97 protein-coding genes and 2 tRNA genes (2 of these 99 running past the window's edge) are annotated in these 113,822 nt (G+C 71.1%); 47 read left to right on the top strand and 52 right to left on the bottom strand.

Going from position 1 to position 113,822, the window contains the following annotated elements; genetic code table 11:
• Nucleotides 1–7, bottom strand: the 5' portion of a protein-coding gene (gene coxB / locus PKE85_RS10980; RefSeq protein WP_271204781.1) for a cytochrome c oxidase subunit II. Its footprint begins 818 nt before the window's first position; 7 of the gene's 825 nt are visible here — the first part of the coding sequence; it begins with the start codon at nt 5–7; the stop codon falls past the left edge of the window.
• 387 nt (nt 8–394) lie between these two features.
• Between coxB and PKE85_RS10975 the strand changes: the two genes are divergently transcribed.
• Nucleotides 395–880 (top strand): invasion associated locus B family protein, encoded by a 486-nt coding sequence (locus tag PKE85_RS10975; RefSeq protein WP_428981349.1) that lies wholly within the window; start codon nt 395–397, stop codon nt 878–880.
• Between the two features lie 23 nt (nt 881–903).
• Here PKE85_RS10975 and PKE85_RS10970 read toward each other — a convergent pair whose 3' ends face one another.
• From PKE85_RS10970 to egtB, 7 genes are all read right to left on the bottom strand, one after another.
• On the bottom strand, nt 904–1,737 hold the full coding sequence (locus PKE85_RS10970; protein WP_271204779.1) for an aminotransferase class IV: 834 nt from the start codon (nt 1,735–1,737) through the stop codon (nt 904–906).
• Nucleotides 1,725–2,318: an anthranilate synthase component II gene (locus PKE85_RS10965; RefSeq protein WP_271204778.1), complete on the bottom strand. Its 594-nt coding sequence runs from the start codon at nt 2,316–2,318 to the stop codon at nt 1,725–1,727. The genes PKE85_RS10970 and PKE85_RS10965 overlap by 13 nt, the downstream gene beginning before the upstream one ends.
• Nucleotides 2,315–3,751, bottom strand: a complete 1,437-nt coding sequence (pabB, locus tag PKE85_RS10960; protein ID WP_271204777.1) for an aminodeoxychorismate synthase component I — start codon at nt 3,749–3,751, stop codon at nt 2,315–2,317. Before pabB ends, PKE85_RS10965 begins: the two co-directional genes overlap by 4 nt.
• A gap of 153 nt (nt 3,752–3,904) precedes the next feature.
• Nucleotides 3,905–4,861 (bottom strand): ArgK/MeaB family GTPase, encoded by a 957-nt coding sequence (locus tag PKE85_RS10955; protein ID WP_271204776.1) that lies wholly within the window; start codon nt 4,859–4,861, stop codon nt 3,905–3,907.
• A gap of 100 nt (nt 4,862–4,961) precedes the next feature.
• The gene (locus PKE85_RS10950; protein ID WP_271204775.1) at nt 4,962–5,354 is read right to left on the bottom strand and encodes a hypothetical protein; all 393 of its coding nucleotides are present in this window, start codon (nt 5,352–5,354) and stop codon (nt 4,962–4,964) included.
• Nucleotides 5,355–5,451: 97 nt separating this feature from the next.
• On the bottom strand, nt 5,452–6,411 hold the full coding sequence (gene egtD, locus PKE85_RS10945) for an L-histidine N(alpha)-methyltransferase (protein ID WP_271204774.1): 960 nt from the start codon (nt 6,409–6,411) through the stop codon (nt 5,452–5,454).
• Complete coding sequence (egtB, locus tag PKE85_RS10940; RefSeq protein ID WP_271204773.1) at nt 6,411–7,688, bottom strand: ergothioneine biosynthesis protein EgtB; 1,278 nt, start codon at nt 7,686–7,688, stop codon at nt 6,411–6,413. Before egtB ends, egtD begins: the two co-directional genes overlap by 1 nt.
• Nucleotides 7,689–7,848: 160 nt before the next feature.
• Between egtB and PKE85_RS10935 the strand changes: the two genes are divergently transcribed.
• Nucleotides 7,849–9,090, top strand: coding sequence for a PQQ-dependent sugar dehydrogenase (locus PKE85_RS10935; protein WP_271204772.1), 1,242 nt, complete (start codon nt 7,849–7,851; stop codon nt 9,088–9,090).
• Nucleotides 9,091–9,114: 24 nt separating this feature from the next.
• Here PKE85_RS10935 and msrB read toward each other — a convergent pair whose 3' ends face one another.
• Both msrB and PKE85_RS10925 read right to left on the bottom strand, forming a co-directional pair.
• Nucleotides 9,115–9,519, bottom strand: coding sequence for a peptide-methionine (R)-S-oxide reductase MsrB (gene msrB / locus PKE85_RS10930; RefSeq protein WP_271204771.1), 405 nt, complete (start codon nt 9,517–9,519; stop codon nt 9,115–9,117).
• Nucleotides 9,520–9,589: 70 nt separating this feature from the next.
• Nucleotides 9,590–11,533 (bottom strand): glycosyltransferase, encoded by a 1,944-nt coding sequence (locus PKE85_RS10925; RefSeq protein WP_271204770.1) that lies wholly within the window; start codon nt 11,531–11,533, stop codon nt 9,590–9,592.
• A 96-nt stretch (nt 11,534–11,629) separates the two neighbouring features.
• Between PKE85_RS10925 and PKE85_RS10920 the strand changes: the two genes are divergently transcribed.
• The 3 genes from PKE85_RS10920 to PKE85_RS10910 all read left to right on the top strand — a co-directional run bounded on the left by PKE85_RS10920 (nt 11,630) and on the right by PKE85_RS10910 (nt 14,585).
• Nucleotides 11,630–12,484, top strand: a complete 855-nt coding sequence (locus tag PKE85_RS10920; protein ID WP_271204769.1) for a transporter substrate-binding domain-containing protein — start codon at nt 11,630–11,632, stop codon at nt 12,482–12,484.
• A 159-nt stretch (nt 12,485–12,643) separates the two neighbouring features.
• The gene (locus tag PKE85_RS10915; RefSeq protein WP_271204768.1) at nt 12,644–14,281 is read left to right on the top strand and encodes a lysine--tRNA ligase; all 1,638 of its coding nucleotides are present in this window, start codon (nt 12,644–12,646) and stop codon (nt 14,279–14,281) included.
• A 16-nt stretch (nt 14,282–14,297) separates the two neighbouring features.
• Nucleotides 14,298–14,585, top strand: a complete 288-nt coding sequence (locus PKE85_RS10910; RefSeq protein ID WP_271204767.1) for a DUF6460 domain-containing protein — start codon at nt 14,298–14,300, stop codon at nt 14,583–14,585.
• Between the two features lie 251 nt (nt 14,586–14,836).
• Here PKE85_RS10910 and rpoH read toward each other — a convergent pair whose 3' ends face one another.
• The gene (gene rpoH / locus PKE85_RS10905) at nt 14,837–15,718 is read right to left on the bottom strand and encodes an RNA polymerase sigma factor RpoH (protein WP_271204766.1); all 882 of its coding nucleotides are present in this window, start codon (nt 15,716–15,718) and stop codon (nt 14,837–14,839) included.
• Nucleotides 15,719–15,869: 151 nt separating this feature from the next.
• Entirely contained in the window at nt 15,870–16,874 is a 1,005-nt protein-coding gene (locus PKE85_RS10900) for an RluA family pseudouridine synthase (RefSeq protein WP_271204765.1), read from the bottom strand.
• Between PKE85_RS10900 and PKE85_RS10895 the strand changes: the two genes are divergently transcribed.
• The 3 genes from PKE85_RS10895 (at nt 16,873) to tyrS (ending at nt 18,932) form a co-directional block, all read left to right on the top strand.
• Nucleotides 16,873–17,259, top strand: coding sequence for a DUF6476 family protein (locus tag PKE85_RS10895; protein ID WP_271204764.1), 387 nt, complete (start codon nt 16,873–16,875; stop codon nt 17,257–17,259). The two genes, PKE85_RS10900 and PKE85_RS10895, sit on opposite strands and share 2 nt — an antisense overlap.
• Before the next feature lie 103 nt (nt 17,260–17,362).
• Nucleotides 17,363–17,438 (top strand) — tRNA-Glu (locus tag PKE85_RS10890).
• Nucleotides 17,439–17,672: 234 nt separating this feature from the next.
• On the top strand, nt 17,673–18,932 hold the full coding sequence (gene tyrS / locus PKE85_RS10885) for a tyrosine--tRNA ligase (RefSeq protein WP_271204763.1): 1,260 nt from the start codon (nt 17,673–17,675) through the stop codon (nt 18,930–18,932).
• Nucleotides 18,933–18,941: 9 nt separating this feature from the next.
• Here the strand turns inward: tyrS and PKE85_RS10880 are convergent, their stop codons facing one another.
• Nucleotides 18,942–22,307 carry an AsmA-like C-terminal region-containing protein gene (locus tag PKE85_RS10880; protein WP_271204762.1) on the bottom strand — a complete coding sequence of 1,122 codons (3,366 nt, stop codon included), beginning with the start codon at nt 22,305–22,307 and terminating at the stop codon, nt 18,942–18,944.
• Between the two features lie 210 nt (nt 22,308–22,517).
• On the opposite strand from PKE85_RS10880, the gene PKE85_RS10875 reads away from it, so the two are divergent.
• On the top strand, nt 22,518–22,985 hold the full coding sequence (locus tag PKE85_RS10875) for a peroxiredoxin (RefSeq protein WP_271204761.1): 468 nt from the start codon (nt 22,518–22,520) through the stop codon (nt 22,983–22,985).
• 72 nt (nt 22,986–23,057) lie between these two features.
• A complete protein-coding gene (locus PKE85_RS10870) occupies nt 23,058–24,269 on the top strand; it encodes a M23 family metallopeptidase (RefSeq protein WP_271204760.1) in 1,212 nt (403 codons plus the stop codon).
• Nucleotides 24,270–24,713: 444 nt separating this feature from the next.
• Here PKE85_RS10870 and bfr read toward each other — a convergent pair whose 3' ends face one another.
• Together bfr and PKE85_RS10860 are read right to left on the bottom strand one after the other, a co-directional pair.
• Nucleotides 24,714–25,193 (bottom strand): bacterioferritin, encoded by a 480-nt coding sequence (bfr, locus tag PKE85_RS10865; RefSeq protein WP_271204759.1) that lies wholly within the window; start codon nt 25,191–25,193, stop codon nt 24,714–24,716.
• Nucleotides 25,194–25,338: 145 nt separating this feature from the next.
• Nucleotides 25,339–25,644 carry a (2Fe-2S)-binding protein gene (locus tag PKE85_RS10860; RefSeq protein ID WP_271204758.1) on the bottom strand — a complete coding sequence of 102 codons (306 nt, stop codon included), beginning with the start codon at nt 25,642–25,644 and terminating at the stop codon, nt 25,339–25,341.
• Between the two features lie 315 nt (nt 25,645–25,959).
• Here PKE85_RS10860 and PKE85_RS10855 point away from each other — a divergent pair, with 315 nt between their 5' ends.
• Nucleotides 25,960–26,379 (top strand): VOC family protein, encoded by a 420-nt coding sequence (locus PKE85_RS10855; protein WP_271204757.1) that lies wholly within the window; start codon nt 25,960–25,962, stop codon nt 26,377–26,379.
• Nucleotides 26,380–26,392: 13 nt separating this feature from the next.
• Here the strand turns inward: PKE85_RS10855 and PKE85_RS10850 are convergent, their stop codons facing one another.
• From PKE85_RS10850 to PKE85_RS10835, 4 genes are all read right to left on the bottom strand, one after another.
• Nucleotides 26,393–26,848 (bottom strand): NfeD family protein, encoded by a 456-nt coding sequence (locus PKE85_RS10850; RefSeq protein WP_271204756.1) that lies wholly within the window; start codon nt 26,846–26,848, stop codon nt 26,393–26,395.
• 4 nt (nt 26,849–26,852) lie between these two features.
• On the bottom strand, nt 26,853–27,803 hold the full coding sequence (locus tag PKE85_RS10845) for an SPFH domain-containing protein (protein WP_271204755.1): 951 nt from the start codon (nt 27,801–27,803) through the stop codon (nt 26,853–26,855).
• Between the two features lie 97 nt (nt 27,804–27,900).
• The gene (locus tag PKE85_RS10840) at nt 27,901–28,449 is read right to left on the bottom strand and encodes a GNAT family N-acetyltransferase (RefSeq protein ID WP_271204754.1); all 549 of its coding nucleotides are present in this window, start codon (nt 28,447–28,449) and stop codon (nt 27,901–27,903) included.
• Between the two features lie 37 nt (nt 28,450–28,486).
• A complete protein-coding gene (locus PKE85_RS10835) occupies nt 28,487–29,644 on the bottom strand; it encodes a type III PLP-dependent enzyme (protein WP_271204753.1) in 1,158 nt (385 codons plus the stop codon).
• A 654-nt stretch (nt 29,645–30,298) separates the two neighbouring features.
• Here PKE85_RS10835 and PKE85_RS10830 point away from each other — a divergent pair.
• Nucleotides 30,299–31,879, top strand: a complete 1,581-nt coding sequence (locus tag PKE85_RS10830; RefSeq protein WP_271204752.1) for an OpgD/OpgG family glucan biosynthesis protein — start codon at nt 30,299–30,301, stop codon at nt 31,877–31,879.
• A 24-nt stretch (nt 31,880–31,903) separates the two neighbouring features.
• Here the strand turns inward: PKE85_RS10830 and gmk are convergent, their stop codons facing one another.
• From gmk to fabD, 7 genes are all read right to left on the bottom strand, one after another.
• A complete protein-coding gene (gene gmk, locus PKE85_RS10825) occupies nt 31,904–32,572 on the bottom strand; it encodes a guanylate kinase (RefSeq protein WP_271204751.1) in 669 nt (222 codons plus the stop codon).
• A 5-nt stretch (nt 32,573–32,577) separates the two neighbouring features.
• The gene (locus PKE85_RS10820; protein ID WP_271204750.1) at nt 32,578–33,468 is read right to left on the bottom strand and encodes a YicC/YloC family endoribonuclease; all 891 of its coding nucleotides are present in this window, start codon (nt 33,466–33,468) and stop codon (nt 32,578–32,580) included.
• A gap of 91 nt (nt 33,469–33,559) precedes the next feature.
• Entirely contained in the window at nt 33,560–34,831 is a 1,272-nt protein-coding gene (mltG, locus tag PKE85_RS10815; protein ID WP_271204749.1) for an endolytic transglycosylase MltG, read from the bottom strand.
• Between the two features lie 106 nt (nt 34,832–34,937).
• Nucleotides 34,938–36,203 carry a beta-ketoacyl-ACP synthase II gene (gene fabF, locus PKE85_RS10810; RefSeq protein ID WP_271204748.1) on the bottom strand — a complete coding sequence of 422 codons (1,266 nt, stop codon included), beginning with the start codon at nt 36,201–36,203 and terminating at the stop codon, nt 34,938–34,940.
• Nucleotides 36,204–36,266: 63 nt separating this feature from the next.
• On the bottom strand, nt 36,267–36,509 hold the full coding sequence (locus PKE85_RS10805) for an acyl carrier protein (protein WP_271204747.1): 243 nt from the start codon (nt 36,507–36,509) through the stop codon (nt 36,267–36,269).
• A 250-nt stretch (nt 36,510–36,759) separates the two neighbouring features.
• Entirely contained in the window at nt 36,760–37,497 is a 738-nt protein-coding gene (gene fabG, locus PKE85_RS10800; RefSeq protein WP_271204746.1) for a 3-oxoacyl-[acyl-carrier-protein] reductase, read from the bottom strand.
• Nucleotides 37,498–37,521: 24 nt separating this feature from the next.
• A complete protein-coding gene (gene fabD / locus PKE85_RS10795; protein WP_271204745.1) occupies nt 37,522–38,481 on the bottom strand; it encodes an ACP S-malonyltransferase in 960 nt (319 codons plus the stop codon).
• A gap of 154 nt (nt 38,482–38,635) precedes the next feature.
• On the opposite strand from fabD, the gene PKE85_RS10790 reads away from it, so the two are divergent.
• The 8 genes from PKE85_RS10790 (at nt 38,636) to der (ending at nt 46,113) form a co-directional block, all read left to right on the top strand.
• On the top strand, nt 38,636–39,055 hold the full coding sequence (locus PKE85_RS10790) for a carboxymuconolactone decarboxylase family protein (RefSeq protein WP_271204744.1): 420 nt from the start codon (nt 38,636–38,638) through the stop codon (nt 39,053–39,055).
• 136 nt (nt 39,056–39,191) lie between these two features.
• Entirely contained in the window at nt 39,192–40,619 is a 1,428-nt protein-coding gene (radA, locus tag PKE85_RS10785; protein WP_271204743.1) for a DNA repair protein RadA, read from the top strand.
• A gap of 73 nt (nt 40,620–40,692) precedes the next feature.
• The gene (locus PKE85_RS10780) at nt 40,693–41,358 is read left to right on the top strand and encodes a CvpA family protein (RefSeq protein ID WP_271204742.1); all 666 of its coding nucleotides are present in this window, start codon (nt 40,693–40,695) and stop codon (nt 41,356–41,358) included.
• A gap of 79 nt (nt 41,359–41,437) precedes the next feature.
• Nucleotides 41,438–42,931, top strand: coding sequence for an amidophosphoribosyltransferase (gene purF / locus PKE85_RS10775; RefSeq protein WP_271204741.1), 1,494 nt, complete (start codon nt 41,438–41,440; stop codon nt 42,929–42,931).
• 81 nt (nt 42,932–43,012) lie between these two features.
• On the top strand, nt 43,013–43,585 hold the full coding sequence (locus tag PKE85_RS10770; protein WP_271204740.1) for an NnrU family protein: 573 nt from the start codon (nt 43,013–43,015) through the stop codon (nt 43,583–43,585).
• Between the two features lie 140 nt (nt 43,586–43,725).
• Nucleotides 43,726–44,391 (top strand): tetratricopeptide repeat protein, encoded by a 666-nt coding sequence (locus PKE85_RS10765; protein ID WP_271204739.1) that lies wholly within the window; start codon nt 43,726–43,728, stop codon nt 44,389–44,391.
• A 47-nt stretch (nt 44,392–44,438) separates the two neighbouring features.
• Nucleotides 44,439–44,660 (top strand): hypothetical protein, encoded by a 222-nt coding sequence (locus PKE85_RS10760; protein WP_271204738.1) that lies wholly within the window; start codon nt 44,439–44,441, stop codon nt 44,658–44,660.
• A gap of 109 nt (nt 44,661–44,769) precedes the next feature.
• Nucleotides 44,770–46,113, top strand: a complete 1,344-nt coding sequence (gene der, locus PKE85_RS10755; RefSeq protein ID WP_271204993.1) for a ribosome biogenesis GTPase Der — start codon at nt 44,770–44,772, stop codon at nt 46,111–46,113.
• 221 nt (nt 46,114–46,334) lie between these two features.
• Here the strand turns inward: der and PKE85_RS10750 are convergent, their stop codons facing one another.
• Nucleotides 46,335–47,084 carry an SDR family NAD(P)-dependent oxidoreductase gene (locus PKE85_RS10750; protein ID WP_271204737.1) on the bottom strand — a complete coding sequence of 250 codons (750 nt, stop codon included), beginning with the start codon at nt 47,082–47,084 and terminating at the stop codon, nt 46,335–46,337.
• 183 nt (nt 47,085–47,267) lie between these two features.
• Here PKE85_RS10750 and purL point away from each other — a divergent pair, with 183 nt between their 5' ends.
• From purL to purQ, 8 genes are all read left to right on the top strand, one after another.
• Nucleotides 47,268–49,490, top strand: coding sequence for a phosphoribosylformylglycinamidine synthase subunit PurL (gene purL, locus PKE85_RS10745; RefSeq protein ID WP_271204736.1), 2,223 nt, complete (start codon nt 47,268–47,270; stop codon nt 49,488–49,490).
• 37 nt (nt 49,491–49,527) lie between these two features.
• Nucleotides 49,528–49,767: a BolA family protein gene (locus PKE85_RS10740; RefSeq protein WP_271204735.1), complete on the top strand. Its 240-nt coding sequence runs from the start codon at nt 49,528–49,530 to the stop codon at nt 49,765–49,767.
• Between the two features lie 32 nt (nt 49,768–49,799).
• Entirely contained in the window at nt 49,800–50,132 is a 333-nt protein-coding gene (grxD, locus tag PKE85_RS10735; RefSeq protein WP_271204734.1) for a Grx4 family monothiol glutaredoxin, read from the top strand.
• 163 nt (nt 50,133–50,295) lie between these two features.
• Nucleotides 50,296–51,099, top strand: a complete 804-nt coding sequence (gene purC, locus PKE85_RS10730; RefSeq protein ID WP_271204733.1) for a phosphoribosylaminoimidazolesuccinocarboxamide synthase — start codon at nt 50,296–50,298, stop codon at nt 51,097–51,099.
• Nucleotides 51,100–51,193: 94 nt separating this feature from the next.
• The gene (locus tag PKE85_RS10725; protein WP_271204732.1) at nt 51,194–51,784 is read left to right on the top strand and encodes a hypothetical protein; all 591 of its coding nucleotides are present in this window, start codon (nt 51,194–51,196) and stop codon (nt 51,782–51,784) included.
• A 42-nt stretch (nt 51,785–51,826) separates the two neighbouring features.
• Nucleotides 51,827–52,069: a phosphoribosylformylglycinamidine synthase subunit PurS gene (gene purS, locus PKE85_RS10720; protein WP_271204731.1), complete on the top strand. Its 243-nt coding sequence runs from the start codon at nt 51,827–51,829 to the stop codon at nt 52,067–52,069.
• Nucleotides 52,070–52,076: 7 nt separating this feature from the next.
• The gene (locus PKE85_RS10715; protein ID WP_271204730.1) at nt 52,077–52,631 is read left to right on the top strand and encodes a hypothetical protein; all 555 of its coding nucleotides are present in this window, start codon (nt 52,077–52,079) and stop codon (nt 52,629–52,631) included.
• A 36-nt stretch (nt 52,632–52,667) separates the two neighbouring features.
• Nucleotides 52,668–53,357, top strand: coding sequence for a phosphoribosylformylglycinamidine synthase subunit PurQ (gene purQ, locus PKE85_RS10710; RefSeq protein ID WP_271204729.1), 690 nt, complete (start codon nt 52,668–52,670; stop codon nt 53,355–53,357).
• Nucleotides 53,358–53,371: 14 nt separating this feature from the next.
• On the opposite strand, the gene PKE85_RS10705 is transcribed toward purQ, so the two are convergent.
• Nucleotides 53,372–54,001: a response regulator transcription factor gene (locus tag PKE85_RS10705; protein WP_271204728.1), complete on the bottom strand. Its 630-nt coding sequence runs from the start codon at nt 53,999–54,001 to the stop codon at nt 53,372–53,374.
• Between the two features lie 140 nt (nt 54,002–54,141).
• Nucleotides 54,142–54,669, bottom strand: coding sequence for a YcgN family cysteine cluster protein (locus PKE85_RS10700; RefSeq protein ID WP_271204727.1), 528 nt, complete (start codon nt 54,667–54,669; stop codon nt 54,142–54,144).
• Between the two features lie 116 nt (nt 54,670–54,785).
• Between PKE85_RS10700 and PKE85_RS10695 the strand changes: the two genes are divergently transcribed.
• Genes PKE85_RS10695 through PKE85_RS10685 form a run of 3 tightly spaced genes read left to right on the top strand, consistent with a single transcriptional unit; the run spans nt 54,786 to nt 58,061 of the window.
• Complete coding sequence (locus PKE85_RS10695) at nt 54,786–56,906, top strand: transglycosylase domain-containing protein (protein WP_271204726.1); 2,121 nt, start codon at nt 54,786–54,788, stop codon at nt 56,904–56,906.
• Between the two features lie 22 nt (nt 56,907–56,928).
• Nucleotides 56,929–57,504 carry a DUF1214 domain-containing protein gene (locus PKE85_RS10690; protein WP_271204725.1) on the top strand — a complete coding sequence of 192 codons (576 nt, stop codon included), beginning with the start codon at nt 56,929–56,931 and terminating at the stop codon, nt 57,502–57,504.
• Nucleotides 57,501–58,061 (top strand): DUF1254 domain-containing protein, encoded by a 561-nt coding sequence (locus tag PKE85_RS10685; protein WP_271204724.1) that lies wholly within the window; start codon nt 57,501–57,503, stop codon nt 58,059–58,061. Before PKE85_RS10690 ends, PKE85_RS10685 begins: the two co-directional genes overlap by 4 nt.
• A 69-nt stretch (nt 58,062–58,130) precedes the next feature.
• Here PKE85_RS10685 and PKE85_RS10680 read toward each other — a convergent pair whose 3' ends face one another.
• The 4 genes from PKE85_RS10680 to PKE85_RS10665 are packed head-to-tail and all read right to left on the bottom strand — an operon-like array spanning nt 58,131 to nt 60,854.
• On the bottom strand, nt 58,131–59,366 hold the full coding sequence (locus PKE85_RS10680; protein ID WP_271204723.1) for a CCA tRNA nucleotidyltransferase: 1,236 nt from the start codon (nt 59,364–59,366) through the stop codon (nt 58,131–58,133).
• Entirely contained in the window at nt 59,363–59,638 is a 276-nt protein-coding gene (locus PKE85_RS10675; protein ID WP_271204722.1) for a DUF6111 family protein, read from the bottom strand. The genes PKE85_RS10680 and PKE85_RS10675 overlap by 4 nt, the downstream gene beginning before the upstream one ends.
• Nucleotides 59,635–60,279, bottom strand: coding sequence for an NUDIX hydrolase (locus tag PKE85_RS10670; protein WP_271204721.1), 645 nt, complete (start codon nt 60,277–60,279; stop codon nt 59,635–59,637). Before PKE85_RS10670 ends, PKE85_RS10675 begins: the two co-directional genes overlap by 4 nt.
• Nucleotides 60,276–60,854 carry a DUF1285 domain-containing protein gene (locus tag PKE85_RS10665; protein ID WP_271204720.1) on the bottom strand — a complete coding sequence of 193 codons (579 nt, stop codon included), beginning with the start codon at nt 60,852–60,854 and terminating at the stop codon, nt 60,276–60,278. Before PKE85_RS10665 ends, PKE85_RS10670 begins: the two co-directional genes overlap by 4 nt.
• Before the next feature lie 182 nt (nt 60,855–61,036).
• Between PKE85_RS10665 and PKE85_RS10660 the strand changes: the two genes are divergently transcribed.
• From PKE85_RS10660 to PKE85_RS10635, 6 genes are read left to right on the top strand one after another with little or no spacing between them, the layout of a single operon-like run.
• Nucleotides 61,037–62,047 (top strand): AAA family ATPase, encoded by a 1,011-nt coding sequence (locus tag PKE85_RS10660; protein WP_271204719.1) that lies wholly within the window; start codon nt 61,037–61,039, stop codon nt 62,045–62,047.
• Between the two features lie 5 nt (nt 62,048–62,052).
• A complete protein-coding gene (locus PKE85_RS10655; protein ID WP_271204718.1) occupies nt 62,053–62,964 on the top strand; it encodes a DUF58 domain-containing protein in 912 nt (303 codons plus the stop codon).
• The gene (locus tag PKE85_RS10650; RefSeq protein ID WP_271204717.1) at nt 62,961–65,804 is read left to right on the top strand and encodes a DUF4159 domain-containing protein; all 2,844 of its coding nucleotides are present in this window, start codon (nt 62,961–62,963) and stop codon (nt 65,802–65,804) included. The genes PKE85_RS10655 and PKE85_RS10650 overlap by 4 nt, the downstream gene beginning before the upstream one ends.
• Before the next feature lie 13 nt (nt 65,805–65,817).
• Entirely contained in the window at nt 65,818–67,893 is a 2,076-nt protein-coding gene (locus PKE85_RS10645) for a hypothetical protein (RefSeq protein WP_271204716.1), read from the top strand.
• Between the two features lie 44 nt (nt 67,894–67,937).
• Nucleotides 67,938–68,612 (top strand): MarC family protein, encoded by a 675-nt coding sequence (locus tag PKE85_RS10640; protein ID WP_271204715.1) that lies wholly within the window; start codon nt 67,938–67,940, stop codon nt 68,610–68,612.
• A 52-nt stretch (nt 68,613–68,664) separates the two neighbouring features.
• Complete coding sequence (locus tag PKE85_RS10635) at nt 68,665–68,970, top strand: hypothetical protein (protein WP_271204714.1); 306 nt, start codon at nt 68,665–68,667, stop codon at nt 68,968–68,970.
• Between the two features lie 7 nt (nt 68,971–68,977).
• Here the strand turns inward: PKE85_RS10635 and PKE85_RS10630 are convergent, their stop codons facing one another.
• Nucleotides 68,978–69,478, bottom strand: a complete 501-nt coding sequence (locus PKE85_RS10630) for a GNAT family N-acetyltransferase (RefSeq protein WP_271204713.1) — start codon at nt 69,476–69,478, stop codon at nt 68,978–68,980.
• A gap of 245 nt (nt 69,479–69,723) precedes the next feature.
• On the opposite strand from PKE85_RS10630, the gene PKE85_RS10625 reads away from it, so the two are divergent.
• Nucleotides 69,724–70,701: a glutathione S-transferase family protein gene (locus PKE85_RS10625; protein WP_271204712.1), complete on the top strand. Its 978-nt coding sequence runs from the start codon at nt 69,724–69,726 to the stop codon at nt 70,699–70,701.
• A gap of 376 nt (nt 70,702–71,077) precedes the next feature.
• Nucleotides 71,078–71,959 carry a metallophosphoesterase family protein gene (locus PKE85_RS10620; RefSeq protein ID WP_271204711.1) on the top strand — a complete coding sequence of 294 codons (882 nt, stop codon included), beginning with the start codon at nt 71,078–71,080 and terminating at the stop codon, nt 71,957–71,959.
• A gap of 314 nt (nt 71,960–72,273) precedes the next feature.
• Here PKE85_RS10620 and PKE85_RS10615 read toward each other — a convergent pair whose 3' ends face one another.
• From PKE85_RS10615 to PKE85_RS10560, 12 genes are all read right to left on the bottom strand, one after another.
• Entirely contained in the window at nt 72,274–74,082 is a 1,809-nt protein-coding gene (locus PKE85_RS10615) for a cytochrome P450 (RefSeq protein WP_271204710.1), read from the bottom strand.
• Nucleotides 74,083–74,153: 71 nt separating this feature from the next.
• On the bottom strand, nt 74,154–75,155 hold the full coding sequence (locus PKE85_RS10610) for a DUF3047 domain-containing protein (protein WP_271204709.1): 1,002 nt from the start codon (nt 75,153–75,155) through the stop codon (nt 74,154–74,156).
• Nucleotides 75,156–75,315: 160 nt separating this feature from the next.
• The gene (locus PKE85_RS10605; RefSeq protein WP_271204708.1) at nt 75,316–76,116 is read right to left on the bottom strand and encodes a thioesterase II family protein; all 801 of its coding nucleotides are present in this window, start codon (nt 76,114–76,116) and stop codon (nt 75,316–75,318) included.
• Nucleotides 76,113–77,882: a fatty acyl-AMP ligase gene (locus PKE85_RS10600; RefSeq protein ID WP_271204992.1), complete on the bottom strand. Its 1,770-nt coding sequence runs from the start codon at nt 77,880–77,882 to the stop codon at nt 76,113–76,115. The genes PKE85_RS10605 and PKE85_RS10600 overlap by 4 nt, the downstream gene beginning before the upstream one ends.
• Before the next feature lie 63 nt (nt 77,883–77,945).
• The gene (locus PKE85_RS10595; protein WP_271204707.1) at nt 77,946–78,212 is read right to left on the bottom strand and encodes an acyl carrier protein; all 267 of its coding nucleotides are present in this window, start codon (nt 78,210–78,212) and stop codon (nt 77,946–77,948) included.
• Nucleotides 78,209–80,107, bottom strand: a complete 1,899-nt coding sequence (locus PKE85_RS10590) for an acyltransferase domain-containing protein (RefSeq protein WP_271204706.1) — start codon at nt 80,105–80,107, stop codon at nt 78,209–78,211. Before PKE85_RS10590 ends, PKE85_RS10595 begins: the two co-directional genes overlap by 4 nt.
• A complete protein-coding gene (locus PKE85_RS10585) occupies nt 80,104–83,037 on the bottom strand; it encodes a polyketide synthase (protein ID WP_271204705.1) in 2,934 nt (977 codons plus the stop codon). Before PKE85_RS10585 ends, PKE85_RS10590 begins: the two co-directional genes overlap by 4 nt.
• A gap of 31 nt (nt 83,038–83,068) precedes the next feature.
• The gene (locus PKE85_RS10580; protein ID WP_271204704.1) at nt 83,069–87,898 is read right to left on the bottom strand and encodes an aminotransferase class III-fold pyridoxal phosphate-dependent enzyme; all 4,830 of its coding nucleotides are present in this window, start codon (nt 87,896–87,898) and stop codon (nt 83,069–83,071) included.
• A gap of 105 nt (nt 87,899–88,003) precedes the next feature.
• The gene (locus tag PKE85_RS10575; RefSeq protein WP_271204703.1) at nt 88,004–89,296 is read right to left on the bottom strand and encodes a flavin-containing monooxygenase; all 1,293 of its coding nucleotides are present in this window, start codon (nt 89,294–89,296) and stop codon (nt 88,004–88,006) included.
• Between the two features lie 21 nt (nt 89,297–89,317).
• Nucleotides 89,318–96,058: an SDR family NAD(P)-dependent oxidoreductase gene (locus PKE85_RS10570; RefSeq protein WP_271204702.1), complete on the bottom strand. Its 6,741-nt coding sequence runs from the start codon at nt 96,056–96,058 to the stop codon at nt 89,318–89,320.
• A gap of 109 nt (nt 96,059–96,167) precedes the next feature.
• Nucleotides 96,168–96,899, bottom strand: coding sequence for an SDR family oxidoreductase (locus PKE85_RS10565; RefSeq protein WP_271204701.1), 732 nt, complete (start codon nt 96,897–96,899; stop codon nt 96,168–96,170).
• Nucleotides 96,900–97,010: 111 nt separating this feature from the next.
• The gene (locus PKE85_RS10560; RefSeq protein ID WP_271204700.1) at nt 97,011–97,535 is read right to left on the bottom strand and encodes a DUF3280 domain-containing protein; all 525 of its coding nucleotides are present in this window, start codon (nt 97,533–97,535) and stop codon (nt 97,011–97,013) included.
• Between the two features lie 169 nt (nt 97,536–97,704).
• Here PKE85_RS10560 and PKE85_RS10555 point away from each other — a divergent pair, with 169 nt between their 5' ends.
• The gene (locus PKE85_RS10555) at nt 97,705–98,760 is read left to right on the top strand and encodes an AraC family transcriptional regulator (RefSeq protein ID WP_271204699.1); all 1,056 of its coding nucleotides are present in this window, start codon (nt 97,705–97,707) and stop codon (nt 98,758–98,760) included.
• A 226-nt stretch (nt 98,761–98,986) separates the two neighbouring features.
• Here PKE85_RS10555 and pyrF read toward each other — a convergent pair whose 3' ends face one another.
• The 5 genes from pyrF to dnaK form a co-directional block, all read right to left on the bottom strand.
• Nucleotides 98,987–99,691, bottom strand: a complete 705-nt coding sequence (gene pyrF / locus PKE85_RS10550) for an orotidine-5'-phosphate decarboxylase (protein WP_271204698.1) — start codon at nt 99,689–99,691, stop codon at nt 98,987–98,989.
• A complete protein-coding gene (locus tag PKE85_RS10545) occupies nt 99,688–100,269 on the bottom strand; it encodes an NADPH-dependent FMN reductase (protein WP_271204697.1) in 582 nt (193 codons plus the stop codon). Before PKE85_RS10545 ends, pyrF begins: the two co-directional genes overlap by 4 nt.
• A gap of 94 nt (nt 100,270–100,363) precedes the next feature.
• Nucleotides 100,364–100,987, bottom strand: a complete 624-nt coding sequence (locus tag PKE85_RS10540) for a class I SAM-dependent methyltransferase (RefSeq protein ID WP_271204696.1) — start codon at nt 100,985–100,987, stop codon at nt 100,364–100,366.
• A gap of 93 nt (nt 100,988–101,080) precedes the next feature.
• Nucleotides 101,081–102,211, bottom strand: a complete 1,131-nt coding sequence (gene dnaJ / locus PKE85_RS10535; RefSeq protein ID WP_271204695.1) for a molecular chaperone DnaJ — start codon at nt 102,209–102,211, stop codon at nt 101,081–101,083.
• 177 nt (nt 102,212–102,388) lie between these two features.
• Nucleotides 102,389–104,299 carry a molecular chaperone DnaK gene (dnaK, locus tag PKE85_RS10530; protein WP_271204694.1) on the bottom strand — a complete coding sequence of 637 codons (1,911 nt, stop codon included), beginning with the start codon at nt 104,297–104,299 and terminating at the stop codon, nt 102,389–102,391.
• A gap of 297 nt (nt 104,300–104,596) precedes the next feature.
• Here dnaK and PKE85_RS10525 point away from each other — a divergent pair, with 297 nt between their 5' ends.
• The gene (locus tag PKE85_RS10525) at nt 104,597–105,166 is read left to right on the top strand and encodes an alpha-ketoglutarate-dependent dioxygenase AlkB (RefSeq protein WP_271204991.1); all 570 of its coding nucleotides are present in this window, start codon (nt 104,597–104,599) and stop codon (nt 105,164–105,166) included.
• Between the two features lie 135 nt (nt 105,167–105,301).
• Here PKE85_RS10525 and PKE85_RS10520 read toward each other — a convergent pair whose 3' ends face one another.
• The gene (locus PKE85_RS10520; RefSeq protein WP_271204990.1) at nt 105,302–106,210 is read right to left on the bottom strand and encodes a LysR family transcriptional regulator; all 909 of its coding nucleotides are present in this window, start codon (nt 106,208–106,210) and stop codon (nt 105,302–105,304) included.
• Between the two features lie 93 nt (nt 106,211–106,303).
• Here PKE85_RS10520 and PKE85_RS10515 point away from each other — a divergent pair, with 93 nt between their 5' ends.
• The 6 genes from PKE85_RS10515 to PKE85_RS10490 form a co-directional block, all read left to right on the top strand.
• Nucleotides 106,304–107,599 carry an MFS transporter gene (locus tag PKE85_RS10515; RefSeq protein WP_271204693.1) on the top strand — a complete coding sequence of 432 codons (1,296 nt, stop codon included), beginning with the start codon at nt 106,304–106,306 and terminating at the stop codon, nt 107,597–107,599.
• Between the two features lie 544 nt (nt 107,600–108,143).
• Nucleotides 108,144–108,220, top strand: a tRNA-Arg gene (locus PKE85_RS10510).
• A gap of 393 nt (nt 108,221–108,613) precedes the next feature.
• Nucleotides 108,614–110,971, top strand: a complete 2,358-nt coding sequence (locus tag PKE85_RS10505; protein WP_271204692.1) for a TonB-dependent hemoglobin/transferrin/lactoferrin family receptor — start codon at nt 108,614–108,616, stop codon at nt 110,969–110,971.
• 70 nt (nt 110,972–111,041) lie between these two features.
• Nucleotides 111,042–111,770 (top strand): hypothetical protein, encoded by a 729-nt coding sequence (locus PKE85_RS10500; RefSeq protein ID WP_271204691.1) that lies wholly within the window; start codon nt 111,042–111,044, stop codon nt 111,768–111,770.
• Nucleotides 111,767–112,636 (top strand): ChaN family lipoprotein, encoded by an 870-nt coding sequence (locus PKE85_RS10495; protein ID WP_271204690.1) that lies wholly within the window; start codon nt 111,767–111,769, stop codon nt 112,634–112,636. The genes PKE85_RS10500 and PKE85_RS10495 overlap by 4 nt, the downstream gene beginning before the upstream one ends.
• Before the next feature lie 12 nt (nt 112,637–112,648).
• Nucleotides 112,649–113,822, top strand: partial view of an ABC transporter ATP-binding protein/permease gene (locus PKE85_RS10490; protein WP_271204689.1) — the 5' portion only. 554 nt of this gene lie beyond the right edge of the window; only the first 1,174 of its 1,728 coding nucleotides appear in the window; its start codon is at nt 112,649–112,651; the stop codon falls past the right edge of the window.

The raw sequence follows: 113,822 nt of genomic DNA, 5'->3' as shown, positions 1-113,822 counted from the left end.
AAATCATGAACGACGTCAGACGTCCGGATGGAAGCATTGTGGCCTGCCCCTCGTCTCTTCCCTGTCGCGGACGCGTCCACGCCCGTCGTGCTTGTCATCACGCACCATCACGGCGCGGCATATGCGTCATTGGTCGTATTCGCGACGGCGCGACGGACGCGCGATCGCGAATCCACCGCGCGGCCTGCGCCGCCCAGTTTTCGCCGCACCTTTGAAAACATAAAGATTGCCAAAGCTCAATGTGGCCCCCGGCGACGCCGTGCGGCATAAAGGCGCGAAGGCCGCGCGCGCCGCGCATGGCTCTCGAGGCCGTCTTCGCTTGACAGACCGGGCCGCTCTGTTACCCCGCAGCGGTCCCCATCCCGGAGAGCATCAGCCCGTGCCACGCAATCCACTGGCGGCGCTCGCCGTCGCCTCCCTCGCCGCGCTCGCGCCCGCCGCCGCCCATGCGCAGGGGGCCGTGAAGGCCACCCATGGCGACTGGCAGATGCGCTGCGACACGCCCGCCGGCGCGCAGGGCGAACAGTGCGCCCTGGTGCAGAGCGTCACCGCGGACGACATGCCGAATGTGGGCCTCACCGTCATCGTGCTGAAGACCGCGGACAAGAAGAGCCGCCTGCTGCGCGTGCTGGCGCCGCTCGGCGTGCTGCTGCCCTCGGGCCTCGGCCTGCGCATCGACCAGACCGAGGTCGGCCGCGCCGGATTCGTGCGCTGCCTCACCAACGGCTGCGTGGCCGAGGTGGTGCTGGAGGACCCGCTGGTGAACCAGCTGCGCACCGGCAAGAGCGCCACCTTCATCATCTTCCAGACGCCCGAAAAGGGCATCGGCGTGCCGGTGTCGCTGAACGGATTCGGCCCCGGCTTCGACGCCCTGCCCTGACCTCGGGGACGCGCCCCGCCGCCTCAGCGCGGGTGCGGCGCGCCGCAGGCCGCGGCCACCGCGGCCGAGAGCCGGGCCACCACCGGATGGCCCGCGCCCGGCATCACGTTTTCGTCGACGGCGGCGACCGGCATCGCCAGCCGGACGCTGTTGGCGGCGAAAGCCGCCTCCGCGCTGACGAACTCGTGTAGTCCGAGCGGCCGCTCCTCCACAGGAATTCCGAGGTCGCGGCAGGCGTCCAGCGCCAGACGCCGGGTCACCCCCGGCAGAATCCCCTCGTCGAGCGAAGGGGTGACGACGATCCCCCCCACCACCGCGAACAGATTGGCCATGGCGGTGGAGGCGACGCGCCCCGCCGTGTTCAGCATCAGCGCGTCATCGGCGCCGGTGCGGCGCGCCGCGTCGAAGGCCAGCACGCTGTCGAGATAGGACAGGGTCTTGGCGCGGGAGACGAACGAGCTCGGATTGCGCCGGACGGAGACGGTCGCGAGCCGCACGGCCGCGAACAGCGCGTTCGGGGGATAAGGCCCCCGCGCCGCGATCACGGCGGGCTCGGCCCCATCGGGAATCGCGAGGCCCCGCGCGCCGGCGCCGCGGGTCACGGTGAGCCGGATCACCCCGTCGCCCTCGCCCGCGAGCGCCAGAACCTCGCGCTCAAGCGCGGCGCGGTCCACGGGCAGGCGAATCTCCGCGGCGGCGGCGCAGAGCCGGTCGAGATGAAGGCCGAGCGCCGCGGGGCGGCCGCCGAACACGGCGATGGTCTCGAACAGGCCGTCGCCCAGCGTCAGCCCGCGATCGGCGAGGTCGAACGGCGCGCGGTTCACGTCCGCGACCGGCTGGCCGTTCAGGCGCAGCACGACTGTCGCCGCCTGGCCGCGTCGAGGAAGTTGCGCAGCAGCGCGTGGCCGTTCTCGGTCAGGATCGACTCGGGGTGGAACTGCACGCCGAAGGTCGGGTGCTCCACGTGCTGGAGCGCCATGACCTCGCCCTCCTCGGAGCGGGCGGTCACCTGCAGCGGGCCGGCGTAACCGGCGTCGAACTCCACGATCAGCGAGTGGTAGCGCCCCACGCTGAGCGGGCTCGGCAGGCCGGCGAACAGGCCGGTCCCGTCATGGGCGATGCGGGAGGCCCGGCCGTGGAGCGGCCGGCGGGCGCGCACGACCTTGCCGCCGAACACCTCGCCGATCGCCTGATGGCCGAGGCAGATCCCGAGGATGGGGACGCGGCCCGAGAGCGCCCGGATCAGCGGCAGCGAGACGCCGGCCTCGGTGGGCGTGCAGGGGCCGGGCGAGATCACGATGGCTTCGGGCTGAAGCGCCCCGGCATCCTCCACGGTGAGCGCGTCGTTGCGGATCACGCGGACCTCGCGGCCGATCTCCTCGAAGTAGCGGGCCACGTTGAAGACGAAGCTGTCGTAGTTGTCGACGACGAGGATCATCGGAGGCCTCCCGCCGTGGCGCGGGCCCGGTCGGCGCCGGCCTCGTCCAGCACGCCGCCGAAGGCCTCGAACACCGCGCGGGCCTTGGTCAGGCTCTCGTCATACTCGGCCGCCGGGTCGGACAGGGCGGTGATGCCGCCGCCGGCCTGGAACACCGCCTTGCCCCGGGCGATGGTGGCGGTGCGGATGGCGATGTTGAAATCCGCGTCGCCGGAGAAGCCGATCCAGCCGATGGAGCCGCAATAGACGCCGCGGGCGTGGCGCTCCAGCTCGGTGATGATCTCCATGGCGCGCAGCTTCGGCGCGCCGGTGATGGAGCCGCCGGGGAAGCTCGCCCGCAGCAGGTCGATGACGCCAAGCCCCTCGCGCAGGCGCCCCGTCACCACCGACACCAGATGATGCACCGAGGCGTAGGTCTCGAGCCCGCACAGCGTCGGCACGTCCACTTCGCCGGGGCGGCTCACCCGCGAGATGTCGTTGCGCAGCAGGTCGACGATCATCACGTTCTCGGCCCGGTCCTTCTCGGAGGCCAGCAGCACCCGCGACGAGGCCCCGTCCGCATGGGGATCGGCCCAGCGCTTGGTGGTGCCCTTGATGGGCCGCGCCTCCACGAGGTCGCCCGTGACCGAGACGAAGCGCTCGGGCGAGGACGAGGCCACCACCAGATCGCCGAAGGCGAGATAGGCGCCGAAGGGCGCTGCGTTGCGCCGGCGCAGGCGCCTGTAGAACGCCCAGGGGTCGAAGTCCGCCGGCAGATCGGCGAGGAAGCGCTGGGCGATGTTGGCCTGGAAGATGTCGCCCGCCAGCACGTAGTCCACGCAGGCGCGGATCGCCTCCACGTAGGCGGCGCGGTCGAAGTTGGAGCGGAACGGCAGCGGGGCGGCCGGCGCCGCCGCAACGGGCGCGCTCGGGACGGGCCGCGCCAGCCGGGCAAGCACCTCGTCGGCCCGGGCCTTCGCCCGCGCGGCGCGCGGCGCGGGCTCCGTCTCGGGCGCGCCGGTGGAGATCAGCCAGGCCCTGTCGCGATGATGGTCGCAGGCGACCACCCAGTCGTAGAGCCCGAGCATGGCGTCGGGGACGCCAAGATCGTCCACGGCCGGCGCCGGCAGGCGCTCCAGCCGGCGGCCGTAGTCGTAGGCGATGAAGCCCGCGGCTCCTCCCTGGAACGGCGGCAGGTCGGGATGGGCTTCGGCGCGCTGGGCGGACAGCGCCGCGCCGAGCGCCGTAAGCGGATCGCCGTCGAGCGGCCGTCCGGCGAAGCGGGCGCCGTCCTGTCCCGCCTCCAGCACGGCGTAGGGGGAGGCGGTCAGATAGGAGTAGCGGCCAAGCTTGGCGTGCGGCATGGCGCTGTCGAGGAACACGAGATGATCCGCGCCCGCGAACCGCTCCGCCAGCGCCGCCAGATCCGTCGTGTCGAGTTCGGTGATGTGCATCGTCCGCCCGCGCGGCCCGCGCCGACGCCTTGAGTCAACGCCAGCGCAGCGCCGGCTCTTCGTCACCGACATATAATATGCGGCCGTCGTCGCGTCGTCATGCGCCGTGCGCGCGACGCGACGTCCCGCAGCGGGGGTCTGCCTGCCCGGCCGCTACGCCGCGCCGTCGCCGCGCAGGCGCGCGGACAGGATGCGGGTCGCCTCCGCCTCGCGGGCGAAGGGTCCGCCGGACAGGCCGGGCAGGACGGCGGCGCAGGCGGCGAGGCCCACGGTCCCGAACTTGGTCCTGAGCCCCGCCCGCAGCCGGGCCTCGCTCCGTTCGGCGCGGCGGCGCTCCCGCAGGCCGCCCTCGCGCAGGAAGACGGCGTGCTCCTCGATCAGGGCCACCAGCGTGTCGAGCCCCTCCCCGGTCTCGGACGCCACCAGCGTCACTGGCGCGCGCCAGCGGCCGGTTCCGGGATTCGTCAGGGCCATGGCGCCCTCCAGGTCCTCGCGGGCGCGGATCGCCGGCAGGCCGAGATCGGCCTTGGTCACCGCCATCACGTCCGGCAGTTCCATGACGCCGGCCTTGATGAACTGCAGCGCGTCGCCGGAGGCGGGCTGCACCGCGAGCAGGATGGTGTCCGCCACCAGCGCCACGTCCGCCTCGGACTGGCCGACGCCGACCGTCTCCACGATCACCCGGTCGAACAGCGCGCGCATCAGCAGCACCGCGCCGAAGGCGAGCTCCGACAGGCCGCCCAGCCGGTCGCGGGCGGCGAGCGAGCGCACGAACACGCCCCGGTCGTCCGGGTCGGTGGGGATGCGGGCGCGGTCGCCCAGCAGCGCGCCGCCGGAGCGCATGGAGGACGGGTCCACCGCCACCACGCCGACCGTGCGCCCCTGCGCCCGGAAGGCCCGCACCAGCGCGCCGGTGAGCGTGGACTTGCCGACGCCGGGCGGGCCGGTGAGGCCCAGCACGTCGCCGTGGGGCTCGGCCTCGGCGGCGTCGAGCAGTTCGGCCGCCTCGAGGCTGCCCGCCCCGCGTTCGAGCTTCGCCAGCGCGCGGGCGAGCCCGACCTTGCCGGAGGCGCGGAGCGTGGCGAGATCGGGGAAGGATCGGGCGTTCACGGGTGGCCGAGATGCTCAGGAAGGGAAAGCGCCGTCCCGTCTCGCACGATTCCGGCCGCCGCGCGACGGCGCCTTGGTCTCGGGCGGGATGTCGCGGGGGTTAAGGCGCCTTCGGCGATTCCACCGGACGGGCCGCCGCGTCCTTCTGCTTGATGGCGTCGCAGCGGTCCCGCAGCATCACGTCCGCCTTCTGCAGCGCCACGTTGAAGGCGCTCGCCTGTTCGGGGGAGAAGGTGGCCCGCCGGGCCTTGGCCTGGCTCACCTCGCCCATCATGTATTCGTAGAACACCTGCCGTTCGGCGGGGGTCGCCAGATGCACGGAAGCGACTCCGATGACGCAACCGCACAGCTCGGGCGAGACGCGGGTGGCGCACGCTTTTCCATAGGCGGCGTCCACGGCGGCCATCTCGGCCGGATCAGGCGCGCCCTGCGCGAAGACCGCGGACGCCGACGCGAGCAGCGTCGCCACGGCCGCGATGCGAATGAATGCCATATCCGATGAACTCCTCCGGTCCGGACGCGGCGATCCAGCGGCGCGCGTCTCTTATGATGCCCTTATGTGGCACATCCGGACCGGCGGCGTCATCCCTTCATGCGCTCGGCTCAAGTCCCGTCACCGCGAACAGCCGCTCGTCGTCGGTCCAGATCCTGGTGACGCGCCAGCCGGCGGCGGCGGCCAGCGCCGCGAATCCGTCGGCCGAATATTTGCGCGAGCTTTCGGTGTGGATGGTCTCGCCGCGGGCGAAGGCCACCCGCTCGCCGCCGACCGCCACCGTCTGGTCCGCGAGGCTGACCGCGTGCATCTCCACCGCGCCCTCGCGCTCGTTCCAGCGCGCCTCATGGGCGAAGCGCGACAGGTCAAAGCCGCCCTCGAGCTCCCGGTTGATCCGCTCGAGCACGTTGAGGTTGAAGGCCGCCGTGACGCCGGCCCCGTCGTCGTAGGCCGGCAGAAGCCGCGCGAGGTCCTTGCGCAGGTCGACGCCGACGATGGCCCGGCCGCCGGGGCCCAGATGGCCGCGCATGCGCTCAAGGAAGCCGCGCGCCTCCGCCTCGGACAGGTTGCCGATGGTGGAGCCGGGGAAGAAGCCGACGCGGGCGTTCAGCCGCGGCAGGTCGTCCGGCAGATCGAGATCGGCGGTGAAATCGCCCGTCACCGGCCGGATCTCCAGCCACGGGAACCGCTGCTGCAGGCGCGCGGCCGCGAGCTCCAGAAAGTCGCCCGCGATGTCGATCGGCACATAGACGGCGGGGTTGTCGAGGGCCGCGAGCAGCAGCGCCGTCTTCACGCCGGCGCCGGCGCCGTACTCCACCACCGTGGCGCGCGGGCCGCAGAAGGCGGCCATCTCCGCCGCGTGCCGTTCGAGAATCAGGGTCTCGGTCCGCGTCGGATAATACTCCGGCAGGCGGGTGATCTCCTCGAACAGCTCCGAGCCGCGGTCGTCGTACAGCCAGCGGCTCGGCAGGCTCTTCTTCGGGGAGCCGAGCCCGGCGCGCACGTCGGCGCGGAACGCCTCGCGCTGGGTCTCGCGGACGGGGACGCGCTCCAGCATCAGGCGTCCTCCGCCAGCCGGAGGCCCGAGAACTGCCAGCGCTTGTCCGGCGGGAAGAAGTTGCGGTAGCTCGCCCGCGCATGGCCCGGCGGCGTGGCGAGCGACGAGCCGCGGAGCACGAACTGGCCGCACATGAACTTGCCGTTGTATTCGCCGACCGCGCCCGGCGCGGGACGGAAGCGCGGATAAGGCGAGAACGGGCTGCGGGTCCACTGCCAGACCTCGCCGAAGGCCTGTTTCAAACCGGCGCCTGCGCCGGCCGGACGGGGCCGCAGCCGCGCAATGCGATCGCCGCCCTCGCGCGGCTCCACGTTCGCGGCCTGCGCCGCATGCTCCCACTCCTGCTCGGTGGGCAGCCGTTTGCCGGCCCAGGCCGCGAAGGCGTCGGCCTCGAAATAGCTGACGTGCGCCACCGGGGCGGCGGGATCGACCGGCTGCAGTCCGTTCAGCGTCATGGAGCGCCAGACGCCGTCCGTCTGCTCCCAATAGAGCGGCGCGGCCCAGTCCTCGGAACAGACCTTGGCCCAGCCGTCGGCGAGCCACAGCAGCGGCGAGCGGTAGCCGCCGTCCGCCATGAAGGCGAGCCACTCGCCATTGGTGACGAGCCGGTCGGCGATGCGGAACGGCGCGATGAGGGCCTGATGCCGCGGTCCCTCGCAGTCGTAGGCGAAGCCCGCGCCGTCATGGCCGATCTCCGCCACGCCGCCGTCGAAGCCGAGCCAGCCCGCCTCGGGCGCCGCGGCCGCCGGCGCCAGCGCCGGCCCGGCGTCGCCATAGGCGGGCTTCAGCGGGCTCTGGGCGAACAGATGCAGCAGGTCGGTGAGCAGAAGCTCCTGATGCTGCTGCTCGTGGTGGCAGCCGAGCGTCGCCAGCTCCTCGACGCCTTCGGACGGGTCCTCCGCCAGCAGCCGCTCCATGGCCTCGTCCACATGGGCGCGGTAGGCCATGATCTCGTCGAGCGCCGGCCGGGTCAGCATGCCCCGCTTCGGCCGCGGGTGACGGGCGCCCAGCGTCTCGTAGTAGGAGTTGAACAGGTAGCCGAAGACCGGCGAGAACTCCCGGTAGCCCGCGAGATGCGGCTTCAGGATCATGGTCTCGAAGAACCATGTGGTGTGGGCCAGATGCCATTTGGCGGGACTGGCGTCCGGCATGGACTGCACGGTGGCGTCGGCGTCGCTCAACGGTTCGGCGAGCCGCCGGCTGTGGTCCCGGACGTCGGCGTAAAAGCCGGACGTCCGGCCGCGCCCGAGGGGCGCGCGCGCTGCGTGAAGGGTCATCTGTGCTCCGCCTGGGGTCGAGCGCGTGTCGCCGGAGCGCCGCGCTTCGTATCTCGGGAGCTAACGGCTCGTCCTTCGTCGAGGTTCCACCGGCTTGTGTCCTGAGCGGGGCGCCTTAGGGTCGGCGCCTCCGCGGCGCGGGCCGCGCATTGGACGTTCCATGGCGATCGCGATTCCGACCTCGCCTGCACTCCGCCTCGCGGTCTCGGCTCTCGCCGTGGCGCTCGCGCTTGGATCGGCGCCCGCGCGCGCCGGCGGGGGGGAGGAGTTCTGGTCGATCGGTCAGCCCTATTCGGACGCCGCGCGGAAAATGGCGCCGGTCGCGGCCTTCCCCGCCCCGACGCCCGCCGACGAGCTGCCCACGGCCAAACTGCAGGCCCCGCCCGGCTTCCGGGTGGAGACCTTCGCCAGCGACGTGCTGGACGCCCGCATGATGCGCGAGGGCGACAAGGGCGTGATCTTCGTGTCCTCGCTGTTCGTGGCCAACCGGATCTACGCCCTCGCGCCGAAGCCCGGCGGCGGGCGGACGGTGAAGATCGTGCTGCAGGACACGCCGCTGCCCAACGGCATCGAGTTCCACAAGGGCGCGCTCTACGTGGCGACCCCGCGCCGCATCCTGCGCTTCGACGACATCGAGAACCGGCTGGACGATCCCGGCCCGCCCAAGGTGGTCTACGACGGCTTTCCGGGCGACGGCCCCCAGAGCTGGAAGGGCCTGCGCATCGGGCCGGACGAGAAGCTCTATGTCTCCGTCAACGCGCCCTGCAACGTGTGCGAACCCGGCCCCCGGCGCGGCCGCATCGTGCGCATGAACCTCGACGGCACGGGGCTCGAGACGGTGGCGGAGGGCGTGCGCACCAGCGTCGGGCTCGATTTCGACCCGGTCACCGGCGAGCTCTGGTTCACGGACAACCAGCGCGACGGGCTGTCCGACGACATGCCGTCCGACGAGTTGAACCGGGTGACGCAGCCGGGGCAGCACTTCGGCTTTCCCTATTGCCACTCCGGCATCATGCTCGATCCCGAATTCGGCTGGGGCCGCTCCTGCGAGTCGTATGTGCGGCCGGCGGCGCTGCTCGGCGCCCATGTGGCGCCGCTCGGCCTGCGCTTCTACCGGGGGCGCATGTTCCCGCCCACCTACGCCCACGCCATCTTCGTGGCCCGGCACGGGCCCTGGAACCGCAACCGCAAGATCGCGGACGTGGTCGCCGTGCTCCGGGACGAACGCGGCCGGGTGATCAGCGTGGAGCCCTTCCTCACCGGCTTCGTGCAGGAGGAGGACTATGTGGGCCGCCCCGTGGACGTGATGCCGCTCAGGGACGGCTCGCTGCTGGTCTCGGACGACCACAACGGCGCGATCTACCGCGTCACCTACGAGGGGCCGCAGCCCAGGACCGACTGACCCGGGACCGACTGACCCCGCCGCTCATTCCGGCTCGAAGTTCAGCGCCACGCCGTTGATGCAGTAGCGCAGGCCCGTGGGCGGCGGGCCGTCCGGGAACACATGGCCCATGTGGCTGCCGCAGCGGGCGCAGTGCACCTCGGTGCGGACCATGCCGTAGCCGCGGTCGACGGTCTCCCCCAGCGCGCCCTCGATCGGCGCGTCGAAGCTCGGCCAGCCGGTGCCGCTCTCGAACTTCTCGCCCGAGCGGAACAGCGGCTGCCCGCAGCCCACGCAGGCGAAGGTTCCGGCCCGCTTCTCGCGCAGCAGCGCGCAGCTCCCCGGCCGCTCGGTGCCGTGCCGACGCATGATCTGGTACTGCTCGGGCGTCAGCAGCGCCCGCCACTCCTCGTCGGTGCGGACGACCTCGTAGTCGGCGACATGAGACATGGGCGGCGCTCCTTCCGGCGTTGCTCGTCCACCAATCTGGGGAGCGCGGGCGTCCTCCGCCAGTGGGCGCTCAGCCCGCAGGCCGGCTGCGGCGGGTGGAGAGGCCGTGGGCGGTCTTCTCCCAGCGGCTGGCGTCGCCATAGACGATCTGCCACAGCGCCCGCCACGCCGCGACGCCCACCAGCAGCCAGTAGAGCGGCGTGGTGAACAGGTCGATGGCGAGCCGCGGCTCGCCGCGCTTGTCGGCGCCCAGCCAGCAGCAGGCGAGGCCCGCGGCGCAGCCGAGCGCCAGATTGCCCACATGGGCCGCGAACAGCGCGCTCTCCAGCGCCGTCCTGGACGGCCTGGCCCAGCCGCCGGTCAGCCCGTCCACCAGCAGGCCCGCCATCACCAGCGGATAGACCAGCGCGGTGAGCGCGACCCCCGCCACCGTCATCAGCGCGCCGGCGAGGCGCATCGGCCCGAGCCGCGCCGCCAGCCCGCCGAGCGAGCGGGCATGCACCACGGACGTGACCATGTAGCCCTTCATCCAGCGGGTGCGCTGCTTGATCCACGGCCACAGCCGGGTGGTGGACTCCTCCCACGTGACCGAGGCCACGGTGCGGGTGCGCCAGCCGAAGCGCGCCAGCCGCAAGCCCAGGTCCGCGTCCTCGGTGACGTTGCCCGCGTCCCAGCCGCCGAGGCTGCGCAGCACGGAGGTGCGGAAATGGTTCGAGGTGCCGCCGAGCGGGATCGGCATGCCCGCCGCCGACAGCGCCGGCAGGCCCACGTCGAACAGGGCCGCGTATTCGATCGCGAACTGGCGGGCGAGCCAGCCGTCGCCGGTGTTGTCGATGGCGAGCCGCGCCTGCACGCAGCCGACCTCCGGCGGCGAGGCGCGGAACACCGCGAGCGCCTTGCGCAACTGGTCCGGGTCGGGCAGGTCCTCGGCGTCGAACACGGTGAGAAGCGAGCCGCGCGCCGCCATCAGCCCCGCGTTCAGCGCCCGCGGCTTGGTCTTCGGCCCGCCCGGCGGCAGGACCAGCACCTCGATGCCCGCGCGCGGCGGCCTCTCCGCCAGCGCGCCCAGGGTCTCGTCGTCGCCCCGTTCGATCAGCAGCTTGATGTCGAGCTTGGCCGGCGGGTAGTCGAGCCGCTCCAGCGCTTCGAGCAGGCCGGGGACCACCGCCGCCTCGCGGGCGAGGCAGACCAGCACGGTGTAGACGGGCAGGTCCCGGTCGTCGGCGCGGGCGGGCTCCTGCCCGCCGTCGTCGGCCGCCCCGGTCGCCATGGCGACGCGAAACACGTTGAGCGCCAGAAACAGCAGCCCGGCGAGGGTGGAGAGCGCCAGCGCCACGGCGTCGAAGGCGAAGGCCGCGGCGGAGACCGTCGCGGCGGCGGCGAGCAGCGCGTCCCGCCGCCCCGGCGTCATCTCCGGCATGGCGCCGGCGACGGTGAGTTCGGGCGCGATCACACCCGGGCCGAGCGTCGCCCGCGCCGCCAGCGCCGCGCCGCAGAGCCGCACCGCGGCGTCCGCGAAGGCCCCCGGCCCCGCGAGCAGCACGGGCGAGCCGCCCGCCGGCCGTCCCCGGCGCGAGGCCGCGAGCCTCGCCAGCGCCACGCCCCGGGCGGCCACCAGCAGCCGGGGCGGACGGCCGGGGCGGTCGAGGCGCAGCACGCCGGTCGTCATGGCGGAGCGGAAGGTCTCGGCGTCGATGGGGGCGGCTTCGGCGAGATCGCCCGGCTGGAGCGCGGCGAGGCCGAGGCCGGCGGCGAGCCGGACGGTCAGGTCGCGCTCCGCGTGGCGGCCCATCCCCAGCAGCGCGTCGAAGGGGAGCACGCCGGCGCGGCGCGCCTCGGCCTGCGCCTCCGTCAGGGCGGACAGGGGCACGCCCTGCGTGGCGAGCACCAGCAGCTCCGGCGGCAGGGCGAGCTCCGGCTCGGGCGCGCGCCGGGGCGGCGGCAGAGCGCGAACGAACGCCTTCGCCCGTGTTCCGCGGGCTTCCGCCTTGATCGGGCGCGCCGTCTGCGCCATGCGATGAACCGCCCCCGCCGAGCGAACGGTCCCCCGCCGTTCACCCTCGGCTCATTCTCCGACAGTAGAATCGCCTGACGCGAGGAGTCGAGTCGGATGCAACCTTGGAGAGTCGCGCGGAGCATCGGTCTTGCGGTCGCTCTCGCCGTCGTCTGCGCCGCGCCAGCCGCGGCTGCGGATACGGGCACGGTCGCGATCCCGCGCTTCAGCGATCCCAAGGCGCGGCTGGAGAAGCCCGACCTGCCCGCGGGCCGGGTGATCAAATGGGCCACCGGCGACGACTATCCGCCGTTCCACTATGCCGACGCCGACGGCCAGCCGGTGGGCTTCGCGGTGGACCTCGCCCGCGCCATCTGCGCCGAGCTGGACGTGACCTGCACCCTGCAGGCCTGGCGCTGGGACGCGCTGATGGACACGATCGACCGTCGGCAGGCGGACGTGATCCTCGCCATGGCGCGGCCGACGCCGGAGTTGCGCAAGCGCTTCGCCGTGACCGAGCGCCTGCACCAGACCCCCGCGCGCTTCGTGGCCCGCAAGGACAAGGCCCTGACGGGCGCGACGCCCGAAGCGCTGGAGGGCCGCGCCGTGGCGGTGGCGGCGGGCTCGGCGCATGAAGCCTTTCTGAAGGCGTTCTTCCCCAAGGCCACGCTCAAGTTCTTCCCCAGCGCGGCCGCGGCCGCCGCCGCGGTGAAGGACGGCGAGGCCGACGCCGCCTTCGGCGACGGCGTGACGCTGGCCTTCTGGCTGAACGGCGAAGACAGCGCCGACTGCTGCGCGTTCCTCGGCGGGCCCTTCGTGGAGACCCGCTATTTCGGCGAGGGCGTGGGCGCCCTGCTCCGCCCGGACGACGACCGCCTGCGCGCCGCCATCGACTACGCCCTGCAGCGGCTGGACGAGAACGGGACCTACGCCGAAATCTACCTGCGGCACTTCCCCGTGGGCCTGTGGTGAGCGGTCGTTTGAGATGACCGAGACGCCCGCTCCACCTTCGTCATGCCCGAGCTTGCCTCGGGCATGACGAAGACTGCTCTCCTCCCAGCAGCGCCTCATTGACGCCCCGAACGCCCCTTCATAGGTTGCGCCTCTTTCGTGTCCCGACCGTGTGAGCCGATGATCGCCGCAGACCTCGCCGAATTCGCCCAGACCTCGGCCGCCTGGCCGTTCGAGGAGGCGCGCAAGATCGTCGAGCGGCTGAAGCGCAAGCCGAAGGACGGCCCGGTGCTGTTCGAGACCGGCTACGGCCCGTCCGGCCTGCCCCACATCGGCACCTTCGGCGAGGTGGCGCGCACCACCATGGTGCGCCACGCCTTCCGCACGCTGACCGAGGACCGCATCCCGACCCGGCTGCTGTGCTTCTCCGACGACATGGACGGCATGCGCAAGGTGCCGGACAACGTGCCGGACCCGGCCGCGCTGACGCCCTACCTGCAGATGCCGCTGACCTCGGTGCCGAACCCGTTCGGCGGCGATTACGCCAGCTTCGGCCACCACAACAACGCCATGCTGCGGCGGTTCCTCGACACTTTCGGCTTCGACTACGAGTTCGCCTCCGCCACCGAGTACTACAAGGCCGGCAAGCTCGACGCCGTGCTGCTGAAGGCGGCCGAGCGCTACGACGAGATCATGGCGGTGATGCTGCCGACGCTGGGCGAGGAGCGGCGCGCCACCTATTCGCCCTTCCTGCCCATCTCGCCCGTCTCCGGCCGGGTGCTCTACGTGCCGCTGAAGCAGGTGAACGCCCGGGACGGCACGATCACCTTCACGGACGAGGACGGCGTGGACAAGACGCTGCCCGTGACCGGCGGCAACGTGAAGCTGCAGTGGAAGCCCGACTTCGGCGCCCGCTGGGCCGCGCTCGACGCCGATTTCGAGATGTTCGGCAAGGACCACCAGACCAACGCGCCGATTTACGACCGCATCTGCGAGATTCTGGGCGGCGTCGCGCCGGAGCACTTCGTCTACGAGCTGTTCCTCGACGAGAACGGCCAGAAGATCTCCAAGTCCAAGGGCAACGGCCTGACCATCGACGAGTGGCTGACCTACGCCAGCCCGGAGAGCCTCGCGCTCTACATGTTCCAATCGCCGCGCTCGGCGAAGAAGCTGCATTTCGACGTCATCCCCAAGGCGGTCGACGAGTATTACAACTTCCTGTCCCGCTACGAGGCGCAGGACTGGAAGACCCGGCTCGGCAACCCGGTGTGGCACATCCATTCGGGGGAGCCGCCCGCGGACGACATGCCGGTGTCCTTCGGCCTGCTGCTGAAGCTCGCCTCCGCCGCCAACGCCGAGGACAAGGCCGTGCTGTGGCGCATGATCCGGCGCTACGCGCCGGGCGTCACCGCCGAGACCCATCCCGACCTCGACCGGCTGGCGGGCTACGCGGTGCGCTACTTCATCGACCGGGTGAAGCCGCGCCGCGCCTTCCGCCTGCCCGACGAGGTGGAGGCGCAAGCGCTCGCGACCCTCGAAGCCGGCCTCGCCGCCCTGCCCGCGGATGCGGACACCGCCGCGATCCAGGACGCGGTGCTGGACGTCGCCCGCCCGATCGAGCGCTATCAGGACAAGAAGCGCAAGGGCCCGGACGGCGGGCCGGGCGTGTCCTTCGCCTGGTTCAGCGCGCTCTACGAGCTGCTGCTGGGCGAGAAGGAAGGCCCGCGCTTCGGAACCTTCGTGGCCGCCTACGGCGTTGACGAGACGCGCGCGCTGATCCGGCGCGCGCTCGCCGGCGAACTGGCGCAGGCGGCCTGAGCGGGGAGATCACTCCATGTCCTACGGTTCCTCCGGCGGCGTCTCGCGCTTCCTCGGCGGCTCGCCGCTCGGCGTGCTGGTGCGGCTGCTCGCGCTCTGCGTCGTGGTCGGGCTGATCCTCGACCAGCTCGATCTCGACGTGTTCCGGCTGCTGGACTACGCCATCGACGTGATCCGCGACCTGCTCGCCAACAGCGCCGACCTGATCCGCGCCCTGCTGCGCTGGCTCATCATCGGCGCCGCGGTGGTGATCCCCGTCTGGCTGGTGCTGCGCCTGCTGAAGGTGGGCTCGGGGCGGGGCTGACCCGGCGAGGGTTGTTCGAGGCCCCTTCAGCCTCCAGTCGGACAGCCGTCACCGTCATGCCCGGCGCATGCCGGGCATCCACGACTTCCCATCGAGCGAGAACGTCAACGCCCAGGTCGTGGATGCCCGCGCCTCGCGCGGGCATGACGGACATCGCGGCGTTCGCCCGCACCAGCACACAGCGCGCAATAAAAAAGCCGCCCGCGATCACGCGGACGGCTTCGCTATCGTCACGCACCGTGACCAAGCCCTCAGGCGCGGGCCTCGATCTGCGCCACGTTCTTGCGCACCGCGTCCTGCACCTTCTCGAAGGCGCGGACCTCAATCTGGCGCACGCGCTCGCGGCTGACGCCGAACTCGGAGGACAGCTCCTCCAGCGTCAGCGGGTCGTCGGCGAGGCGGCGCGCCTCGAAGATGCGGCGTTCGCGGTCGTTCAGCACGGTGAGCGCGCCCGACAGCGCCTTGCGGCGGTTGTCCAGCTCCTCGTTCTCGGCGAGGCGGCTCTCCTGGCTGTCGCTGTCGTCCACCAGCCAGTCCTGCCACTCGGACGAGCCCTCGTCCTCGCGCAGCGGCGCGTTGAGCGAGGCGTCGCCGCCGAGACGGCGGTTCATGTCGATCACGTCCTGCTCGCCGACGCCGAGTTTGGTGGCGATCTGCTTCACCTGATCGGGCTTCAGGTCGCCGTCCTCCAGCGCGGAGATCTGGCTCTTGGCCTTGCGCAGGTTGAAGAACAGCTTCTTCTGGTTCGCGGTGGTGCCCATCTTCACCAGCGACCACGAGCGCAGGATGTACTCCTGGATCGAGGCGCGGATCCACCACATGGCGTAGGTGGCGAGGCGGAAGCCCTTGTCCGGCTCGAACCGCTTCACCGCCTGCATCAGGCCCACATTGCCCTCGGACACCACCTCGCCGATCGGCAGGCCGTAGCCGCGATAGCCCATGGCGATCTTGGCCACGAGCCTCAAATGGCTGGTGACGAGCCGGTGGGCCGCGTCGCGGTCGCCATGCTCGCGCCAGCGCTTGGCGAGCATGTACTCCTCCTGCGGCTCGAGCATGGGGAACTTGCGGATCTCGTCGAGATACTTCGACAGACCGGAATCGCTGACAAGAAGGGGCAAGGCGGCCGAAGCCATGGGCGTCTCCTTCGAACTGGGACCCCCGATGTCCGGCAGGCCCCGCCGCGATTGCGCCTCATGCGCCGATCGCACTTTCCGAGACAGTAACGCGCCAGCGCGGCGGAATGGTGTCAAATCCGCTTCACGCTGACGTGCGTTTATGCATGGCTCATTGGGTCTCCAGGGCGGATGTCATGCGCGTGAGGTCGTCCGGCAAGGGGCTCTCGAAATGAAGCTCCTCGCCCGTGACCGGATGGGCGAAGCCGAGCTCCGCCGCATGCAGCGCCTGCCGGTTCAGCGCGGCGAGCGCGTCCCGGCCCTCGTCCGACAGCCGGGCGGCCTTGGTGCGGTGCGAGGCGCCGTAGACCATGTCGCCCAGCAGCGGATGGCCTATGCTCGCCATGTGCACGCGGATCTGGTGGGTGCGGCCGGTCTCCAGCCGGCACTCCATCAGGCTCGCGCCCGCGGCCTCGAACCGCTCCAGAACCTCCCAATGGGTGATGGCCTCGCGCCCGTCGGCCCGCACGGCGATCTTTTCCCGGTTGCGCTCGGAGCGGCCGAGGGGGGCGTCCACCGTGCCGCGGGGGCGCGACGGCAGGCCCCAGACCAGCGCCCGGTAGGACCGGACCAGCGGCCCGGTGCGGCCGTGATCGGCGAACTGGGCGCTCAAGGCCCGATGGGCGGCGTCGTGCTTCGCCACCACCAGCAGGCCGGAGGTGTCCTTGTCGAGCCGGTGGACGATGCCCGGCCGGGCCACGCCGCCGACCCCCGACAGGCTCGCGCCGCAATGGTTGATCAGCGCGTTGACCAGCGTGCCGTCGGCGTGGCCGGCCGCCGGGTGCACCACGAGGCCCGCCGGCTTGTCGATGACGATGAGATGCGCGTCCTCGAACGCCACCGTCAGCGGGATGTCCTGCCCCACAGGCTCGGCCGGGGCCGGCGGCGGGGCCGCCACCACGTAGGTCTCGCCCGCGTTGACCCGCGCGGAGGGGTCCACTAGCGTCCGGCCGCCCGCGGACACCGCGCCCTCGCGCATCAGCGCCTGGAGCCGGGCGCGGGAGAATTCGGGCAGGCGCGCCGCGAGGAACCGGTCCAGCCGCTGCCCGCCCTCGTCGGGGCCGGCGGCCACGGAGACGGCGCGCGGACCATCGGCGGATGAGAGGACGAAAGACATGACGGCGCTCGGAGGGCCCAACGGCCCGGTTGCGGACGAGGTCGCGGACGACGACGATCCCCGCATCGCGCAGGTCTATCAGCGCCTTCGGCGGCTGTTCCTGATCGGCGGGCTGACCATGGGCGTCGGCTTTCTCGCCGTCATGTCGGCCATCGTCTACCGGGTCGTCAAGTCGAAGCAGGCCGAGGCCGGCGCCGCCCATGCGGCGATCGCCCTGCCCGAGGGCGCCCGCGTGGTCGCCACCGCCGCCGATTCGGGGCGCCTGATTGTGACCGTGGAGCAGGACGGCCGCACGTCGCTCCGCCTGTTCGACGCCGCCACCCTGAAGGAGCTCGGCCGCCTCGACCTCGCTCCCGGCGCCCCCGCCGCCGCGCCCCTGCGGTGAAGGGGACGGCCTTTTCAAGGTTTTCCACAGCCTGCGCTGCAAAATGTCAGCGCAGGCGCTTGCGGCCCGGCCGGGCCGCGGTTATAGGAAGCGCCTCTCCGCTGCTCCCTTCGTCTAGCGGTCTAGGACGTCGCCCTCTCACGGCGAAAACAGGGGTTCGAGTCCCCTAGGGAGCGCCATGCCTTTAAATAGGCGAGAGATTACTAGGCATTATATCAAGGTGGGGCGCGCCGGAAATCTGGTGGGGCGCTGTCTCTGTTCGTGACGTTCCTGCGAGCCCTCCCCCTCGCCGCGTTACGACCGCCCCGGGGTTTCCGCCCTCGGGCCCGTGGGCCTCGCCCTGCGTGGATTCCAGGCCCGAACCTGCTACACACGCGGCGCACCAAGCCTGAATGCGCGTGATGAGCCTGCCCATGACCACGTACCGCTCCGATGTCCTGCGCCTGCTCGAAGAGCGCGGCCAGATCCACCAGGCGTCCGACGCGGCCGCGCTGGACCAGCTTGCGAGCGAGGGCGTGGTCACCGCCTACATCGGCTACGACCTGACCGCGCCGAGCCTGCATGTGGGCCACATGGCCAACATCATGATGCTGCGCCGGCTGCAGCAGACCGGCCACCGGCCGATCGTGCTCATGGGCGGCGGCACCACCAAGATCGGCGATCCCTCCTTCAGGGACACCCAGCGCCCGCTGCTGGACGACGCCCAGATCGCGGCCAACAAGGCCTCGATCAAGCAGGTGTTCCAGCAGTTCATGACCTTCGGCGACGGGCCGACCGACGCCGTGATGGTGGACAACGCCGAGTGGCTGGACCGGCTGGAGTACGTGCCGTTCCTGCGGGAGATCGGCCGGCATTTCTCGGTCAACCGCATGCTGTCCTTCGACAGCGTGAAGAACCGGCTGGCGCAGGAGCAGCCGTTCTCCTTCCTCGAATTCAACTACATGATCCTGCAGGCCTACGACTTCCTGGAGCTGAACCGGCGCTACGGCTGCCGGCTGCAGATGGGCGGCTCGGACCAGTGGGGCAACATCGTCAACGGCATCGAGCTCGCCCGCCGGGTGGACGGCGCCGGCGTGTTCGCCCTCACCTGCCCGCTCATCACCACCGCCTCGGGCGCCAAGATGGGCAAGACCGCCGGCGGCGCCGTGTGGCTGAACGCCGACATGGCGAGCCCTTACGTGTTCTGGCAGTACTGGCGCAACACCGAGGACGAGGACGTCGTCCGCTTCCTGAAGCTGTTCACGGACCTCCCCCTCGACGAGATCGACCGGCTCGGAGCGCTGGGCGGCGCCGAGATCAACGAGGCCAAGAAGGCGCTGGCGACGGAGGCCACCGCCCTCGTCCACGGCCGCGCGGCCGCCGAGGAGGCCGCGGCCACCGCCCGCAAGACCTTCGAGGAGGGCGCGCTGGCCGACACCCTGCCGACGGTGGAGGTGGAGGCGGCGACGCTCCAGGCCGGCCTCGGCGTGCTCTCGGCCTTCGCGGAGATCGCGAGGCTCGTCGCCTCCAACGGCGAGGCCCGCCGCCAGGTCAAGGGCGGCGGCCTCCGGGTGAACGACCGCCCCGTGACCGACGAGCGCGCCGTCCTCACGGAAGCCGATCTCACGCCCGAAGGCGTGATCAAGCTTTCGCTCGGCCGCAAGAAGCACGTGCTGCTGAAGCCGAAGGGCTGAGGCCCAGCCTCAGCGCCGGCCGGGCGCGGGAGCGGGCGCAGGGTCCGCCGGCGCGCTTCCCGTCGTCCCGGCGTCCTGGCGGCGGAACTCGAACATCTTGCGCAGGGCGCCGGGCGCCACCGCCGAGACCGGATTGACGGTGATGGTGGGGGCGCCGGTCTTGCCGGTCACCCGGAAGGTGACGCCCACGAGGCCTCCGTTGCGGTCGCCGCCCAGCAGGCCGCCGATCAGCGGCAGCCGGGCGAAGAAGTTGTTGAGCGCGTAGGCGGGCACGAAGGTTCCCACCAGCGCCACCCGGTCGCCGGCGTAGTCCACCTGCCCCTCCAGCGTCGCGCCATACTGCGGGCCGGCGAGCGCCGCCTCCCGGATGTCGACGCGGCCGTCGCCCTCCACGAAGGCGACCCGCAGCCGGTCGAAGCGCGTGGCGCCGGCCTCGCCCCCCCTGGCCCCGGCGGCGGTCTGCTGCACGCGCGCGATCGCCGCCTCGTTGCGCACGGCGAAGTCGCGCACCCGGAGCAGCCCCGGACCGCCCACGAGCGAGGCGGACAGGTCGTAGCGGCCGCCCTCGATCCGGCCGTAGAGATCGGCGAAGCGGAACAGCGCGCCGGCGTCGTCGCCCGTGAGGCGGAAGCGGCCGTCCTCGCCGGTGGCGAGCCTGATCGGCCCGGCGCCGATGCGGGCCGAGCCGTCGGCGTCGGTCACCTTGCCGTCGCGCATCGCCAGCCGTGCGTCGATCCCGGCCATGGCCTCGCCGCCGAAGCCGACGCCGGTGCCGAGCTTGGCCTGCAGGTCGAGCGAACGCAGCACGCCGGCGCCGGACTTGGTCCCGGCGTCCGCCCCGCCGCTTCGCGCCGCCTCGCTCTTGCCGCGCAGCATCTCCACCAGCGGGCGCAGATCGAGCGCCGAGCCCTGCAGGCTGACCTTCACCGCCCCGACGCGGCTCTTGTCCACGTCGATGCGGGCGTCGTCGCCGGGCGACGGCCGGTAGATGGGGAACGAGGCCGAGACCAGCTCGCCCTTCGGCCCCAGCGCCAGCGCGCCGTGGACGCGCCGTTCGCCGCTCTCCAGCACGAAGTTGCGGATCGCGGTGCGGTCGCCGTCGGGCGCGATGGTGAGCGACAGCCGGCCGGGATCGCCCGCCGCCTTGCGGAAACCGGGCACCACGCCGTCGATCGCCAGCGCCTTGAGGTCGGCGGAGACCGAAATCGGCGAGCCCGGCTCGTCCAGCGACAGCGAGGCCTCCAGCGGCGCGGTCCCCCGCAAGCGCCCGAAGGTCTGGAAGCCGAAGCGCTCCAGCGTCGCCCCGTCCGCCTTCAGGGTGGCGGTCAGGCGGCGGACGCGGGGCTGATCCGGCGCGGGCTGGACCTCCGTCACCGCCACCGACACCGGCGCGCCCGCGAGGCTGCCCGTGCCCGAGATGTCGGTGCGACCGTCCGCCAGCCGGATGGTGAAGGCGCCCTTCTCGAAGCCGCGCCCCCCCGCCACATCCGCGAAGCTCGCGTCCGAGATGGCGGCGGTGAGGTCGACCCGCGTCGGCGGTCCCTCGCCGTCCGGGTGGCCGAGTTCGAACCGCACGGTGACGTCGGCGGAAAGCTTGCCGGACGTCCGCGCCGGATCGAGCCGCGCCGGCAACGGGCTGGGTCCGAGCGCGCCGGACGACAGCAGAGCCAGCACCGGATCGAGCGCGCCGTCCACGTCGAACCGCGCCACCGCCTTCGGATAACGGGCGGCGGTCTCCGTCACCTCGAACTTGAGATTGGAGAGCGCCAGCACGCCGTTCGCGCCGGGAATCTGGCCCTGGTCGACGATCACGTCCACGCGGCCGGCGACGGCCTCGACCCGGCCGCGGCTCTGCTCCACCCAGGGCAGGCCCGGCTTCGGCCTCAACCGCCCGTTGGAGAAGGCCACCGCCAGCGCCATGGAGCCCTCCGGCAGCGGCGCGCCTTCGGCGAGCGCCCCGGCCGGGACGTCCAGGCTGAGCGTCAGGCTGTCGATGGAGCCGTCGGCCACGTTTTCGAGCGCCCACTGGCGCGCCTGCGACGCCACGAGGAACGGCCACAGCTTCTTCGCCGCCGAGGCCGGCATGGGGTCGGCCACCAGCCCGAGCCGGACCGCGGGCGTCGAAGCGCCGAAGCGCACCACGCCGGACAGCGCCGCCTTGGCGGTGGGGCCGATGAACTGGCCGCGCGCGATCTCCAGCGCGCCGGCGCGGGCGTCGAAGGCGGCGTCGAGCGCGATAAGGTCAAGCCGGAGCGGCGGTTCGCCCGCGGCCCCGCCGGACAGCAGCACGTCGCGGCCCTGCAGCGTCGCCTTCCACACGCCGTCGCCGGCGGGGCTGAGCACCCGGCCCGCGAAGGTCGCCCGCCCGCCTGAGCCGGACAGCGCGGCGCGCTCGATCACCACGGCGTCGGCCGCCGCGTCCCAGCCGAGGTCGATGTCGACGGCGCTGAAGTCGAGCGCGGTTCCGTCCGGCTCGCCGGGCACCGCCACGCGAAGCGCGCGCGCAGACACCCGGCCGTCGCCCGCCAGCAGCTTGCCCTGCGGCCCGATGCGCGCGTTGAGATGGCCGGACAGCCGTCCCGACAGCGGGGGGGCGCCGGCCTTGCGGGCGAAGGAGGCGACGTAAGGCCCGAGGTCCACGTTCTCGAGCCCGAGGTCGATGGTGCGCGCCTGCGCGGCGTCCTCGGCCGAGACGGTGACCGCCGTGGTCCAGCGCTCGTGGCTGCGGGCGGCGGACGCGGTGAGCGCCAGCGATCCGCCGGCCGCCCGCGACAGCCGCAGGTCGACGCCGTTCAAGAGCGGCGCCGTCTCGGCGGCGGAGACCCGCACCGTCGCCTCGGAGACGTCCACCTCCTCCAGCGCGCCGGCGGCGCCGTCGGGGCCCAGCAGGCGGTCGAGATCGGCGATGGCGGCCCGGATGCGCCGCGGCATGTCCGCCTGCACCGAGGCCGCGCCCACCGCCTGCTCGAACTGCATGTCGAGCCGGGGCTTCGTCACATGGACCGAGCGCACCCGCACCGAGCCGGTGAGCAGGCTCAGCCCGTCGACCCGCAGCTCCACCCGCGGGGCCTCCGCCACCACCGGGCCGTCCCTGCGGGCGATGGCGAGATCCACCAGCCGCAGCTCCACGCCCTGCCCGCCGCGATGCAGTTCGGCGTCCGCCACCGACACCACGTAGTCGTCGCCGAGCCGCTGCTGGATCGCGGCCGAGACCCGAGGCGCCACTTGGGAGGCCGGGATCGGCATGTAGAGGATGGCGAGCCAGAGGGCCGCGAGCGTCAGCGCAAGCCCGCCGAGCCCCGCCAGCGCCAGCCGGACCGTGCGCCGGCCCGACAGCGCGCGCGCCGCGTCGGCGCGGCCCGCGCGCTTACGCAAGGCCGTGTCCGGTCGCGTCGCGACATGTCCGACGGCGGGCAGTTTCGGCGCAGCCATGAGTCGAGCGGGGGCTCCTTAACTCAGGGGCCCGGCGTCGAAGCGGGCGCCTCCAGCAGTGTGATTCGATCGGTTCACAGTCCGCCATAGGCTGACGTGGAACAAGCCTTCGGTTACCACGAACGTCCGACACCTGACCGAAGGAGCCCGATCATGTCCTCCGCCCTCACCGTCGGCGCGCCCGCGCCGGACTTCACCCTGCCTGCGACCGGCGGCGACATCCGGCTGGGCGACCTCAAGGGCCGCAAGGTCGTGCTCTATTTCTACCCCAAGGACGACACCAGCGGCTGCACCAGGGAGGCGATCGCCTTCAACGGCCTGCGCGCGGAGTTCGCCGCCGCCGGCGCCGAGATCATCGGCGTGTCGCCGGACGGGCTCGCGAGCCACGACGCCTTCCGCGAGAAATACGGCCTCGAATTCCCCCTCGCCTCCGACGCGGAGAAGGCGATGCTCAAGGCCTATGGCGCCTATGGCGAGAAGAACCTGTACGGCAAGATCTCCATGGGCGTGATCCGCGCCACGGTGCTGATCGACGCGGAGGGCCGCGTGGCGCGCGTCTGGCCCAAGGTGAAGGTGGACGGCCACGCCGAGGAGGTGCTCGCCGCGGCGAAGGCGCTCTGAGCCCGCGTTAGCGCGCGGTTAACCCTGTTTGTTCAGGTTGGGCGGGTCCTGCCTGTCGGAGCCCGTCCCCCCATGACGATCGACCGTCCCGTCCGCCGCGTGAACGCCGTCGGGGATCTGATCGTGTTCGAGCGCGGCGGCAAGGCCACGGCGGTGCGGCTGCCGCGCCACGGCGTGGCGGCGCTGGGCGGCCTCGCCACGCTTGCTTTCCTCTGGTCCATGGCCGCCGGCGCCTACATCCTGTTCCACGACACCGTGGTGGCGGAGCTGCGCCAGGGCGCCCGCGCCGCGGCCTCGGGCTACGAGGTCCAGATCACGGACCTCAAGAACGAGCTGGAGCGGGCCCGCACCCGCCGGCTGGTGGAGCAGACCGGCGCGGAGCAGCGTCTGCAGGAGCTCGCCCGGCGGCAGGAGACGCTGGAGAAGCGGCAGGCGACCCTGTCCGAAATCCTCGATCCCGCCGCCATCACCGGCGCGCTGCCCGACGCCGCCTCGTCCACCGCCCTGCCCTACACCGCCAAGCCCACGCCGCTCGGCGGGCGCGGAGGCCCGTTCGAGCGCCTCGACGCGCCCACGCGCCGCTCCGACGCGGCGAGCCGCGCCGAGACGCTCTCCCGCGCGCTCGACCGCATGGAGCAGGCGCAAACGCTCGCGCTGGAGATCGCCTCGGCCAGAACCGCGGAGCGCCGGCGCCGGCTGCTGAACGTCTATGCGGAAGCCGGTCTGCCGGGCCCGAAGACCGACGCGGACCGCTCCCGTGGCGGGCCTTACGTGCCGCTGCCGGCCGCCCGCGGCTTCGAGGCGCGCGCGCGCGAGGTGGCGCTGGAGATCGGCGGGCTCAGCGCCGTGCGCCGCGGCCTTGACGGGCTGCCGCTGCGCTCGCCCGCGCCGTCCGGCGCGTCGGTGTCGAGCGCGTTCGGCGCGCGGGTCGACCCCTTCCTCGGCCAGCCGGCCTTTCATGCGGGTATCGACTTCGAATCCGAGATCGGCCAGCCGATCCGCGCCACCGCGGCGGGCCGGGTGACGACCGCCGGCTACTCCGGCGGCTACGGGCTGATGGTGGAGATCGACCACGGCGGCGGGCTCTCCACCCGCTTCGGCCACATGTCGGCGATCGCCGTGCGGGAGGGCCAGACGGTCCGCCCCGGCGCCATTCTCGGCCGGGTCGGCTCCACCGGGCGCTCCACCGGACCGCATCTGCATTACGAGACGCGGGTCAACGGCGAAGCCGTCAATCCCTTACGCTTCCTGAGGGCCGGGCAGGCGCTGGCCGCGATCGACTGACGTCACGCAGGCGCCGCAACGCCAGGTTCCGATTCCCATTCCGGATCAGCCGGTCGGCCGGCTCGAACAACCGTCATGCCAGAGGCCGGCTCGCGGCCGTCGCGCTCCGCCGCTTTCAGCGGCGCAGCGTGATCGTGACGCCATCGCCCTCCCCTTCCCCCCGAGGGCTCACCACTCCAGGCGAGGGAGATCGATGAGCCCAGCAAAGACCGCACGATCAACAGAGCGCCGAACTGGACGCCCATGAGGCCTTTTCGGGCGGACGGGCTGCTCGAATTTTCAGACGCGCTCCCAGCGCGAAAGCCGCCGGCAGGTTCAGAAGGCTTGCGATCACGGCATGGCGCCGCCGGGAACGACGGCGCGCAAAAGAAAAGCCCCGCGGTTGGAGCGGGGCTTTGGAAGCTGGCGTGACGACCGGCCGATACGACCGGTCGTGGGGCGATCTCAGTCGCCGAGTTCGCCGATGTGCTTCTGGGCGTAGAGCTGCTCGCCGAGCTTGGCCACGAGGTCGAGCTGGGTCTCGAGGAAGTCGATGTGGCCTTCCTCGTCCGTCATCAGCTCCTCGAACAGGTTCTTGCTCGGCAGGTCGCCGACCTGCTGGCAGTAGATCGCGGCTTCACGATAGAGCGCGCGGGCGTCGTACTCGGCGGCGAGATCGCATTCGAGCACTTCCTTCACCGACTGGCCGATGCGCAGCGGATCCAGCACCTGCATGTTGGGGAAGCCCTCGAGGAAAATGATGCGCGTGACGAACTTGTCCGCGTGCTGCATCTCCTCGATGGACTCGGCGCGCCACTTCTTGGCGAGGTCGGCGTAGCCCCAGTCGTCCAGCAGGCGGTAGTGGAGCCAGTACTGGTTGATCGCGGTCAGCTCGGACCGCAGGCCGCGGTTGAGATAGTCGATGACCTTGGCGTCGCCCTTCATGGCGTCCTCCTGCACGGCTCACGCAGCCGAGAAGCTTTCCAATGTTAGAAAGCTTCTAAACTAACGCGAGGCGAGCCGCAAGCAGGAAGATACCCCGATCAGAGGCCGAACGAAGGGAGCATATGCGGCGGATCGGCGCGGCGGTTCAGGCGCGGATGCGCTCCAGGGTCGCGACCTCCACCACGTCGCCGGTGAAGCCCACCACCGCGCCCGAACCATGGGTCACGGCGGGGCAGGCCGCGGGGCAGACGCCGCAGGCGGGCTCCGCCGGGCGCGACAGGCCGCGGATGTCGTCCAGCATGGCCTTGATGGTGCGGGCGCAGCGGCCGCATTGCGGGCTGCAGCCCATGCAGCGGTAGACCTGTCCCGGCGTGCGGGGCACGGCCGACTCACCGGCGATCGTCGTGCGGATCTGCGCGTCACTCAGCACGTTGCAGGAACAGACGATCATGAAGAACCCGTCGATCTCGTCGGCGCCGTCGCCGTGGGACTTACCGGAACATTACAGTTTGGAATTCATCTAAACTATTGGCCTTGCTTGCGAATTTTACGTAAGGGCTGAAGCGCCCCGCGTCAATGGCGCGCAGGCGCGCTCGCGTGTTCGAGCGCGGGCGACGTTGGAAATCCGGCCATTAAGCGCCACCGGCCAGCGACGGCCGCCCCGCGACGGCGCCCGCCCTGTGCGCCGCGGCTCCCAAGCCTAGAATGCGGTCTGCGCCGCATGGCCGATGATCGGGCGTCGCGGCGCGCACATCGGAGCCACCCCATGCGCTATCTGCACACCATGGTCCGCGTGACCGACGTCGCCGCTTCGCTGGACTTCTACTGCGCCAAGCTCGGGCTGGAGGAGGTGCGACGCATCGACAACGAGGCCGGCCGCTTCACGCTGATCTTCCTCGCCGCGCCCGGGCAGCCCGAGGCGCAGGTGGAGCTGACCCACAACTGGGACCCGGAGACCTACGGCGAGGGCCGCAACTTCGGCCACCTGGCCTATGAGGTGGACGACATCTATGCGCTGTGCGCGAAACTCGCGGCGGCGGGCGTCGCCATCAACCGTCCGCCCCGGGACGGCCGCATGGCCTTCGTGCGCTCGCCGGACAACATCTCGATCGAACTGCTGCAGAAGGGCGGCGCCCGGCCGCCGCAGGAGCCCTGGGCCTCGGCGCCCAACATCGGAACGTGGTGAGAGGCCCAAAACCTCAGTCCGCGGCCTTCTCCACCACCAGCGTGGCGCCGTCGGCGGCGATCACCGTCACGCGCGCGCCCGCCGGCAGGTCGGGTCCGCGCACGCGCCAGACCGAATCGTCGATCCGCACCCGGCCCTCGCCGCGGGCGATCGGCTCGTCCAGAGTCAGCGCCTTGCCCACATGGCGCTGGGCGCGACGGTTCAGCATCGGCCGGTCGCTCGACGCGGCGTTGTCCGGGCGGCCGTAGAGCCACCAGCCCACGGCGGCGGCGAGCGCGAGCACGGCGAACACGATCAGCTCCGCCTGCCAGCCGGGCGCGGCCAGCAGCGACAGCCCGCCGACGGCGAGCGCCGCCATGCCGAGCCACAGCAGCACCGTGCCGGGAATGATCAGCTCGGCCGAAAGCAGCGCCAGGACCAGCACCACCCAGGCCCAGCCGCCCAGCGCCGCGACCACGCCCGCGATCATGGGATCAGGCCGCCCCGCCGGTGGGCGGAACCGAGCCGCGCGACCGCCGGGGCTGGGCGTCCGCGCCCGGGGCCTGCCCGCCGAAGGCCTCGCGGGCGAGCTCCGCCACGCCGCCGATGGAGCCCAGCAGCGCGGTCGCCTCGTAGGGCAGCACGAAGGTCTTCTGGTTCGGCGCCGTGGCCATGGCCTTCAGCGCCTCCACATACTGCTGGGCCACGAAATAGTTCAGCGCCGCGGTGTCGCCGCGGGCCACGGCCTCGCTGACCAGCGAGGTGGCGGTCGCCTCCGCCTGCGCCGCGCGCTCGCGGGCCTCGGCGTCCCGGAAGGCGGCCTCCTTGCGGCCCTCGGCCTCAAGGATCTGCGCCTGCTTGGCGCCCTCCGCCACCAGGATGGAGGCGCGCTTCTCGCGCTCGGCCTTCATCTGCCGGCCCATGGCGGCCACGAGGTCCGCCGGCGGGGTGATGTCCTTGATCTCGATGCGGGTGACCTTCACGCCCCACGCGCCCGCGGCGGCGTCCACCACATGCAGCAGCCGGGTGTTGATCTCGTCGCGCTGGGACAGGATGTGGTCGAGGTCCATGGCGCCCAGCACCGAGCGGATGTTGGTCATGGTCAGCGCCATCATGGCGCGCTCCAGATTGGTCACCTCGTAGGAGGCCTGCGGCGCGTCGATCACCTGATAGAAGGCGACGCCGTCCACCGTCACGCTGGCGTTGTCGCGGCTGATGACCTCCTGGCTCGGGATGTCCAGCACCTGCTCCATCATGTTCACCTTGCGACCGATCTGGTCGATGAAGGGAATGATGAGGGTGAGGCCCGGCTCCAGCGTGCGGGTGTACTTCTGGAAGCGCTCGACCGTGTAGTTGAAGCCCTGCGGCACGGTCTTCACGCCGGCGAAGATCACGAAGATGATCAGCGCCGCGACCGCGATCGCGGCGATGTCGAAACCGGACATGGACGTCTCCCCTCAGGCCACGCGGGCCGCATCAGGCCCGAGCGGGCGGGGAAAGGCAAGGCGGGGCCGCGCCTCGCGGACGCGGCCTTCGCGGCGGTCAGGCCGCGCGCTTCGGGGCCACGGCGGGGGCCACGCGGCGCGGCAGGGCCACGGCGCCGGTGGCGCGCACCATGCCGGACGCGCCCTCAAGTGCGCCGTCCGCAAGCTCCAGACCGAGGAAGCGCGCCCGCTCCACAGGGCCCGGCAGGGCGAGATCGCCCATGCGCTCGCCCGTGAAGCCGAAGCGGCGGTAATAGGCCTCGTCGCCCACGAGGATCACCGCCTCGTTGCCGAGCGCGGCCGCGCGGGCGAGGCCCTCGCGCATCAGCGCCGCGCCGATCCCGCCCTCGCGGACGTCGGCCTCGACGGCGAGCGGCCCGAGCATGAGCGCGCCGCGGGTCTCGCCCAGCGCCACATGCCAGAAGCGCAGCGTGCCCACCATGCGACCGCAGGCGTCGACGGCCTTGAGCGCGAGTCCCTGCGCCGGCAGACGGCCTTCGCGCAGCCGCTCGCAGGTCTTGGCGAAGCGGGCGGGACCGAACGCGCGGTCGAGCAGCGCCTCGCGGACCCCGGCGTCGGCCGGGGCCTCGTCACGAATGACGGCCATGAAACCCTCCTGAAGGGTTAGACGACCTTTTAAGGGGTCAGATGACGACGGAGGCGAGAGGCGCGAAGCCGTTGAAGGCGACCGCCGCGTAAGTGGTGGTGTAGGCGCCGGCGGCCTCGATCAGCACCTTGTCGCCGATCTCCAGGCTCACGGGCAGCGCGTAGGGCGCCTTCTCGTACATCACGTCCGCCGAATCGCAGGTCGGGCCGGCGAGCACGCAAGGAGCGACGGCGTCGCCGTCGCGGCCGGTGCGGATCGGGTAGCGGATGGCCTCGTCCATGGTCTCGGCCAGGCCGCCGAACTTGCCGATGTCCAGATAGACCCAGCGCAGCTCGTCCGCGGCGTCCGACTTCTTCGACACCAGCACCACCTCGGCCTCGATCACGCCGGCGTTGCCGACCATGCCGCGGCCCGGCTCGATGATGGTCTCGGGGATCTGGTTGCCGAAATGGGCGCGCAGGCCCTCGAAGATCGACTCGCCGTAAGCCTCGACCGCCGGGATGTCCTTGAGGTAGCGGGTGGGAAAGCCGCCGCCCAGGTTCACCATGGAGAGCGTGATGCCGCGCTCGGCGCAGTCGCGGAAGATCGCGGCCGCGGAGGCGAGCGCGCCGTCCCAGGCGCCGACGTTGTTCTGCTGCGAACCCACGTGGAACGACACGCCATAGGCGGTCAGGCCGTTGCGGTGGGCGTGCTCCAGCACGTCGGCGGCCATCTCGGGGACGCAGCCGAACTTGCGGGACAGCGGCCACTCGGCGCCGGCGCCGTCGGCGAGGATGCGGCAGAACACGCGGGCGCCGGGGGCCTGACGGGCCACCTTCTCCACCTCGGCGCGGCAGTCCACCGCGAACAGGCCGACGCCGCGCTGGTGAGCGGCGGCCACGTCGCGCTCCTTCTTGATGGTGTTGCCGAAGGAGATGCGGTCCGGGGTCACGCCGGTGGCGAGCGCCATGTCGATCTCGACCACGGAGGCGCAGTCGAAGCACGAGCCCATGTCGGCGAGCAGCTGCAGGATCTCCGGCGCCGGATTGGCCTTCACCGCGTAGAACACGCGGGTGTCCGGCAGCGCGCGGGCGATCTTGGCGAAGTTGTCGCGCACGATCTCGCTGTCCACGACCAGGATCGGCTGGTCGGAGTTCTTCTCCGCGAGGAAGCGGCGGATGCGGTCGTTCTCAAGAGCGGCGAGGTGCGAGGCCATGGCGTGTCCCAACGAAGTCTCAAGGTGTGAGCGTGTGAGACGCCGGTCGCCCGCGGCGCGCGTTGGAGACGCGCCGGCGGACGTTGTCAACGTCTCATGGCCGGAAGCCTTGCGGCTTGAGGCCGTTCGAAAACGCCGTAGTCACGACGACCGCGAGGCGGAGGACATCCGTCTGCGACAGGTCGGCGCCACGCTTGGGACTTGGGGAAACCCTGAGACCCACGCGCCCGGCAAGGAAGTAGTCGCCTCTTCAGTGACCCCGGCCTTTGGAGAGCCGGCAGAGACCAAAAAAGCCCTCTACGTCGTTGCTTCACGTCGCGTCCGCCGTCGGAGAGACGACTTAGAGCCGGTTGGGATTTCCGGCCATCGGGCTGCCCGGCGGGGAGTTCCCGCCGCCCGACACACGACACAGGCACGCGTTCATTGGGCGAGCGATGAGATAGGGGCGATCCCTGTCGCATGCAACAGGAAATTCGGCCTCCGCCGCAGGTTTTTTCTTAATGAATTCCAAATGACTGCCGCAGGCGCTCAGCTTGCGGGAGCGAAGGCGGGCCGCTACTCCTTGATCGGCGCCGTTCGCAGGCGCCGCGACGTCCCGTCCACCGCTCCGGCGGGACGGCGCCGCCCCTCTTCCGCCTCCCGACACGAGACCCGATGACCGATTTCGCCCATCGCCCCTTCTCGCGCCGCGACGCGCTGCTTCTCGGCGGCTCCGCCTGCGCTTTCGCCGCCTCCGTCCCGGCCTTCGCCCAGCAGCCGAGCCCCGCTCCCGCCTTCGCCTATGAGGACGTGGTGCGCCGCGCCCGGGATCTGGCGCGCGAGCCCTATGACGACCGGGCGCCCGAGCTGCCGGAGAGCCTGCGCAACCTCACCTTCGACCAGTACCGGGACATCCGTTTCCGCCCGGACCGGGCGCTGCTCGCCACCGCCGGCGGGCCGTTCCGGATGCAGTTCTTCCATCCGGGCTTCCTCTACCGGCGCCCCGTGGTGGTGAACGTGGTGCGCGACGGCATCGCCACCCCCGCGCCCTACTCCGCCGCCCTGTTCGACTACGGCGCCAACAGGTTCGACCGGCCGCTGCCGGTGGACCTGGGCTTCGCCGGCTTCCGGCTGCACTACCCGCTCAACGATCCGCGGGTGTTCGACGAACTGATCTCCTTCGTGGGCGCGAGCTATTTCCGGGTGCTCGGCCGCAACCAGGTCTACGGCATCTCCGCGCGGGGCGTCGCGGTGGACACCGGGCTGCCGACCCCGGAGGAGTTCCCGGACTTTCGCGAGTTCTGGGTGGAGATGCCCGGCGCCAACGCCGACCGGGCGGTGATCCACGCGCTGCTGGACGGCCCGTCCATCGTCGGCGCCTACCGTTTCGTGGTCTATCCGGACGTGGACACCACGGTGGACGTGACCGCGACGCTGATCGCCCGCAAGCCCATCGCCAAGCTCGGGATCGCGCCGCTCACCTCCATGTTCTTCTACGGCGAGAACCAGCGCCGCCATTACAGCGACTTCCGCCCCGAACTGCACGATTCCGACGGCCTGCTAGTGCAGACCAGCGGCGGCGAATGGGTGTGGCGCCCGCTGCGCAACCCGAAGACGCCCCAGACCACCGCGCTGTGGGACGCCAACCCCCGCGGCTTCGGCCTGATGCAGCGCGACCGGCTGTTCGAGCATTACCAGGACCTCGACCTCGCCTATCAGCTCCGCCCGAGCTACTGGGTGGAGCCGCGCGAGGGCTGGGGCGCGGGCCGGATCGAGCTGATCGAACTGCCCACCGACGACGAGACCAACGACAACGTCGTCGCCTTCTGGACCCCCACCGACCCGCTGCCCGTGGGCCAGGAGAAGGTGTTCGGATACCGGCTGAAGTCGCTGTCCTCGGACGGCAAGATGCATCCGGGCGGCCGGGCGGTGAACACCTATCCCACCCGCGCGGCGGCGCTGGGCTCGGCGGAGCCCGTGCCTCCGGGGGCCCAGCGCTTCATCATCGACTTCGCCGGCGGCGACCTGCCCTACTACCTGAACGACCCGTCGCGGGTGCAGGTGGTGCCTTCGGCCTCCACCGGCGGCATCCGCGGGGCCTTCGTGACGCCGAACCCGAAGATCGGCGGCTTCCGGGTCGGCATCGACGTGCAGGCCGACGGCGCCAGGCCCATGGAGCTGCGCGCCTTCCTGAAGGCGGGCGAGCGGGCGCTGACCGAGACGTGGGCCTTCACCTACGCGCCGGAGAACGGCTGACGCCAAGCTGCGTCCGGGGGCGGCTCAGTCCCCGGACAACGCGCCGATCAGGCTGGCGGCGAAGGCGTTGAGGCCGGGCTGGCGCACGCGCTTCAGGCGCTCCGCCTGCAGGATGGCGCGCACTTCGTTCAGGCAGCGCTCGAAGTCGTCGTTGATCACCACGTAGTCGTAGTCGGTCCCGCGCTCGATCTCGACCGCGGCGTTGCGCAGCCGGCGCTTGATGTCCTCCGGCGTGTTCTCCGCCCGCCGCTCCAGCCGCGCCTTCAGCTCCGGCACCGAGGGCGGCAGGATGAACACGGTGGCGACGTCGTCCGGCATGGCGTTGCGCACCTGCAGCGTGCCCTGCCAGTCGATGTCGAACAGCACGTCGCGGCCTTCCTCCAGCGCGCGGACCACCGGCTCCTTGGGCGTGCCGTAGGAGTTGCCGTGCACCTCGGCGTGCTCCAGCAGTTCGCCCGCGTCGCGCAGCACGTCGAAGTCGCGCTGCTTCAGGAAGCGGTAATGCACGCCGTCGGCCTCGCTCGGCCGCTTGGCGCGGGTGGTGGCGGAGATCGACAGCGTGATCTGGTCGTCGGTGTCCAGCAGCGCGCGGGTGAGCGTGGATTTGCCCGCGCCGGAGGGCGAGGACAGGATCAGCAGCACGCCGCGGCGCGGATGCTCGGCCACCAGCTCGGCGGCGGATTGGGGGGCCATGGCCGTCACTCCACGTTCTGGACCTGCTCGCGGAACTGCTCCACCACGGCCTTGAGCTCCAGCCCGATGGCGGTGAGGCTGCGGTCGTTGGACTTGGCCGACAGCGTGTTGGATTCGCGCCCGAACTCCTGCGCCAGGAAATCGAGCCGCCGGCCCACGGGACCGCCCTCGGCGATCAGCGCCCGCGCCGCCTCCACATGGGCGGCGAGCCGGTCCAGCTCCTCGCGCACGTCGGCGCGGGCGGCGAGCAGCGCCGCCTCCTGGTGCAGCCGGTCGGGATCGAGCTGGGGAGACGCCCCGAGCAGCGCCGCCACCTGCTCCGCGAGCCTGGCCCGGATCGCTTCCGGACGGCGGGCGGGACAGGCGTCCGCTTGCGCGGCGAGCGCGGCGATGGTCGCCAGCCGCTCGCCCAGCACCGCGGCCAGCGCCGCGCCTTCCGCGGCGCGCATGGCCGAAAGCGCGTCGAGCGCCCTTCCGAAATCGGCGAGCGCCGCGGCGTCGAGGGCGGCCCGCTGCTCGGGCGTCTCCTGCGTCTCCACCACCTCCACCACGCCGCGCTGGGCGAGCAGGCCGTCGACGCTCGGCGGCGCGATCTCGGGCGCGCGGGCGCGGATGGCGGCGGCGGCCGCCAGCACCGCGGCGAGCGCCGCCTCGTTGACCCGCACCTCGGTCGGACGCGCCGCGCGCTCCAGCGCCAGCGACGCGTGCAGCGTGCCCCGATGCAGCCTGGCGGCGGCGAGCGCGCGGGCCTGCGGCTCCAGCGCGTCGAAGCCCGGCGGGGTGCGCAGGCGCAGGTCCAGCCCCTTGGCGTTGACGCTGCGGATCTCCCAGGTCCAGCGCACATCCCCGACGCCGCCCGCGACGCGGGCGAAGCCTGTCATGCTGGCGATGGCCATGGGATCGTCTCCGTCTCGGGCGGCGCGCTGTGCGTCCGGCTTGTGGACCGGCGGTCCGCGCCCCGTCAATCGCCGCAGCGCGGCCGCGGCGTCATCGCCGGGGACGGACCGGCTGCTGCGGCGCCGAGGAGGCCGGCGCGGAGGTGGAGGTGGGCGGGTCCGAATCGGCTCCGCCTTCGGGCTCGGGCGTGGCCTCGTCCGGCGCGACCCGATCGGCCGCGGCGCCGCGGGCGCGCTCCACCTGCCGCCAGCGCTGGACGTTGCGGTTGTGCTCGGCGAGCGTCTTGCCGAAGGCGTGGCCGCCGCTGCCGTCGGCGACGAAATAGAGTTCGCCGGTCTTGGGCGGCCGGGCGGCGGCCTCCAGCGCGGCGCGGCCGGGGTTGGCGATCGGTCCCGCCGGCAGGCCGTTGATCACATAGGTGTTGTACGCGGTGCGCGACTGGATGTCGGAGCGCGTCAGGCTGCGGCCCAGCGTGCCGCGGCCGCCCACGAGCCCGTAGACGATGGTGGGATCGGACTGCAGCCGCATGCCCTTGTTGAGCCGGTTCACGAACACCGCCGCCACGCGGCCGCGCTCCTCGGCGATCCCGGTCTCCTTCTCCACCAGCGAGGCCAGCGTCACCAGATCGTCCGGCGACTTCACCGGCACGGAGGGGTCGCGCTTGCGCCAGATCTCGTCCAGCGCGGCCTTCTGGGCGGCCCGCATGCGGGCGATCACCTGCTCCCGAGGCGTGCCGCGCATGACGCGGTAGGTCTCCGGCAGCAGCGAGCCCTCCGGCGGCGCCTCGCGCACGTCGCCGGTCAGCACCGCGACGTCGCGCAGACGTTCCACCACCTGCTGGCTCGTCAGGCCCTCGGGCACGGTGACGGCGTGCTCGATCGCCTTGCCGGAGATCAGGATCTCCATCGCCTCGCGCATGGAGACATGGGCCGGGAAGGCGTATTCGCCGTAGCGCAGACTGCCGCCATAAAGCCGCACGCCCGCCTCGAACACCTTGGGATGGTCCAGCACGCCGGCGCGGGCGAGGGTCTCGGCGATCTCGCCGACGCCCCGGTTGAGCGGGATCACGACCGCGGTTTCCTGCTCCAGCGGGCCGGGACCGTCGAACAGCGCCTTGCCGTAGTAGATCGCGCCGCCGAGGCCAAGCGCCGCCAGCGTGAGGAAGGTGAACAGGCCGCTGAGATAGCCCACCAGCGCGCCATGCCGGACACGGCGGCGCACAGGCCGCGGCGGCGGCGGCGGCGGCGTGTCCGGACCGCCGGCCTCGGCGCCGCGCGGCGCGCGGCGGTCGGACGTCTGGGACGCGGCCCGGTTTGGCGCGGCGTCGGAGGATGGGGCGGGCGGCGTAGGATCGGCGCTCAAGCTCGACGCTCCTCCTGAACGGGCGGATGGCAGGCGGGAAGACCGCCGGCGCGTGATGTCGGCGCCGGCAGTCTAGTCGTCATTGTGGCGAAAGCCGTTCGCCGCCTCACGCCTCGAGGCGGCGGAACACCAGCGAGGCGTTGGTGCCGCCGAACCCGAAGGAGTTCGACAGCGCCACGTCGATCGTCATCGGCTTGGCCTTGAGCGGCGTGAGGTCGATCTCGGTCTCCACGGAGGGATTCTCGAGATTGAGCGTCGGCGGGGCCACCTGATCGCGGATGGCGAGCAGGGAGAAGATCGCCTCGACCGCGCCGGCCGCTCCGAGCAGATGCCCGATGGCCGACTTGGTGGAGGACATGGTGACGCCTCCCGCCGCGTCGCCCAGCAGGCGCGTGACGGCCCCGAGCTCGATCTCGTCGCCGAGCGGCGTCGAGGTGCCGTGGGCGTTGACGTAGTCGACCGCGGAGGGCTCGATGCCCGCGCGCTTCAGCGCCGCCTTCATGCAGCGGAACGCGCCGTCGCCGTCCATGGACGGCGCGGTGATGTGGAAGGCGTCGCCCGAGAGGCCGTAGCCGATCACTTCGCCGTAGATCTTCGCGCCGCGCGCCCTGGCGTGCTCGTACTCCTCGAGCACCACCACGCCCGCGCCCTCGCCCATCACGAAGCCGTCGCGGTCCTTGTCGTAAGGCCGCGAGCCGCGGGTGGGCTCGTCGTTGAAGCAGGTGGAGAGCGCCTTGCAGGCCGCGAAGCCCGCGACCGCAAGACGGCAGACCGGCGACTCCGTGCCGCCGGCCACCATCACGTCGGCGTCGCCGAGGGCGATCAGCCGGGCGGCGTCGCCGATGGCGTGCGCGCCGGTGGAGCAGGCCGTCACCACCGCGTGGTTCGGGCCCTTGAGCCCGTGCCGGATGGAGACGTGTCCGCTCGCCAGATTGATCAGCCGGCCGGGGATGAAGAACGGCGACAGGCGGCGGGGGCCCTTGTCGCGCAGCGTGTGCGACGCCTCTTCGATGCCCTGCAGGCCGCCGATGCCGGAGCCGATCAGCACGCCGGCGGCGTAGCGGTCGTCCTCCGTCTTCGGCGTCCAGCCGCTATCCGCCAGAGCCTGGTCGGCGGCCGCCATGGCGAAGACGATGAAGTCGTCGACCTTGCGCTGCTCCTTGGGCTCCATCCAGTCGTCGGCGTTGAAGGTCCCGTCGGACCCGTCGCCGCGCGGGATGACGCCGGCGATGCGCGCCGGAAGATCGTCGACCTGGAAGGTCTCGATCTTCCGGAGACCGCTCTCGCCGGCGATGAGCCGCCGCCAAACCGTCTCGACGCCGCTTCCCAGCGGCGTCACCAGCCCGAGGCCCGTGACGACGACGCGCCTCATCGCGCGGCTCGCCGGAACCGAGTTCCGTCCTGCATCATGCCCGCCGTGTCGATGCGGCGCAGATCAAGCCTGCGCGGCGTTCTTCTCAAGGAACTTGGTGGCGTCGCCGACCGTGAGGATGGTCTCGGCCGCGTCGTCCGGAATCTCGACGCCGAACTCTTCTTCGAACGCCATGACCAGCTCGACGGTGTCGAGGCTGTCCGCGCCGAGGTCGTCGATGAAGCTCGCGTTCTCGGTGACCTTCTCGGCGTCCACGCCGAGATGCTCGACCACGATCTTCTTCACGCGTTCGGCAATGTCGCTCATCTAGGTGTTCCTTCGGTGGTTCTGCTTCGGAAGATCGCCTCGGTGGAGAAATCCCGGCCCGTGTTGGTTTGGGCAGGCCGCGATTCTTCCGAGAGGGCTTTTTGAAGGCGGAAGACGGTTCCGGCAACGACTTTCTAACGCTTCGTCGGCTCGCCGCGCGGCGGGACCCCTGCTCCGTCTCCGTTTCTGGGCCGGGCGTCTGGTATCATGTCGCGGCGCCCGGCGCCAGTCGCGCCAAGAGGGTCTCGCCTCAGACCATGGCGATGCCGCCGTTCACCTGGAGCGTGTGGCCGGTGACATAGGCCGCCTCGTCGCTGGCCAGATAGACCGCCGCGGCGGCCACCTCCGCGCCCTGGCCGAAGCGGCCGAGCGGGATGTGGGCCAGCGAGGCTTCCTTCTGCTTCTCGTTCAGCGCGTCGGTCATCGGGCTTTCGATGAAACCGGGCGCGATGCAGTTCACGGTGATGCCCCGGCTCGCCACCTCGGCCGCCAGCGACTTGGACATGCCGATCAGCCCGGCCTTGGAGGCGGCGTAGTTGCCCTGCCCCGGATTGCCGGTGACGCCCACCACCGAGGTGATGCCGATGAGGCGGCCGCGGCGGCGCTTCATCATGCCCTTCAGCGCCGCCCGGTAGAGCCGGAAGCCCGCCGTCAGGTTCACCTGGATCACGTCCGCCCATTCCTCGTCCTTCATGCGCAGGAACAGGTTGTCGCGGGTGATGCCGGCGTTGTGGACGAGGACGTCCAGGCCGCCCAGCGCCGCCTCCGCCTGTCCCGGCAGGGCGTCGACGCTCGCCGCGTCCTTCAGGTTCGCGGGCAGGACGTGGACCCGCTCGCCCAGTTCGTCCGCAAGCTGCTGAAGCGCCTCGGCGCGGGTGCCGGAGATGGCGACGGTCGCGCCCTGGCCGTGCAGCGCGCGGGCGATGGCGCCGCCGATGCCGCCCGTGGCGCCGGTGACGAGGGCGGTGCGCCCGGTGAGATCGAACATGCGTTTGTCCCCGATCTGTGCGGTTCAGGCGTCGCCGGCGAACGCGCCGGCCGCGACGACGCGGGCCACGTCCTCGGGCGTTCCGACCGACTCGCCGGTCGCGCCCTCGGCGTTGCGTTTCACGAGGCCGGCCAGCACCTTGCCGGCGCCCACCTCGACGAAATGGGTCACGCCCGCGCCCGCCATGAAGCCCATGGATTCGCGCCAGCGCACCGCGCCGGTGACCTGCTCCACCAGCCGGGTGCGGATGTCCTCGGGGTCGGTGAGCGGGCTCGCGGTGACGTTGGCGACCAGCGGAGCCTTCGGCGCCTGGAGCTTCACCCCGGCCAGCGCCTCGCGCATGGCCTCGGCCGCCGGCCGCATCAGCGCGCAATGGAACGGCGCGGACACCGGCAGCAGCACCGCCCGCTTGGCGCCCCTCGGCTTCGCCAGCGCGATGGCGCGCTCCACCGCGGCCCTGGCGCCCGAGATCACCACCTGTCCCGGCGCGTTGTCGTTGGCGGCGGCGCAGACGTCGCCCTCGGCCGCCTCGGCCGCGACCGCGCGGGCGGCGTCCAGATCGAGCCCGAGCAGCGCCGCCATGGCGCCCTCGCCCACCGGAACCGCCTTCTGCATCGCCTCGCCGCGGATGCGCAGCAGGCGCGCGGCGTCGGAAATCGACAGCGCGCCGGCGGCGGCGAGCGCCGAATATTCGCCGAGCGAATGGCCGGCCACGAAGGCGGCGTGACGGGCCACGTCGAGCCCGGCCTCGGCCTCCAGCACCCGGATCGCCGCGAGGCTGACCGCCATCAGCGCCGGCTGGGCGTTGGCGGTGAGCGTCAGCTTGTCCTCGGGGCCTTCGAAGATCGTCGCGGACAGGCTCTCGCCCAGCGCCGCGTCCACCTCCTCGAACACGGCGCGGGCCGCGGCGAAGCTGTCGGAAAGCGCGCGGCCCATGCCGACCTGCTGGCTTCCCTGCCCCGGAAAGATCAAGGCGATGCTCACTGCGCGGCTCCCGCTGCTTTGACGTCGCGGCGTGCAAACAGGCCTTTGGGCCATGTGTCAAGCCGAGGACGGGCGCGCAAGCCTCGCCGCGCGGCGCTTGACGGGCGCGCGCCGACGCCGGAACGCTGGCCCGACCACGCCCGGAGGGACGCCCATGACCGACGACGCCGAAAGCCGCCACGACCGGGGACGGCGCACCCTGTCGCGCATCCACGACCGGGTGGGCGAGAGCGTGGTGGCGCAGCTTTCGGACATCGCGCCGGACTTCGCCCGCCATCTGGTGGAGTTCCCGTTCGGCGACGTCTACTCCCGCCCCGGCCTCGACCTGCGCTCCCGCCAGATCGCCACCATCGCGGCCCTCGTCACGCTCGGCCACGCGGAGCGGGAGCTGAAATGGCACATCCGCGGCGGCCTGAACGTGGGCCTCTCCCGCGACGAGATCGTGGAGGTCATCACCCAGATGGCGATCTACGCCGGGTTCCCCGCAGCGGTGAACGCCCTGCTGGTGGCCAAGGAGACGTTCGACGAGATCGCCGCCGCCGCTGAAGAGGAGTCCCGCCAGCAGGACGCGTGAGGGGCGGCGCCCGGCCGCCGAAGAGGCCCCGTTTTCGCCGGCTGGTGGAAAGCGGCCGCGCGATCGTCTACGTCGTCAGGGTCCGTGCGCCTCATGACGCGCTGACCATCGACGCCCTGCTCTCCGACGAACGCCCATGGCCCGCCTGAAACCCACCTTCATCTGTCAGGCCTGCGGCGCGGCGAGTTCGCGCTGGTCGGGCAAGTGCGAAGCCTGCGGCGCGTGGAACTCCATCGTCGAGGAGGCGGCCGCCGCGCCGCTGCCGGGCGGCGCTGGGTCCGGCGTTGCGGCGCGGGCGCTCGGGCGCGGCCGGGTGGTGGCGCTGGAGGGGCTGTCGGGCGCGAGCGACGAGGCCCCCCGTCTCGTCTCGGGGCTTGCGGAGCTCGACCGGGTCACCGGCGGCGGCTTCGTCCACGGCTCGGTGCTGCTGCTGGGCGGCGAGCCCGGCATCGGCAAGTCCACACTGCTGCTGCAGGCCTCGGCCGCGCTGGCGCGGGCCGGCCACCGGGTGGTCTACGTCTCCGGCGAGGAGGCGGCGGCGCAGGTCCGGCTCCGGGCCCAGCGGCTCGGCCTGTCGGAGGCGCCGGTGGCGCTTGCGGCCGAAACCAACGTGGAGGACATCCTCTCCACCCTGAAGGCGGGCGAGCCGCCGCGGCTCGTCATCATCGACTCCATCCAGACGCTGTGGACCGGGCAGGTGGAATCCGCGCCCGGCACCGTGACCCAGGTGCGCGCGGCGGCGCAGGCCATGATCCGCCACGCCAAGACCACCGGCGCCTGCGTGATTCTCGTCGGCCACGTCACCAAGGACGGCCAGATCGCCGGTCCCCGGGTGGTGGAGCACATGGTGGACGCGGTGCTGTCGTTCGAGGGCGATTCGGGCCGCGACTTCCGCATCCTGCGCGCCCAGAAGAACCGCTTCGGCCCCACCGACGAGATCGGCGTGTTCGCCATGACCGGCGACGGGCTGGAGCAGGTGACCAATCCGTCCGCCCTGTTCCTCGGCGACCGCGACCCCGACGCGCCGGGCGCGGCGGTGCTGGCCGGGCTCGAAGGCTCGCGGCCGATCCTGGTGGAGATCCAGGCGCTGGTGGTGCCGTCCACGCTCGGCACGCCGCGCCGCGCGGTGGTGGGCTGGGACGGCGCCCGCCTCGCCATGGTGCTGGCGGTGCTGGAGGCGCGCTGCGGCGTGCGGCTCGGCGGCCACGACGTGCATCTGGCGGTGGCCGGCGGCCTGCGCATCCAGGAGCCGGCGGCGGACCTCGCGGTGGCGGCGGCGCTGGTGTCGTCGCTGCTGAACGCGCCCCTGCCGGTGGACGCGGTGTTCTTCGGCGAGATCAGCCTCACCGGCGCGGTGCGCCCGGTGTCCCATCCGGGGCCGCGGCTTCGGGAGGCCGCCCGGCTCGGCTTCCGGCGGGCGGTGCTGCCGCCGCCCGCGGCGGAGGCCGCGCAGGAGGCCGGCGTCAGGCCGGTGGCCGCCCCCACCCTCGACGCGCTGGTGGCGCGGCTCGCCGCGCGGGCGGAGTCCGCGGGGGCGGCGACAAGCCGCGTGACGGATGAGTGACCGCGCTGTATAGAGACCCCGCGCAAGCGTCCCCTGTCGGGGCGCGCCTGATCTCGAGTTCCCGGCCGCGTAGATGACCATCACCCTTCTCGACGTGATCCTCCTCGCCGTGATGCTGGTGTCGGCGCTGCTCGCCATGGTGCGCGGCTTCACCCGCGAAGTGCTGTCGATCGCCTCCTGGGTGGCGGCGGTGGCGGCCACCGTGCTGCTGTTCGAGCCGGCGCGCGCGCTCGCCCGCCAGCACATCGCGTTCAACCCGCCGCAGATCGCGGACGTGATCGCCGCCGGCGGCATCTTCATCGTCACGCTGCTGATCGTGTCCTTCATCACCATGAAGATCTCGGACGCGATCCTCGACAGCCGCATCGGGCCCATCGACCGCACCCTCGGCTTCGCCTTCGGGGCCGCGCGCGGGCTGTTGCTGGTGGTGGTGGCCTTCCTGTTCTTCACCTGGCTGGTGCCGGAGAAGGGACAGCCGGACTGGTTCCGCACCTCCCAGTCCAAGCCCCTGCTCCAGAGCGCGGGCGACCAGCTTCTGGCGCTGTTGCCGGACGATCCCGAAAGCACCATCTTGCAGAAGCTCAAGCGCCGGGACGGCGCGGCCGGGGACGCCCAGGCGCCCGCCGCCCCTTCCGCGCCGACGCCGGACACCGCGCCTCCCCCGGAGGAGACGCCGAACGCCTCGCCGCAGGAGCGGCAGCAGGGCATTCAGCAACTGCTCGATCGGGACGCCCGGTAGAGCCCTGATTTCGCCGCGCCGACGGATCGGGCGCGGCTGGCGAAAGGGGGCGGCGGCTCTCGCCCCCGGGAGACGGATCATGACGGATGGCTTCTCCGCGCGCCCCGGCGCGCTCGACGTCGTGGAGGACATCTTCGACCCCTACGCCGACCGGCTTCGGGAGGAGTGCGGCGTGTTCGGCGTGTTCGGGCACCCGGAGGCGGCGGCGCTGACCGCGCTCGGCCTGCACGCCCTGCAGCATCGCGGCCAGGAGGCCGCCGGCATCGTCTCCTACGACGGCGACCGGTTCCACGCCGAAAAGCGCCTCGGCCTGGTGGGCGACCACTTCTCCGACGGCAAGATCATCGCCCGCCTGCCCGGCCGCTCCGCCATCGGCCACAACCGCTACTCCACCACCGGCGAGACCATCCTGCGCAACGTCCAGCCGCTGTTCGCGGAGCTGGACGCCGGCGGGCTGGCGGTGGCGCACAACGGCAACCTCACCAACGCCATGACCCTGCGCCGCGAGCTGATCCGCGCCGGCGCCATCTGCCAGTCCACCTCCGACACCGAGGTGATTCTCCACCTCGTGGCCCACAGCCGCCGGCCGCGCATCATCGACCGCTTCGTCAACGCCCTGCGCGAGATCGAAGGCGCCTACGCGCTGGTGGCGCTCTCCACCAAGAAGCTGGTGGGCGCCCGCGATCCGCTCGGCATCCGCCCGCTGATCCTGGGCGAGCTGGACGGCTGCCACATCCTCACCTCCGAGACCTGCGCGCTCGACATCATCGGCGCCAAATACGTGCGCGACATCGAGAACGGCGAAGTGGTGATCATCTCCGAGGACGGCGTGCAGTCGCTGCGCCCGTTCCCGCCGCAGCCCATGCGTCCCTGCGTGTTCGAGTTCGTCTATTTCGCCCGTCCCGACAGCGTGGTGCAGGGCCAGTCGGTCTATGAGGTGCGCAAGCGCATGGGCATGGAGCTCGCCCGCGAAAGCTGCCCCGACGCCGACGTGATCGTGCCGATCCCGGATTCGGGCGTGCCGGCGGCCATCGGCTTCAGCCGCGAGAGCGGGATCCCGTTCGAGCTCGGCATCATCCGCAACCACTATGTGGGCCGCACCTTCATCCAGCCGACCCAGGGCGTGCGCGAGCTCGGCGTGCGCATGAAGCACAGCGCCAACCGCAGCCAGGTGGAGGGCAAGCGGGTCGTGCTGGTGGACGACAGCCTCGTGCGCGGCACCACCTCGCTGAAGATCGTGAAGATGATGCGCGACGCCGGCGCCAAGGAGGTGCATTTCCGCCTCGCCTGCCCGCCGATCATGCACTCCGACTTCTACGGCATCGACACGCCGGAGCGGAACAAGCTGCTCGCCGCCACCCACACGCTGGAGCAGATGCGCGAGTTCATCGGCGCCGACAGCCTGGCCTTCCTGTCGGTGGACGGGCTTTACCGCGCCATGGGCTACGAGGCCCGCGACGCGGCCCATCCCCAGTTCTCCGACCACTGCTTCACCGGCGACTACCCGACCGCGCTCACCGACTATTCCGGCGAAACCCCGCGCCAGCTGTCCCTGATCGCCGAGGCGAGCTGACCCTCGGCCGCGCCCGGCGCCATGGCGCCGGGCGCGGGAGTCCGCTAGTCTGGAATTCCTCCAGACCGATCGGACGCCGCCATGATCACGCTTGTCGCCGGACTTCTGCTGTTCATCGGCGCGCATCTTGTGACCCGCGCCCGGGACGGCCGGGCCCGCCTGATCGCCCGGTTCGGCGAGCCGGGCTACAAGATCGGCTATTCGGTCGTTTCGGCCCTGGCGCTCGCGCTCATGATCTACGGCTATGGCCACGCGCCCTATGTGGCGGTGTGGACGCCGCCCGCCTGGACCCGGCACATCCCCGCCGCGCTGATGCTGCCGGCCTTCATCCTGCTGGTCTCGGCCTATGTTCCGGGGCGCATCCGGGCCGCGGCGAAGCATCCCATGCTGGCGGCGCTGAAGCTCTGGGCCTTCGCCCATCTCGCCGCCAACGGCGATCTCGCCAGCATCCTGCTGTTCGGCGGCCTGCTCGCCTATGGCGTGATCGCCCGCATCCTGATCAAGCGCCGGGAGCGCGCGGAGGGCCGGGCGCCGGTCGCGCCCGGCGACGCGCGCAACGACATCGTGGCGGTGGCGATCGGCGTCGTGCTCTACGGCGTGTTCGGCGCGTTCCTGCATCCGCTCCTGATCGGCGTTCCCGCCTTCGGCTCGTGATGGCGGCGATCATTTAAGGATTTGCCGGGCGCGACCGGCGTCGCTATGGTGCGCGCCTTCGCGACGGCGTCATGGCCGGCGCGGTTTTTACATGGCCTCGATTTCGAGCCCCCACGCGTTCAGGACGTGCGTCACCGCCGATGACCGACATCTTCCACGAAGTTCAGGAAGAGATTCGCCGCGAACGGCTGCAGCGCGTCTGGACCCGTTACGGCTGGCTGATCGTGGCCGTGGTGACGCTCGCCGTGCTCGGCGTCGGCGCCTGGCGGGGCTACGAGTATTACGCCGCACATCAGGCCCAGGCCGCCGGCGACCGCTACCAGGCCGCGGCCCGGCTCGCGACCGAGGGCAAGGACGAGGAGGCGCGCGCCGCCTTCGCCGCCCTCGCCGCCGATGGACCGGCCGGCTACCGCGCCGTGGCCCGCCTGCGCGAGGCGGCGCTGCTGACCGAGAGCGATCCCGCCGCCGCCATCACGGCATATGAGGCGATCGCGAACGATTCGACTCTCGACGGCCTGCTGCGCGACGCCGCCCGGGTGCGCGCCGCCTATGTGGCGGTGGACGCCGCCTCCCGCGACGAGGTGCGCCGGCTGGTGGAGCCGCTCGCGGTGGACAACGGCGGCTGGCGCCACGCCGCCCGCGAGGCGCTCGGCCTCGCCGCCTACAAGGCCGGCGACGTCGCCGACGCCCGCCGCCAGTTCGAGGCGCTGATGTCGGACGACGACACGCCGCAAGGCGCCCGCCAGCGCGCCGAGCTTATGCTCGCCGTCATGCCGCCGCCGGCGGCGGCTGACGGCGCGAAGTGAGGCGCGCAAGCGCCGCAGCCGTCTCGTTCAGGGGGAGACCGCATATCGTGACCGAGCGTTCCAGGATCCTGCTTCGCCTCGCCGTCGTGGCCGCGCTCGGCGCGACCGTGGTCGGCTGCGAATCGCTGTCGAACATGAACCCGTTCGGCGAGAAGGAGACGCCGCTTCCGGGCGAGCGCCGTCCGGTGCCGCAGGTGGCCCCGCCCCCGCCCGAGACCGTGCCGCAGCCGCTGTCGGCGCTGCCGGCCGCCCCGTCGAACTTCGCCTGACGTCGGCTCCAGAGCGGCGGCCGCGTGAGGCGGCCGTTCGCGCGAGCCCAGAGGGCGCCGGGAGGGCGTCGCCGCCGTGACCGAGATTGAGCGCCTCCCCGCAGGCCCCATGCCGCTGATCGCCGTGGTCGGCCGGCCGAACGTGGGCAAGTCCACGCTGTTCAACCGCCTCGTCGGCAAGCGCCTCGCGCTGGTCGACGACCGGCCGGGCGTGACCCGCGACCGCCGGGAGGGCGAAGGCCGCCTCGGCGACCTCACCTTCCGCATCGTGGACACGGCCGGCCTCGAAAGCGCCGCCGACGGCTCGCTCGAGGCGCGCATGCGCCAGCAGACCGAGGCCGCCATCGCCGAGGCGGACGTGGTGCTGTTCGTGATCGACGCCCGCGCCGGCGTCACCGCCGACGACGTGCGCTTCGCCGATCTGGTGCGGCGCGCGTCGAGCCCGGTGATCCTGCTCGCCAACAAGGCGGAAGGTCATGCGGGGCGCGACGGCGCCTACGACGCCTATTCGCTCGGCCTCGGCGATCCCCTGCCCGTCTCCGCCGAGCACGGCGAGGGCCTGGGCGACCTCTACGACGCGCTGCAGCCGTTCTTCCCCGAGCCGTCCGACGAGGATGAGGACGAGGAGACCGGCGAGGGCGCCCCGCTGCGCATCGCCATCGTCGGCCGCCCGAACGCCGGCAAGTCCACGCTGGTGAACCGGCTCGTGGGCGAGGAGCGCATGCTCACCGGCCCCGAGGCCGGCATCACCCGCGATTCGGTCTCGATCGACTGGGAGTGGCGCGGCCGCCGGGTGCGGCTGGTGGACACCGCCGGCCTGCGGCGCAAGGCGCGGGTGATCGACAAGCTGGAGAAGCTGTCGGTCGCCGACGCCATCCGCTCCATCAAGTTCGCGGAAGTGGTGGTCGTGCTGCTGGACGCCACCATCCCGTTCGAGAAGCAGGACCTGTCCATCGCCGATCTGGTGGCCCGCGAGGGCCGCGCGCTGGTGTTCGGCCTGAACAAGTGGGATCTGGTGGAGGATCGCGGCGAGGCCATGAAGCGCCACCGCGAGGCGCTGGACCGGCTGCTGCCGCAGGTGAAGGGCGCCCAGATGGTGGCGCTGTCGGGCCAGACCGGCGAGGGCGTGGACCGGCTGATGACCGCCGTCCAGACCGCGCACGAGGTCTGGAACCGCCGGGTCTCCACCGCCGCGCTCAACCGCTGGCTCGAAGGCGTGCTGGAGCGTCACCCGCCGCCCGCCGTCGCCGGCAAGCGCATCAAGCTGCGCTACGCCACCCAGCCCAAGGCGCGGCCGCCGTTCTTCGTCATCTTCGGCACCCGCACCGAGGAACTGCCGGACTCCTATGTGCGCTACCTGATCAACGGGTTGCGCGAGACCTTCGACATGCCCGGCGCGCCGATCCGGCTGACCTTCCGCACGCCGGACAACCCTTACGACACCAAGGGCTGACGGCCCGTTCGGGACGTCGCGGGCCGTTCAGGACGTCCCGATCTGACCGGGACGCCCCCTCGCGGTCATGCCCGCGCCTTCGCGCGGGTATCCACGACTTCTCGAGCGGAGCGGGAGCTCGACGCGTTCAAGTCGTGGATGCCCGAGACGAGCTCGGGCATGACGAAGGTCTTTACGGCACGCGGTCCCGCCGTGTCCCCGCAGCCTCTCGCGCCCTCGCCTCAGGCCGGAGGCTGGAACGCCAGCAGGCTGTCGGCGGGGAAGTCGTAGAGCTTGCCCGTCTCGGTCCAGGACGGCAGGCACAGCGCCACGATCTTCGGCGCAAGCTCCGCCGGCGTCTTCAGCGTCGCGGCGTCCTCGCCCGGCATGGCGCGGGCGCGCATGGCGGTGCGCAGGGGGCCGGGATTGACCAGCGTCACCCGAACGGCCGTGTTGGTCCGCGTCTCGGCGGCGTAGGAGCGCGCCAGCGCCTCCACCCCGGCCTTGGTCACGGCGTAGGGGCCCCAATAGGCCCGGTCCTTGTGGACGACGCCCGAGGTGAGGAACACCGCCCGTCCGGCGTCGGACGCCCTGAGCAGCGGGTCGAGCGAGCGGATCAGCCGCCAGTTGGCGGTCAGGTTCACCGCCACCGTCTTGTCCCACTCCTTGGGCTCCACATGGCCGAGCGGCGTCAGCGGCCCGAGCTGGCCGGCGTTCGCCACCAGAACGTCGAGCTTGCCGAAGCGCTGGTAAAGCGCCGCGCCCAGCCGGTCGATGGCGTCGAAATCGTCGATGGCGAAGGGCGCGAGCGTGGCGGAGCCGCCCGCGGCCCGGATCTCGTCGTCGAGCTCCTCAAGGCCGCCCTGGGTGCGGGCGGTGGCGACCACATGGGCGCCGGCCCCCGCCAGAGCCTTTGCGACGGCGTAGCCGATCCCGCGGGAGGCGCCGGTGACGACCGCCACGCGGCCGGCGAGAGGAAGCTCCGTGGTCATCGTCGGTCTCGTCCTTGGGCGTGCGGGGTCGAAAGGGCGGCGGACAGGCTTAGCGGATCGCCCGCGGGAGGCAAGCGGCGCGGCTTCCGGGCGCGGCGGGCGCTTCGGGCTGGCGTCTCCGGCCCCGTTGGCGTAGCAAGACCCCACGTCTCCCCTAGGCCCCGATCCTTGCCCCCGAGAGCGATGACCGCACACGAGCCCGCCATCACGCCCGAACTCGTCGCCGCCCACGGCCTGAAGCCCGACGAGTATCAGCGCATCCTCGACCTCATCGGCCGCGAGCCGAGCTTCACCGAGCTCGGCGTGTTCTCGGCCATGTGGAACGAGCATTGCTCTTACAAGTCGTCCAAGATCTGGCTGAAGACGCTGCCGATCTCCGGCCCGCACGTCATTCAGGGCCCCGGCGAGAACGCCGGCGTGGTCGACATCGGCGACGGCGACGCGGTGGTCTTCAAGATGGAGAGCCACAACCACCCGTCCTTCATCGAGCCCTATCAGGGCGCCGCGACCGGCGTCGGCGGCATCCTGCGCGACGTGTTCACCATGGGCGCCCGGCCGGTGGCGGCGCTGAACGCGCTGCGCTTCGGCGATCCGGAGCATCCGCGCACCCGCCATCTGGTCTCGGGCGTGGTGGCCGGCGTCGGCGGCTACGGCAACTCGTTCGGCGTGCCCACGGTCGGCGGCCTCGTGGGCTTCCACACCCGCTACGACGGCAACATCCTGGTCAACGCCATGGCGGTCGGCCTCGCCAAGGCGGACGCCATCTTCTACGCCAAGGCCACCGGCGTCGGCCTGCCCGTGGTCTATCTCGGCTCCAAGACCGGCCGCGACGGCATCCACGGCGCCACCATGGCCTCGGCCGAGTTCGACGACGCTTCCGAGGAGAAGCGCCCCACCGTGCAGGTGGGCGACCCCTTCGCCGAGAAGCTGCTGCTGGAGGCCTGCCTCGAGCTGATGGCCTCAGGCGCCGTGGTGGCGATCCAGGACATGGGCGCGGCGGGGCTGACCTGCTCCGCGGTGGAGATGGGCGCCAAGGGCGATCTCGGCATCCGGCTCGACCTCGAGAACGTGCCGGTGCGCGAAGAGGGCATGACGGCCTACGAGATGATGCTCTCGGAGAGCCAGGAGCGCATGCTGATGGTGCTCCACCCCGAGAAGGAGGACGTGGCCCGCGCCATCTTCACCAAATGGGGGCTCGACTTCGCGGTGGTCGGCCGCACCACCGACGACCTGCGCTTCAAGGTCTATTTCAACGGCGAGCTGAAGGCCGACCTGCCGATCAAGGAGCTCGGCGACGAGGCTCCCGAATACGACCGGCCCCATGTGGAGACGCCGAAGGCCCCGGTCCTCAGCCCGGCGTCCATCGACGCGCCCCTGTCCACCGGCGAGGCGCTGCTGAAGCTGATGGGCTCGGCCGAGCTGTCGTCGCGCCGCTGGGTGTGGGAGCAGTACGACCACATCATCCTCGGCGAGACCGTGCAGAAGCCCGGCGGCGATTCGGCCGTGGTGCGGGTCAACGGCGGCCCCAAGGGTCTGGCGCTCACCGCCGACGTCACCCCGCGCTACTGCGAGGCCGACCCGTTCGAGGGCGGCAAGCAGGCGGTGGCCGAAGCCTGGCGCAACCTGACCGCGGTCGGCGCCCGGCCGCTCGCCGTCACCGACAACCTGAACTTCGGCAACCCCGAGAAGCCCGAGATCATGGGCCAGCTCGTGGGCTGCATCAAAGGCATCGGCGAGGCCTGCCGGGCGCTGGACTTCCCCGTCGTGTCCGGCAACGTCTCGCTCTACAACGAGACGCAGGGGCGCGCGATCCTGCCGACGCCGACCATCGGCGCGGTGGGCGTGATCGACGACGTGGCGAAGAGCGCCACCATCGCGTTCAAGCGCGAGGGCGAAGCCATCCTCGTCCTCGGCGACGCGCAGGGCTGGCTTGGCCGCTCCTGCTGGCTGTGGCTGGTGGCGGGCCGCGAGGAAGGCGCCCCGCCCCCGGTCGATCTGCAGGCCGAGCTGCGCAACGGCGACTTCGTCCGCAGCCTCGTGCTCTCCGGCGCCGCGACCGCGGTCCACGACGTCTCCGACGGCGGCCTGCTGCTGGCGGTGGCCGAGATGGCGCTCGCCGGCCGGGTCGGCGCCACGCTCGAGGACGCGCCCGCCAGCCTGCCGGCCCACGCCTGGTTCTTCGGCGAGGATCAGGCCCGCTACGTGGTGACGGTGGAGGAATCCAAGGCCTCGCTGGTCATCTCGGCCGCGAGCGAGGCGGGCGTGACCGCGACCCGGATCGGAACCACCGGCGGCGACCGATTGATTCCGGGCGGCGAAGCCCCCATCCTTCTGGGCGAACTGCGCGAGGCGCACGACGGCTGGTTCCCGCGCTTCATGGCGGGGCCGGCGGTCGACGCCGACTGAACGCCCGCCGCGACCCGAAAGACGGAGACGAACGCCGATGCCCATGGACGCCCGCGAGATCGAGCAGTTGATCCGCGACGCCCTGCCCGACGCCGAGGTCACGATTCGCGATCTCGCCGGCGACGGGGACCATTACGCGGCCACGGTCGTCTCCGAGAGCTTCCGCGGCAAGAGCCGCGTCCAGCAGCATCAGATCGTGTATCAGGCCCTCAAAGGGCAGATGGGCGGCGCGCTGCACGCGCTCGCCCTTCAGACCAGCGCCCCAGCCGACGCCTGAGCACCCGGATCCGAGAGGTTTTGACGAGACCCATGAGCGCCAAGGACTTCATCCAGAACGCCATCAGCACCCACGACGTGGTGCTGTTCCTGAAGGGCACGCCCCAGTTCCCGCAGTGCGGCTTCTCGGGCCAGGTGGTCCAGATCCTGGACTATCTGGGCGCCCCCTACGGCAGCGTGAACGTGCTGCAGAGCGACGAGCTGCGCCAGGGCATCAAGGAGTTCTCCAACTGGCCGACCATCCCCCAGCTCTACGTCAAGGGCGAGTTCGTGGGCGGCTGCGACATCGTGCGCGAGATGTTCCAGGCCGGCGAGCTGCAGACCCTGCTGACGGAAGCCGGCGTGCCGCTGAAGCAGAGCGCCTGAACCGGCCGCGTCCCCGTCCATCCGCCGCGATCGTTGTGCTCAAGGCCCTGATCGGCTAGGGTCCGCCCGCACGCATGGCGTCTCTCGCACTGAGACGACGGCCGATCCATGCGTTCGCCGGATCGACGACCATCCGGTCTGACGTGATCAACCGGCAGGTGATATGGATTTCCTCAAGCCACGGTATACGCCGATGAACCGCCGCCGCCGCATTTATGAAGGCAAGGCGAAAGTCCTGTACGAAGGCCCCGAACCCGGCACGCTGATCCAGCACTTCAAGGACGACGCCACCGCTTTCAACGCCAAAAAGCACGAGGTGATCGACGGTAAGGGCGTACTGAACAACCGCATCTCCGAATTCGTCTTTCAGAACCTGAACGACATCGGCGTGCCGACGCACTTCATCCGTCGGCTCAACATGCGGGAGCAGCTCATCCGCGAGGTGGAGATCATCCCCCTCGAGGTGGTGGTGCGCAACGTCGCCGCCGGCTCTCTGGCGCAGAAGCTCGGCATCGAGGAGGGCACCCAGCTGCCCCGCTCGATCATCGAATTCTACTACAAGAACGACGCCCTGAACGATCCGATGGTCTCCGAGGAGCACGTCACCGCCTTCGGGTGGGCGAGCCCGCAGGAGATCGACGACATCATGGCGCTCGCCATCCGCGTCAACGACTTCCTGTCCGGCCTGTTCCTGGGCGTCGGCATCCGTCTTGTGGACTTCAAGATGGAGTGCGGCCGCCTGTGGGAGAACGACACGGTGCGCATCGTCGTCGCTGACGAGATTTCGCCGGACTCGTGCCGTCTTTGGGACATCAAGTCCAACGACAAGCTCGACAAGGACCGGTTCCGCCGCGACATGGGCGGTCTGGTCGAAGCCTATTCCGAGGTCGCGCGTCGCCTCGGCATCCTGCCGGAGCAGGAGACGCCGAACGGCCGCGGTCCGGTGCTGGTGACGTCGAAGGACTGACCCCCGCCCGACGACGCCGCCTGTGAGCTTCACTTCATGCGCCGCCCCGTTCCCCTGAACGGGGCGGCGTCGTTTCGACTGGGAGGATAATAAGATGCCCATAAAAAATTGGGCCTTCGCCGCCATCGCGCTCGGCCTCGCCGGCCCCGCTTTCGCGCAGCAGGCCGCAGCGCCCGCCCCTGCGGCGCCGCAGGCCGCGCCTGCGCCGGCCGAGGACAACCTGCCCGCCCTCAACATCGAGCAGACGCTCGGCGACGTGGGCTCGGGCTGGCGCAAGCACTCCGCCACCGGCGAGAGCGTCACCTACATCTGCGACCAGGACAGCTGCGGCGGTCGCGGCGTGCTGGGCGTGAGCTCGGCCCGTCCGAGCGAGGACTATTTCAAGAAGATCATCGCCGACCCGCAGGGCGCGCTGCCGAGCTACAAGTACGGCAACGACGAGTCCATGAAGGCCACCGGCTGCGCGTTCAAGACCTATGAGGCCAAGAAGCTCAGCGACACCCGGGTGCGCATCGACAGCGTCGGCGGCTGCCCGGACGGCGCCTCGGCGGTGATGACCACCCTGTTCGACGCCAAGGCCGGACGGCTGCTTGCGGTTCAGGTGTTGACGAAGGGCGAAAGCGCGGCTCTTAAACTGCGCGACGACAGCGCCGACAAGATCGCGAAAGCGCTCGACGCGCTGTAAGAAGCCCCGACCCATTCTCCGCCAAGCGAGGTTGCCCCGATCATGAAGGCGCGCGTCACCGTCACCCTCAAGACCGGGGTCCTCGATCCGCAGGGCAAGGCCATCGAGGGAGCGCTCGGCTCCCTCGGCGTCGCCGGCGTCGACAGCGTCCGGCAGGGCAAGCTGTTCGACGTCGAGCTGGCGACCGACGACCCCGCGGAGGCGGAGGCCACCCTCAAGGCCATGTGCGAGAAGCTGCTCGCGAACACCGTGATCGAGAGCTATCGCTACGACATCTCGGGATGACGTCCATATGATGGGAATTTCCAGGCGCGTCGCCGGCCTCCTGGCCGCGACCGCGTTGCTCGGCGCCGCAGGCGCCGCATTCGCCCAGGGCACGCCGGACATCGTCGGCCCCAACAGCGTGTTCCGGCTGGTCCCGGACGGCGTGAACTGGGTCAAGTTCCAGAGCGTGCGCCAGATCGGCGTGCGCTGCACCGAAAAATCCTGCGGCGAGGATCGGGTGTTCTGCACCATCCAGACCCGCGCCGACGAGCAGGCCCGCCCCGGCGTGGAGCTGCCCGAGGCGACGGTGAAGGCCTTCGGCGACGGCGTGCTCAAGAACACGCCGAAGGAGTTCTCGACCGAAGTGGTCGCGCCCTTCGCCCCCAAGCGCTTCGGCGTCAACGCCGGCCACTGGGCGGAGATGAAGGCGGAGGGCGAGCCCGGCAAGCTGCGCTTCGGGCTGTTCCTCGTGGCCGCCAAGGGCTACGACGTGGCCTTCAACTGCGTCGCTCCGGCCGCAAGCTGGGACGCGCACAAACCGAAGATCGAGCAGGCGCTGGCGGCCGTGCAGATCGCGCAGTAAGACAACGCCGTTTCGTCGCCCTTCGAGGACCCGTCCATGAACGCCGCCGTCATCGTCTTTCCCGGCTCCAACCGCGAACGCGACGTCGCGGCGGCGCTCGCCCGCGCCAGCGGCAAGGCCCCGGCCTTCGTGTGGCACACCGAGACCGAGCTGCCGGCCGGCACGGATCTGGTGGTGCTTCCGGGCGGGTTCTCCTATGGCGACTATCTGCGCTGCGGCGCCATCGCGGCGCGGTCGCCGGCCATGGACGCGGTGCGCGCCCACGCCGCCCGCGGCGGGCTGGTGCTCGGCATCTGCAACGGCTTCCAGATCCTGGTGGAGAGCGGCCTGCTGCCGGGCATCCTGACCCGCAACGCCGACCTGCGCTTCGTCTGCCGCCAGCAGCACCTGAAGGTGGAGCGCGCCGACACCGCCTTCACCCGCGCCTATCAGCCGGGACAGGTGATCGAGGTCTGCATCGCCCATGGCGAGGGCAACTATTTCGCTGATCCGGAGACCGTGGCCCGCCTCGAAGGCGACGGCCGGGTGGCGTTCCGCTACTGCGACGCCGACGGCGTCGTGGGCGGGCGCGCCAACCCCAACGGTTCGGTCAACGACATCGCCGGCGTCTATTCCGAGCAGCGCAACGTGCTCGGCCTGATGCCGCACCCCGAGAACCTGATCGACGCCGCGATCGGCGGGACCGACGGCGCCCCGCTGTTCGCGGGCCTCGCCCAGGCGGCCTGAGGTCGCCGCCGCCGTCAGGCGGTGGTGTGGGACATCACGATGCGCACCAGATCGGCGGCGTTGCGCGCCCCGACCTTCTCCATGATGCGGGCGCGATGCACCTCGATGGTGCGGGGGCTGATGCTGAGCTCCCGCCCCGCCTCCTTGTTCGACAGCCCTTCCGCGATCAGGGCCAGCACCTCGCGCTCGCGCCGGGTGAGCAGATCGCCCAGCGTCGCGTTGGCCACCACGCCTTCCCGCCGGGCCGCCACGCGCGCGGCTTCCGCATCCAGCGCTTCGGACACCCGCGCCACGATCCTGAGCGGATCGAACGGCTTCTCGATGAAGTCCAGCGCGCCATGGCGGATGGCGTCCACCGCCATGGGAATGTCGGCCGAGCCCGAAATCATGAGGATCGGCGCGGCGAAGCCGCGCTGGTTGAGCGCGCGCAGGGCGTCGAGGCCGGACATGCCCGGCATCACCACGTCCAGCAGCACGCAGCAGACCATGGGCTCCCGATCGAGCGTGTCGAGCGCGCTGGCGGCGTCCGCATGGGCGCTCGCCTGAAATCCGCCGGCCTGAAAGGCGACCGCCAGAATCTCCCGGATGGCCGCATCGTCATCGACGATGACGACCACGCGTCTGTCCCCCACCGCGCCCGACATCAGCGTCCCCACGCCTCACACACGCCGCGGGGTACGCAAAAACCCGCAGACCAGACGCTTCTTACCTGCTTGAACTTTTCCAAAGGCGCAAGGCGTACTTGGGATGCAGAACGCCAGACCCCTCCCGAGGCGCTCCGCCGTCAGCCCCGGACGCGCGGCTTGCGCGCGCCGCGCGGCCAGCGGGCGGGCCAGCTCACCATGCGGTCAAGCAGCCCCTCCTCGTCGATTTCCGTCTCGGAACAGAAGACCTTGTCCCGAATTGAGACGCCGGCTTCATGCACCGTTTCGGCGTCGCCGGAGACCAGCGGATGCCACCACGGCAGGTCCTTGCCCTCGTCGATGAGACGGTAGGCGCAGGTGGGCGGCAGCCAGCCGATCTCCTCCACCAGCGCTGGCGTCAGCCGCACGCAGTCGGGCACGTGGTCGCGGCGATTCGGGTAATCCGAGCACCGGCAGCTCGTCCGGTCGAGCAGCCGGCAGGAGACGTCCACATAGGCGATGCGGTCGGTGTCCTCGTCCTGCAGCTTCAGCAGGCAGCAGCGGCCGCAGCCGTCGCACAGGCTCTCCCACTCCTCGGGCGACATCTCGCCGAGGCGCTTCACTCTCCAGAAGGGCTTATGCTCCACTGTCCCGCCGTCGGCGGGCTGCGGCGCGAGGCGCGTGCTCATGGCATGGGTCTTGCGCGCGCGGACGGAAACGGTCAAGCCATTCCGGGGCCGGCACGCGGACGGGTTCAAGCGGGGCGCTCGTGTTCAGTAAAAGCGCTGAGGTCAGGAAGCTCGACGTGAAGCGCAGGCTTCTCGCGCTCGATTCCTGGCTGGACCACACCTTCTGGCGGATCTGGCCGGCGGCCTCGCGCCGGTGGGACGGCGTCTGCGCGGCCTTCGACACGTTCCGCGCCCGCGGCTGGCGGCGCTGGCTGGCCGAGCTTCTGGGCGAGGGTCTGACGCTCGGCGCGGCCGCCGCGACGCTGATGCTCGCGCTCGCCGTGCCCGCCTTCCGGGAGACCGGGCCGGACTGGCTGAACCGGGCCGAGCTCTCCATCACCTTTCTCGACCGGCACGGGCAGGAGATCGGCAAGCGCGGGGTGATGCAGAACGACGGCATCCCCTTGCGCGAGTACCCGGATCATCTGATCAAGGCCGCGCTCGCCACCGAGGACCGGCGCTTCTACCAGCACTTCGGCATCGACGTGGCGGGCACGGCGCGCGCCATCGTGCAGAACGCCCGCGCCAACGGCGTGGTGCAGGGCGGCTCCTCCATCACCCAGCAGCTCGCCAAGAACCTGTTCCTGTCCAACGAGCGCACGCTGGAGCGCAAGGTCAACGAGGCCTTCCTCGCCTTCTGGCTGGAGCGCCACCTCACCAAGGACGAGATCCTCAAGCTCTATCTCGACCGCGCCTATATGGGCGGCGGCGCCTTCGGCGTGGACGCGGCGGCGCATTTCTATTTCGGCAAGTCCGCCCGCGACGTGACGCTGGCGGAAAGCGCCATGCTGGCCGGGCTGTTCAAGGCCCCGACCAAATACGCCCCGCATGTGAACCTCGCCGCCGCCCGCGCGCGCGCCTCCACCGTGCTCGACAATCTGGTGGACGCAGGCTTCATGACCGAGGGCCAGGTGCAGCCGGCCCGGTTCCAGCCCGCGACGCCGAAGCCGACCGCCGTGGCCTCCAGCCCGGACTACTATCTGGACTGGGCCTATGGCGAGGTGCGCCAGCTGGCGCAGGAGGGCGCGTTCCGGGGCCACCGGGTGCTGGTGGTGCGCACCGCCCTCGACGGGCCGCTGCAGCGCCACGCCGAAGGCGCGGTGGAGCAGATGCTGCGCCAGTACGGCGACCAGTACCGGGTCGATCAGGCGGCGGCGGTCATCATGGAGCCGGAAGGCGCGGTGCGCGCCATGGTGGGCGGGCGCGACTACGGCCAGAGCCAGTTCAACCGCGCGGTGGACGCGCTGCGGCAGCCCGGCTCCTCGTTCAAGACCTACGTCTACGCCGCCGCCTTCGCCTCGGGAAAATACACCCCCGACAAGGTGGTGACGGACGCCGCCGTCTGCGTCGGCAACTGGTGCCCGCGCAATTACGGCCGCCGTTTCGCGGGCCGGGTGCCGCTGATCACCGCCTTCGCCAAGTCCATCAACACCGTCCCCGTGCGGCTCGCGCTCGACGTCGGCCAGAAGAACGTGATCGAGATCGCCCACCGCATGGGCATCCGCTCGAAGCTGGACGTGGGCCGGGCGCTCGCGCTCGGCGTGGAGGAGGTCACCCTGCTCGACCACACCTCCGGCTACTCCACGCTCGCCAACGGCGGCCGCCGCGCCCCGGCCTACGCCGCCGTGGAGGTGCTGGACTCCAAGGGCGACACGCTGTGGCGCCACGACCGGGATTCGAAGCCGCCCCAGCAGGTGCTGGGCCCGCATGTGGTGGCGGGCATGAACCGCATGATGGTGGCGGTGACGGAAGGCGGAACCGGCGGCCGGGCGCGGCTCGACGGCTACCAGGTCGGCGGCAAGACCGGCACCTCCCAGTCCTACCGGGACGCCTGGTTCGTAGGCTTCACCGGCTCCTTCGTGGGCGGGATCTGGTTCGGCAACGACGACTTCACCACCACCCGGGAGATGACCGGCGGCTCCCTGCCCGCCATGACCTGGCGCGACATCATGACCTTCGCCCATCACGGCCTCGCGCCGAAACCGATCCCCGGCGTGCCGTTCAACCCCGGCCGCGACGCGGTGGCGGCGGCGGCGCCGGCCGATGGCGGCGGCGCGCCCGCGCCCGGCTCGCGCAACCTGTCGGACGGCGCCGCGCGCACGCTGCAGGCGCTGCTCGTGGACGTGGCCGCCGCCGAAACCGCGGCCGCCCGCGCCGACGCCGCCGCCGGGATCACCCCCGTCGGCGCGACGCGCTGAGCGCGGCGGGCCCCGCGACGCCATGCGGCTGACGCTGCTCATCCTTCTCACGCTCGGCGTCGCCGCCGCGCTCGGCCTCGGCGCCACCTGGTCGACCGTGGAGCGCGGCCTGCCCGTGGGCGGCCTCGTGATCGGGCCATGGCGGGCCGATCCCGGCGTCGGCGGGCTCGGCGCCAACCCGTACCAGCGCGCCGCCCTCGCCCGCCGGGGCGAGGCCCCGCTCGCCTATGGCGACGGCCTGGCCTTCGTGGCGGCGACGGATCAGGAGGGCCGGCCGCTGTCGCTCGCCTGCGACTACACGCTCACAGGCGACATGCCCGCCGCCCGGCTGTGGACGCTCGCCGCCTTCCTGCCCGACGGTCGGCGGATGGCGAACCCGCTCGGCCGCTTCGCCGCCACCAGCGCCGAGGCGGTGCGCATGGCCGACCGCCCAGCATCGGTGATCCTGTCGCGCGAGGCGCGGGCGGGCGACTGGCTGCCGCTCTCAGGCGAAGGGCCGTTCGTGCTGCGGCTCAACCTTTACGAGACCGCCGTGGGCACGCCGCTCGCCCGCTCGAAGCCGACGCTGTTCACCATCGCGCGCGGGGCCTGCCGATGATCCGTCTGGCCTATGCGCTCGCGCTGGCGCTGGCGCTGGCGGGCCTCGTCCATGTGGCGTCGCTGCTGGCGGTGCCGCGCTTCGCCGAACGCGGCCCCTACGAGCGCCTCGCCACGCTGAACGCCGACGGCAGCTTCGCCGCGCTGCCGGACGAGGGCGAGGGCGCCGACGCGCTGCCGTTCCGCGACCCCGCCTTCGTGGAGGCGGCGTGCCGGTATGACGTCAGCGAACGCCCGGCGACGGTGACCGCCGCCCTGCCGCCGAGCTACGGCGCGGTGGCGTTCCACACCCTCGAGGGTCTGCCGTTCTATGCGCTGACCGACCGCGCGGCGACGGACGGCCGGGTGGAGGTGACGGTGCTCAACGCCGCGCAGGCGGAGAAGGCGGAAGCGGAGGAGCTCGAAGAGGACGCCGCCGCCCCCCGCCCACGCATCCGCATCGTCTCCCCCACCGACAGGGGCTTCGTGCTGCTGCGCCTGTTCGCGCCCGCGCCGAGCGCCCGGCCCGGCCTGGTGGCGACGGCTCTTTCAGCCCGCTGCGGCCCGGCGGCGCCCTAACCCGTCAAACCTCGTCATGCCCGAGCCCAAGCTCAGGCCTGACGTTGAAGCGCGATCGCGCCCTGGCCTTCAGTCGGTTTCGGCGCGGGCGCGGTCGAGCAGGGCGGCGACCGTCGAGGGATCGGTGGGGAATCCGGCCGCGACCCACGCCGCCTCGGCCGCGCGCATCAGCCGTCCGAGCCGCGCGCCCCCGGTCTCGCCCCGCGCCAGAAAGTCCTTGGCCGCGAAAGGCCGCGCCGGCGCCGTCCAGCGCTCCGGCAAAGCGGCCAGCGCGCCCCATGCGGCATCGTCGGGGGGCGCGCCCGCCGCGCTCCACGCCATCCGCGCCCGGTCCCGGAACGCCTCCGGGCCGAGGGCGTACAGCGCGGCCCTGGCCGCCCCCTCCCCCATGTCCGGCGCCAGCGCCGGCGTCGCGGGCTCCAGCGCCTCGAGCCGCTTCGCCTCGGCCTTGGACAGGCGCAGCGCCTGCTGCAGCCGGTCAGCGCCGTTGTGGGGCTCGAGCGCCAGCGCCGCCAGCCGCAGCAGGGCGTCGGGCGCCGCGGCGTCCAGCGCCGCCAGCCGTGCGAAGCGTCGGAGTTCGGGCGCGGCGCCGGTCAGCGGCGCGACCAGATCGTGGTCCGCCATCACGGCGACGGTCTCCACCGCCCGGGGCGCCACCAGCAGCTTCAGCAGCTCCGCCCGCACCCGCTCCCGCGACAGGCGGGCGAGCCCCGCCTTCTCTGCGATCGAAGCGCCGAGCCCGGCCGCGTCCGGCGGACCCTCGGCGAAGCGGGCGTGGAAGCGGAAGAAGCGCAGGATGCGCAGGTAGTCCTCGCGGATGCGGGCGCGGGCGTCGCCGATGAAGCGCACCCGGCGCGCCGCGAGATCGGCGAGCCCCCCCACATGGTCGTGCGCCACGCCCGATCGGTCGAGATAGAGCCCGTTGATGGTGAGGTCGCGCCGGGCGGCGTCCTCGGCCCAGTCGCGGGTGAAGGCCACGGTGGCGCGCCGCCCGTCGGTGGAGACGTCCCGGCGCAGGGTGGTGACTTCGAACGGCTCGCCCTCCGCCACCACCGTCACGGTGCCGTGCTCGACCCCGGTGGGCGCGGTCTTCCAGCCCGCGGCCCGCGCGCGGCGGATGACCTCCTCGGGCAGGGCCGTGGTGGCGATGTCCATGTCGCCGGGGGCGGCGCCCAGCAGCGCGTCCCGCACCGCGCCGCCCGCGATCCGCGCCTCCTCGCCGTCCCGGTCCAGCGCCGCCAGCACCTCGGCCAGCGGGCCGCGGGCGAGCCAGCCGGCGTCGGCGAGGCGGAGCGTTTCGTTCACTTCGCGCCGGGCTCGGTGATGCGGCCCGGCACGAACACGCCGTTCTCCATATGGGCCGGGACGTAGATCGCTCTGGTGGAGCCGCCGCTGGTGAAGGCCAGCGCGAACAGGCTCGCCACCGTGAGCGCGACGCCCGCGACGCACAGCCAGACCAGCGGCGCGCCCAGCCACCGCTCCGGCGCGCGCCAGCCGCGTGCGGTGAGGCGCAGCCACAGCGCGTAGGCGATGAAGGGCGACAGGAACAGCAGCGCCTGCAGCAGGATGCGCGTCATTCGGCGTAGAGCCTTTCATAAAGGTTGCGCAGCAGGCCTGCGGTCACGCCCCAGATATGCCGATCGCGCCAGGGCATGTGATGAACTTTCCGCAAGCCCCCGCCCCACTCCCGCATCTCCACCCGGTGGTTCTCCGCCGCCATCAGGAAGCCGAGCGGGACCTCGAAGGCGTCGTCCACCTCGTCGGGCGAGACGGCGAGCGTATAGGCGGGGTCGATCTCGGCCACGCACCCGATGATGGCGAAGCCGGAATTGGTGACGTAGAGGTCGAGATAGCCGAGGGGCCGGGCCAGCGCCGGGTCGAGCCCGATCTCCTCCTGCGCCTCCCGGAGCGCGGTGGCGAGCGGCGTCGGGTCGCCCGGTTCGCGCTTGCCGCCGGGAAAGGCGATCTGCCCCGCATGCACCGGCAGATGGGCGGCGCGCTGGGTCAGCAGCAGCTGCGGCTCCGCGCGGGGCGTCACCCCGATCAGCACCGCCGCGGCGCGGGGAACGCGATCGGGCGCGAGCAGCGCGAACTCGCCGATCGGCACGGTCTCGGGATCGTCCGGATCGGGCGGCGCAGGCAGAAGCCGGGTCGCCGCGCGGGCGCGCAGGTCCTCGATGGTGACGAGCGGCGCGGAAAGCGCGCCGTCCGCCCTCACGCCGCCGCCTCGCCGAAGGGGAAGAACGCCCCGCCCGCCCAGACGCCCAGAGCGCCGTCATGCTCCTCCGCCAGCTCCACCAGATCGTAGACCACCGGCCGCGCCGCCAGCGCCCAGAGGTCGCCCCGCACACGCACGTAGGGCTTGAAGCCGCCGTCGGGGGCCGCCTCGAACCGCAGCGGATGCTCGGGCCCGGCGTCCACCGCCTCGTCCACATTGGTGCGGAACCGCAGGCGGCGGTCGCGGCCCTCGCCGTCGCTCGCCATCTCCACCGCCACGAAGGGCGCATCCTCCACGGTGATGTCGAGCTTCTCCGCCGGCGTCACCAGCACGTAGCCGTCCGCATCCCGGCGCAGCACGGTGGCGAACAGCTTCACCAGCGCCGGGCGCCCGATGGGCGAGCCGTTGTAGGTCCAGCTTCCGTCCGCTCGGATGACCATGTCGATGGCGCCGCAGCGCTCCGGGTTCCACAGATGGACCGGCGCCGGTCCCCGCCCGCCGGCCTCGCGCGCGGCCTGCGCCAGCGCGTCCATGCGCCCGGCCGCGGAGGAGGTTTCGGCGTTCGCCTGCGACATCACGTTTCCTTGAGCCATGGCCGGGCCGTCGGGCGGCCTTCATATCGCCCGGTTGCCCCCGCCGCCTATCATGTAGGCCGAGGCGGCGTTCGGGGTAAGTCCCGCGACGGTTCCGCGCGCGGGACTTGCATTCGGCGTCCCGCGGTCGTCCGATGGGCGGCGATGGCATTCAGGAGATCACCATGACCCAGACCGCAAGCGACGGCGCCACCGACCTCGACGCCGCGGTGGTCCGGGGCGCGGAGGCGATCGGCGCCCATGTGGCCGCCGCCCGCGCCGCCATCGGTCAGGTGATCTTCGGCCAGGAGCAGGTGGTGGACCGGGCGCTGCTCACCATCCTGTGCGGCGGCCACGCGCTGCTGGTGGGCGTGCCGGGCCTCGCCAAGACCAAGCTGGTGGAGGCGCTGGGCACAGTGCTCGGGCTCGACGCCCGCCGGGTGCAGTTCACGCCGGACCTGATGCCCTCCGACATCCTCGGCTCCGAGGTGCTGGAGGAGGACGAGCACGGCCGCCGCTCGTTCCGCTTCCTGTCCGGCCCGATCTTCGCGCAACTGCTGATGGCGGACGAGATCAACCGCGCCAGCCCCCGCACCCAGTCGGCGCTGCTGCAGGCCATGCAGGAGTATCACGTCACCGTCGCCGGCCAGCGCCACGACCTGCCGCGGCCGTTCCATGTGCTCGCCACCCAGAACCCTCTGGAGCAGGAGGGCACCTATCCCCTGCCCGAAGCCCAGCTCGACCGCTTCCTGATGCAGATCGACGTGGGCTATCCGGACCGGGAGGCGGAGCGGCGCATCCTGCTCGCCACCACCGGCGCCGACGAAGCCCGGCCGAAAGCCGCCATGACCGCCGACGACCTGCTCTCCGCCCAGCGGCTGGTGCGGCGCCTGCCGGTGGGCGAATCGGTGGTGGACGCCATCCTCGATCTGGTGCGCGCCGCGCGCCCGGAGACGGCGGAGAAGAGCGTGGCCGACCGCATCGCCTGGGGCCCCGGCCCCCGCGCCAGCCAGTCGCTGATGCTGGCGGTGCGCGCCCGCGCGCTGCTCGACGGCCGGTTCGCGCCCTCCATCGACGACGTGGCGGCGCTGGCCGACCCCATCCTGAAGCACCGCATGGCGCTCACCTTCTCCGCCCGCGCCGACGGCGACACGCTGGAGAGCGTGGTGGCGAAGCTCGTCGAGCGGCTCGGCTGACCCGCATGGCGGCGCGCGCCGGCCTCGCCGATCCCGCCGAGACGCGGATCGCCTCCCGCCACGAGGAGGCGGCGCTCGGCCTGTCCGGCGCCCTGCCCCGGCTGGTGGTGGCGGCGCGGCGCGCCTCGGCGACCGTGGTCCACGGCCTGCACGGCCGAAGGCGCTCGGGCGTCGGCGAGAACTTCTGGCAGTACCGCCGCTTCACCACCGGCGAGCCGGTGGGCCGCATCGACTGGCGCCGCTCCGCCCGCGACGACCATCTCTACGTGCGCGAGCAGGAATGGGAGGCGGCGCACACGGTCTGGATCTGGATCGACCGCTCCCGCTCCATGGCGTTCCGCTCCAACCTCGCGCCCGAATCCAAGGTCGAGCGCGCGGCGGTGCTGGGGCTGGCGCTGGCGGACGCTCTGGTGCGCGGCGGCGAGCGGGTGGGACTGCTCGGCCTGACGCGCCCGACCGCGAGCCGCAACGCCATCGAGACGCTCGCCCAGGCGCTGGGCGCCGCGCAACCGGACGACAGCGGCCTGCCGCCACAGGCGCATCCCATCGCCCGGCTGTCCGAGGCGGTGGTGATCGGCGACCTGCTGGCGCCCGAAGCGGAGATCGCGGCCGCCGTGGCCTCGCTCGCGGCCCGCGGCGGCCGCGGCCATCTGGTGATGATCGTCGATCCGGCGGAGGAGACCTTCCCCTTCACCGGCCGCACCGAATTCCTCGATCCCGACGGCGCGACCCGCGTCACCGCCGGCCGGGCGGAGGAGTGGCGCGAAGGCTATGTGGCCCGGCTCGCCCGCCACCGGGCCGCGCTCGCCGACATCGCCCGCCGCCACGCCTGGAGCTTCCAGATCCACCGCACAGACCGGCCCGCCACGGAACCGCTGCTCGCGCTGCACGCCCGCCTTGGCGAGGCCGCCGCATGAGCGCGCTGCCGCTCGCCTTCCTCAGCCCGTGGTTGCTGCTCGGCCTGCTCGCGCTGCCCGCGATCTGGCTGCTGCTGCGCCTGACGCCGCCGAAGCCCCGGCGGGTGGATTTTCCGCCGGCGCGCCTGCTGCTGGACGTGGAGGCCCGGCGCGAGACGCCGGTCGCCATGCCGTGGTGGCTGCTGCTGCTGCGGCTCGCGCTGATCGCGCTGATCGTGTTCGCGCTGGCGAAGCCGGTGTGGAACCCGGCGCCCGCCGCGCCGGAAGGCGCCGGGCCGCTGCTGATCGCGCTCGACAACGGCTGGCCCGCCGCCGCCGACTGGGACGCCCGCGCCGCCTCCGCGGAAACAGCCCTCGCCGCGGCGGAGGACGCAGGCCGCGCCGTGGCGCTGGTGGCGCTCGCCGATCCTGCGCGCGAGATCGGGCTCACCACCGCCGGGGAAGCGCGGGAGCGCCTGCGGGTGATCGCGCCCCAGCCCGTGTCGCCGGACCGGCGCGCCCATCTGCCCGCGATCGAGACGTTTTTCCGCGCCCACGGCGACGCCGAGGCGCTGTGGATCGCCGACGGGCTCGAAGCCGGCGAGGCGCGGGCCTTCGGGCAGGGCCTGCGCGCCGCGCTGGGCGAACGCCCACTCACCGTGCGGCTCGATTCCACCGGCTCCGCGCGCGGCCTCGCGGGCGCCGCCAACCTGCCGGCGAACCTCACAGTGCGCGCGCTCCGGGCGGAGGCCGCCGGGCCCGAGACGGTCCGCGTGCGGGCGAGCGACCTGCGCGGCCGCCCGCTGGGCGAGACGGAGGCGGTCTTCGGCGTCGGCGCGCGCGAGGCGACCGCCACCTTCGATCTGCCCGTGGAGCTGCGCAACGACGTGGCCCGGCTTGAGATCGTCGGCGCGCGCACGGCTGGCGCGGTGCAGCTCATGGACCAGCGCTCCCGCCGCCGGGCGGTGGGCGTCGCCACCGGCGCCACCGCCGACACCGCGCAGCCGCTGCTGGCGCCGTCGTACTACGTCACCCGCGCGCTGGCCCCCTTCGCCGATGTGCGCGAGGCCCGTGGCCAGGGCGCGAGCCAGGCGGTGGAGAGCTTCCTCGACCAGAAGCTGCCGGCGATCGTGCTGGCGGATGTGGGCGCCTTGAGCGACGACGCCCACCGCCGGCTGGAGGCGTGGGTGGAGAACGGCGGCGTGCTGATCCGCTTCGCCGGCCCCCGCCTCGCCGCCGCGCCCGACGACGGGCTCAGCCCCGTGCGGCTCCGGCAGGGCGGGCGCACGCTCGGCGGCGCGCTCGCCTGGGAGACGCCGCAGCCGCTGTCGAGCTTCGCAGGCTCCGGCCCGTTCGCTCCGCTCACCGTCCCGGACGACGTCACCGTGACGCGGCAGGTGCTGGCGGAGCCTGACGCCGACCTGCCGGACCGGGTCTGGGCCACGCTCGGCGACGGCACGCCGCTCGTCACCGGCGCCCGGCAGGGCAAGGGCATGACCGTGCTGTTCCATGTGACCGCGGACACCCGCTGGTCGAACCTGCCGCTGTCCGGCGCCTTCGTGGACATGCTGCGCCGGGTGGTCGATCTCGCCGGAACCGGCGGCGGCCAGCCTCAGGCCGCGGAGGGCGCCGCGGCCGAGGCCGGCTCGGCGAACGCCGCCGAGGCCCGGCCCGCCACCCTGCCGCCCACCCGCACGCTGGACGGGAACGGCGCCTTCCGCGCGCCGCCCGCCACCGCCAAGCCTGTCCCGGCGGAGGGCCGCGCCTTCGCCACTCCCGACAACCCGCCCGGCTTCTACGGGCCGGCGGAGGCGGGCGTCGCCGTCAACACGCTGGCGGCGGACGCCACGCTCGCCCGGCTTGATCTCACGGGCCTCGACGCCGCCACCGGCGACGTGACGGTGGCGGAGCCGACGCCGGTGGCGCCCTGGCTGTTCACCATCGCGGCGCTGGCCGCGATCCTCGACGGCCTCGCCGCCTTCCTGCTCGCGGGCGGGGCCGGGCTGCTGGGCCGCCGGAGCGCGCGGGCCGCGGCGCTGGCGCTGGCGGCGCTCGGCCTCGCGCTCGCCGCGCCGGCTCCGCACGCGCAGGCTCAGACCGCCGAGAAGCCCGCCTATGACGAGCGCTTCGCGCTGGAGGCGACGCTCGCGACGCGGCTCGCCTATGTGGCCTCCGGCGATTTCGAGGTCGACCGACTGGCGAAGGCGGGGCTCGAGGGCCTGACGCAGGCGCTGGCCTCGCGCACCGCGCTCAACCCCGGCGGACCGATCGCGGTCGATCCGGCCAAGGACGAGCTCGCCTTCTTCCCGCTGCTGTACTGGCCGGTGACGCAGGACGCCGCGCCGCTCGACGCCGCCACGCGCGCCCGGGTGGACGCCTATATGAAACAGGGCGGCGCCATCCTGTTCGACACCCGCGACGCGGTGAGCGGGTCCGGCGGCGGCGCCGAAAGCGCGGCGCTGAAACGCCTGCTGGAGGGGCTCGACATCCCGGCGCTGGAGCCCGCCCCCCGCGACCACGTCCTCACCAAGGCGTTCTATCTGCTGAACGACTTCCCGGGCCGCTACGACGGCAGCCCGCTCTGGGTCGAGGCGCTGGCGGGCGAGGACGAGACCGAGGCCGCCGACCGCCCGGCGCGGGCCGGCGACGGCGTCTCGCCGGTGCTGATCACCGGCGCGGACTTCGCCGGCGCCTGGGCGACCGGCGCGGACGGCCGCCCGCTGCTGCCCACCTCCACCGACGAGCGCCAGCGCGAGATGGCCTACCGCGTCGGCGTCAACATCGTGATGTACACCCTCACCGGCAACTACAAGGCGGACCAGGTGCACGTGCCGGCGCTGCTGGAAAGGCTCGGGCAATGATCGGCTTTCGCGCATGAGCCTCGACGTCGCCTTCGCGCCGCTCATCCCGCCTCCCGCGCTGCTGGCGCTGGCGGCGGCGGCGCTCGTGGTCGCGGCGCTCGGCGTGCTCGGGCGCACGCGCGGCGCGTGGCTCAGGGCCGGCGCGCTCGCCTGCCTGCTGCTGGCGCTCGCCAACCCCTCCTTCACCCGCGAAGACCGGGAGACGCTGACCAACATCCTCCCCGTGGTGGTGGACCGCTCCGGCAGCCAGACGCTGGACGGCCGCGGCCCCCAGACCGACGCGGTGCGCCGGCAGCTCGAGGCGCGGCTGCAGGGGCTGAAGAACACCGAGGTGCGCTGGATCGAGGCCGGACAGGACGGCGCGGCCTCCGACGGCACCGAGCTGTTCAAGGCGCTGCGCGACGCGCTGGCCGACGTGCCGCCGGAGCGGGTGGCGGGCGCGCTGTTCGTCACCGACGGCGTGGTCCACGACGTGCCCGCCGACGCGCGCGATCTCGGCTTCACCGCGCCGCTGCACGCGCTGATCACCGGCCGTCCGGACGAGCGCGACCGCCGGGTGGCGCTGACGCTCGCGCCCCGCTTCGGCATCGTGGGCCAGACCCAGCGGGTGGCCTTCCGGCTGGAGGAGACCGGCCCCGGCGGCGGCGCGCCCGTGCCCATCGCCATCCGCCGCGACGGCGAGGAGATCGACCGCTTCGAGGCGACGCCGGGCGAGGTCACGAGCTTCGAGGCGCCCATCGCCCATGCGGGCGTGAACTACATCGAGATCGAGGCGGAGACCGCGCCGGGCGAGATCACCGACGTCAACAACCGCGCGGTGCTGCCCATCGACGGCGTGCGCGAGAAGCTGCGGGTGCTGCTGGTCTCGGGCGAGCCCCACGCGGGCGAACGCACCTGGCGCAACCTGCTCAAGGCGGACGCCAGCGTGGACCTGGTGCATTTCACCATCCTGCGCCCGCCGGACAAGCAGGACGGCACGCCGATCAACGAGCTGTCGCTGATCGCCTTCCCGACCCGAGAGTTGTTCATCCAGAAGATCGACGAGTTCGACCTCATCATCTTCGACCGCTACGCGCGGCAGGGCATCCTGCCGATGATCTACTTCGAGAACATCGCCCGCTACGTGCGGGACGGCGGCGCGGTGCTGGTGGCCTCCGGGCCGGACTACGCCGAGCCGGGCTCGCTCTACGAGACGCCGCTGGCGCAGGTGCTGCCCGCGGAGCCCATCGGCGGCGTGCTGGAGCGCGCCTTCAAGCCCGAGCTTTCGGACATCGGCCGGAAGCACCCGGTGACGCGCGGCCTGCCGGGCTCGCAGTCCACGCCGCCAAGCTGGGCGCCGTGGTTCCGCATGGTGGACAGCCGCGTGCGCGAGGGCGAGGCGGTGCTGAACGGCCCCGACGGGCGTCCGCTGCTGGTGCTGGCGCGGGAGAACGAGGGCCGGGTGGCCCTGATGCTGTCCGATCACGCCTGGCTGTGGGCGCGCGGCTTCGACGGCGGCGGCCCCCATGTGGACCTGCTGCGCCGGCTGTCCCACTGGCTGATGAAGGAGCCCGACCTCGACGAGGAGGCGCTGCGCGCCAGGGCCAACGGCCGCGTCGTCACCTTCGAGCGCCAGACGCTGAAGGACGAGGCGGCGCCCGTGACCGTGACGCTGCCCGGCGGGGGCGCCCGCGAGGTGGCGCTGACCCAGGCCGAGCCCGGCCTGTGGCGCGGGACCTTCGAGACGCCGGAGCTCGGCCTGCACCGGGCGACCGACGGCGCCCTGACCGCGCTGGTCAACGTGGGGCCGCCCAACCCGCGCGAGTTCACGGAAGTGGCCAGCACCACGAACCGGCTGGACAAGCTCGCGGCCGCCACCGGCGGCTCCGCCCGCCGGGTGACGCCCGAGGCCGGCGCGGAGATCGAGGTTCCGCGGGTGACGCTGGTGTCGGCCGGCGCGCGGGCCAGCGGCTCCGACTGGATCGGCGTGCGGCAGGCGGAGACGTCCGTCGCCCGCGGCATCGGCATCCTGCCGGTGTTCGCCGGCGTGCTGGGGCTCGCGCTGCTGCTGGGCGCCTTCGCGGTCGCCTGGGCGCGGGAGGGGCGATGACCCGCGCCTCCCCGCCTCCGTCGCGTTAAGCCGGGCCGCGCCCCATGCCCTGGATGGTCGACCTCGCCCAGCATTTCCTGCTGGCCTTCTCGGCGCTGTTCTCGATCGTCAACCCGATCGGCGGCGCGCTGATCTTCGCGCAGGTGGCGGGCGAGCGCACGCCGGAGCAGCGGCGGGACCTCGCCGAGCGCATCGGCGTCTACGCCGCCTTCGTGATGATCGGCGCGCTGTGGATCGGCGTCTATGTGCTGAACTTCTTCGGCGTCACGCTGGACGCGCTGCGCATCGCCGGCGGGCTGGTGGTGGCGGTGAACGGCTGGCAGTTGCTCTCCGCGCCCGAACGGCACGAGGACCGCAAGATGTCCCAGGCGGACGAGGCCCGCGAGGCCCCGCCGGACGTGGCCTTCTTCCCGCTCACCATGCCGCTGACCACCGGCCCCGGCACCATTTCGGTGGCGATCGCGCTCGGGGCCAACCGTCCCACCGCCGACGCGGCCTTCCTCGCCTACGCCGCGGGCGTCACGCTCGCCGCCGTGGCGCTGGCGGCCATGATCTTCGTCTGCTACCGCTCCGCGGACCGCATCGTGCGCCTGCTCGGCGGCGCGCGGGCCCAGGTGGTGCAGCGCCTGTCCGCCTTTCTCTTGCTCTGCATCGGCGCGCAGATCACCATCAGCGGCGTGACCGACGCCCTGCGCCATGCGGGCTTCGGACCGTCCTGACCGGCTCGTCCGGACAGACGGCCACGTCCACGAACCCGAAGGAATGTTCCTCATGGCGAACGCAGCGCGCGCGCTTCTCCGCAGCCTCGCCTGCCTGCTGTGCCTCGCCGCCGCCGCGCCGTCCTTCGCCGCGCCCCGTCCGCCCATGGCGGCGACGTCGCCGCTGGCCGCGAAGGACGACGACGCCGACAGGAACTGCCGCCAGGGCGCGCGCACCAAGGCCTTCGGCTGGATGCTGGTGGACTACGGCCTCGCCACGGCGAAATACGTGATCGGCCTGTTCCTGATCCCGGTCGGGCTGCTGCTGGTCTGCGTCGGCGTGGTGGTTGAGATCGTGGAGGCGGTGGCCTGCGGCTGAGGCGCCGTCAGGCCGCCCGGCGGGCCTCGCCGCCGACGCCCTCGGTGGCGCCTTCCGCCAGCGGGCGCCACAGCACCCGGCGCGGGTCCACCGGCCCCGGCAGCGCCACCCGCCCGTTCGGGATGCGCGAAAAGCCCACGCGGGCGTAATAGGGCTCGTCGCCCACCAGCATCACCAGCCTGTGCCCGCCAAGCTCCGCCGCCTTCAGCGAGGTGTCGAGCAGCGCAAGGCCGATGCCCTTGGAGCGGAAGGCGGGGTCCACCACCAGCGGCCCCAGCAGCAGCGCGGGGGAGTCGCCGATCAGGATCGGCGTCAGCCGGTTGGAGCCCACCAGCAGCGTGCCGACCCGCGCGGTGAAAGACAGGTCCGGCGCCGCGGCCACGCCCTCCCGCAGCCGATAGGCGGAACGGGCGAAACGGCCCGGCCCGAAGGCGCGCTCGTGCAGGTGGTCGATGGCGGCGGCGTCGCCGGGCTGCTCGTGAAGAATGGCGAGAGGCAGGGAGGTCATGGGCGCCTGGGGCTCGGTCGGTAGTCGGTCCTTCGGTCGGCCGGCGGCGCCATCGAGGCGTGTCGTCCGCTCAGCCGCGCGTCGTCGCCGCGCCGGATCGGGCGCGGACGGGGCGTCGTCGTCGAAGGAGGAGCGGGCGAAGCGTGACCATCACGACCGAGCGCGTAGCACGGCGCGCAGCCTGCCGCAAAGCGGCGAAACGCGCGCCCCGCCCTATATGCCGGACCTTACGGAAGGAGAGACCGATGGGCTTGCTCGTGGACGGCGTCTGGCGCGACCAGTGGTACGACACCGCGAAGACCGGAGGCCGGTTCGAACGGCAGGCGTCCCGGTTCCGCAACTGGGTCACCGCCGACGGCGCGCCGGGCCCCTCCGGCGACGGCGGGTTCCGGGCGGAGGCCGACCGCTACCACCTCTACGTGTCGCTCGCCTGCCCCTGGGCGCACCGCACCCTGATCTTCCGCCGGCTGAAGCGGCTGGAGGACCTGATCCCGGTGTCGGTGGTGGACCCGCGCATGGGCGAGGACGGCTGGGTGTTCGGCGACTTCCCCGAGGCGACGCCCGACGCGGTCAACGGCGCCTCCAAGCTCTACGAGGTCTACCTCAGGGCCGAGCCCGGCGCGAACACCCGGGTGACGGTGCCGGCGCTGTGGGACCGGGAGCGGGAGACCATCGTCTCCAACGAGAGCGCGGAGATCATCCGCATGTTCAACTCGGCCTTCGACGGGCTGACCGGCGACGATCAGGACTTCTACCCCGAGCCGCTCAGGGCCCGGATCGACGCCCTCAACGACGCGATCTACGACCGCGTCAACAACGGGGTCTACAAGGCCGGCTTCGCCACCACGCAAGGCGCTTACGGCGAGGCGTTCGACGCGCTGTTCGCGGAACTGGACGGGCTCGACGATCATCTCGCCGGCTCGCGGTATCTGGCGGGACCGTCCGTGACGGAGGCCGACTGGCGGCTGTTCACCACGCTCGTCCGCTTCGACGCGGTCTATCACGGCCACTTCAAATGCAACCTGCGGCGGATCTCCGACTATCCCAACCTGTCCGGCTACCTTCGCGAGCTTTACCAATGGCCGGGCGTGGCGGGCACGGTGAATTTCGCCCACATCAAGACGCATTATTACTGGTCGCACGCCACCATCAACCCGACGCGGATCGTGCCCAAGGGGCCTGAGCTTGACCTCGGCTCCCCTCATGGGCGCGAGGGCTTGTGAGCGCCGTCGCCAGGACCGCGCGAAAACGCATGCCCCTCATCCGGGCGCCCCACTGGTCAATCGTGCGGCGTTCCGCCTATATGCGCGGCAGGAGAAGACTGAAGCGCCCCCGGACGGGGCGTGGCTCTCCCTCTGGTGATCTGATGTTCTGGCTGTTTTCGTTCCGCTCGCGCGAGGCTTCGCCGGCGGAGTCGTCCTGGCGCAAAGCCTTCCGCGCGCCCCACGGCGGCGCGCTGGCCGCGCTCATGACCTTCTCTCGCGACTGATTTTTCCCGAGATTTTCTGATGTTCCTCACGCCGGCCGCGCCACGCGCGGCCGGCGTTTTTGCGCGCGAACGTCATCCCCTTTCCACGCTTGATCGGCTATAAGGCCGCCGTGACCGTTCTCGCCCATCTTTCCGATCCGCATCTCGGCCCCCTGCCCCGTTTCACCGCGCTGGAGATGCTGTCCAAGCGCGGCCTCGGGGCCATCAACTGGTACCGCCGGCGCCGGCGGTGGCACGACATGGCGGTGCTGGACCAGATCGTGACCGACGTCGTGGACGAGGAGCCGGACGCCATCGCCGTCACCGGCGACCTCACCAATCTCGGGCTCGAAGCCGAATTCCTGCCCGCCGCCGCCTTCCTCGGCCGGCTCGGCCCCGCCAGCAAGGTGGCGGCCATCCCCGGCAACCACGACGCCTATGTGCGCCGCATCGTCGGCGCGCCGAGCCGGGTCTGGGCCTCGCACATGAGCTGCGACGACGGCGGCGCGGGCTTCCCTTACGTGCGCCGCCACGGGCTGATCGCGCTGATCGGCCTGTCGTCGGCGGTGGCCACCGCCCCGCTCGCCGCCACCGGCGAGGTGGGCCCCGCCCAGCGCGCGGCGCTCGCCCCCCTGCTGCGCCGGCTGAAGGCGGAGGGCCTGTTCCGTGTGGTGACGGTGCATCATCCGGTGGCGGAGGACGGCACGCCCTGGCTGCGCCGCCTGCGCGACGCCGACGCCCTGCGCGCCGTGCTCGCCGCGGAGGGCGCGGAGCTGGTGCTCCACGGCCACAACCATGAGCCGACGCGCCACGCCGTTCCAGGGCCCAACGGCCCGATCCCGGTGATTGCGGTGCCGTCCTGTTCCGCCGGCCCCACCAGCCATGAGCCGCCGGCGGCCTACAATCTGTATGAGGTCAGCGGCGGCCCGGGCGGCTGGTCATGCGAGGGCGTCACCCGCGGCCTGACGCCGGACGGGACCATCGCCGAAACCGACCGCTTCCGGGTGGCGTGACGCGCCCCTCCCCGTTTCGGGACGATGCAGCCTAAGGCCACAGCCGTCTTCTGATGGGCGCCGACGAGCGTCGTATCGAGCAGCAGATGGTCGTTCCTCGATTCGGCGATCAGCTCTCGAACACGCGCTCCCGGAAGATCGCGCCAATGCGCGACCGCGCGCAGCGCCTCCACATCCCGGCCCTCCGGATCAGACAATCCGGAACTCACGGAGCCAGCGCTCACCTCCCCCAGGAGGCCTGAACGCAGCCCAGATCCAGGGAACACGCGGGACGGATTGGCGCCGGCCTGCGACGGCGAAACCATTGCGTGCAGCTACACCGTTTCCTCATGGTCCGCGCGCACTGGCGCCGCGGCTTTTCTCCCGCTGAAGATGAGGCGAACATGGGTGGGGATGAGCGTGAAGGCGAAGCGCTCTCCCACGGGCGGACCGTCCGGGTCGGGAACCAGGTCGAGCCGGCGGGCGATCATCGACATCACGGCCCGTATCTCCAGCAAAGCGAGGCTGCGGCCCGGGCACAGGCGCGGTCCAGCCCCGAACGGCACCATGACGTTGTCAAAGTGAGCCGCGTGGCGGTCCTTCGCCAGCCAGCGCTCCGGATCGAACTCCAGCGCGGGCGCGCCGTCGGGGTCGAGCAGGGTCGGCACGCGGGTGAGCAGGAAAACGGGGGTTCCGGCCGGCACGGCCACGCCGTCCATGACGACGTCGGCGCAGGCTCCCATCGGCCACACGGACGCCACCGGCTTGAGGCGCAGCGCCTCGTTGATGACAGCGTCATGATAGACAAGTCGGCCCGCCGTCTCGATGTCGGGCAGGATGTCGTTGTCCCCCAGAACCTCGTCCGCTTCCTGGCGCAGTCGGGCGAAGACGTCTGGACGCCGGCTAAGGAAATGGAGAATCCACACCATGGTGTTGGCCGTGGTGTCCTCGCCGGCGATGAGCAGCGAGAACACGTTGCCGAAAATGTCCTCGTTGCTGAGGGCGCCCTGCTCGTCCCTGATGAGCAGCATGGCCTCGATCACGTTTCTCGGCCCGCTTTCCGCGCCGTCGCGCCGCAGCCGCTCGCGGCTGAGACCGATGATGTCGTCAATGGTGACCTTGAGCTCCCGCAGGGCCTCGTCCAGCTCACGATCCCGTCTCAGCTTGAAATAGCGCCAGTACGGAAAGGCGGAGTTCACCCGGCGGCTGATCATCGGAAAGACATACTCAAGCCGCTGCTGAATGACGTCGCCTTCCTTCTCGATCGTGTTCATGTCGTAGTTGAAGGACAGGTTCGAGGTGACGTCGACCGTGTAGCGCATCAGGTCCGCCTGCACGTCGACCGGGCCGCCCTGCTCCGCCGCCCGATCCCAGCGCCGCATCAGCCGGCCGGTGATCTCCTGCAGCTTGGGAAAGAACGCCCGGATCTGGCGGGCGTTCAGCGCCTGGGCCACGACCTTGCGCTGGCGCTTCCAGACGCCGCCCTCGACCGAGAACAGGCCCTGCGCGCCCATCTCCTCGAACACCGCCTCGATGGTGTCGATGCGTCGGAAGTTGTGCGGACGCTCCCGCAGCACCATCCGGATCAGATGGGGTTTCGCGACCGCGATCGCGGTCTGCCCCATGATCTTGAACTTGAAGAACGAGCCGTGGCGCCGCTGCCAGTCCTCCATGACCACATGGAGGCGCTCCGGATCGATCTGATGGGCGTTTCCGATCACCGGAAGCCCTTTCGGTCCGGGCAGATCGTCGATCGCCATGGGCGCAGGCTCATCCCGCGCCGCAGCCGCGTCGGCGCTCGTCGCGGAGCCCGCCCGCCGCTCCAGCACGAGCGCCCGGACGGCGTCCTCGTCCGCGAGCACCGCGCCCTCCGTCACGCGGACCGGGATCGCGCGCAGGCTGACCGCGGGTTTATGACGGCACCGCCCGGAGACGCCATCGAAGGCCCAGCCATGCGCGCGGCACACGATGTGGCCGTCGTTGACGGCGCTTTCGTGCAGCATGGCGCCCTGATGCGGGCAGCGGCTTTCGAACAGGGCGACCTCGTCCCCCACGCGGAGAAGGACGAGATCGATGCCTTCCATCACCACGTGAACGGGCGTCTCGGGGGGAAGCTCGGAGAATTGGGCCACGGTCTTGAACATGGGCGCGCCTTTCAATCACGCGTTTCCGGCATGGCGATGGGGCCGTTCGCGGCACGGCCTCGCTCTCCGGCTCAAGGGCCGATGACGGTCTCGCCGGCCGAACTCGCCAGCCGGATGTTCCGGTACGACGCGACGCCGTTGCGGCGCTGGAACGGGCTGAGCGCGATGATCCAGACCCCCACGATCCGGCGGGGAATTTCGCCGCCCACCGCCCGGCGGTAATCCGCAAGGATCGATCGGGCGTCGGAGACCCAGCGGCCGATCTCGTCCGGACCGGACCGGACGACCACATGCGTCTCCCGCTGCTCCCAGCCTGGAATGGGGCAGCGGAACGTGGTCTCGGGCGGCAGCGACGAACTCCAGAAGTAGGTCAGGTCCTGGCCGTTCTCGAACTCCACCGCGATCGACATGTAATCGTGCGTGATCAACGTGTTTTCCGGCGCCGGCGAGGGCAGGCTGCGGACGACCCATTCCCACGACAGGCGCGCGGCGTCGTCGAGCGGCGCATCGACCGGATGCTTGATGATGCCGGAATCCGCCGTGCAGTCGCAGGCGAGCGCCGTCCCGCCGTCCTCGTCCACCGCCTCGCAGAAGATGTCCGTGCGGCCCACGCGCCACAGATGCTCCCAGCCCCGGGGAAGAGGGCGCGACGCCTTGATGCGTCCGATCTCCGCCGCGGCGAGGCCGGTCCCGTCCCGCGCGGCCAGATGGGCGAGGCCCTCCGTCGCCGCGCCCTCCCAGACGATCGCCGCAACGGTCAATCCGCCGTCCATCGGCATCGCCGGCGCATCCGGGTCGAGCGCGCCGCTGTCGTCCAGCCACTGGCCGGCGAGCCGGCACGCCAGTTGCAGCGGCCCCGAGCGCTCGGCGCGGAAGCTGGTGGTGCGCCCGGCGGATTTCGCGATCCGTCCGTCCCCGATCCTGTGCCACAACGCGGCGTTTCCGGCGATGCGGATGTCGTATTCCCGAGACAGCCAGATCACCCCTTCGGACAGCAGACTGACCTCCTGCCCGGCCTGCACATGAAGCCCGGTGTCGATCCACTGGTCGTTGTCGGCGTCGAGCCGAAGCACGACGCTCGCTTCAACCTCGCCGTCGCTCCGTTGAAGCGCGCTCTTCAGTGTCTGCGTTACGGCCTCATGGCGAGGCTCATGGAGAACGTCGTCGAAAAAGCTCATCTGTTCCTCTCCTTTCGCTTTGTTTTTATTCATCTTTCGTCATTCGCCGCCGGGCTCACGCGCAGCGCGGCAGCCTTTGCTCTTCGCTGTCAGCCGGAGGACGATCGAGCCGGATGCGATCGATCCGACGGACGACCGCCGACGGATCGCGCATGGCGCTGAAATGTCCGCCCTCGATCATGGTCAGGGTTCCGCCGGGCGCTCCGAGCAGCCGCCAGCCCAGCATCGGCTCGAAGCCGACGGCGTCGTCCTCCAGAGCGCCGATCGCGTGGACGGGCGTCTCCAGCGGGGGCCTCGGCCGGTGAACGTAGCCGCGCAGCAGATCGAAATCGGCCTGCAGCGTATCGGAGACCATGCGCATGTAGGCGTCGTCCGCCAGGATCGCGTCCGGCGTGCCGCCCAGCCCCTTCAGATAGGCGCGCACCGCCGGGAGCGATCCGTCCGGAAGCCCGTCCCCCTGGGCGCGCGCCTGCGGCGCCCGGCGCGCGACGACGATCAGCCCAAGAGGAGCCGGAGCGCCCCGGTCCCTGAGCGCAGCCGCGGCCTCATAGGCGATCAGAGCGCCAAGGCTGTGTCCGACGAAGATCCAGGGGCCGGCCCCGAAGCGATCCAGGCCCGCCGCCAGATCCGCCGCGACCGCCGCGACGGAAACCGCGTAGGGCTCGCCGTAGCGCCGCCCCCGACCGGGCAACTCCGCGGCGACGAGGCCGTAACGCCCCTCGAAGGCGCCGCGCCAGGGGAGGAAGCTCTGGGCGCTCCCTCCCGCAGCGTGGAAACAGGCGACGCGCGGGCGGCCCGGAACCTCGTCGCACAGCCGGGTCCATGCGGCGTCCGGAGGCCTCCCGCCCGCCGTCACGCCGCCGCCTCGGCGGGCTCGAGACCCTTGATCGCGCCTCCCACATACAGTTGCCGCATCAGCCCGCGCTGCACCTTGCCGCTGGTGGTCTTGCACATGGCCGACGGCGGAATGAACAGCAGCCTGTGGAGCGACACCCCGTGATCCGCCGACACGGCCCTGCGGACGGCGCGCTCGATCTCCGGCCGCCTGTCGGCGAGATTCCGCTTCAGCGAACGGTCGACCTCCACCACCGCGACGATCAGTTGCTCGTCGCCCTGCTGGGCGTTGAACGCGGCGCAGGACAGGGTGCTGGACTCGCCCAACGCCGCCAGCGCGCCGACGACCGAATACTCGATGTCTTCAGGGTGGAGATTCCGGCCTTCCGAGATGATCAGATCCTTGATGCGCCCGCAGACGTAGACCTGAAAGTCATCCGGATTGACGAAGCCGAGATCTCCCGTACGGAGATAGATTTTCGTGGAGTCGCCTGCAATCCTGGCCTGGAAAACCCGCCTCGACTCCTCGGGATTTCCCCAGTAGCCGATCCCGATGGTGGGACTGTTGATCCAGATCTCTCCCACTTCTCCGTCCGGCAGGCGCCTGCGGGTTTCGGGGTCGACGATGGCGACCTCAACCTCCCACGACGGCTCGCCGCAGCCGACGAGAAGCCTCTCCTTCTCGGGCGCCGAGGGCGGGCGCGCCTGTCCGTGCTGCTCCAGCGCGTCCACGTCCACGGCGGCGTAGCGGGGCTTCTGCCCCACCGGACCGGCGGACAGGAACAGAACCGCCTCCGCCATGCCGTAGCAGACGAGGAAGGTTTCCGGCCGGAATCCATGCGGCCCGAAGCGATCGGAGAAGCGGTCGAGCGTCGTCGGCCGCACGATGTCGGAGCCGTTCAGCGCCAGACGCCAGCGCGACAGGTCGAGCCCCGCCATCCGCTCCGCCGAATAGCGCTCGGAGGTGATGTCAAAAGCGAAGTTGGGGCCGCCCGCCACCTCCGCCCGGTGCTTCGCGATCAGTTCGATCCAGAGCATCGGCTGGCGGACGAAGGTGTTCGGCGCCATCAGCACCGTGTGGTTTCCGATGACGATCGGCAGCAGTATGGCGCAGATCAACCCCATGTCGTGATGGTGCGGCTGCCAGAACACCATGGTGGATTCATCGTTCAGACGAAGCGTGTCTCGGATCATCCGGCAGTTGGTCGTCAGATTGCCGAAGGTGATCATCACGCCCTTTGGGTTGGACGTGGAGCCGGAGGTGTACTGCAGATAGGCGACGGCGTTCATATCCACGGCGGAACGGGACGTCGGCGGCGCGCCGGCGCCCGGCTCCAGGGCATCCGTCGCGATCCACACCATGTCCGCCGCTTCGGAGCCCTCGAAGCTCGCCCGGAATTCGTCGATCTGAGCCGACAGCCCCAGCGCGAGCCGCGCGCCGCAGTCTTGGATGATGCGAACCGATCGCTCGGCGCGGCGCCGGGACGGCAGATTGACCGGCACGGCGATGCGCCCCGCCATGAGGCAGCCGACGAAGGCCGACACGAAATCGAGGCCCGGGGGATAGAACAGCATGATCCGATCGCCGGGCCGGCTCGACAGGGCGAGGCTCGCCGCAACGGCTTCACAGCGGCTCCAGAGCTCGCGATAGGTCAGCCCGCCGGTTTCCTCCCCATCGTCTCCGAGAAACGTGAAAAGCGTCTTCTCCGGCGTAAGCCAGGCCCGAAGCGCCAGAACATCCTGCACCGGCAACGCGCCAGCTGCGGAAAAAATCTCATAATCCGTCATCCCGGATTTAGCGAACATCTTATTCTCCCCGCTCTTATTCGCAATTCAACTTCTACAAAACCATCATGTCATCACGGCATTTGACACTTTCATCTCAAATAATTTTTTCGCCAGACTTTCTATGGTTGGATTTGAAAATATCAGGGTCGGATTTATGCGCACGCCGATCTTGTCTTCAAGCAAACCAATAAGTTTTACACCCGACATGGAGCTCATTCCGAATGAGCCAAAGGGTTCACTGAAATCTATTTCTGATGGCGAGATGAAAAGCTCCCGCCCTATATAGTCGGCGATATAATCTTCGATGGCCTCGACGCTGTGCAGGGTCACGGTCGTCCTCCCTCGTTGGGCCGCCCCGCGAGGAACGGCGTCAGCAGCATGTGGGCGATGCGCGCGGCGGAGAGCGGCCCCTTCGTCGCCTCCGCCGCGATCCAGGCGCGTGCGGCGTCGAACGCCGGATCGCACGGGATCAACCGGCCGGCGAGGTCCGTCATGGCCTCGCGCAGCGTCGCCCGGTCGCCGCGCCGTTCGGTCGGCGCGCGAAGGTAAAGCGCCTGCAGGCGGCGCAGCTCGGCGACGGACGTCTCGTCCGGACTCCACGCGAGGGTCTGTGTGGCGAGCCCCGGCAGCCAGCCGTCGGGACACAGCGCGACCCTTCCCGCGCCCGCATCGCGCGCCGCCGCCCGGACGTCGCCGTCAAGGCGCGCCTCGTCCGCCAGCAGCATCACGGCGCCGGCGGCGACGAAGTCGCAACCCGCGGCGAAGGCCTCCTCCGCCGCCCGCGGGTCATCGATCCGCGCGGCCGCTCCGATGAGCACGCCGCCCTCCGGACGGCCAAGCCGCCGCGCCGCCGCGCGTCGCTCCACGGCTCGACGGAGAGCGGCCTCCGGATTCCCCTCCTGCGCGCGCCAGAGACCGGCTTCGACGCAGATCGCCGCCACGAAAGGCCGCCCATCCTCCGCCTCCGCGTCGAGGAAGCCGTCGACCGCCTCGGGGCGGTCCGTCCGCACGAAAAGCCGCCGGGCGCGTCCGTCGGAGGCCGAAGCCCGATAGCGCCTGACCGCATCCGACGGCCGCTCGTATCCCCGAAGCTCGAGGTTCTGCACCCCCACGCGGATGAACAGATCGGCGCGCCGCCGCTCATCGTCGCGCCGCAGCGTCAGAGCGAGCGAGGCCCCGACGCGCGGCGCAAGCGCCGGGTCGCGCAGAAGCTCCTGCAGCTCCGCTTCCAGACGGTCGTCAGGGACGCCCTCGCCGTCGAGAAACGCCGTGACGTCCGCCCGCGCCAGGGCGCCCACCATCTCCGGTCCGGCCATCCCGCGCCCGAGCGAACCGGCGACCAGAGGACGCCCGAGCGGGCCTTCCGCCCGCCGCGCGGCCGGGGGCGCCGTCCTCCGGATCTCCTCCGTCATCCGGGAGAGAACGCCCGCGCCGGGAAACTCGACGAACACGCTCGCCCCCGCCCGCAGCAGAGCCCCGACGCAGCCGCTCCAGCGCACGGGGCTCGCGATATGCCTCGACAGCACGTCGCGCAGGTCTTCGCCGGCGTGAAGTTCGCCCGTCAGGTTGAGCGCCACCGGGATCCGAGGCGGCGCGAAGGGGACCAAGCGGACGACGTCGGCGAACGCAGCGGCGGCCGTCCGCATGGCGCCGGTGTGAAAGGCGCCGCTCACATTGAGCCGCACGGCGCGCCGGCCCATCTCGGCGCAGCGTCGCTCCAGGCGTTCGAGCGCCGCGCGAGGCCCGCCGACCACCGTCTGGGTCGGCGTGTTGAAATTCGCGGCCTCCAGTTCGGCGAGTTCGGGGAGACGCAGCATCTCCTCGACCTCAGCCGGAGAAGCGCCGACGACCGCCGTGAGGCCGCCCCCGTCGGCGCGGGCCATGAGCGCCGCCCGGCGCTGGACAAGGCGCAGCCCGGTCTCGAAATCGAACACGCCCGCGGCCGTCAGCGCGGCGTATTCGCCGACGCTGTGTCCGGCCACAAAGGCGGGCGCGCCGTGGACGTCCGCGTCCTGCAGATAGGCGAGCACGGAAACCACATAGATCGCCGGCTGGGTGAAGGCCGTGCGCGAAAGCTCGTCGCGGGGGTCTTCCAGGCACAGTTCGGCCACGCTGTAACCGAGCGTCCTGTCGGCGATCCTCACCTGATCGGGAAAGCGCGCGAACAGCTCCCCGCCCATGCCGCGCCGCTGCGCGCCCTGCCCGGAGAAGAGCGCCGCCCTCACGACGCGATCCTGTGGATCTCCGCCCCGGCCACAGGCCGCCGCGGCAGGGCGAAACGGCGCGTCGCCCATTCGCCCACCGTCAGGACCTGAGCGCCAGACGCGCCGAGCGCGGCGAAGGCGACGGCGTCGCGTCCGCTTCGGACGAAAGACATCCGCGCGACCGGCTCCGAGGCCGCGGAATCGAAGCGCAGGGAGCGGACCCGCCAGGGCAGCGGGAGCGCGTCCGCCGACAGCGCCGGATCCAGCAGCCATGCGGCGCCGAGCGTCGCCGTAACGGTCAGCTGCGTCCAGAAGGACGCGTCGCGGGCAGGTCGCAGATCAAGCTCGAACTCGAGCGTGTCGCGCCCTATGCGAACCTGTCGGACCGGGCGATGGCGCTGCCCCGGCGCAACGCCCGCCGCGGAGCACAACCCGTAGAAGTCGGCGCCGGAGATCGAACCGATCGGATCCGACCGGGGCGTCTCCATCGCCAGGGCGGGGCCGTCCGCCATCCTCGCCTCGAGGGCCGCCCAGGGCGCAGATCCCGGAGCGACGCATTGCGCCACCCGCTCCGTGGCCGCCTCGCGCACGATCGCTTCGCCGCTGAAGTCGGCCGGGCGCGCCAGCAGGACCTCGGACAGCGCGACGACGCCTCCGCGCGCGGCCAGCCGATCGATCAGGGTCGGCGCGGCGGTCAGAGACGAGGGCAGCGGCCGCACGGCGGCGGCCCAGCACTCCCGCCAGGCCGCGTGGATGGAGCCCTGTTCCGGCGTCCGTTCGCGAAGGACGGCCGGGGACGATGGCGGCGCCTCGCGCCCTGCGCCGCTCCGGTCTCGCGCGCGGTACCAGACGCGCCGAAGGGCGAACGGGTAGGCCGGCAGAGGCGTCTTCGGCGGGAGCGGCAGATCGGGATACAGCTCCGGCCAGGCGATGTCCGGCGTCCTGACCGCCGCCCAGTACCGGGCCCAGCGCCAGAGATCGTCCGCGCTCGCCTCCGACGCCAGCGCCTCAGGCCGCGCGACCGTCTCGCCCCGACCGCGGACGGAGGAGCGGACCCACGGGCCGTCGGACGCCGGCGCCGCGAGAAAGCAGGACAGCGCCTCCACAAGTTCGGCCGTGTCGCCCGCCACCAGCGCGAGACGCTCGCTCATGGCGTCACGTCCGAACAGGAGCGCCCGCGACAGGCGCGCGAGATCGAGCGCGGCGACATCCGCGGCGGGCAGAGCGGCCGCGCAAAGCAGGCGCGCCGTCTCGCCATCCTCCGTCTCCGCGCCGGGGACCGGCCCGCGCGCAGCGATGGCGGCGCAGAGGTCGTCGAACGTGACGCAATCGCGAACGGTCTCCAGATCCACCGGCGCGCCGATGCTCCGCCCCGCCTGCTCCAGCGCCGCGGACAGGCGCCCGGGCGTCACGCCGGCCGCGGCGAGCGGCGTGTCCCCCGAGACGTCCAGCGCAAGCGCCTCGCCCAGCAGGCGCGCGATGCGCTCGCGCTCGGAGGCTCCGGGGACGGCGCGAAGCGTCGCGACCAGCTGGGCCGCTCGGGCCCTGAGGCCGGCGGCGTCCTTTCCCGAGAGCGCGATCAGAAACGGGCGGCGGTCGCGCTCCTTCTGTCCGTCTGCTCCACGCGGGGCGCGGAACTCCCTCAGAACCGCGTGGGCGTTCACGCCGCCGAAGCCGAAGGAGCTGACGCCCGCCGCGAGCGGCTCATCGCCGAGCCTGTTCAGCGCGGTCTCGCGGCTCGCGACGCGGAAGGGAGCGCCGTCAAGATCGATCCGCGGATTGAGCCGGTCATGATGCATGTTGGCCGGCAGCCGCCCTCGCTGCAGCGACAGCGCCGCCTTGATCAGCGAGGCGATCCCCGCGGCGGCCTCCAGATGGCCGATCTGGCTCTTCAGGCTGCCCAGAGAAATCGTTTCCCGACGCGACGGAGACGATCGCGCCAGAGCGAGCTTCAGACCTTCGATCTCGATCGGATCGCCGAGGGGCGTTCCGGTGCCATGGGTCTCGACGAAGGCGGCCTCGCTCAAGGGCCGTCCCGCCTTGCGCCAGGCATCGGCGATGACATCCGCCTGCGCGGAGGGATTGGGCGCGGTGAAGCCGTGCGCCCGGCCGCCATGGTTCTCGGCTACGGCCTCCACCACGGCGTAGACGTAGTCGCCGGCGTCGAGAGCCGCCTCCAGCGGGCGCACGACCACCGCCGCGACCCCCTCGCCGCGCACATAGCCGTCGGCGGCGGCGTCGAAAGCGCGGCAACGCCCCGTCGGGCTGAGCATTTCGGCCTTGGAGAAGGCCACGTAGAGCTCCGGCCCGAGCAGAAGATTGACGCCCCCCACGATCGCGAGCTCGCATTCGCCTTCGCGCAGCGAGGTCACGGCGCGGTGAAGCGCCACGAGCGAGCCCGAACAGGCGGTGTCGACGACGCTGCTCGGTCCACGGAGGTCGAACAGGTAGGAGATGCGATTTGCAATGGCTGTCAGCGCCATGCCCGTGCCGCGGTAGGCGTCGATCTCCGCGCCGTGCTCCCGCATGAGCGCCGGGTAATCCGCGTTGCCGACGCCGACGAACACGCCCACCTTGCGTCCGGCGAGGCTCCGCGGGCCGATCCCGGCGTCCTCCAGCGCGTTGTGCGCCGTCTGAAGAAAAAGCCGCTGCTGGGGATCCATGCTCTGGACCTCCTTCGGCAGCAGGCCGAAAAAGCCCCCGTCGAAACAGTCCACATGATCGGCGAAGCCTCCCCAGCTGGAGTAGGACGTCTCGCCGTCCCCGGATCGCGTTCCGTGTACGGCGCGCCAATCCCAGCGGTCGGAAGGAACACGGCCGATCACGTCGCGCCCGGCCTCCAGGTTGTCCCAGAAAGCCGCGAGATCGGGCGCGCCCGGAAACCGGCCATGCATGCCGACGATGGCCATGGGGGCGAGCCCGCCCCGAGCGAATGCGCGGGCGGCGGTCATGCCGGTCCCCCCTTGGCGAGCGCGGCCGACATCAGCGGCTCCCGGCGAAACTGAGGAAGGACAGCGGCGCGCGCTCCGCCGCGCCCTGCGTGCGCCTGCGGCCGCGGCGCATCTCCAGGCTCAGGTCGCGCATGTAGGTCGGGCCATGCAGGTAGTATTGATTGCGCAGGGTCGGAACATACTCGCGTTCGATCCGCTTGCGCTCGGCGGCGATGTCCTCCATCTGCCGCTCCGCGCTCGGAAGCGCGTATTCGCCGGAAAAATACTGCGCCGCGAGCTGGCTTTGCCTCTCCATGATATCAAGGAACCCCCAGGTGATGGCCTGGAAAAGTCCTATGAAGACAATATTGTCTATGCCGGGATGAAAAATCCTCTTGTAGAGCTGAATAGTGTTGTCCGAGGCGTCGATGACGCCGTCATCCAGGAAGGGAAAGCTCGTTCTGTAGCCGGTGGAGTAGATGATCGCGTCCACTTCGATCCGGTCTCCGCCGGCGAGGTGGACCGTCCTGCCCTCGACCCGGTCGACGCCCGTGACGATCTTGAGCTTTCCGTCGCCGATGCGATTGGGAAGATTCTCCGACATCGTCGGCAGGCAGGACATCATCCAGTGGTCGGGGCGTGGCATGCCCAGACTGCGGTGTCTGGCGATAAAGAGGTTGTAGGTGGTCGTCAGAAGTATTTCGTGAAGCGGATAGGGAAGAAGCTTCTTCACCCACCATGAATTGAGGGGGCCGAGCGCCTTGTCGATCCGCATCCCGAACAGGTAGTGGGGAAGCACGTAGACGCCTCTCCGCACGGCGAGATACGTCATGGCCGCGTCATGACTGACGTCCACCGCGATCTGCGACCCGCTGTTGCCGATTCCAACCACCATCACCCGCTGATCCCGGTATTCGTGCCGGCTGCGGTAATGCTGCGAATGCGACACCGTTCCGGTGAAGCGGCTGACGTCGAACTCGGGAACCGCCGGCTGGTTGTGATGCCCGTTGGCGACGGCGAGCGCGTCGAACTCCCGCGTGTCGCCGTCGTCCAGCGTCACCTCCCAAACCCCATCCGTCCGCCGCTCGGCGCGGCGGACGCCGCAGCCAAGATGAATGTGCTCCCTTAGATCATTCCGGTCGGCGTAGGCCTCCAGGTAGTCCTGCACCTGCTGGCGGGACGGATAATCCGGATAATCCTGCGGCATGGGCATGTCTGCGAACTGGTAATGCCCTTTCGGGGTGTTCATGTTCAGGTTCGCCCAGGTGGACGTATGCTTGCGGTCAGCGTCGTAGGCCCAGATTCCGCCCAGATGTTCGCGCTTTTCATAGCAGTCGAACCGAATGTTCTTGTCCTTGAGCGCTTTGGCCATGGAGATGCCCGCGACGCCCGCGCCGATGATGCAGACGCGAAAATCCCGCCTGCCCGCGGAGCGCCCTTTCGTCCCCGCCGCCGGTCCGGACGCCTCGCCTTTCGCCGCGCTCTCCGCGCTCAGCCTGTTGAGGAAGCTTGCGGTCTTCATGTCGCCTCGCTGCTCGCAGTAGCTGGCGCAGCCGCTCAGCACGCCCGCCGGTCCGGCGGCCAGAGCGCGGTCCAGCGCGCCGATGATGAGGTCGATCTCGGTCCTGCTGATCGTGAGCGGCGGCGCGAACCGAAGGCAGGCGTTGTGCAGCGGGCAGACGACGACGGCGACGCCGCCTTCGGGATCCCGCATCAGGCTGCCCCAAAGCAGATAGCCGAAGCTCTGCTGGACGAAGGCGGGGAAACCGGAAAGATCGAGCTCGATGGTCAGAAGCAGCCCTTCGCCCCGGATCTCGCGGATGATCGGTCGCCGGGCGCGGAGATCTTCGAGGGCCGCTTTGAAATAGGCGCCCTGTTCGCGCGCCTCCCGCATCAGATCGCGGGCCAGGATGTCGCGCAGCGCGTGCGCCGCGAGATGGGACGACAGCTGGCAGGCCCGACGCCGGCGCTCGGCGAGCCAGCCGCCGCCTGCCGTCTCGGCCCGGGCGAAGACCTCGGAGCGGCCCAGGACCACGCCCATCGGCAGCAAGCCGTCCGTCACCGCCGTGCCGAGCACGACGATGTCCGGGCGCGGCGACAGGGTTTCGCTGTGCAGAGGCCGACCGGTCCAGAACGCGGTCTGGGTCTCGTCGACGCCGACGAGATAGCCTCCCGCGCCCCGCAGGCGCTCGACCGTTTCGACCAGATCGGCGGGCAGCGGTCGGGTGGCGTTGCCCTCGACCTGGAGGGTTTCGAGCCAGACCAGCGCCACGTCGCCGGACGCGAGCTCGGCCTCCAGCTTCGCTCCCGCATCCGCCGCGCCGGGATCGATGAAGGCGACGTGCGGATAAACCGGCTGGAACGGCGCGCGGAAACTGTCGAACAGGGGATCGTGAGCGACCGCCGCGCTCGCAAGCGAGAACGCCGCGCCGCCGCTGAAGGCCACGATCTTGGTCCGCCCGCGGGAGGCGGCGAGCGCGAGAGCGACGCCGGCGTCCAGCGCGGCGACATGGCTCGCGGCCGGCAGGGCGTCGTCGAAGCCCGTGAGCTCGCACAGGGCGGCGCGCAGGTCGCCCCAGTAATCGTGATCGCGGTCATGACCGCGCGCGACCGCGTCGATCACGTCGAGCGGATTGAGCCCCCGCGGACAGGAGCCCACGTTCGACAGGCAGTCCACGATTTCCCGCGACGGACCGCCCTCGGCCGGGATCACGCGCGACCGGCTCCCCCGCCCCTCATAGAACCGCGCGTCGAAGCCATGCATCCGGGCGACGCGGGCGTAGCCGCCATTGCCGTGGGACAGGTGGGCCGCGTGGTTGGCCTCCGGATCCCTTCGGATCCGGCGCAGGTTGCGGGCCTGATCGTCGGTCACCGCGATCGTGCGCCGCAGATGGTCCAGGATGGCCCGCGACGCGAAGCCCAGATTGGCCATCGGATGCCGCACATAGCCTTCGTTCGGCGTCATGGCCCAGGGATTGCCGATCGCATCCCGCGTCGCCATCGCGCCGGACGGCGCCTGGGCGCCGCTGACGGATTCGCCCAGCACGACGATGTCACAGGCGGTCGCGGAGCGGAACGACAGCCAGTCGGACGGCGCGACGCCCGGCCCGTCGCGATCGACGAGAATTGCGGCGGCGGAGCAGCTCCGGGCGAGACCGACGAAGCGGGCGAGATCGTCCGGCTGCGCCTCCTGCGTCGCGACGAAGACCAGCGCGGCCGCGCCGGCGCCTTCCGCAAGCGCGGACCGCGCGGCCGCCAGCGAGGCCACGATCTCGACGCCGGGGGTCAGCGCCTCCGCCGCCGGTCCCCCGACCGGGTTGAAGCGGCGCTCCCACACGCCGCTCGGGTCGATCATCACCGTTCGGCCGTCCGCGCCGCCGGACCTGTTGCGGGCGAGATGGCGCGCGAAGCGGATCGCGGCGTCCAGCGCCTCCTCCTGCGACGTCAGGAAGAAGGACCGGTAGCGCTGCGGCTCCGGCTTGCCCGCGTTCAGGCCGATGTCGAGCAACAGCGCCGCCTGCGCCACGTCGGGCGAAAGCAGAATGGCGTGGCCCTGATCTCCGGCGCGGACGTAGTCCTCGAGAGCCTGCAGCGTGTCGTCCGAGGCGGGGGCGTAGACGGCGGTCCCGGACGCCCCGTCGTGCGGGACCGTCTCCTCCCGCCAGAACTCCAGAACCGCCTCGTTGAACGCGCGATGATGGGTGAAGCCGACCAGATGGCCTGCGTCTGGAAACGCCCGCGTCCGCGCGTTGGGTAAGCGGGCGGCGGTTTCCGCGGCATGAGCCGACGTCATGTAGCGGTCGCGATCCGCGGACACGACCAGCGCCGGCAGATCCAGCGCGCTCAGCCGGGCCCGGAAATCGAATCCCGTCGCCACCCGGCCATAGGTCGGCAGGGCCGACATCGGCCAGCCCCGGTTCAGCTCCATGAAACGGGGACTTTTCTGAAGCTCCCGCATGAGGGTCGAAAAATCGTCTGCGCCTTCGGAGGAGGAGGCGCTGACGCAGATCGCCAGCCGCGAGCAGCGCGCGCGATGCCGAAGGGCGAAGGCCTGCGCCAGCACGCCGCCGAAGGAATAGCCCAGAACGGGAACCGGGCCCGCGACGCCGAGGGCGTCCAGCAGGGCGGCGGCGTCGTCCGCAAGGCTGTCCAGGGTGACGCCGTCATAAAGCGTGGCCCCGCCGCAGCCCGGCATATGCATCATGATGAGCCGGCGGTCAGCGCCCCAAGCCTCCAGCTGCAGCCGCCACATGACGCTGAAATGCATGACCAGACCGCCGAGCAGCAGGACCGGCTCGCCCTCTCCGTAGACCGCGCACTCAAGGCGGCCGCCTCCCGGACGGGGGAAGTCATGCACCGTCGCCGCCGCGACAAAGGGCTCCCGGCTCGCGATCTCGTCCGCCGCGGGCTCCATCGGGGCGGACACGGCGAAGGACGCCTCGGGCGACGCCGGCGCGGCCGCCCACAGATCTTCGATGGACGCCGCGCGGTCCGGCGCCGCAGGCGCGGGCTCGGGCGCGTCCGCGGACGCCGTTCCCGGCGTCGCGGCGGCGACCAGTCTCAACGGCTGATGGCGATAGATGTTCTCAAGTTCGGGACCGTAGCTCGTCGCAAGATATTCCGTGAAAGTCGCGAGATTCTGGAATTCAAAGAAAATGGTCGGAGGCAAAGAGATCTTGAATTTTTCCGTGAACGCCGTCGCGAGCTCCGTCGAGGCTATCGAATCCAGCCCGTAGTCCATCCAGGACTTGTCCGGCGACAGATCCTGGAGCTGCAGCTTCAGCACCGAGACGAGAAGCTGGCCGAGATCCTGAGACACCCGCGCCTTGAGGCCGGCCTCAGCGGAGGAGCGCCCCTCGACGTCGTCAAGACGCTCCAGCAACGCAAGCGCCTCATCTACGCTCAATGCGTCAGCCCCGGAATTGACATTACGCTCCGGCGTGATCGGATCCATCTTCACCATGGGCGCGTCTCTCCACATCAACCGTTATTTCGACAATTCAGACGAAATGAAGTTTATTGTTTTTATGAACTTCCACAGGTCGACTTCATGAGAGTGCCGACTTGTCTTCATGAACCGATCCTGCCCGAGGTCGATTTGGGCGCCGCTGCTCTGGATCGATTTGAGCCGGATCCAGCCGGGACTTTTTTCATTTTTTGAAATCAGATATTTTGATACAAATTTTCCAACTATATTTGCTATATTTCCAATACCTGATGGCGTATTCAAGTATCCAACGTAAATAAGATTGTCGTATCGACCTGAAAGCACTTTCAGGAAGGCGCCGCCAAGATCCGCCTTCGCATCAAAGCCGGCGCCGGACAGGAACGGCAGATCGACGCCGTAGCCGGTCGCCCACACGATCACGTCAATCCGCTCCCGACGCCCGTCGACGAACTCGACGACGCCGCCGTCCAGACGGGCGACGTCCGGCGCCGGCGCGATTGCGCCATGCCCGATGTGATAAAGGATTTGGGAATTCATGATCGGATGAGCGGCCTGAATGCTGTGATCAGGCTCCGGAAGACCGAAATCTCGACCGTCGAACCCGGCGAGCTTGAAGACGTCCGCCACATGCGACCAGTATTCATCGGCGCCCCGAAACTGGGGCGAGATGTCCATCAGCCATTCCTGGGTCGGCTTTCCGGCGATGAACTTCGGCATGTAATGATAGCCGCGGCGGGTGGAATGAAACACCTTCGCGGCCACATGAGCCGCATCCACGGCGATGTCGCAGCCGGAGTTGCCGCCCCCGACCACGAGCACGCGCCTGCCCTCCAGCGCGGCGCTGGAGCGATAGTCGGCGGCGTGCATCGTCTCGCCGTCGAAGCGCCCCGGATAGACCGGCGCGAACGGCTTGCGCAGCAAACCGGCGCAGACGACAAGAGCGTCGTAAAACGCCTCCTCGCCGTCGCTCAGGGTGACGCGCCACCCGCCGTCCTCGGGCGCGGCGTGCAGGACGCCGGCGCCGAAGCGGATCGCCTTGCGGACGTCCGCGGCGTCGACCACGTCGTTGAGGTATTTGAACATCAGGGAGTTGTGCGGGTAATGCGGATAGTCATCCGGCATCGGATGATCGGAGAACTGGGTGTTTTTCTTTGAGCTTATGAGATGCGCGGAGCGGTACATCTTGGACGCGGGACCGTCAGGCTGCCAGTTCCCGCCCACATCCTTCGTGGCCTCGATGACCTCGAAATCGAGCCCGTCCTTTCGCAGCGCCCGCGCGACCCCGATCCCGCTCGCCCCCGCGCCGATGATTCCGATCCGCCCTGCGCTCATCCCGTGTGATCTCCCGAAGCTCTAGCGGATCGCCAGGAGCATGGCCCTGGCGTCTTCGGCGGAGAGTTCTCCGGCCCGGACCTTCGCCAGGATGTCGCTCGGCGTGACCGCCTCTCGATCGGGCCGGGCCGGCGACGCGGCCAACTCGCGGTCCGCGGACGGCGCGCCCTCGGACGGCGCGCCGTCCGCGGCGCCGATCCAGAAGCGACGCCGCAGGAACGCGTGGCCCGGCAGCGGCGCGCGGCGCCAGCGACCGGCTTCGACGACGGCGTCATCGTCGCCGCCCGTCACCCAGGCGAAAGCCTGCCGGCGCGCTTCGTCGCGCGACGGGGGAGCCTCGCCCTGCGCGAGGCCTGACACGTAAACTCCCTCGCGGGCGAGGCGTGCGGCCGCGCCATCCTCCGCCGCGGCGAGATAAGCCGCCAGCCTCCGGCGGAGTTCGTCGTAGCCCGAAGCGACCACGGCGAGGCGGCGTTCGAACCGCCGGCGGCCGCGCCGCAGCGTCGCCGCGATGTCCCTCAGCGAACGAGGCCCGCCCGGCGTCTCCCGTTCGCGCTCGATGTGCTTCATGAACGACGCCGACATCTCCCTGAGCTGTCTGTCGCTCGGCGCGGAGAAGCGCAGGCAGACGGGCTCCGGGGCGTCCGGAACAGGCTCCGGCTCGACCCATTCCTCGATCACCAGATGGGCGTTGGAGCCCCCGGCGCCGAAGGAGCTGATCGCGGCCACCCTGGGCGATCCGAAGCTGTCCCACTCGCCAAGCTCCCGCTGCACGCGGAACGGCGTGCGCGCGAAGTCGATGAAGGGATTGAGCTTCGCGCTGTGGAGCGACGGGGCGATCTTGCGGTGCTTCAGCTGCAGCAGCACCTTGGTCAGGGCGGCGACTCCGGCCGCGGCCTCCAGATGACCGATGTTCGACTTGAGCGACCCGATGGCGCAGACGGCGCCCGCAGGGAAGCGTGCGCCCACCGCTTTGGCGAGCCCCCGGATTTCGATCGGATCGCCAAGGCTGGTGCCCGTGCCGTGGGCCTCCACATAGGACAACCTTGCGGGATCCACGCCGGAGCGCGCGAAGGCCCGCCGGATGACCTCGGCCTGCGCGTCGGGATTTGGGACCGTGTAGCCCGACGTGCGCGCGCCATGTCCGATGTCGCCGCCGCGGATCACCGCATAGATGTGGTCGCCCGCCGCCACGGCGTCCTCAAGGCGCCGCAACACGACCACCCCGCACCCTTCGCCGGGAACGTAGCCGTCTCCGCCCTCCCCGAAGCTGCGGCAGCGCCCGTCGCTCGCCGCGAACTTCAGCTCCGATAGGGTGCGGAACTTGTAGGAGTGGAGCGACAGGTTCACGCCGCCCGCCAGCGCCACGTCGCAGCCGCCCCCGCGCAGCAGGTCGCACGCCAGATGGATGCTGGTCAGCGACGACGAGCACATGCTGTCGACCGCGAAGGAGGGCCCGTCGAAATCGAGGCAGTAGGACACCCGGTTCGCGATCGACGCGTAGGACGAGTTCGCGAGGCCCTGCCCGCCGACCGCGCCGTAGAACTGATACTCCCCATACATGACGCCGGCGATGACGGCGACGCGGCGGAGATCGCCGCCGCCGTCCTTGCCCGAAAGCGCCTCCGGCGTGTAGCCGGCGTCCTCCACCGCGCGCCAGGCGGTCTGGAGGAAGATGCGCTCCTGCGGGTCCATGCGCTCCGCGTCGCGTGGGGAGATGCCGAAAAACAGCGGATCGAACACGTCGACGTCGTCGATGAAGCTGCCCCAGCGGGCGTAGACCCCCTCCGGCTCGCGATCGGATCGGGCCCGGGCCGGCCTCTCCTCGATCAGATCCGCGCCCTCGCGCAGATGATCCCAGAAGTCCCAGAGATCCGACGATCTCGGATAGCGCCCCGCCAGCCCCACGATGGCGACCGCGTGCTCGGGAACAGGCTCTGGGGCGATCGGCGCCGCGATCTCCGCCGGCGCGAGGGGGCGGGCGTCGCCTGCGTCCTCCTCCCCCGCGGCCTCGGCCAGCGACGCCGCGTCGTCCGGCGCCTCATCCGCCAGCAGGCGGGCCAGGGCCCGCAGGCTTTGCGCCTCGAACAGGCTCGCGACCGAAATCGCCGGGAAGCGCTCCCTGAGCGCCTCGCTCATTTCGACGATGAGCAACGAATCCAGCCCGAAGCGCTCGAACGGCGCGTCCGGGTCGATCTTCGCCGGATCGGCGCCCGTGACCCTGGCCAGGGTTGCGCCGAGATAGGGCAGGATGTCCGCAGGCGCCGCCGCACGGCGCGGGGCGACGGACGGCGGCGACGCGGGACGGGCGCCGAGCAGCGCGGCGGCCCGCACGGGATCGCCCGGAACGGGCGCCAGCGTCGCGCGCTCCGACCAGGTGGCCGCCGCGAACAGGCGCGCTCCGTCGTCCGGTTCAAGCGGAGCGAGACCTTCCTTCCGCAAGCGCTCGACGAAGCCTTTCGACGCCTGCATGCCGTCCGGCATGCGCCATAGCGGCCAGGCGACGGACACCGTGCGGCCGGGCGCGCCGCGACCGCGTCGCTCCGCGGCGAAGCCGTCCAGCCAGCCGTTTGCCAAGCCATACAGACTCTGGCCCACATTGCCGCAGACGCCGGCCAGCGCCGAACTGACCACGAACCAGCGCAGCGGATCGCGCCGGGTCAGCGCGTCGAGATTGTCGGCGCCCGCGACCTTGGCCCGGACGACCGCGTCCCAGGCGCCCCCGTCCGGGCGCGCAAACAGCGCGTCCCGCAGAACCCCGGCGGCGTGGAACACGCCTGTGATCGGCCCGAAGCGCTCCCGCACGTCGTCGAGCGCGCGCTCCAGCGCCTCGCGATCGGCGCAGTCACAGCTCCAGTACCCGCATTCGGCGCCAGAGGAGCGCAGATCCGCAAGCGTCCGGTCGATCTCGTCCGATGCGGCGGACCGGCCGAGCAGGGCGATCCGAACGCCCGGTCGGGACAACGCGGCGGCGATGCGGCGGCCCACGGCGCCCGCGCCGCCCGTAATCGCCACCACGTCTCCGGGGCCGACATCCGGTTCCTGCGGCGCCGACGCCAGTTCGTCCCCGTCCGGAAGGAACGCCAGCGACCACGTCGCGCGGCCGGCGAGACGCATCACGCGCAAGGCGGCGGCGCCGCCGCCGATCTCCCGCGCCGCCGCCTCGGCGATCGCCGTCACGGCGACGTCCCGTTCGGCCTCGATCACCGTGCAGCCCAGCGCCGGATGCTCCAGACGCACCGACCGCATCATGGCCGCCGCGGCCGCGGCGGTTCGCGGGCATCGGCACGCCAGAACAAGCTGGGTTTTCCGGGCGCCGCCGGCGTTTCGGGCGAGCCCTCGGAGAACCGGCAGCAGACGTCGCAACGGAGCGAGTCCGGCGCCCTGCTCCCAGGACGACGGAGCGCCCCGCGGCTCCCGCATGCCGTCGTCCCACAACGCCGCCACCACCGCGTCGGGCGGCGCGCCTTCGGCGCGGTGAAGACGCCAGAGAAGGTCGAGGTGATCGTCCCGCTCCAGATCGAGAGCGACGTCCCCATCCGCGTCGACCTCGAACGCCTCGCCGCTGCGGACCCGCCGCAGATCGCCGTAATCCGCGCTGGCGCGAAGCGCGTCGGTCAGCGCTCCATCCTCATCCAGCGCAAGCACCGACTTCGGAATGCGCGCCGGCGAACGCTCCGCAGGGTCGTCGACCCAGACGGGATGGAACAGGCTGAGCTCGTCCCCGGCCCGCTCCGCGGGGGCGAGACGATGCGGCGCCGGAAGGCGACGGAACGCAAGGCCCTCGACCTCGCCCAGCAGACGCCCGTCCGACGCGAAGATGCGATAGTCGAAGACCGACGCATCCTCGGCGCCGGCCCGCGTCACATGCGCGAAAAGATGCGGTTCCGACAGATCATGCAGGCGGATCGCGCGCGCCCGGACGGGAACCATCGGGCCCTTCGGCGCCTCGGGGAGCGCGAAGAAGGCCGCCTGGAAAACCCCATCCAGCACTCCGGCGTGAAACGGAACGTCGGCTCCGTCCGCGCGCGTCCGGACGGGCGCCGACACCTGAACCAGAGCCTCGCCCGCGCCGCGCCAGGCGCGGGCCACGCAGCGGAAGCTTTCGCCGAACTCGACGCCGATGGCCGGCAGCGATCCGTAAAGCTCGTCGGCGCTTGCGGGCCGGGCGCAGCGCGCGCGCACGGCCTCGAGGGCGTCGACGGCGCGCCCCGCCGGCGACCGAGGCGCGCCGTCCGCCATCGCGACGCAGTGCGGCGCGCTCCCGTCGTCGGAAGACACCTCCAGCCGCAGGCCGGCCTCCACGTCGGTCACGGCGACATGCAGGCGATGAGTCGTTCCGGCCTCCGGACGGCAGGGCGCCCGCCAGACCACGTCCCGCAGATGAAGCGGCCGCCCCTTCTCTCTCCGGTCCAGCGCGGCGGCGAGAAATCCCACATAGGCGGCGCCGGCGACGGTGTCGCGGCCCGCGATGCGGTGATCCCGGACGTAATATTCCGACCCGTCGATTTCGATCGGCGGAATCGGCATGTCCGCGGGGCGCGGGCCGCGGGGCGCGGGGCCTTCGATCCGCGGCAGCGCATGACGTTCGAGCGTGAAAGGATAATGCGGCGCATCCTCAGGGATCGGCTTGCGCGCCCAGAGCTCGCCCCAACGCACGTCGCCGCCCTTTTCCCAATGGATCGCCAGCGCCCGAAGCTTCGCGCCGTCGACGTCGCGCGCGCCGGCGCCTGGAAGCGAGTCGACCGCCCGACCCTCTGGGTCGGCGGCGAAGGCGTCGAGCTGCGCTGCGAGGTCCTCCGCGTTCCAGCCCACGGCCGCGACACGGAAGCGCAGCGCGGCGCGGCCGCATTGGAGCGTGTAGGCGACGCCGCCCAACCGCTCGCGGGTCATCCCCCCGGCGAAGGCGATCTGTGAGCGCAGGCGGCGCGCAAGTTCGAGCAGTTGGCCGACCGTCTGGGCCGAAAGCGGAAACACCGCCGGCCCCTCATGCGGCTCGCGCTCCGGCGCGGCCGGCGCGTCTTCGATGACCACATGGGCGCAGGCCCCGCCGGCGCCGAACGAGCTTACGCCCGCCCTGCGCCGCCCGTCGGATGCGAGCGGCCACGGGACCGGGCTTTGCGGCACGAAGAACCGCGTGCCGTCGAGATGAAGATCGGGATTGGGAACGCGCGCATGTATCGAGGGCGCCAGCAGGCCGTGTTTAAGCTGCAGCAGCACCTTGAGCACGCTGGCGATGCCCGCCGCCGCCTCGAGATGGCCGATGTTGCTCTTGACCGAACTGACGGCGCAGGGCGGGGCGTCCGCCTCGCCTCCGAGCGCCTCCGCCAGACCGCCGATCTCGATCGGATCGCCGAGTTTGGTCCCGGTGCCGTGGGCCTCGACGGCGCCGATCTGCCGTGGGGACAGCCCTCCCCTGTCCAGCGCCTTGCGGATGAGCGCCGCCTGCGAACGCGAACCCGGCACGGTGTAGCCGTTCGTCCGGCCGCTGTGGTTCACGGCGCTGCCGCGAATGACGCCGAGGATGCGGTCCCCGTCCCGGAGCGCGTCGTCGAGACGGCGTAGCACGATCGCTCCAACGCCCTCGCCGGGGACGAAACCGTCCGCGTCGGAGCCGAAGGCATGGCACCGGCCGGTGGGCGACAGCATCTGATACTGGCACAGATGCACGTACTTCGCCGGGTGGAGATAGAGGTTCACCCCTCCCGCGATGGCTGCGGCGCATTCGCCGGAGCTCACGCTCTCCACGGCGAGATGGAGCGCCACAAGCGACGAAGAGCACGCGGCGTCGACCGCCAGGCTCGGCCCGGACAGGTTCAGGAAATACGACACCCGGTTGGCGCAGGACCATGGCATCGACGTGGGGACGTCGACGCCGCCCGCTCGCCAGTGCTCCGGCCCGCGCAGCTGGTAGGTGTTGGTGGTGACGCCGACGAAGACGCCGATGTCGAGGCCGTTCTCCCGCCTCAGCCGCGCGCTCCGCTCGCCGGCGAGCGCCGCGCTCTCCATCGCGTGGTAGGCGCATTCGAGGAACAGGCGCTCCTGGGGATCCATGAGCCGCGCCTCCCGCGGCGGAATGCCGAAGAACGGCGCGTCGAACGCGTCCACGTCGGACAGAAAGGCGCCCCATTTGGCGTAGCTCCTGCCGGTCTTCCGGGAGTCGGCGCCGTCTTCGAAAAAGCCGTCGAGGCTCCAGCGGTCGGCCGGGATTTCGGAAACGAGATCGGCGCCCTCGACCAGCCTGTCCCAGAACCCGTCCAGCGTGCCGGCGCCGGGAAGCCGCCCCTGCATGCCGATGATCGCCACGGCGTCCGACGTCCCCGCCGTCAGGGCGGGCGCTGCGGGATGGTCGCCGCCTGGAGCGGCGTTCACCCGGCCGGCGCCGTCGGCGGCCTGGACGGCCTCCGGAGCCCGAAGCCGGATTTCGGGCCATCCGCTCTCCTCCGGCGGGGCTTCGACCTCGGCCGTCGGCGTCGGAACGGCTTCCGGGCCGCCGCTCGCCTCCGGAGCGCGCGGCTCGCTCGCCGTCCCGGACGCGAGCGCGACCGCCTCGGCGGGGTGCCGGCTCAAGAGGTAATCGACGATTTCGCCGATGGTCCGGCAATCGAAAATGAACGAGCGCCGCAAACCCGGAACGCCGCGCTCCAGCCTGGCCCCGAACGCGACGATGGCCAGCGATTCGAGACCGATGTCCTCGATGCGGGACGTTTCTTCGACCGCGGACCGCTCCAGGCCGGTGACGTCGCAGATGGCGTCCGTCACCCAGGCTGAAACCGCGCGTCTGTCGCTGAGCCCAGTCCGATCCAAGTTCACCAGCGCCCCGTCTTTCCGGTGTTTCGACGTTTCGGCCGCGGCGTGCCCGCACAGCGCGTCACGCGGCCGCGCGCCCCGCGAGGTTCGCGAACTGCCGCTCCAGCAGCTTCGGGCTCCGGCTCCAAACGGCGGCGACCTGCCTCGCCATGTCGTCGGGCCAGATGTCGTCCTGTCCGCTCGCCACACCCGCCAGAATGGCGCGCGCCACCATGTCGGGGGCCGCCTTACGGGCGATCAGGCCGGTCGCCATCTCGGTGTCGAGGGGACCGGGATAGGCGCCGAACACGGCGATCCCCCTTGGCGCGAGCTCGGCCCGCGCGGCCTGCGTCATGGAGTGCGCCGCCGCTTTGGACGCGCTGTAGCCGCCTGCATCCGGCGAGTTGGCCAATGCGGAGACCGACAGAATGTTGACGAAGGCTCCGCCGCCGTTCCGGACGATCACGCCGCTGAACGCCCGCAGCACGTTCAGCGCCCCGAAGAAATTCGTCTCCATGTCCTGGCGCGCCGCATCGTCCCGGTCAGCCAGCAACGCTCCTCGCGCCATGGAGCCGGCGTTGTTGAAGACGAGGGTCACGTCGTGGGCGAACCTGGCCGCGGCCGCCACGCTGGCGGCGTCGGTCACATCCAGCCGGCACGGCGTCACCACGCCATCGCCGCCGGCGATCGCTGCGGGAGACCGAGCCGCCGCATAGACCCGACGGGCGCCCGCCTCCCGCAGCGCGCGCACCAGCGCGCCGCCCAACCCCCGGCTCGCCCCCGTGACCAAGGCGACGCTGTTCGCAATGCTCATACCCGCTCCCCCAAGCTGCATGGACCGAACGCAAAGCAAATGATTATAAAACTAGAGAATTTATGATTATATTCTATATAACTTACAATAATATCACAGATAACCCAAAATCTATTTTATACTTATGCGACTTGATAGGAACGACTCAGCCCGACTCCAAGAATCGTCATTGTCGCCCCGAAAGCTGATATCCCGCGAAGAAACGGTCTTTCCGGTCTCAACGTCCACGACTTTTGAGAAAATCTGCATGATCAAAGTGCTGCTCTTATGCACCACTCCGATGAACACGTATTTTGCATGTTGCTTCTGCGCGTAATCGAACAGGCATTCCGGGCTTTCCCGGGGACAGGCGGCCTGGACATCCTCTTGCGACAGGAGGACAGCGTCATAACGGCCGGCGCGCTTCACATCCGCGGCGAGCGCGGCGGCCATGTTGCGCAGACGGCGCTCGTGCTGCTGCTTCTGGTCTTCCGCTTCACCTGAGGTGTCGAGAATTTTGATTGGAAGAACAGCGATCTTATCGTCGGCGGGCGCCGCATTCGCCGCGAATACGGGCAGCAAAAAGATAATAGCAATTAAATAAAATAAAGTTTTATGACACATATGTATCAACCAATGCGTGTCAAAATTTGACACGCCTGATCGACGACGCGCAGATCGCGCATGACTTACACTGTCACATAACGGCACAGCTTCGCCCCACAGCGTGTTAACTGAACTGTCGGGCTCACGTTAAGACGTCGATAAGGGGAGATTCTTGCCATTTTGCGCCAAACGTTCAGAATACATCTAAAGGAGTAGAGGCATGACGCGGCTGGGGTTGACGCGAGCCCGCTCCATCGGGGCGATCACCGACGCGGTCGAGCAGGCGGGCGGGTCGGTCGCGCGCGTGTTCGCACGAGCGGAGATGTCGCAAAGCCTTCTTCAGGAGCCGGATCGGCCCATTCTGCTGCGCGATCAGGCCTGCCTGATGGCCTGCGCCGTGGACGAACTCGGCGATCCCACGCTCCCGGCGCGTCTGGCCGGACGGGTGGGCGCGCTGGGCCTTGGGCCGCTCGGCCGCGTGGTCTGCTCGGCGGACACCCTGCGCGACGCGATCCGCCGCGCCGAGATGGCGACGCCCGAGCTTCTGCAAACGGCCACATGGACGGGCCTCAAGCCGTTCGACGCAGCCCATGTTCTTTACGGGTACAAGGTCACCGAGCGGATGGACGTCGGGCGGCAGCTCAACGAAGTCCTCGCCCTCGGCTATCTGCTCGATGTCGTCCGCCACTTCATGGGGCCGGGATGGCGCCCGGAAAGGGCGGTCGTCACCGGCGCGGCCCTCCCCGGACGAAGCGACATCGAAGCCGCGTTCCGGTGCGACGTAACCCTTGGCGGCGTCGCCGGGGTGCTGATCCGTCGCGAAGACCTGGCGGCCAGGAACCCCGCGCCGCCGCCGCCCGCGAACGACGACGCCATCGCGCCTCTGCCCGCTCTCAGCGACCTCGTCTCCTGCGTGGAGCATGTTCTCATGCTGCAACCGCGTCTCGACCGATCCTCGGTCGAATGGGTCTGCGGTCGCCTCGGCATGTCGCGCCGAACCTTCCAACGCCGCCTTTCGGATGACGGCGTCACATTCTCAAGTCTTCTTCAGCACGTCCTACTGCGGAAAGCCCAGTCCTTCCTGAGCGACCGCAGCATGTCCATCAGCCAGATCGCCTTTGAACTCGGCTACGCCGACCCTGCGCATTTCAGCCGCGCGTTCTCGAGCTGGACAGGGGTGTCGCCGCGCGGCTGGCGCAACCGCAGGACGTGCGGCCACCACGAGGGCAAAATGGGCCGGTCCCCTGAAGAGGGCGCCTTGGGGCGGACGGATTGAGCTTTTGGAATTGACCGGGGGCCGGGGCTGTCGGTGGACGAAAGCCCAAAACGCGCCTCGCTCCACTCGCCTCGCGTTCAGGCGCCAGGGTTGCGCAGGAGTTCGCCTCCGGCGCGACGCTGCGCGGATTGGCGACGGGCGACGCCCCGCCGCGCCATCTGAACCTCATCTGCGTTCACAAGCATGAGGCGCGGATCAGCGCCCTTGAACGGTCCGGGACGGACGCTCAGGCGACGACGGCGGCGATCTCGGCGACGATCGCCTCGGCCGCGGCGCGGGGGTCGGGCGCGGACAGCACCGGCCGCGCCGCCACGATGTGGTCCGCGCCGTTGCGGATGGCGTCGCCGGGGGTCGCCACGCGCTTCTGGTCGCCCAGCGCCGCGCCCGCCGGCCGCACGCCCGGCGTCACCGCCAGGAACGGCTTCGGCGCGACGGCGCGCACGATGGCGAGATCGGTCGGCGCGCAGATCACGCCGTCGACGCCGGCGGCGCGGACATGGCCCGCCCGCCGCGCGATCAGGCGCTCCGGCGTCTCGGAGAACCCCGCCTCGGCCACGTCCGCCGCGTCCCACGAGGTCAGCACCGTCACGCCGAGCACCTTGAGCCCGCTGTCGCCGCGCCCGGCGGCCGCCGCCTTCAACGTCTGGGGGTAGGCGTGCACGGTGAGGAACGTGGCGCCGAGCTTCGCCACCTGCCGCGTCGCCTTCTCCACCGTCTGGCCGATGTCGTGCAGCTTCAGGTCCACGAACACCTTCTTACCGGATCCCGCCAGCCGCTCGGCCAGCACGAGGCCGCCGGCCAGCGCCAGCTCGAAGCCGATCTTGTAGAAGGTGACCGCGTCGCCGAGCCGGAGCACCATGGCTTCGGCCTCCTCGACGGTTGCGAGATCGAGCCCGACGATCAGCCGGTCGCGCACGTCCCGTACGGTCATGCGTAGCGCCCGGCGTGCTCGACCAGACCGCCGATCACCGACTTCAGGAAGCCGGCGGTGCGCGGGTTGGCGAGGCCGCCTTCGGGCGTGAACGCCTCGGCGGCGGCGCCCACCGCCACCATCTCCGGCAGCACCAGCGCGCCGAGGCCGAGCTCCATGTAGGAGCGCAGCTGCGTCAGGCCGCGATAGCCGCCCATGGCGCCGCCGGACACGGCGCCGAGCGCGAAGGCCTTGGTCTTGAACGCCGGCAGCGGCGGCTTGCCCTCGAGGTTCACCCGCGACATCCAGTCGAACGTGTTCTTCAGCAGCGGCGTGAAACTGGCGTTGTATTCGGGGCTGACCACGAAGGCGCCCTGCTGCGCCACGAACAGGTCGACCAGCGCCTTCGCCGCGTCCGGAATCCCCTCCGCGGACTGCAGGTCGCCGTTGTAGATCGGCAGCGGATAGTCCTTCAGCGAGATGTGCGACACCTCGGCGCCCGCGTCGCGCAGCGCCTGCGCCGCCACCGCCGCCAGCTTCTCGTTGATGGAGCCCGAACGGATGGACCCGGCCAGAACGACGATCTTGGGGGCGGACATGGCGTCTCCTCACGGCTTGGCGTCCACGGCGAGGCCCGCGTGACGACGGTCTTCCTTACGTCAGGATGGAAGTCCGGTTCAACCGCGCGGCCCCTCAGGCCGGGCGGCGGTAGATCCAGACCCGCGCCGGCGGCAGGTTCATCCACACCCGCGGCGAGCCTGCGGTGGTGATGTCGCCGATCGCCTCGCGCGGGATCGGCGGCACGAGGCCGTAGGTGAACTGGATGAAGGGCGCGCCGACGCGGGACATGTCGAAGCACTGCTCAAGCAGCGCCACCCGCTGGCGCACCGGCTTGGTGAGCAGCGGCAGGCTGGAGACGGTGGCGGTGAGCGGCGCGCCCACGAGGCCCGCCAGCGTGTCGCGGGCGGCGTAGCCGTCGCCCTGCACCACGGTCACGCCCGGAAACCGGCGGCGCAGCAGCGGCACGAACTCGTCGTTGAACTCGATCAGCACCAGCCGCTCGGGCGCGACGCCCCGCTCCAGCAGCGCCTCGGTGACCGGCCCGGTGCCGGGCCCGATCTCCAGCACCATGCCGTCGTGCTCGGGCTCCACATAGCGCGCCATCATGCGGGCGAGCGCCTTGCCGGAGGGACTGACCGCGCCTGTGACGAGCGGCTTGTCGAACCACGACTTCAGGAAACGCGCCTCGTCGGCCAGGTCGATGCCCTTGCGGGCGGAACCGAGGCGACGCGGCGAAGTCCGGGCGGGCTCAAGCATATGGGGCGAAGCTCCGGGTCGTGACGCGGCGGAGATGATGCGTGCGAGTCATACGACAAACAAGATAGCGCGGTTGTGACAAGTGCGCCGACGTCACGTTCCGCCGAAAAACTCCTTCACCCGGCTGAAGAAGCCGTTGGACTCCGGATGGTTCGCCTCCGACGCCTCGGCGGCGAAGGCCTCCAGCAGCTCCCGCTGCCGGCGGGTGAGCTTCTGGGGAATCTCCACCACCGCCTGGATGTACATGTCGCCGACCTCCTTGGAGCGCAGCACCGGCATGCCCTTGCCCTTGAGGCGGAACTGGGCGCCGGACTGGGTGCCCTCGGGGATCTTCACCTTGGCGGCGCCGCCGTCGATGGTGGGCGCGTCGAACGCGCCGCCAAGCGCCGCCGTGGTCATCTCGATGGGCACGCGGCAGTAAAGGTCCGCGCCGTCGCGCTGGAACAGCGGGTGCTGCTCGATCGACAGGAAGATGTAGAGATCGCCGGATGGGCCGCCGCGCGATCCCGCTTCGCCCTCGCCGCTCAGGCGGATGCGGGTGCCGTCCTCCACGCCGGGGGGAATCGCCACCTCCAGCGTGCGCTCGCGGGTGGTCTTGCCGGCGCCGGCGCAGGCCTCGCAGGGGTCGTCGATGATCTCGCCGCGCCCGCCGCAGGTGGGGCAGGTGCGCTCCATCAGGAAGAAGCCCTGGCTCGCCCGCACCTTGCCGGCGCCGCCGCAGGTGCCGCAGGGGCGCGGCTTGGAGCCCGGCTTGGCGCCGGTGCCCGAGCAGGAGTCGCAGGTCACGCTGGTGGGGATGCGGATCTGCGCGGTCTTGCCGGTGAAGGCGTCCTCCAGCGAGATCTCCATGTTGTAGCGCAGATCGGCGCCGCGCTCGCGGCCGCCGGACGACCGCCCGCCGCCGCGGCCGCCGCCGAAGAAGCTCTCGAAAATGTCGGACATGAAGTCCGACATGTCCGCCCCGCCGGGTCCGCCGCCGCCGCCGAAGCCTCCCCCCTGCTCGAAGGCGGCGTGGCCGAAGCGGTCATAGGCCGCGCGCTTCTGGGGGTCCTTCAGGCATTCGTAGGCGGCGTTGACCTCCTTGAACCGGGCCTCCGCCTCGGGATCGCCCGCGTTCCGGTCGGGGTGCCAGCGCATCGCGGACTTGCGGAACGCGACCTTGAGCTCCTGCTCGGTCACGGTGCGCTCCACTTCCAGCACTTCGTAGAAATCGCGTTTCGACATCCGTCCACCCGTCCCAGGCCGCGTCATGGCGCGGTCGGAAGCCTCGCCTCCGGCGGCCGCCTACGCGACCGGCCGGACATCTCAGTCCAGGCCCGGCGGGGAGCCCGCCCGGGCCATGCGAAAACGGCCTCCCCCGCGCGGAACCGCGCGGAGGAGACCGTCGCGTCAGGCGTCAGCTCACGCGGACTTCTTCTTGTCGTCCACTTCCTCGAAGTCGGCGTCGACCACGTCGTCCTTCGGCTGCGACCCTGCGGCCGAGGCGCCCGCGTCCGCGGAATCGCCCTCGCCCTGCTGGTACACCGCCTCGCCGAGCTTCATGGAGGCCTGCAGCAGCGCGTTGGTCTTGGCCTGGATGGCCTCCACGTCCTCGCCGTTCAGCGCCTCGCGCAGCTCCGCGATCGCCGCCTCGATCGCCGCCTTGTCGCCGGCCGGGGCCTTCTCGCCCAGATCGGTCAGCGTCTTCTCGGTGGAGTGGATCAGGGCCTCGCCCTGGTTCCTGGCCTCCACCGCCGCGCGGCGCTTCTTGTCGGCTTCGGCGTTGGCCTCGGCTTCCTTGACCATCTTCTCGATGTCGGCGTCCGACAGGCCGCCCGAGGCCTGGATGCGGATCTGCTGCTCCTTGTTCGTCGCCTTGTCCTTGGCGGACACGTTGACGATGCCGTTGGCGTCGATGTCGAAGGTGACCTCGATCTGCGGCATGCCGCGCGGCGCCGGCGGGATGCCGACGAGGTCGAACTGGCCGAGGATCTTGTTGTCCGCCGCCATCTCGCGCTCGCCCTGGAACACGCGGATCGTGACCGCGGTCTGGCCGTCCTCCGCCGTGGAGAAGGTCTGGCTCTTCTTGGTCGGGATGGTGGTGTTGCGGTCGATCAGGCGCGTGAACACGCCGCCGAGCGTCTCGATGCCGAGCGACAGCGGGGTCACGTCCAGCAGCAGCACGTCCTTCACGTCGCCCTGCAGCACGCCGGCCTGGATCGCGGCGCCGATGGCGACCACCTCGTCCGGGTTGACGCCTTTGTTGGGCTCCTTGCCGAAGAACTGCTTCACCACCTCCTGGATCTTCGGCATGCGCGTCATGCCGCCGACCAGCACCACCTCGTCGATCTGGCCCGCCGACAGGCCGGCGTCCTTGAGGGCCGCCTTGCACGGCTCGATGGTGCGCTGGACGAGATCGTCGACCAGGCTCTCGAACTTGGCGCGGGTGAGCTTCAGGGTCAGGTGCTTCGGACCCGTGGCGTCGGCGGTGATGTAGGGCAGGTTGATGTCGGTCTGGGCGGAGGACGACAGCTCGATCTTGGCCTTCTCAGCCGCCTCCTTCAGGCGCTGAAGGGCGAGCTTGTCGTTGCGCAGGTCGATGCCGTTCTCCTTCTTGAACTCGTCGGCGAAGTAGCTGACGAGCCGCATGTCGAAGTCCTCGCCGCCGAGGAAGGTGTCGCCGTTGGTGGACTTCACCTCGAACACGCCGTCGCCGATCTCGAGGATCGACACGTCGAAGGTGCCGCCGCCGAGGTCGTAGACCGCGATGACGCCGGCCGATTTCTTGTCGAGGCCGTAGGCGAGCGCGGCCGCCGTCGGCTCGTTGATGATGCGCAGCACCTCGAGGCCGGCGATCTTGCCGGCGTCCTTGGTGGCCTGACGCTGGGCGTCGTTGAAGTAGGCCGGGACGGTGATCACCGCCTGATCCACCTTCTGGCCGAGATGGGCCTCGGCCGTCTCCTTCATCTTCTGCAGCGTGAAGGCCGAGATCTGCGCCGGGGAGTAGGACTTGCCGTCCGCCTCGACCCAGGCGTCGCCGTCGCCGCCGGGCACGATCTTGTAGGGAACGAGCTTCTTGTCCTTCTCGACGGTGGGATCGTCGAAGCGGCGGCCGATGAGGCGCTTCACCGCGAAGATGGTCTTGTCGGGGTTGGTCACCGCCTGGCGCTTGGCCGGCTGGCCGACGAGACGCTCGCCGCCGTCGACGAAGGCGACGATGGAGGGGGTGGTGCGCGCGCCTTCGGAGTTCTCGATGACCCGGGCCTGCGACCCGTCCATCACGGCGACGCAGGAGTTGGTGGTTCCGAGGTCGATGCCGATGACCTTGCCCATGTGCGTTCAGTCCTCTCTCACGCGTTAAGCGAACCGGAGCGGCCCCGTAGCGACCTTGCGCACGACGCCCGTTGGGACGAGATGCGGCCCGCCGGTTCCTTGAAAAATCCGCGATTTCGCGGGGTCGGCGGGTATATAAGGAGGCGATTTCAGGGCCGCAAGGCGGGAGATGACACGGGCGTGAGCGGTTCGAATCCGAACGATCCGGGAGCGGGCGCCGCGCCGCGCCTCGCGCTTGGCGACGGGCGCCCGGCGGCGCCGTTCTCCTGCCTCGGCGCGGAGGTCCGGCCCGGCCATCTGGACGCCGCCGCCCAGCGCGCGCTGCTGGCGATCCTGCGCGAGGCGGTGGCTGACGCGCCGCTGTTCACGCCGGTCATGCCCCGGACCGGACAGCCGTTTTCGGTGCGGATGACCAATCTCGGCCCGCTCGGCTGGGTGTCCGACCGCGACGGCTACCGCTACCAGCCGACGCACCCGGAGACGGGACGTCCCTGGCCCGCCCTTCCGTCCGCGCTGCTCGAGGCGTGGGCCGCGCTCGGCGGCTACGCCCATCCGCCGGAAGCGTGTCTCGTGAACTGGTACGCGCCCGGCGCCCGCATGGGCCTGCACCAGGACCGGGACGAGCAGGACTTCGACGCGCCCGTGGTGTCGCTGTCGCTGGGCGATTCGGCGCTGTTCCGCATCGGCGGGATCAAGCGGCGCGACCCCACCCGCTCGTTCAGGCTCCACTCCGGCGACGCCATGACGCTCGCCGGCGACGCCCGCCTCGCCTTCCACGGCGTGGATCGGGTGCTGCCGGGAACCTCGGACCTGCTGCCGCAGGGCGGACGCCTGAACCTCACGCTGCGCCGGGTGACGCGGCCTTGAACGGGGAGGACGCGCGCATGCCGGCCGAGACGCCCTTCCCCCGCGGCATCCCCACCGTGAACGCCGACGCGACCGGCGCCGGCCCGCTGGCCGTCATCCGCGGCTGAGCCGCGCCTCCCGCGCGGGCGGCGGCGGTCACGCCGTACTCCGCGCGGCCTTGGCGGCGGCGCGGGTCTCCGTGACGAAGTTCCGCACCAGATTGGAGCGCTCGTCCCGCCGCACCGCAACCGTGAGCGCGAGCGCGGGCGCCTTGTCCCTGAGCGGGCGGAACGTGACGCCCACCACGCCGAGCTGGCCCATGGAGGTGGGCAGAACCGCCACGCCGAATTCCGCCGCCACCAGCGACAGCAGCGTGGCGATCTGCGGCGCCGGCTGGCCGAAGCGCGGCTCGAAGCCCGCAAGACGGCAGGCCTCCACCACCGTGTCGTACAGCCCCGCGCCCACCTCGCGCGGGGTGAGGATGAAGGTCTCGTCCGCAAGCTCCGCCAGCGCCACGGCGCCGGGCCGGCCGGCGAGGCTGTGGCCCGTGGGCAGCGCCGCCATCAGCTGGTCCTCCGCCAGAACATGGAAGCGGAGGTCGCGGCTGTCGGCCGAGGTCGGCCTCAGGATGGCGGCGTCGAGCCGGCCCTCCCGCAGGCCCGCGGCGAGCACGGCGGAGGTCGCCTCCTCCAGCTTGAGCTCCACGTCCGGGTAGGCGCGCCGGAAGCTGCGGATCGCCGAGGAGACGATGGGGTTGATGACCGCCGAGCCGATGGAGCCGAGGGCGAGCGTTCCGGTCTCGCCCCGGGCGGCGCGCTGGGCCAGCCGCACGGCGTCCGCCGCGCGGGAGGGGATGTCCGCCACCGCGTCCCGGAACGCCCGGCCCGCCTCGGTCAGCTCCGCGCCATGGGCGAGGCGGTGGAACAGCCGCGCGCCCACCTCCTGCTCCAGATCCCGGATCTGGCGGCTGAGCGGCGGCTGGCCGATCCCGATCCGCTCGGCGGCCCGGGTGAAGCTGCCCTCGTCCGCGACGGCCAGGAAATAGCGCAGGTGGCGCAGCTCCATCCCATACCTTTCAGGCATGAACATCGACTGTCCCATACAGTATGAGTGTTCGACGCGCGGGACTACCTCCTTCCGCAAAGGAAGGTCTCCCCCATGTCCGCGTCTCTGCTCGTCCCGTCGTCCGTCGTCGCAGTCCCCCTGCCCGTTCCGGCCGCCCCCGCGGCGGAGCCGCCGCGCACCCCGCCGCCCGCCGCCGCATGGATCGCCCGCGGCACCCCGGCCTATGCGCGGGTGTCCTGGGGCTTCTTCTTCGTGGGGTTCGCCACCTTCGCGCTGGTCTATTGCGTCCAGCCGGTGATGCCCGAGTTCGCCGCCAGCTTCGGCGCCAGCCCCGCCGGAAGCTCGCTGGCGCTGTCGCTGACCACCGGCTTTCTCGCCTTCTCCATCCTGATCTCCGGCGCGGTGTCGCAGGCGATCGGCCGCCGCGGCCTGATCCTCGGCTCCATGGCGCTGGGCGCGGGCCTGAACGTCGCCGCCGGCCTGTCGCCGAGCTGGCATGGCCTGCTCGCGGCGCGGGCGCTGGAGGGGCTGGCGCTCGGCGGCGTGCCGGCGGTCGCCATGACCTACCTCGCCGAGGAGATCGAGCCCAAGAGCCTCGGCCGCGCCATGGGGCTCTACATCGCCGGCAGCGCCTTCGGCGGGCTGATGGGCCGGGTGGGCATGGGCCTGCTGAACGAGCTGGTGTCGTGGCGCGGCGCCATGGTCGTGCTCGGCGCGCTGTGCCTGATCTGCGCCGCGCTCGCCTGGCGGCTGCTGCCGGCTTCGCGCAACTTCACGGCGCAGAAGGGCCTGCGCTTCAGCCACAATCTGCGCGCCTGGCGCAGCCTGCTGCGGGACCCTGCGCTGACGCCGCTGTTCGCCATCGGCTTCGTGCTGACCGGCGTCTATGTGACGATCTACAACTACGCCGGCTTCCGGCTGGCGGAGGCGCCGTTCGATCTCGGCGGCGGCGTCATCAGCCTGATCTTCCTGTGCGTGGTGTTCGGGATCGTCAGCTCCATGGTGTCCGGCGCGCTGATGGAGCGCTTCGGCAAGCGGGCGAGCCTGCTCGGAGGCTTCGCGCTGATCCTCGCCGGCGTGGCGCTGACGGCGCCCCCGTCGCTGGCGGCGATCGTCGCCGGCATCGCCTGCGTCACCGCCGGCTATTTCATCGCCCACCCGGTGGCGAGCTCCATGATCGGGCCGATCGCCGGCCCGGCCAAGGCCCACGCCGCCTCGCTCTACCTGCTGTTCTATTATGTGGGCTCCAGCGTGGTCGGCTCGGTGGGCGGCTGGTTCTGGGAGCATGGCGGCTGGGGCGCGGTGGCGCTCGGCGCGGGCGCGCTGTCCGCCGCGGGCCTCGGCGCGGCCCTCGTCGCCACCGCTCCGGCGGCGCAAGGGCGGGCCTGAGCCGGGACGGTCCGGATCGCCCCGCGCCGCAAGCCGGGGCAGGTCCGGCAGGTCCGGTCCGGCGCTGCTGGGCGTGCGAGGGCGTGGGCTTCCGGTCCCGTCGTCCGGTCCCGTAGTCACATGGCGGCAGGATCGGCTCGCGGATCGCCGTCGCGGCGATCCGCGCCCTGTTTTCGCCGCCCCCATGCATGCCCGATCGTCCGCGTGGCGTCCGGATGCGCTCCTCACGGCTCGGCGCGCGCGATTTCAGGGCGGAATGCCTCGCTTCTTATCGGGACGCGCGCCGCGCCGCACGGCGGCCCTCGCGTCGCGCCCGTCCCTGCGCTTGTCCCGGCCAGCGGGCGCCGATTCCCGCATCTGGCCGGGCCATGGCGCGACTGAGGCTTCCTAACCGCTCGCCGACCGCCCTCGACGCCGCCAAAAGCCTAAGAGCGCGAGGGCCTTCACGCTCCCTGCCGATGTTTTTCGTCGAGGCGCTTGCTTTCCACCCCATGAGGGGCTAATCAACCGCCCTCGCCGACGGGGTTCGCCCCACACGGCCAGCGCGCCCGTAGCTCAGCTGGATAGAGCACCAGACTACGAATCTGGGGGTCAGAGGTTCGAATCCTTTCGGGCGCGCCATTTTCCAGAACTGAAAAACAGGCCGCCTCCGGGTGGCCTTTTTCGTTCCTTGCCCCGCCCCGGCCTCTCCCGACGCCTCGGGCCCCGGCCGCACGCGCCCGTTTTCCGAAGCGCATCGGCCTCCCTTCACGACCGATGAAATCCGGCGCGCCAGCCCCGTCGCCCGCGCCGGACGCCGCCGTCATGACCTGACGGCGCGCCTTCTCCGCGAAGATACCACGATTGCACAACCAAATACCACGCAATCAAAAGAAGAGTTAGAATTGATAAATTCTGATATACGTCTTTAAATTAGACGTATTACATATCAATATTAATCACATATGCGATTCAATACTTGGCGCCAGCCCCGGTTTCGCCGTAAAGCCGGCGAACCAATCGGGGGTTCGTGAGATGGCTAGAAGTCATGTGGTCGCCGCAGGCGTTGCGGCGGGCGTTTTGTCTTGGACGGCGGCGGGCGGCGCGCAGGCCCAGAACGCCGAGACCAAACGACAAGCCGAGGCCGCCGTGGCGCAGGAGGGCGAAAGCACCCCGCTCGACGAGATTTCCGTGACCGCCACGCGTCAGGCGACGCAGGTGCTGGACGTGCCGGGCAACGTCTCGGTCACCACCCGGCAGCAGATCGACGAGCGCCAGATCCGCGACGCGCAGGACCTCGTGCGCTACCAGCCGGGCATCAACGTGCCGCGCCAGACCTCGGGCACCGATCCCTTCGGCAATCTGGGCTCCTTCACCATCCGCGGCGTCGGCGGAAACCGCGTCCAGATCCAGGTGGACGGCACGCGCATCCAGGAGCAGATCACCGACGGCAACCGCGGCTTCTTCGACTTCCCCACCCTGAAGGCGGTGGAGATCCAGCGCGGGCCGGGCTCGGTGCTGTGGGGCGCGGACGCGCTGGGCGGCATCGTGGCGCTCCAGACGCTGGACCCGGCCGACCTGCTCGGCGCCTCCGGCAAGACCGTCGCCGGCAAGGCCGAGACCTCGTTCGACAGCTTCAACGACCGCTTCAGCAAGACCGGCATGGTCGCCTTCCAGGCGACGCCGAACCTGCAGGGCCTCTTCGTGCTCAACCAGGCGACCTACCACGAGGGCAAGCTGTCCAAGGCCCGCGCCGATGGCGGCAGCTGGGGCTGCCCGCGCGTGCCCGACGCCATCCGCTGCGACGAGCTCAACCCGCTGGACGGCGCGTCGTGGAACGCGCTCGCCAAATTCGTCTGGACGCCCACCGACGACCACGAGTTCAAGCTGACCGGCGAGATCTTCGACTCGAACGGCAAGATCCGGCAGCTCTACGACTACGGCCTGCAGACCAGCGGCGCCTTCAACGGCGACTACGACCGCGAGCAGGACCAGACCCGCATGCGCCTGTCGCTGGCGCACCGCTGGACCGTGGGCGCGCCCTGGCTGGAGGACGTGCGCTGGCAGGTGTCCTATTCGCCCCAGCGGCGCGAGGTGAATTCGTCGCGCTTCCAGAGGCTGGCGTCAGGCGAAGAGCGTCAGATCGACGATCTGCTGCGTTACGACGAGACGTTCCTGCAGGGCGACCTGCAGCTGACGTCGCTGGCCGAGACGGGCCCGATCCGCCACCGCTTCACCTATGGCTTCCAGGGCGACTTCACGCAGACGGACTACAAGCGGCGGTCGCAGACCACGAACCTGAGCTTGGGGGTGACCAATCCGCCGACGACCCCGACCGGGTTCGCCAATGTCGAAACCACACGCGCCGATCTCTACATTCAGGACGAGATCAAGCTGTTCGGCGACCGGCTGACGCTGACGCCGGGCGTGCGTTGGGCCAATTATCAGATCGATCCCAAGAAGGGCGGCACCTACGTGCCGACCCATGGTTTTGACGATCCCCGGAAGCAGGATTCCAGCCGCCTCATTCCGCAGGTGGGCGGTCTGTTCAAACTGACGGACGAGTACTCGGTCTACGCCCGTTACGCGGAAGGCTTCAAGATGCCGACCGCGCAGCAGCTTTACACCTCGTCGCCGGGAACCAGTTTCGAGCTCGTCCCGGCGCCCAACCTGAAGCCGGAAAGCGTCCGCTCCTATGAGGCAGGCGTCCGCGGCCAGTACGGGCAGACGAAATACTTTGAAAACGCATGGTTCTCGGCCGGCGCATTCTACTCGGACTACACCAACTTCATCCAGAACTTCTACAATATCGGCCCTCGTCCTCTTGAACCGGGCGAGGATCCGAACACGGTGCGTCCGGATCGCTACACGAACCGCAACCTCTCCAGCGTCGACATCTGGGGCATTGAGGCGTCCGCCGAGGTGGTCGTGAACGACAACTGGTCGGTGAACGGCACGCTGTCCTGGCAGCGCGGCGACCAGCGCGCCGAGAAGGGCAAGGCCAAGACCGCGTTCGACGGCGCGATCCCGCTGGTCGGCGTGCTGGGCGTCAAGTGGCGCGATCCCGACCTCGGGCTCGAGATCGAGGGCGTCGGCACCTTCGCGCAAGGGGTGAAGCGCGCCAGCGACTCCACGCTGTTCAAGCCCGGCGGCTACGCGATCTTCGACGTGTTCGCCAGCTGGTCGCCGAAGATCACGGGCTGGGGCCCGGTGGAGTCCATCACCTTCCGGGGCGCGGTGCAGAACATCTTCGACACCCGCTACTTCAAGGGTCCGCTCCCTTACACGTTCGCCGCAGTGCAGTCGTCGACCGCTGTCGCGATCAGCAACCCGCTCGAGCTTCAGACCTCGCCCGGCCGCACCTTCAAGGTCAGCGCCTCCGTCAGCTTCTGAACCCTGTCCACGCGCCGCCGCGGGTTCGCGCCCGCGGCGGCGCCATATCTTTCGTTCCGGAGATTTTGAGATGACCGACGACGTCGCCAAACCCCAGCGCTCCCTGCTGACCGAAGGGCCGAAGGCGGTGATCGCGCGGCTGCCGCTGTTCGGCCGCGCCATGCTGACCGCCAACCACGGCGGCGCCACCCATGAGCGCATCGGCGCGATCGAGGCGGTGGCGTTCGAGGACGGCGCCGCGATCCTGTCGGGCGCCAACCACGACGCCCGCATCGACCTGGGCGTGGTCGTGCGCGCGGTGGCCGACCGCACGGGCAAGATGAAGGACCGCGCCCTGCCGCGGGTGGAGTTCCAGACCGCGAACGGCGAGACCGCCTTCAGCGTGATCGCGCTCGACGGCCTCGCGCCGTTCGAGGAGGCGCTGGCGCCCTTCGCCGACGGCGAGCCGCTGCCGGAGAAGGAGAAGCCGGCCCCCGCGCCGGCGGCCGAGCTTCAGGACGCCGATCCTGGCCGCGCTCCGTTCGACGCCGCGCACGCGGCGGGCGGCGACGTGACCGTGGCGCTGGACGTTCCGGGCCTTTCCCAGCGCTGGCGCGGCGCGGCGCCCGAGATCAAGCCCGCCATGGGCTTCATCAACGTCATGACGGCGGACTTCCACCTGCACCTGCGCGGCGGCGCGGTGGCGGGCTGGGATCGCGAGGACGGCTCCGAGGCCGTGACCTTCGCCGCCAGGGACGGCGCCGGCGCGCCGACCGGCCTGTCGGTCTCCGGCCCGGCCGCGAGCTTCGCGGCGTCATGAGCGCCGCGGTCCCCCATCCGCGCGGGAGCTGGCTCGATCCGGCGACCGGAGAGGCGATCGAGCAGGGCGCGCTGATGCGCGCCCTCGCCGCCAAGCGCGCCGTGCTGCTGGGCGAGACCCATGACGTGGCGGAGATCCACCGCTGGCAGCTGCAGGTGACCACCTGCCTGCACCTGCTCGAGCCCCGGCTTGGCGTCGGCTTCGAGATGTTCCCGCGCCGCCTGCAGGGCGTGCTCGACGCCTGGGTCGACGGCGCCTACTCCACCGACGCCTTCCTGGAGGCGTGCGAATGGCGCGCGGTCTGGGGCTTCGATCCGGCGCTCTACCTGCCGCTGTTTCACTTCTGCCGCCAGCAGCGCGTGCCCATGCTGGCGCTGAACTGCCGGCGGGCGCTGGTGACCGAAGTGGGCAAGCTCGGCTGGGACGCCATTCCCGAAGCCGACCGCGACGGGCTGACGCCGTCGGCCGAAGCCCTCCCCGCCTACCGCGAATGGCTGTTCGGCCTCGGCGTCCGCTCGCCGGACCGGCCGGCCGCCTCCGCCATGGACCCGGCCTTCGACCGCTTCGTGCGGGCGCAGCAGACCTGGGACCGCGCCTTCGCCTGCAACATCGCCCGCGCGCTCGACGAGCGCGACATCCCGCTGGTGGTCGGGATCATCGGCCGCGGTCATCTCGAATACGGCTACGGCGCGCCGTTCCAGCTCGCGGACCTGGGCGTCGATGGGGTCGCCACCCTGCTTCCGAACGAGGCGCCGGACTTTACGGTCGAACCGGAGCGCCGGCGCGCCGACGCCGTGTTCCGTCTCGACCGGCCGGAGCCGCCCATGAGCGCCCGCTCCACGCCGCCCGGACGGACGGCGGCCTGAAGGAGCGCCCGCGTGATCGCCTTTCTCAAGCGCCTGTTCCGCCTGCTCCGGCTCTGCGCCTCGGGCCGTGAGGGGCGGATCGGGCTCGCCTATCTCGCCGCCGTGCTGGCGCTCGGCTTCGTCGGCATCTGGGTCCAGGTGCGGCTGATCGCCTGGAGCGCCGCGTTCTACAACGCGGTGCAACAGGTGAACGGCCCGGAGATGGCCCGGCAGGTCGGCGTGTTCCTGCTGCTGGTCGGCGCCAGCGCGTCGCTTTATCTCGCCGGGCGCTACATCCAGAAGCTGCTGGAGATCACCTGGCGGAAACGGCTGACGGAGATCGCGCTCGACCGCTGGCTGACGGGCCGCGCCTACTGGCGGCTTCGGGCGGGCAACGGCTCCGGGGTCGAGATCGACAACCCGGACCAGCGCGTCGCCGACGACTGCCGCCTCTTCGTGGAGAAAGCGACCCAGGAGGGCGTGGACTTCATCCACGCCGTGGCGTCGCTGGTCTCCTACCTCGCCGTGCTGTGGGGGCTGTCGACCTTCCCGCTCGCGTTCGAGATCGCGGGCCTTGCGGTGGAGATTCCCCGCTACATGGTCTGGGCGGCCTTCCTCTATGTGGCTCTGGCGAGCGCGCTGACCCACTGGCTCGGCGCGCCGCTGAAAATGTTGAACTTCCAGCAGCAGAAGAGGGAGGCGGATTTCCGCTTCGCCCTCGCCCACCTGCGCGAGCAGGCCGAGGCGGTGGCGCTGCACGGCGGCGAGCAGGCCGAGCGGCGCGGGCTGGACCGGCGCTTCGCGGCCGTCGCCTCGAACTGGCGCGCGCTGATGCGGCGGGACCTGATCCTCGGCTGCTTCACCCGGCCCTACATGCAGACCGTGCTGCGGGTTCCGCTGTTTCTGGCCCTGCCGGGCTTCATCGCGGGCAAGATCACCTTCGGCGGGCTGATGCAGGTCGCCAGCGCCTTCTCCAGCGTGGTGACCACGTTGTCCTGGTTCGTGTTCTCCTACCGCGACCTCGCCGAACTCGCCGCCACCGCAAGCCGCCTCGACCATTTCCTCGACGCCACCGACCCGGCGAACGCGCCGCCGTCCGGCGTCGCCGTGCGGCCCTCCGCGACCGGCGCCCTGGCGGTGCGCGGCCTGCGGCTGAACGACCCGCACGGCGCGCCCATCGCCGCGATCCCGGACTTCACGCTCGCCG

It is taken from the genome of Methylopila jiangsuensis (assembly GCF_027922305.1).
Classification (GTDB): domain Bacteria; phylum Pseudomonadota; class Alphaproteobacteria; order Rhizobiales; family Methylopilaceae; genus Methylopila; species Methylopila jiangsuensis.
This window is presented reverse-complemented; position numbering and strand designations above follow the sequence as displayed.

What these genes read in the sequence shown, in the direction of transcription:
- pabB (WP_271204777.1), bottom strand. Translation starts at nt 3,751, where the DNA reads ATGCACATCACCGAACTCGACACGACGGATCTGGCGGCGCTGGCGGAG.
- PKE85_RS10520 (WP_271204990.1), bottom strand. Translation starts at nt 106,210, where the DNA reads ATGGAGCTGCGCCACCTGCGCTATTTCCTGGCCGTCGCGGACGAGGGC.
- PKE85_RS10750 (WP_271204737.1), bottom strand. Translation starts at nt 47,084, where the DNA reads ATGACCACGGAGCTTCCTCTCGCCGGCCGCGTGGCGGTCGTCACCGGC.
- PKE85_RS10690 (WP_271204725.1), top strand. Translation starts at nt 56,929, where the DNA reads ATGCGGCTGACGCTGCTCATCCTTCTCACGCTCGGCGTCGCCGCCGCG.
- PKE85_RS10650 (WP_271204717.1), top strand. Translation starts at nt 62,961, where the DNA reads ATGAGCGCGCTGCCGCTCGCCTTCCTCAGCCCGTGGTTGCTGCTCGGC.
- PKE85_RS10875 (WP_271204761.1), top strand. Translation starts at nt 22,518, where the DNA reads ATGTCCTCCGCCCTCACCGTCGGCGCGCCCGCGCCGGACTTCACCCTG.
- PKE85_RS10765 (WP_271204739.1), top strand. Translation starts at nt 43,726, where the DNA reads ATGACCGACATCTTCCACGAAGTTCAGGAAGAGATTCGCCGCGAACGG.
- PKE85_RS10665 (WP_271204720.1), bottom strand. Translation starts at nt 60,854, where the DNA reads ATGTCGCAGGCGAACGCCGAAACCTCCTCCGCGGCCGGGCGCATGGAC.
- purC (WP_271204733.1), top strand. Translation starts at nt 50,296, where the DNA reads ATGGATTTCCTCAAGCCACGGTATACGCCGATGAACCGCCGCCGCCGC.
- rpoH (WP_271204766.1), bottom strand. Translation starts at nt 15,718, where the DNA reads ATGGCTTCGGCCGCCTTGCCCCTTCTTGTCAGCGATTCCGGTCTGTCG.
- gmk (WP_271204751.1), bottom strand. Translation starts at nt 32,572, where the DNA reads ATGGCCCCCCAATCCGCCGCCGAGCTGGTGGCCGAGCATCCGCGCCGC.
- PKE85_RS10965 (WP_271204778.1), bottom strand. Translation starts at nt 2,318, where the DNA reads ATGATCCTCGTCGTCGACAACTACGACAGCTTCGTCTTCAACGTGGCC.
- PKE85_RS10715 (WP_271204730.1), top strand. Translation starts at nt 52,077, where the DNA reads ATGATGGGAATTTCCAGGCGCGTCGCCGGCCTCCTGGCCGCGACCGCG.
- purS (WP_271204731.1), top strand. Translation starts at nt 51,827, where the DNA reads ATGAAGGCGCGCGTCACCGTCACCCTCAAGACCGGGGTCCTCGATCCG.
- PKE85_RS10540 (WP_271204696.1), bottom strand. Translation starts at nt 100,987, where the DNA reads ATGCTTGAGCCCGCCCGGACTTCGCCGCGTCGCCTCGGTTCCGCCCGC.
- PKE85_RS10675 (WP_271204722.1), bottom strand. Translation starts at nt 59,638, where the DNA reads ATGACGCGCATCCTGCTGCAGGCGCTGCTGTTCCTGTCGCCCTTCATC.
- PKE85_RS10575 (WP_271204703.1), bottom strand. Translation starts at nt 89,296, where the DNA reads ATGAGCGCAGGGCGGATCGGAATCATCGGCGCGGGGGCGAGCGGGATC.
- PKE85_RS10870 (WP_271204760.1), top strand. Translation starts at nt 23,058, where the DNA reads ATGACGATCGACCGTCCCGTCCGCCGCGTGAACGCCGTCGGGGATCTG.
- PKE85_RS10515 (WP_271204693.1), top strand. Translation starts at nt 106,304, where the DNA reads ATGTCCGCGTCTCTGCTCGTCCCGTCGTCCGTCGTCGCAGTCCCCCTG.
- dnaK (WP_271204694.1), bottom strand. Translation starts at nt 104,299, where the DNA reads ATGGGCAAGGTCATCGGCATCGACCTCGGAACCACCAACTCCTGCGTC.
- PKE85_RS10830 (WP_271204752.1), top strand. Translation starts at nt 30,299, where the DNA reads ATGACCGATTTCGCCCATCGCCCCTTCTCGCGCCGCGACGCGCTGCTT.
- PKE85_RS10505 (WP_271204692.1), top strand. Translation starts at nt 108,614, where the DNA reads ATGGCTAGAAGTCATGTGGTCGCCGCAGGCGTTGCGGCGGGCGTTTTG.
- der (WP_271204993.1), top strand. Translation starts at nt 44,770, where the DNA reads ATGCCGCTGATCGCCGTGGTCGGCCGGCCGAACGTGGGCAAGTCCACG.
- PKE85_RS10555 (WP_271204699.1), top strand. Translation starts at nt 97,705, where the DNA reads ATGACGCGGCTGGGGTTGACGCGAGCCCGCTCCATCGGGGCGATCACC.
- PKE85_RS10920 (WP_271204769.1), top strand. Translation starts at nt 11,630, where the DNA reads ATGCAACCTTGGAGAGTCGCGCGGAGCATCGGTCTTGCGGTCGCTCTC.
- msrB (WP_271204771.1), bottom strand. Translation starts at nt 9,519, where the DNA reads ATGTCTCATGTCGCCGACTACGAGGTCGTCCGCACCGACGAGGAGTGG.
- PKE85_RS10660 (WP_271204719.1), top strand. Translation starts at nt 61,037, where the DNA reads ATGACCCAGACCGCAAGCGACGGCGCCACCGACCTCGACGCCGCGGTG.
- PKE85_RS10855 (WP_271204757.1), top strand. Translation starts at nt 25,960, where the DNA reads ATGCGCTATCTGCACACCATGGTCCGCGTGACCGACGTCGCCGCTTCG.
- PKE85_RS10780 (WP_271204742.1), top strand. Translation starts at nt 40,693, where the DNA reads ATGACCATCACCCTTCTCGACGTGATCCTCCTCGCCGTGATGCTGGTG.
- PKE85_RS10545 (WP_271204697.1), bottom strand. Translation starts at nt 100,269, where the DNA reads ATGTCCGCCCCCAAGATCGTCGTTCTGGCCGGGTCCATCCGTTCGGGC.
- PKE85_RS10790 (WP_271204744.1), top strand. Translation starts at nt 38,636, where the DNA reads ATGACCGACGACGCCGAAAGCCGCCACGACCGGGGACGGCGCACCCTG.
- PKE85_RS10950 (WP_271204775.1), bottom strand. Translation starts at nt 5,354, where the DNA reads ATGGCATTCATTCGCATCGCGGCCGTGGCGACGCTGCTCGCGTCGGCG.
- PKE85_RS10860 (WP_271204758.1), bottom strand. Translation starts at nt 25,644, where the DNA reads ATGATCGTCTGTTCCTGCAACGTGCTGAGTGACGCGCAGATCCGCACG.
- PKE85_RS10925 (WP_271204770.1), bottom strand. Translation starts at nt 11,533, where the DNA reads ATGGCGCAGACGGCGCGCCCGATCAAGGCGGAAGCCCGCGGAACACGG.
- PKE85_RS10495 (WP_271204690.1), top strand. Translation starts at nt 111,767, where the DNA reads ATGAGCGCCGCGGTCCCCCATCCGCGCGGGAGCTGGCTCGATCCGGCG.
- purL (WP_271204736.1), top strand. Translation starts at nt 47,268, where the DNA reads ATGACCGCACACGAGCCCGCCATCACGCCCGAACTCGTCGCCGCCCAC.
- grxD (WP_271204734.1), top strand. Translation starts at nt 49,800, where the DNA reads ATGAGCGCCAAGGACTTCATCCAGAACGCCATCAGCACCCACGACGTG.
- PKE85_RS10725 (WP_271204732.1), top strand. Translation starts at nt 51,194, where the DNA reads ATGCCCATAAAAAATTGGGCCTTCGCCGCCATCGCGCTCGGCCTCGCC.
- PKE85_RS10770 (WP_271204740.1), top strand. Translation starts at nt 43,013, where the DNA reads ATGATCACGCTTGTCGCCGGACTTCTGCTGTTCATCGGCGCGCATCTT.
- purF (WP_271204741.1), top strand. Translation starts at nt 41,438, where the DNA reads ATGACGGATGGCTTCTCCGCGCGCCCCGGCGCGCTCGACGTCGTGGAG.
- egtB (WP_271204773.1), bottom strand. Translation starts at nt 7,688, where the DNA reads ATGACCCTTCACGCAGCGCGCGCGCCCCTCGGGCGCGGCCGGACGTCC.
- PKE85_RS10820 (WP_271204750.1), bottom strand. Translation starts at nt 33,468, where the DNA reads ATGGCCATCGCCAGCATGACAGGCTTCGCCCGCGTCGCGGGCGGCGTC.
- PKE85_RS10585 (WP_271204705.1), bottom strand. Translation starts at nt 83,037, where the DNA reads ATGACCGCCGCCCGCGCATTCGCTCGGGGCGGGCTCGCCCCCATGGCC.
- PKE85_RS10845 (WP_271204755.1), bottom strand. Translation starts at nt 27,803, where the DNA reads ATGTCCGGTTTCGACATCGCCGCGATCGCGGTCGCGGCGCTGATCATC.
- PKE85_RS10740 (WP_271204735.1), top strand. Translation starts at nt 49,528, where the DNA reads ATGCCCATGGACGCCCGCGAGATCGAGCAGTTGATCCGCGACGCCCTG.
- PKE85_RS10615 (WP_271204710.1), bottom strand. Translation starts at nt 74,082, where the DNA reads ATGTTCAAGACCGTGGCCCAATTCTCCGAGCTTCCCCCCGAGACGCCC.
- PKE85_RS10700 (WP_271204727.1), bottom strand. Translation starts at nt 54,669, where the DNA reads ATGAGCACGCGCCTCGCGCCGCAGCCCGCCGACGGCGGGACAGTGGAG.
- fabG (WP_271204746.1), bottom strand. Translation starts at nt 37,497, where the DNA reads ATGTTCGATCTCACCGGGCGCACCGCCCTCGTCACCGGCGCCACGGGC.
- PKE85_RS10910 (WP_271204767.1), top strand. Translation starts at nt 14,298, where the DNA reads ATGTCCTACGGTTCCTCCGGCGGCGTCTCGCGCTTCCTCGGCGGCTCG.
- PKE85_RS10630 (WP_271204713.1), bottom strand. Translation starts at nt 69,478, where the DNA reads ATGACCTCCCTGCCTCTCGCCATTCTTCACGAGCAGCCCGGCGACGCC.
- PKE85_RS10705 (WP_271204728.1), bottom strand. Translation starts at nt 54,001, where the DNA reads ATGTCGGGCGCGGTGGGGGACAGACGCGTGGTCGTCATCGTCGATGAC.
- PKE85_RS10600 (WP_271204992.1), bottom strand. Translation starts at nt 77,882, where the DNA reads ATGACGGATTATGAGATTTTTTCCGCAGCTGGCGCGTTGCCGGTGCAG.
- purQ (WP_271204729.1), top strand. Translation starts at nt 52,668, where the DNA reads ATGAACGCCGCCGTCATCGTCTTTCCCGGCTCCAACCGCGAACGCGAC.
- PKE85_RS10655 (WP_271204718.1), top strand. Translation starts at nt 62,053, where the DNA reads ATGGCGGCGCGCGCCGGCCTCGCCGATCCCGCCGAGACGCGGATCGCC.
- PKE85_RS10850 (WP_271204756.1), bottom strand. Translation starts at nt 26,848, where the DNA reads ATGATCGCGGGCGTGGTCGCGGCGCTGGGCGGCTGGGCCTGGGTGGTG.
- PKE85_RS10645 (WP_271204716.1), top strand. Translation starts at nt 65,818, where the DNA reads ATGAGCCTCGACGTCGCCTTCGCGCCGCTCATCCCGCCTCCCGCGCTG.
- PKE85_RS10900 (WP_271204765.1), bottom strand. Translation starts at nt 16,874, where the DNA reads ATGTCTTTCGTCCTCTCATCCGCCGATGGTCCGCGCGCCGTCTCCGTG.
- dnaJ (WP_271204695.1), bottom strand. Translation starts at nt 102,211, where the DNA reads ATGTCGAAACGCGATTTCTACGAAGTGCTGGAAGTGGAGCGCACCGTG.
- egtD (WP_271204774.1), bottom strand. Translation starts at nt 6,411, where the DNA reads ATGCTGGAGCGCGTCCCCGTCCGCGAGACCCAGCGCGAGGCGTTCCGC.
- pyrF (WP_271204698.1), bottom strand. Translation starts at nt 99,691, where the DNA reads ATGACCGTACGGGACGTGCGCGACCGGCTGATCGTCGGGCTCGATCTC.
- PKE85_RS10500 (WP_271204691.1), top strand. Translation starts at nt 111,042, where the DNA reads ATGACCGACGACGTCGCCAAACCCCAGCGCTCCCTGCTGACCGAAGGG.
- PKE85_RS10895 (WP_271204764.1), top strand. Translation starts at nt 16,873, where the DNA reads ATGACGGCGCTCGGAGGGCCCAACGGCCCGGTTGCGGACGAGGTCGCG.
- tyrS (WP_271204763.1), top strand. Translation starts at nt 17,673, where the DNA reads ATGACCACGTACCGCTCCGATGTCCTGCGCCTGCTCGAAGAGCGCGGC.
- PKE85_RS10840 (WP_271204754.1), bottom strand. Translation starts at nt 28,449, where the DNA reads ATGGCCGTCATTCGTGACGAGGCCCCGGCCGACGCCGGGGTCCGCGAG.
- PKE85_RS10685 (WP_271204724.1), top strand. Translation starts at nt 57,501, where the DNA reads ATGATCCGTCTGGCCTATGCGCTCGCGCTGGCGCTGGCGCTGGCGGGC.
- PKE85_RS10915 (WP_271204768.1), top strand. Translation starts at nt 12,644, where the DNA reads ATGATCGCCGCAGACCTCGCCGAATTCGCCCAGACCTCGGCCGCCTGG.
- PKE85_RS10625 (WP_271204712.1), top strand. Translation starts at nt 69,724, where the DNA reads ATGGGCTTGCTCGTGGACGGCGTCTGGCGCGACCAGTGGTACGACACC.
- PKE85_RS10640 (WP_271204715.1), top strand. Translation starts at nt 67,938, where the DNA reads ATGCCCTGGATGGTCGACCTCGCCCAGCATTTCCTGCTGGCCTTCTCG.
- PKE85_RS10635 (WP_271204714.1), top strand. Translation starts at nt 68,665, where the DNA reads ATGGCGAACGCAGCGCGCGCGCTTCTCCGCAGCCTCGCCTGCCTGCTG.
- fabF (WP_271204748.1), bottom strand. Translation starts at nt 36,203, where the DNA reads ATGAGGCGCGTCGTCGTCACGGGCCTCGGGCTGGTGACGCCGCTGGGA.
- PKE85_RS10805 (WP_271204747.1), bottom strand. Translation starts at nt 36,509, where the DNA reads ATGAGCGACATTGCCGAACGCGTGAAGAAGATCGTGGTCGAGCATCTC.
- radA (WP_271204743.1), top strand. Translation starts at nt 39,192, where the DNA reads ATGGCCCGCCTGAAACCCACCTTCATCTGTCAGGCCTGCGGCGCGGCG.
- PKE85_RS10935 (WP_271204772.1), top strand. Translation starts at nt 7,849, where the DNA reads ATGGCGATCGCGATTCCGACCTCGCCTGCACTCCGCCTCGCGGTCTCG.
- PKE85_RS10565 (WP_271204701.1), bottom strand. Translation starts at nt 96,899, where the DNA reads ATGAGCATTGCGAACAGCGTCGCCTTGGTCACGGGGGCGAGCCGGGGG.
- PKE85_RS10835 (WP_271204753.1), bottom strand. Translation starts at nt 29,644, where the DNA reads ATGGCCTCGCACCTCGCCGCTCTTGAGAACGACCGCATCCGCCGCTTC.
- bfr (WP_271204759.1), bottom strand. Translation starts at nt 25,193, where the DNA reads ATGAAGGGCGACGCCAAGGTCATCGACTATCTCAACCGCGGCCTGCGG.